At 63.5% G+C, this 98598-nt stretch carries 67 protein-coding genes (1 of these 67 cut by a window edge); 47 read left to right on the forward strand and 20 right to left on the reverse strand.

Annotated features, from left to right (window positions below; genetic code table 11):
• From PCJ49_RS20890 to PCJ49_RS20925, 8 genes are all read right to left on the reverse strand, one after another.
• Positions 1-171: the start of a sensor histidine kinase KdpD gene (locus PCJ49_RS20890; protein ID WP_347710442.1), read on the reverse strand. Its footprint begins 2532 nt before the window's first position; the window shows 171 of its 2703 coding nt (coding positions 1-171); the start codon lies at positions 169-171; its stop codon lies off the left edge, out of view.
• A 12-nt stretch (positions 172-183) separates the two neighbouring features.
• The gene (kdpC, locus tag PCJ49_RS20895; RefSeq protein WP_269912648.1) at positions 184-768 is read right to left on the reverse strand and encodes a potassium-transporting ATPase subunit KdpC; all 585 of its coding nucleotides are present in this window, start codon (positions 766-768) and stop codon (positions 184-186) included.
• A 265-nt stretch (positions 769-1033) separates the two neighbouring features.
• Entirely contained in the window at positions 1034-3079 is a 2046-nt protein-coding gene (gene kdpB / locus PCJ49_RS20900) for a potassium-transporting ATPase subunit KdpB (RefSeq protein WP_269912713.1), read from the reverse strand.
• Positions 3079-4818 carry a potassium-transporting ATPase subunit KdpA gene (gene kdpA, locus PCJ49_RS20905; protein ID WP_269912649.1) on the reverse strand — a complete coding sequence of 580 codons (1740 nt, stop codon included), beginning with the start codon at positions 4816-4818 and terminating at the stop codon, positions 3079-3081. Before kdpA ends, kdpB begins: the two co-directional genes overlap by 1 nt.
• Before the next feature lie 4 nt (positions 4819-4822).
• Positions 4823-4912, reverse strand: coding sequence for a K(+)-transporting ATPase subunit F (gene kdpF / locus PCJ49_RS20910; protein ID WP_084438593.1), 90 nt, complete (start codon positions 4910-4912; stop codon positions 4823-4825).
• A gap of 233 nt (positions 4913-5145) precedes the next feature.
• On the reverse strand, positions 5146-8130 hold the full coding sequence (locus PCJ49_RS20915; RefSeq protein ID WP_269912650.1) for a ligand-binding sensor domain-containing diguanylate cyclase: 2985 nt from the start codon (positions 8128-8130) through the stop codon (positions 5146-5148).
• Between the two features lie 209 nt (positions 8131-8339).
• Complete coding sequence (locus PCJ49_RS20920; protein WP_269912651.1) at positions 8340-9503, reverse strand: glycosyltransferase family 92 protein; 1164 nt, start codon at positions 9501-9503, stop codon at positions 8340-8342.
• Complete coding sequence (locus PCJ49_RS20925; protein ID WP_269912652.1) at positions 9500-11794, reverse strand: glycosyltransferase family 2 protein; 2295 nt, start codon at positions 11792-11794, stop codon at positions 9500-9502. Before PCJ49_RS20925 ends, PCJ49_RS20920 begins: the two co-directional genes overlap by 4 nt.
• 304 nt (positions 11795-12098) lie before the next feature.
• On the opposite strand from PCJ49_RS20925, the gene PCJ49_RS20930 reads away from it, so the two are divergent.
• A complete protein-coding gene (locus PCJ49_RS20930) occupies positions 12099-13055 on the forward strand; it encodes a UDP-glucuronic acid decarboxylase family protein (RefSeq protein WP_269912653.1) in 957 nt (318 codons plus the stop codon).
• A gap of 12 nt (positions 13056-13067) precedes the next feature.
• Complete coding sequence (gene galE, locus PCJ49_RS20935) at positions 13068-14051, forward strand: UDP-glucose 4-epimerase GalE (protein ID WP_269912654.1); 984 nt, start codon at positions 13068-13070, stop codon at positions 14049-14051.
• A gap of 31 nt (positions 14052-14082) precedes the next feature.
• On the opposite strand, the gene PCJ49_RS20940 is transcribed toward galE, so the two are convergent.
• A complete protein-coding gene (locus tag PCJ49_RS20940) occupies positions 14083-15081 on the reverse strand; it encodes a LacI family DNA-binding transcriptional regulator (protein WP_269912655.1) in 999 nt (332 codons plus the stop codon).
• Positions 15082-15636: 555 nt separating this feature from the next.
• Between PCJ49_RS20940 and PCJ49_RS20945 the strand changes: the two genes are divergently transcribed.
• Genes PCJ49_RS20945 through PCJ49_RS20960 form a run of 4 tightly spaced genes read left to right on the forward strand, consistent with a single transcriptional unit; the run spans position 15637 to position 24865 of the window.
• Positions 15637-17577 (forward strand): sodium:solute symporter family protein, encoded by a 1941-nt coding sequence (locus tag PCJ49_RS20945; RefSeq protein ID WP_269912656.1) that lies wholly within the window; start codon positions 15637-15639, stop codon positions 17575-17577.
• Positions 17570-20617, forward strand: a complete 3048-nt coding sequence (locus tag PCJ49_RS20950; protein WP_269912657.1) for a GH92 family glycosyl hydrolase — start codon at positions 17570-17572, stop codon at positions 20615-20617. Before PCJ49_RS20945 ends, PCJ49_RS20950 begins: the two co-directional genes overlap by 8 nt.
• Positions 20614-23127 carry a glycoside hydrolase family 2 protein gene (locus tag PCJ49_RS20955; protein ID WP_269912658.1) on the forward strand — a complete coding sequence of 838 codons (2514 nt, stop codon included), beginning with the start codon at positions 20614-20616 and terminating at the stop codon, positions 23125-23127. Before PCJ49_RS20950 ends, PCJ49_RS20955 begins: the two co-directional genes overlap by 4 nt.
• Position 23128: 1 nt before the next feature.
• Positions 23129-24865 carry a hypothetical protein gene (locus tag PCJ49_RS20960; protein WP_269912659.1) on the forward strand — a complete coding sequence of 579 codons (1737 nt, stop codon included), beginning with the start codon at positions 23129-23131 and terminating at the stop codon, positions 24863-24865.
• Between the two features lie 49 nt (positions 24866-24914).
• Here the strand turns inward: PCJ49_RS20960 and gspD are convergent, their stop codons facing one another.
• Complete coding sequence (gspD, locus tag PCJ49_RS20965; protein ID WP_269912660.1) at positions 24915-27068, reverse strand: type II secretion system secretin GspD; 2154 nt, start codon at positions 27066-27068, stop codon at positions 24915-24917.
• A 194-nt stretch (positions 27069-27262) separates the two neighbouring features.
• Between gspD and PCJ49_RS20970 the strand changes: the two genes are divergently transcribed.
• From PCJ49_RS20970 to PCJ49_RS21020, 11 genes are read left to right on the forward strand one after another with little or no spacing between them, the layout of a single operon-like run.
• Positions 27263-28948, forward strand: coding sequence for a GspE/PulE family protein (locus tag PCJ49_RS20970; protein WP_269912661.1), 1686 nt, complete (start codon positions 27263-27265; stop codon positions 28946-28948).
• A 5-nt stretch (positions 28949-28953) separates the two neighbouring features.
• Positions 28954-30144: a type II secretion system F family protein gene (locus PCJ49_RS20975; RefSeq protein ID WP_269912662.1), complete on the forward strand. Its 1191-nt coding sequence runs from the start codon at positions 28954-28956 to the stop codon at positions 30142-30144.
• Positions 30128-30550, forward strand: coding sequence for a prepilin-type N-terminal cleavage/methylation domain-containing protein (locus PCJ49_RS20980; RefSeq protein ID WP_269912663.1), 423 nt, complete (start codon positions 30128-30130; stop codon positions 30548-30550). Before PCJ49_RS20975 ends, PCJ49_RS20980 begins: the two co-directional genes overlap by 17 nt.
• A complete protein-coding gene (locus PCJ49_RS20985; RefSeq protein ID WP_269912664.1) occupies positions 30537-30929 on the forward strand; it encodes a prepilin-type N-terminal cleavage/methylation domain-containing protein in 393 nt (130 codons plus the stop codon). The genes PCJ49_RS20980 and PCJ49_RS20985 overlap by 14 nt, the downstream gene beginning before the upstream one ends.
• Before the next feature lie 8 nt (positions 30930-30937).
• A complete protein-coding gene (locus PCJ49_RS20990) occupies positions 30938-31552 on the forward strand; it encodes a prepilin-type N-terminal cleavage/methylation domain-containing protein (protein WP_269912665.1) in 615 nt (204 codons plus the stop codon).
• Complete coding sequence (locus tag PCJ49_RS20995) at positions 31536-32348, forward strand: hypothetical protein (protein WP_269912666.1); 813 nt, start codon at positions 31536-31538, stop codon at positions 32346-32348. Before PCJ49_RS20990 ends, PCJ49_RS20995 begins: the two co-directional genes overlap by 17 nt.
• Positions 32345-33292 (forward strand): PilN domain-containing protein, encoded by a 948-nt coding sequence (locus tag PCJ49_RS21000; RefSeq protein ID WP_269912667.1) that lies wholly within the window; start codon positions 32345-32347, stop codon positions 33290-33292. Before PCJ49_RS20995 ends, PCJ49_RS21000 begins: the two co-directional genes overlap by 4 nt.
• Positions 33279-33869, forward strand: a complete 591-nt coding sequence (gspM, locus tag PCJ49_RS21005) for a type II secretion system protein GspM (RefSeq protein WP_269912668.1) — start codon at positions 33279-33281, stop codon at positions 33867-33869. The genes PCJ49_RS21000 and gspM overlap by 14 nt, the downstream gene beginning before the upstream one ends.
• Positions 33866-34270: a hypothetical protein gene (locus PCJ49_RS21010; protein WP_269912669.1), complete on the forward strand. Its 405-nt coding sequence runs from the start codon at positions 33866-33868 to the stop codon at positions 34268-34270. Before gspM ends, PCJ49_RS21010 begins: the two co-directional genes overlap by 4 nt.
• A 12-nt stretch (positions 34271-34282) precedes the next feature.
• Entirely contained in the window at positions 34283-34747 is a 465-nt protein-coding gene (gene gspG, locus PCJ49_RS21015; protein WP_269912670.1) for a type II secretion system major pseudopilin GspG, read from the forward strand.
• Positions 34744-35496, forward strand: a complete 753-nt coding sequence (locus PCJ49_RS21020) for an A24 family peptidase (RefSeq protein WP_269912671.1) — start codon at positions 34744-34746, stop codon at positions 35494-35496. The genes gspG and PCJ49_RS21020 overlap by 4 nt, the downstream gene beginning before the upstream one ends.
• A 41-nt stretch (positions 35497-35537) precedes the next feature.
• Here the strand turns inward: PCJ49_RS21020 and PCJ49_RS21025 are convergent, their stop codons facing one another.
• Genes PCJ49_RS21025 through PCJ49_RS21035 form a run of 3 tightly spaced genes read right to left on the reverse strand, consistent with a single transcriptional unit; the run spans position 35538 to position 40334 of the window.
• Positions 35538-38624, reverse strand: a complete 3087-nt coding sequence (locus PCJ49_RS21025) for an efflux RND transporter permease subunit (protein ID WP_269912672.1) — start codon at positions 38622-38624, stop codon at positions 35538-35540.
• Positions 38621-39703: an efflux RND transporter periplasmic adaptor subunit gene (locus PCJ49_RS21030; RefSeq protein ID WP_269912673.1), complete on the reverse strand. Its 1083-nt coding sequence runs from the start codon at positions 39701-39703 to the stop codon at positions 38621-38623. The genes PCJ49_RS21025 and PCJ49_RS21030 overlap by 4 nt, the downstream gene beginning before the upstream one ends.
• Before the next feature lies 1 nt (position 39704).
• Positions 39705-40334: a TetR/AcrR family transcriptional regulator gene (locus PCJ49_RS21035; RefSeq protein ID WP_269912674.1), complete on the reverse strand. Its 630-nt coding sequence runs from the start codon at positions 40332-40334 to the stop codon at positions 39705-39707.
• Positions 40335-40728: 394 nt separating this feature from the next.
• Between PCJ49_RS21035 and PCJ49_RS21040 the strand changes: the two genes are divergently transcribed.
• The 3 genes from PCJ49_RS21040 (at position 40729) to PCJ49_RS21050 (ending at position 47183) form a co-directional block, all read left to right on the forward strand.
• The gene (locus PCJ49_RS21040) at positions 40729-43719 is read left to right on the forward strand and encodes a TonB-dependent receptor (RefSeq protein WP_269912675.1); all 2991 of its coding nucleotides are present in this window, start codon (positions 40729-40731) and stop codon (positions 43717-43719) included.
• 345 nt (positions 43720-44064) lie between these two features.
• A complete protein-coding gene (locus PCJ49_RS21045; protein ID WP_269912676.1) occupies positions 44065-45492 on the forward strand; it encodes a glycoside hydrolase family 125 protein in 1428 nt (475 codons plus the stop codon).
• A 185-nt stretch (positions 45493-45677) separates the two neighbouring features.
• Positions 45678-47183, forward strand: coding sequence for a tryptophan halogenase family protein (locus tag PCJ49_RS21050; RefSeq protein ID WP_269912677.1), 1506 nt, complete (start codon positions 45678-45680; stop codon positions 47181-47183).
• A gap of 24 nt (positions 47184-47207) precedes the next feature.
• Here PCJ49_RS21050 and PCJ49_RS21055 read toward each other — a convergent pair whose 3' ends face one another.
• From PCJ49_RS21055 to PCJ49_RS21070, 4 genes are all read right to left on the reverse strand, one after another.
• Complete coding sequence (locus tag PCJ49_RS21055) at positions 47208-47837, reverse strand: glycosyl hydrolase 108 family protein (RefSeq protein WP_269912678.1); 630 nt, start codon at positions 47835-47837, stop codon at positions 47208-47210.
• Positions 47838-47979: 142 nt separating this feature from the next.
• On the reverse strand, positions 47980-48168 hold the full coding sequence (locus PCJ49_RS21060) for a hypothetical protein (protein ID WP_089288397.1): 189 nt from the start codon (positions 48166-48168) through the stop codon (positions 47980-47982).
• 181 nt (positions 48169-48349) lie between these two features.
• Positions 48350-49930 (reverse strand): aldehyde dehydrogenase (NADP(+)), encoded by a 1581-nt coding sequence (locus PCJ49_RS21065; protein ID WP_269912679.1) that lies wholly within the window; start codon positions 49928-49930, stop codon positions 48350-48352.
• A 250-nt stretch (positions 49931-50180) separates the two neighbouring features.
• Positions 50181-51494 carry a sugar MFS transporter gene (locus PCJ49_RS21070; protein ID WP_269912680.1) on the reverse strand — a complete coding sequence of 438 codons (1314 nt, stop codon included), beginning with the start codon at positions 51492-51494 and terminating at the stop codon, positions 50181-50183.
• A 110-nt stretch (positions 51495-51604) separates the two neighbouring features.
• Here PCJ49_RS21070 and PCJ49_RS21075 point away from each other — a divergent pair, with 110 nt between their 5' ends.
• On the forward strand, positions 51605-52756 hold the full coding sequence (locus tag PCJ49_RS21075; protein WP_269912681.1) for an aldose epimerase family protein: 1152 nt from the start codon (positions 51605-51607) through the stop codon (positions 52754-52756).
• Positions 52757-52775: 19 nt separating this feature from the next.
• Positions 52776-54578, forward strand: coding sequence for an IlvD/Edd family dehydratase (locus PCJ49_RS21080; protein WP_269912682.1), 1803 nt, complete (start codon positions 52776-52778; stop codon positions 54576-54578).
• Positions 54579-55832: 1254 nt separating this feature from the next.
• Here PCJ49_RS21080 and PCJ49_RS21085 read toward each other — a convergent pair.
• Positions 55833-56273, reverse strand: a complete 441-nt coding sequence (locus tag PCJ49_RS21085) for a helix-turn-helix domain-containing protein (RefSeq protein ID WP_269912683.1) — start codon at positions 56271-56273, stop codon at positions 55833-55835.
• 244 nt (positions 56274-56517) lie between these two features.
• Here PCJ49_RS21085 and PCJ49_RS21090 point away from each other — a divergent pair, with 244 nt between their 5' ends.
• From PCJ49_RS21090 to PCJ49_RS21110, 5 genes are all read left to right on the forward strand, one after another.
• On the forward strand, positions 56518-56841 hold the full coding sequence (locus PCJ49_RS21090) for a helix-turn-helix domain-containing protein (RefSeq protein ID WP_269912684.1): 324 nt from the start codon (positions 56518-56520) through the stop codon (positions 56839-56841).
• Positions 56842-56852: 11 nt separating this feature from the next.
• The gene (locus PCJ49_RS21095; protein ID WP_269912685.1) at positions 56853-57701 is read left to right on the forward strand and encodes a ParB N-terminal domain-containing protein; all 849 of its coding nucleotides are present in this window, start codon (positions 56853-56855) and stop codon (positions 57699-57701) included.
• Complete coding sequence (locus tag PCJ49_RS21100; RefSeq protein WP_269912686.1) at positions 57701-59674, forward strand: transposase domain-containing protein; 1974 nt, start codon at positions 57701-57703, stop codon at positions 59672-59674. The genes PCJ49_RS21095 and PCJ49_RS21100 overlap by 1 nt, the downstream gene beginning before the upstream one ends.
• Before the next feature lie 57 nt (positions 59675-59731).
• Positions 59732-60532 (forward strand): AAA family ATPase, encoded by an 801-nt coding sequence (locus PCJ49_RS21105; RefSeq protein ID WP_269912687.1) that lies wholly within the window; start codon positions 59732-59734, stop codon positions 60530-60532.
• 341 nt (positions 60533-60873) lie between these two features.
• Positions 60874-61311 (forward strand): regulatory protein GemA, encoded by a 438-nt coding sequence (locus PCJ49_RS21110; RefSeq protein WP_269912688.1) that lies wholly within the window; start codon positions 60874-60876, stop codon positions 61309-61311.
• A gap of 276 nt (positions 61312-61587) precedes the next feature.
• On the opposite strand, the gene PCJ49_RS21115 is transcribed toward PCJ49_RS21110, so the two are convergent.
• Positions 61588-62181: a hypothetical protein gene (locus PCJ49_RS21115; protein WP_269912689.1), complete on the reverse strand. Its 594-nt coding sequence runs from the start codon at positions 62179-62181 to the stop codon at positions 61588-61590.
• 74 nt (positions 62182-62255) lie between these two features.
• Here PCJ49_RS21115 and PCJ49_RS21120 point away from each other — a divergent pair, with 74 nt between their 5' ends.
• From PCJ49_RS21120 to PCJ49_RS21130, 3 genes are all read left to right on the forward strand, one after another.
• Complete coding sequence (locus tag PCJ49_RS21120; RefSeq protein WP_269912690.1) at positions 62256-62636, forward strand: hypothetical protein; 381 nt, start codon at positions 62256-62258, stop codon at positions 62634-62636.
• Between the two features lie 124 nt (positions 62637-62760).
• Complete coding sequence (locus PCJ49_RS21125; RefSeq protein ID WP_269912691.1) at positions 62761-63276, forward strand: hypothetical protein; 516 nt, start codon at positions 62761-62763, stop codon at positions 63274-63276.
• Positions 63276-63617, forward strand: coding sequence for a hypothetical protein (locus PCJ49_RS21130; RefSeq protein WP_269912692.1), 342 nt, complete (start codon positions 63276-63278; stop codon positions 63615-63617). The genes PCJ49_RS21125 and PCJ49_RS21130 overlap by 1 nt, the downstream gene beginning before the upstream one ends.
• Positions 63618-63894: 277 nt before the next feature.
• Here PCJ49_RS21130 and PCJ49_RS21135 read toward each other — a convergent pair whose 3' ends face one another.
• Positions 63895-65157, reverse strand: coding sequence for a pentapeptide repeat-containing protein (locus PCJ49_RS21135; protein WP_269912693.1), 1263 nt, complete (start codon positions 65155-65157; stop codon positions 63895-63897).
• 486 nt (positions 65158-65643) lie between these two features.
• Here PCJ49_RS21135 and PCJ49_RS21140 point away from each other — a divergent pair, with 486 nt between their 5' ends.
• The 17 genes from PCJ49_RS21140 (at position 65644) to PCJ49_RS21220 (ending at position 97732) form a co-directional block, all read left to right on the forward strand.
• A complete protein-coding gene (locus tag PCJ49_RS21140; protein ID WP_269912694.1) occupies positions 65644-66132 on the forward strand; it encodes a hypothetical protein in 489 nt (162 codons plus the stop codon).
• A gap of 311 nt (positions 66133-66443) precedes the next feature.
• Positions 66444-67703: a hypothetical protein gene (locus PCJ49_RS21145; RefSeq protein ID WP_269912695.1), complete on the forward strand. Its 1260-nt coding sequence runs from the start codon at positions 66444-66446 to the stop codon at positions 67701-67703.
• Between the two features lie 451 nt (positions 67704-68154).
• On the forward strand, positions 68155-68592 hold the full coding sequence (locus PCJ49_RS21150) for a hypothetical protein (protein ID WP_269912696.1): 438 nt from the start codon (positions 68155-68157) through the stop codon (positions 68590-68592).
• Positions 68593-68672: 80 nt separating this feature from the next.
• On the forward strand, positions 68673-68975 hold the full coding sequence (locus PCJ49_RS21155) for a hypothetical protein (RefSeq protein ID WP_269912697.1): 303 nt from the start codon (positions 68673-68675) through the stop codon (positions 68973-68975).
• A 171-nt stretch (positions 68976-69146) separates the two neighbouring features.
• Positions 69147-77894 (forward strand): phage tail length tape measure family protein, encoded by an 8748-nt coding sequence (locus tag PCJ49_RS21160; protein WP_269912698.1) that lies wholly within the window; start codon positions 69147-69149, stop codon positions 77892-77894.
• The gene (locus tag PCJ49_RS21165; protein WP_269912699.1) at positions 77894-79423 is read left to right on the forward strand and encodes a hypothetical protein; all 1530 of its coding nucleotides are present in this window, start codon (positions 77894-77896) and stop codon (positions 79421-79423) included. The genes PCJ49_RS21160 and PCJ49_RS21165 overlap by 1 nt, the downstream gene beginning before the upstream one ends.
• A 1-nt stretch (position 79424) precedes the next feature.
• Positions 79425-80285: a hypothetical protein gene (locus PCJ49_RS21170; RefSeq protein ID WP_269912700.1), complete on the forward strand. Its 861-nt coding sequence runs from the start codon at positions 79425-79427 to the stop codon at positions 80283-80285.
• A complete protein-coding gene (locus PCJ49_RS21175) occupies positions 80285-83200 on the forward strand; it encodes a LamG-like jellyroll fold domain-containing protein (RefSeq protein ID WP_269912701.1) in 2916 nt (971 codons plus the stop codon). The genes PCJ49_RS21170 and PCJ49_RS21175 overlap by 1 nt, the downstream gene beginning before the upstream one ends.
• Positions 83187-83963 (forward strand): hypothetical protein, encoded by a 777-nt coding sequence (locus PCJ49_RS21180; RefSeq protein WP_269912702.1) that lies wholly within the window; start codon positions 83187-83189, stop codon positions 83961-83963. The genes PCJ49_RS21175 and PCJ49_RS21180 overlap by 14 nt, the downstream gene beginning before the upstream one ends.
• A 238-nt stretch (positions 83964-84201) precedes the next feature.
• Complete coding sequence (locus PCJ49_RS21185; protein ID WP_269912703.1) at positions 84202-85314, forward strand: NAD(P)/FAD-dependent oxidoreductase; 1113 nt, start codon at positions 84202-84204, stop codon at positions 85312-85314.
• A gap of 53 nt (positions 85315-85367) precedes the next feature.
• Complete coding sequence (locus PCJ49_RS21190) at positions 85368-85949, forward strand: D-sedoheptulose 7-phosphate isomerase (RefSeq protein WP_269912704.1); 582 nt, start codon at positions 85368-85370, stop codon at positions 85947-85949.
• Complete coding sequence (locus PCJ49_RS21195; protein WP_269912705.1) at positions 85946-89860, forward strand: glycosyltransferase; 3915 nt, start codon at positions 85946-85948, stop codon at positions 89858-89860. The genes PCJ49_RS21190 and PCJ49_RS21195 overlap by 4 nt, the downstream gene beginning before the upstream one ends.
• 172 nt (positions 89861-90032) lie before the next feature.
• Positions 90033-91031, forward strand: a complete 999-nt coding sequence (locus tag PCJ49_RS21200) for a kinase (RefSeq protein WP_269912706.1) — start codon at positions 90033-90035, stop codon at positions 91029-91031.
• Between the two features lie 42 nt (positions 91032-91073).
• Positions 91074-92012: an NAD-dependent epimerase/dehydratase gene (locus PCJ49_RS21205; RefSeq protein ID WP_269912707.1), complete on the forward strand. Its 939-nt coding sequence runs from the start codon at positions 91074-91076 to the stop codon at positions 92010-92012.
• 59 nt (positions 92013-92071) lie between these two features.
• Positions 92072-93415, forward strand: coding sequence for a hypothetical protein (locus tag PCJ49_RS21210; protein ID WP_269912708.1), 1344 nt, complete (start codon positions 92072-92074; stop codon positions 93413-93415).
• 25 nt (positions 93416-93440) lie between these two features.
• Positions 93441-96575, forward strand: coding sequence for a hypothetical protein (locus tag PCJ49_RS21215; RefSeq protein ID WP_269912709.1), 3135 nt, complete (start codon positions 93441-93443; stop codon positions 96573-96575).
• A 2-nt stretch (positions 96576-96577) separates the two neighbouring features.
• Positions 96578-97732 carry a hypothetical protein gene (locus tag PCJ49_RS21220; protein WP_269912710.1) on the forward strand — a complete coding sequence of 385 codons (1155 nt, stop codon included), beginning with the start codon at positions 96578-96580 and terminating at the stop codon, positions 97730-97732.
• Positions 97733-98598 lie beyond the last annotated feature (866 nt).

Here is a 98598-nt window from a genome sequence, read left to right on the forward strand (position 1 = left end):
ATCACCGCCATCCCGCCGCACGGCCTGCGCCGCCTCCAGCATGGCATAGGTTTTGCCCACGCCGGGGGCAGCGCCCAGGAATATTTTCAAACGCCCCCGTTTCTCGCGGTTGGCCTGCTCCAGCAGGGCGTCGGGGTTGGGGCGGTCGGCGTCGGCAGGGGCCATGGTCATCACGGGAGAAAATCAGCCGCCTGCCGTCTTCACGGCATCAAGCGCAAGGTTGAGCTTTAGCACATTCACCACCGGTTCGCCCAGAAAGCCCAGGGTGCGGCCCTGCGTGGCGCCGCTGATCAGCCCTTGCACCTGCGCCAGCGACAAGCCGCGCGCCGCCGCCACGCGCGGCGCCTGCCAGAGGGCGGCGGCGGGGGAGATATGCGGGTCCAGCCCGCTGGCGCTGCTGGTCACCAGATCGACCGGCACCGGGCCCACCGCGTCCGGGTTGGCCGCCTTCAGGGCTGCCACCCGCTTGGACACCTGATCGACCAGGGCCGCACTGGAGGGGCCGAGATTGGTTGCCCCGGAATTGGCCGCATCATAGCCCTTGCCGGCGGCCGACGGGCGCGACCAGAAATAATCCGGCCGGGTGAAACTTTGGCCGACCAGGGCGGAGCCCAGCACGCTGCCATCGGGTCGGCGGATCAGGCTGCCATCGGCCTGATCGGGGAAGGCCAGCTTGGCAACCCCGGTGACGGAAAGCGGATAGGCAATCCCGGTCAGGACGGTGAGCCCCAGCAGCAGGGTGACGGCGGGGCGGAAATGGGAAAGCATGATTGGGGTTCTCCTGAGGGGGGGGGGTAGAGGGACGCTCTCCCGCCATCGCTCCGGCCGTTGCCTGGAGGTGCTAAGTCAGCCTTTTGCACCCTCCCTGCCTCCCCCGCGAAAGCGGGGGTCCAGGAGCCAAGGGCGCCCAAGCGTGGGTTCATGTGGCCCCTGGATCCCCGCTTTCGCGGGGAAGGCACGTTATTCCAAGGGGCAGACTTAGCGCCGACAGACAAAGGCCGAGGTGACGAGGGGGCGGGACAGGCGGCAGCGTCTACACCAGCCCCAGCGCGGTGACGGCCAGATCGATCAGCTTGATGCCCAGGAAGGGCACCACCAGACCGCCCAGCCCATAGAGCAGCAGATTGCGGGCCAGCAGGCTGGCGGCGGGCGCCGGGCGATAGCGCACCCCTTTCAATGCCAGCGGGATCAGGAAGATGATCACCAGGGCATTGAAGATGATGGCCGACAGGATGGCGCTGGCCGGGCTGTGCAGCGCCATGATGTTGAGCGCCTGCAAGGGCGGATAGGCTGCGACGAACAAGGCCGGGATGATGGCGAAATATTTCGCCACATCATTGGCGATGGAAAAGGTGGTCAGCGCCCCCCGGCTCATCAGCAATTGTTTGCCGATCATGACGATCTCGATCAGCTTGGTCGGGTCACTGTCCAGATCGACCATATTGCCGGCCTCGCGTGCCGCCTGGGTGCCGGTATTCATCGCCACGCCGACATCCGCCTGGGCCAAAGCCGGGGCATCGTTGGAACCGTCGCCGCACATGGCGACCAGCCGCCCCTCTGCCTGGTACTGGCGGATACGTTCCAGCTTCAGTTCCGGCGTCGCCTCGGCCAGGAAATCATCAACCCCGGCTTCGGCGGCAATGGCGGCGGCGGTCAGCGGATTGTCGCCGGTGATCATCACCGTGCGGATGCCCATCTGCCGCAGGATGGCGAACCGCTCCCGGATGCCGGGCTTGACGATATCCTTCAGATAGATGACGCCCAGCAGGCGGCGGCCATCGGCCACCACCAGCGGCGTGCCGCCAGCCTTGGCCACCCGTTCCACCAGCCCCGTCAGCTCGCGGGTCTGGGCCGGGCCAAGGCTGGCCTGTTCCTCCATCCAGGCCCGCATCCGGTCGACGGCGCCCTTGCGGATGCGCCGGTCCCCCAGATCAACCCCGCTCATCCGGGTTTGTGCGGTGAAGGCAACAAAGACCATGCCGGCGCGGTCGGCTGGCAGGGCGATGCCGGCGCGCTGGCGGGCCAGCGCCACGATGGAACGGCCTTCCGGCGTCTCATCCGCCAGGGAGGCCAGAAGCGAGGCTTCCGCCAGCTCATGTTCCTGCACGCCGGTCAGGGGCAGGAATTCGGCCGCCTGCCGGTTGCCCAGCGTGATGGTGCCGGTCTTGTCCAGCAGCAGCACATCGATATCACCCGCCGCCTCCACCGCGCGGCCGGATTTGGCGATGACATTGAACTTCACCAGCCGGTCCATGCCGGCAATGCCAATGGCGGACAGCAGCCCGCCAATGGTGGTGGGGATCAAGGTGACCAGCAGCGCCACCAGAAACACCACCGGGATCAGAAAGCCGGTATAGCTGGCAAAGGCCTGCAAGGTGACCGTGACCAGCAGGAAGATGATGGTCATGCCGACCAGCAGGATGGTCAGGGCAATCTCGTTGGGTGTCTTCTGGCGCTTGGCCCCTTCCACCAGGGCGATCATCCGGTCCAGGAAGCTTTCACCCGGATTGGCGGTGATGCGCACCACGATGCGGTCAGACACCACCAGCGTGCCGCCGGTGACGGCCGAGCGGTCGCCGCCGCTTTCCCGGATCACCGGGGCGGATTCACCGGTGATCGCACTTTCATTGACGGTGGCGATGCCGTCCACCACCTCCCCGTCACCGGGGATGGTGTCGCCGGCTTCCACCAGCACCAGATCGCCGGCCCGCAGGCTGTCGGCCGCCACATTGTCCCAACCGGCCGCATCAATGGCGGCCAGCTTCTTGGCCATGGTCTCCGTGCGGGTGCGGCGCAGGCTGGCGGCCTGGGCCTTGCCGCGCCCCTCCGCCACCGCTTCGGCGAAATTGGCGAACAGCACGGTGAACCACAGCCAGGCGGCAATCTGCCCGGTCAGCAGCACTTCGCCCCCCTGGATCAGGTCGCGGGCAAAGATCAGGCTGGTCAACAGGGCGACAATGGCGGTGACGAACATCACCGGGTTGCGGAACAGCAGGCGCGGGTCCAGTTTGCGAAAGGCCACGCCCACGGCCTGGGCGGCGATGCGGCCGTCCAGCAAGGTGGCATTGCTGGAATTCATCATGGGATGGCTCCGAACAGGGTACCGGCTTGCAGGCTGAGATGCTCGGCAATGGGGCCAAGCGCCAGGGCCGGGAAGAAGGTGAGGCCGCCGACAATGACGATGGTGGCGATCAGCAGGCCGATGAACAGGCCGCCATGGGTGGGGAAGGTGCCGGCACTGGCCGGCAGGGTCTTCTTGGTGACCAGCGACCCGGCAATGGCCAGCGTCGGCACGATCACGGCAAAGCGCCCCAGCAGCATGGCCAGCCCGATCATCGTGTTGTGATAAGGCGTGTTGGCGCTGAAGCCGCCAAAGGCCGAGCCGTTATTGCCGGTACCCGACGCATAGGCATAAAGGATTTCCGACAGCCCGTGCGGCCCGGCATTGGCGACACTGGCGAGCGCCGACGGGATCACGGCCGTCAGCGCCGCCCCGCCCAGAATACAGAGGGGGTAGACCAGCACGGCAATCACGGCCAGCTTGATCTCCTTGGCCTCGATCTTCTTGCCCAGATATTCCGGCGTGCGGCCCACCATCAGCCCGGCGATGAAGACGGCCAGGATGACAAAGACCAACATGCCGTAAAGCCCGGCCCCCACCCCGCCGAAGATCACCTCGCCCAACATGATATTGACCATCGGCACCATGCCGCCGATGGGGGTGAAACTGTCATGCATGGCATTGACGGAGCCGTTTGAGGCAGCCGTGGTGCTGACGGCCCAGAGCGATGACAGGGCGGTGCCGAAGCGGACCTCCTTGCCTTCCATATTGCCGCCGCTGTTGCTGTCGCTGGCCGTGTCATTGACGCCCAGGGCGGCGATGGCGGGGTTGCCCTGCGCCTCGGCCCAATAGGTGACGCCGATGCCGGTGACCAGCATGATGGACATGGCGGCCCAGATGGCCCAGCCCTGCCGCGTATCCTTGACCATGCGCCCGAAGCTGTAGACCAGGGCGGAGGCCAGCAGCAGCAGATAGAGCGTTTGCAGCAGGTTCGACAGGGCGGTCGTATTCTCATACGGGTGGGCGGCATTGGCATTGAAGAAGCCGCCGCCATTGGAGCCCAGTTGCTTGATGGCAATCTGGCTGGCCACCGGCCCCTGCGCCAATATCTGTTGAGCCCCTTCCAGCGTATTGGCGCTGACATAGGCCCCGAAATTCTGCGGCACGCCCTGCCAGACCAGGAAGATGGCGGAGACAAAGGCCAGCGGCAGCAGCACATAGAGTGTAGCCCGCACCAGATCGGCCCAGAAATTGCCCACAGTGCGGCCCGACCGGCGGGCAAAGCCGCGGATCAGCGCCACCGCCACGGCAAAGCCGGTGGCGGCAGAAACGAAATTCTGTACCGTCAGCCCCACCATCTGGGAGAAATAGGACAGCGTGGTTTCGCCGCCATAGGCCTGCCAGTTGGTGTTGCTGACAAAGCTGATGGCCGTGTTGAAGGCCAGATCGGGGCTGACCGCCCCCAGCCCGGCCGGGTTCAGCGGCAACCAGGCCTGCAAGCGCAGCACGGCATAAAGCAGCAGCAGACCCAGCAGGTTGAAGGAAAGCAGGGCCAGCGTATAGCCGGTCCAATGCTGTTCCCGGGCCGGATCGATGCCGGCCAGACGATAAAGCCCGCGTTCGATGGGGCCGACCAGCGGGCTGAGCCAGGTGCGTTCCCCGTCGAACACGCGGGCCATATAGCCGCCGAACAGCGGCGTCAGCAGGGCCAGCAGGGCGAGCGTGAACAGGATTTGTAAAATGCCATCGGCGGTCATGATGTCAAAACGCCTCCGGGCGCAGCAGCGCATAGACCAGATAGGCCAACAGGCCGGCAGCCACCAGGCCGCCGGCAATCAGATCGAAAGCCATGATGTCCCCCGTTCAAAGCCGCTCACAGCCATGGGTCAGGCCGGCGAACAGGGCGAAGGCCGCCAGGATGGTGGCCAGGAAGACGAGGTCGAGCATAGGTTCCCCCGCAAGGTGTGTTCCAGGGGCCAGGATGGACGGTTACCGCGTAAAGGATCGAGACGGGCTTTGCCGGAACCCCATAAAGAAGGCATAAAGACGCGGCTCCCCCAACGGAGCGTGGTCTGCGCCCTCCATCACCCCGCCTGCACCACCCGGTTGCGCCCGGTCTGTTTGGCCTGGTACAGCGCACTGTCAGCGCGGGCATAAAGCCCGGCCAGATCCTCACCCGGCTGCAACTGCGCCAGTCCGATGCTGACCGTGACCTGGATGGAAAGGCCATTGGCATCCACAGCACTTTGCGCCATCGCCGTGCGCAGCCGTTCAGCCAGCCGCGCGGCGCCATCGGCGACGGTATTGGGCATCAGCAGGGCAAACTCCTCGCCCCCCACCCGGCCCACCAGATCAGCGCCGCGCAGATGTGACATCAACAGGCTGCCCGCCATCACCAGCACGGCGTCGCCGGCGGGATGGCCATGGCTGTCATTGATCTTCTTGAACTCGTCCAGGTCCAGTACGGCCAGGCTTACGGGGCGGCCCTGCTGGTGGGCCTCCGCCAGAATCCGGGCTGATTGCTCCATGAAATGCCGGCGGTTGGCACAACCGGTCAGCGGATCGGTCATGGCCAACCGTTCCAGCCGGGCATTGGCGGCCTGCAGGTCGGCGGTACGCGCGGCGATCTGTTCCTCCAGCACGGCCTGCCGTCGCTGCAGCCAGGCCGTACGCCAGCGCACCAGCCCGGCCACCGCCCCCATGCCGGCAACCAAGCCCAGCAGCTGCAGCCAGGGCTGTTGGTACCAGTCGGGCAGCACCTGCACCGGGATCACCAGTTCCCGCGCGGCCGGTTGCCCTTCCCGGTTGCTGCCACGCAGGTGCAGCCGGTATTCCCCCGGCGCCAGATTGGTATAGACGGCCAGCCGCCGCCCATTGTCATTGGTCTGCCAGTCCCGGTCGAACCCTTCCAGCCAATGGGCGTGCTGGTTGCGTTCCGGTGCGGTGAAATCCAGCGCAGCGAATTCCACCGTCAGGCTATTTCCCTGTGGCGTCAGCACCAGGGGCGGCGGGCTGGCATGTCCGTTATATCGGCCCACCGGTACCGGCACGCCGCCCACGCGCAGATCGGTCAGAACCACCGGCGGACGGAACTGCCAGACGGGCAGGGTGCCGGGCCGGGCCACCGTCAACCCGCCAAGCGCCCCGAACAGGGCCTCCCCGGCAGCACTGGTGGCGCTGGCACCGGCGACATAATCCACCAGCGTTGCCCCATCGGCGCGGCGTACTGGGCGGATGGCCAGCGATTGTGGGTCAATCATGGCCAGCCCGTCATCGGTGCCGGCCCAGATGGTGCCAGCCCCGTCCATCTGCAGGCTGCCGACATTCAGATGCGGCAGCCCATCTGCCAGTCCCAGTTGATGAAAACGCGGATGCCCGGCGGCATCCCTTCCCTGCATTACCGCAATGCCGGCGCCGAAGGTCCCGACCCAAAGTCGCCCCTTGGTATCGAACAGCAGACAGGTCACAAAGCGACCGGGCAGGGCGCCCGGATCCTGTGGGGCGGCAGCCACATGCTCGACAGTGCCATCGCCCAGATCAATCCGGTTCAGCCCGTCGCGCGTGCCGACCCAGAGATCTTCCCCGTCGCCCCGTAGGATGACGCCCACCCCCGGATCGGACAGCTTCACCGGCCCAAGCACTGTGCGTGCGGGATCGTGAATGGTGCGGCCTGGAACGATACCCCAGATGCCATCTTCCTCCCCCCCAACCCAGAGCACACCCTTGGCAAAGCTGAGCGCGGCAAGCGCAGCACGGGGGTCGCGCCCGGGAACGGGAATCAGCCGCACCGCACCGCTGGCAGGGTCGCGCCCATACAGGCCGCGCCGGGTGCCGAAATAGACGTTGCCGTCATCATCCTCCGCCAGGGCATAGAGCGCATCAGGCGGCAGGGTTCTGTCCGGTCTGGCGGGATCGGGCGCCAGGCTGGCCAGCCGGCCGCTCATCGGGTCCACCAGATCGGCCCCGCCTGTGGGATAACCCAGCCAGAAGCGCCCGTCACGCGTGGGCAGCACAGCCATGATGTCGGCCCCACTCAACCCGTTGGGCTGCAAGGAGGCACCGAAGATCGTGGAGATCAGCCCCCCATCATGGGGATGATAGCTGAGGCCACCGGTTGTGCCGACCCAGAGCGATCCGGCATCGTCACGCAGCAAGGCCCACACATCATCATGGGCCAGACTGTGGGGTAAGGTGCGATCATGTTTGATCGGTTTGATGCCCAGAGTACGCGTATTCACCGCCCAGATGCCCTCTCCGCGCAGCCCGACCCAGATTTCCCCGGGCCCGGCCGACACCAAAGAGGAAACAGACGCTGTGGAGGTGGTGGCGACAGATTCGGGGTTGCCGTCCGGCCGATCCAGCCGGAACAGCCCGCGTCGGCGGGTACCGATCCAGAGGCCGCCACTTTCGTCCATCAGCAGCGCGGTGACGCCGGCTGACCCGTCCGGCAGCGGGACCGGGTTGAAGTGGCTCTCCCCCGTTGCCTGCCATGCCAGCCCCTGGGCTGTACCGGCCCACAAGCGGCCCTGACTGTCACGCAATAGGGCCCGTACGGTCCCGCCTGGCAAGCCGCCTGTCCGGCCGGGAAAATCCAGCCGCCCGTCAGCCGTCAGATGATGCAGCCCGTCATCACTGCCGATCCATAGCCCGCCCGCCCCATCATCGGCCAGGGCCCCGATATGGGTGCGCTCTCCCCCCTGTTTCAGCGGCAGGGGGACGAAACGATCCTGCTCCTTGTCGTATCGTGCCAACCCTCCGGCGCCGCCGCCCACCCACAGCCGCCCACCGGCATCCACAAACAGGGTTTCGATCCAGTCATCGGGCAGGCTGTCCGGTCGGGCCGGGTCGGCGTGATGGCTACGGAAATGGTAGCCATCCCAGCGGGCCAGCCCGCCCTGGGTGCCGATCCAGAGAAAACCATCACGATCCTGGGCCAGGGCAGTCGGCACCGGATGGGGCAGGCCCTGGGCCCGGCCGTAATTCTGGAAAACCGTTTGCGCTAAGCCTTCCCAGCGCTGCCCGGTCTCAGCCGCCTGAACGGCACCGACGGTTGCCAAGGTCAGCAGCACCGCCAGGAGCGTCCGTCGGGCACGAGGCCAAGCCTTGCCGGAGGGCCTGCCGATCGTACCTGTCCCCATCAAGTCTGCATGATCCCCGCTTATGCAACTTCAGGAACTATATCAGAAATCCAGATTGCCGACAGGTGTGTGTTTGTCGCGCAGAAAAACAGGCCACCGCAGGGCGCCACGCGGTGGCCTGAACGAAATCGGCCGATCATTCAGCGTAAAAGGGCGGACAGGCGGGCCATCTCTGCCTGAACCCGTCCGCTGAAACGCAGGATGGTCTCGTCATGCTGGTGATTCGTATCATGGCTGTGGAAGTGGCTGTCCGGCCGGATATGGGTAGGTGAACCGGGCATGGCGGTGGCGATGCCCCGATTGCGCTTGCGCTCCCATTCCTGCCAGGATTTGCAGAAATAGTGGTTCAGCACCAGCCGGCGGGCGTTGGGGACCACATGCCGGTCAGGATCACCATGTACACCGGCGACGGTGAAATGCTCATCAATCAGAAAGCCGTCCGACAACAGGGGTGTATGCACGCCGACACGCGCCACCAGTTCGGGTCGGGCGATGGTTTTCACCGAGGCATTGACCGGGTGCAGATCGGGTGCCCGTTGGGTGAAGCGTTCCATCACCAGCCCGTCCCCCTGTTCCTGCCGCCCGGCGGATCCATAGACGCGCCAAGGCAGCATCAGCCCACCGGCACCTTGATATTCCGCCAGTACGTCATGGATATTGTCTGTCCCCAACGGCAGGATGAATTCATCCAGATCGATGAAGGCTACCCAGCGGGCGCGTCCTGTCAGGCGACGCACGCCTTCCTGATAGGCAGGCTCCTGCGGGGTACGGTCTGGTGTCCGGGGCCAGTGGACCCGTTCGACCCACCCTTCTCGGGAGAGGCTTTCCAGCATCTCGCTGGTGCCATCGCTGCTTTCATTATCGAAGATCAGGAAATGATCGACGCCAATCACGCGGTGAAAGGCCAGCCATTCCAGCAGATACGGCCCTTCATCCTTGGCGATGGCACAGATGGCCAGATCCATGGCCGCCGCCGGGCTGGGCTGCGGCAGGGGGCTGTAAGTGAGGTTGGGCACGGTGACATTCACCGGCGTTCCCAACAGAACGGCCCCGTCTGCCTCCAGGATAAGCTGGCGCGTTGCGCCATCCATGGCGGAGGGCGGGAGCACCAGGGTGAAGGCATGGGCGCCGTCGCCGATGCCGGCATCCTCCAGATCAGGCCGATATTCGTCCGCGATGGTGGCGGCCTGTTCGATCCCATCCAGCAGAATACGAACCAGAACCCGACGACCGGGATTGGTCTTGTCATAAGCCCAACCGGCAACATGGCGCCCAGCCAGCCTGTCGAAATGACCGTAAATCACGTCAATGTACCTTCTTCCCGAGGGGCAATCGGCCAGGTGGGAAAGGCCGGACGATGCAGTGCGCCCCCCCAGCGGTGGCGGGGAGGCACGGCGAGCCCGCGGAAGGGGCGTCCATCCAGATTGAGATTGGGGTTGTAATAAGGGTCCACCACGGCGCGGCGATGCCAGCGGTTACGCATATATTCTTCCTCTTTCATGGCCCTGGCCTGGCGGTCCGGGGCCATGTCCCTGCCACGGCTGACGGATTCATAATGGTAAAGCTCAATCCGTGGTGTCCATACCATCAAAAGACCTTTTTCGCGCCAACGCAGGCAGAGATCCACATCATTAAAGGCAACGGGAAGATTCTGGGCATCAAACCCGCCTATTTCCATGAAATCCTGCTTGCGGCAGAACATGCAGGCCGCTGTGACGGCGGAATAATTTCCCGTCGCCTGGGTACGGCCGAAATAGCCCCAATCATCGGCATGATATTGCTGGAAAGCATTTTCCGCCAAGCCGCCGGTCCCTGCAACCACGCCGCCATGCTGGATCATTCCATTGGCGAAACGCAAACGGGCGCCAACCGCCCCCACCTCTGGCCGGGTCAGCAGGCTGACCGCTTCATCCAGCCAGGCAGGGGAGATCAGCTCCACATCATTATTGATGAAACCCAGCACGCTCCCCTTGGCCCATCGGGCTGCCCTGTTGTTCATGTCGGCATAATTGAAGGGGGCATCATAATGCAGCACATGGAACTGGCCCTGTGCGCAGCCCTGAGCGAGATAATCCAGGGTCTCCGGATCGCGACTCTGGTTATCGATGATGATGATTTCGAACGGCCGGTACTGAGTCTGCGATAGAATACTGTCAACGCAGGGACGCAACAGGTCCAGCCGGTCACGCGTGGGGATGATCAGGCTGACCAGCGGACGGACGGCAGGTGCCGGCCATGTGATCTCCCGCAGATCGGGCCAGCGGGGGTGCGGTGTTACTGTTGCCCCGGCGAAACCGCGGCGGTGCAGGTGTCGGGTGATGCTTTCCTGCCAAAGGGGGCCGTTCGGTGGCACCCTGTCGAGCGTAGCGACCACCTCCGGCAGATGCAGGATATGGTCGGGGCGGGCCCTTTCCACTGCCACCATCTTCATTTCCGGCAGGTTGGTCGGCAACGGAGAACCGTCAAACAGGCCTGCCCGGATCAGGGTCAGGCCACAGGTATAATCCTGGCTGAGAAAAAGATCATAGCTCCAATCCGGGCGGAACCAGGGCAGCCTTGCCCCGTATTCATTCTGCATCTCTGCATCGGCATAGAGGATGTCGGTGTCCAGTGCCTGGAACCGCGCAAGGGCGCGCTCCAGGGCATCAGGATGCAGTTGTACGCCAGCATCAATCAGGACCAGTATATCGCCATCGGGCTGTTGATGACGGAAAGCAAGATCTTCCCTTGTGGCGCTGCCCTGGCTCCAGAGCAATGTCCCCGTCCCACGGGGGGGCATATCCGCAGATACCGCCTGTTGCCAATCCGCGTAACTACCGAAGCCGATGGACCGCGGATGAATGACGGACGTTTCATCCAGAAAGGCCGACAAGAGCCGATGAGTACTTTCATGGGCGGTGCGCTTTTCCGCCGGCAGCGCATCAACCAGCGCCGCCAGCAGGTGGCGGGGGCTCTGGGTGGTTGAATGGAACGGAAGCGGGCCATTATAGAGCAGCCCCACCCCTTCCGCCATAATATCGACCTTGCGTTCCCGCCCATCCAGCATCCAATACGGCATTTCCAGGGTGAAGGCATGATCACCCCGACCGATGCCCGCATCGACCAGGTCGCCGCGCTCCTCGTCAGCGACGCCTTCCACCACCTTTTCCCCATCGACAACAGCCCAGATCCGGAGATGGACATCGGGATTGTCCGGCTTCCAGCACCAGCCCCGGATGGTGGTCCCTGTCGCGACGTCAACACATCCGTAATAGGATTCCGCCCGATTATTCATGTCGGGCAATTCCGCCAGCTCATTGGCTGTCGGGCAGATGAAGGGCGGCAGCAACAGGGTGCCATGCAGTGGTGATATCAGCCGGACCTCATCTCCTGGTTTCAGGGCCATGGACAACCGAAACCCGTGCCGGCCTTGTCCGATACCCGCCGTTTCCAGATCGCCGCGATAGAGGTTGGCAAGACAGGCCGAGCGCGGTTTGTCGTTTACCAGGGCCAGCAGCAAGATCGGCTGATCCGGTATGGCTGGGTAATGGATCCAGCCAATTAACTCGCCAGCGGCATAGCGTTCGATCTGGCCCTGGCATTCAGAAGATGACATTGGTAAAGCTCATTAAGAACAATTGACCGACATGATAGCATCTTCGCGGCAATATGGGGAACATTGTCATGCATCGGCGGTTGCATCCCGGTGCACCGGGATGGGAGGGGGGACGGTTCATCTCGACAAAAAGCCGAAATTGATGAACAATCAAATCATGAACGAATGGGTCAAAATTTGACGCCGGTGACGGATGATCGCGGCGGGACTTTGATGCGGATTTACCGCATATTCCTTCAGCCGGTTCGGCTCTGAATCGGCTGACTTTATGTTGTGACCGGGTTTTTCCGCATATGGGGTGGCTATGTCAGTGCATTACGGATATGACAAGCGCGTACTGGTGACTGGCGGTGCCGGCTTTCTTGGCTCCCATCTCTGCGAGAAGCTTCTTGCCCAGGGGTGCGACGTACTTTGTGTTGATAATTACTTCACAGGGTCTAAGAGTAATATTGTCCATCTTCTGGATCATCCCCGCTTTGAGCTGATGCGTCACGACGTTACCTTCCCACTTTATGTGGAGGTGGATGAGATTTACAATCTGGCTTGCCCGGCCTCGCCCATTCACTATCAGCATGATCCGGTGCAGACCACCAAGACCAGCGTGCATGGCGCCATCAACATGCTGGGCTTGGCCAAACGTGTCGGCGCGCGGATTTTACAGGCCTCCACCAGCGAAGTTTATGGCGACCCCACCATCCATCCCCAGCCGGAGGAATATTGGGGTAATGTTAATCCCATCGGCCCCCGCTCCTGCTATGACGAGGGCAAACGTTGTGCGGAGACCCTGTTCTTCGATTACCATCGCCAGCACAAGCTGGAGATCAAGGTGGTCCGCATCTTCAATACCTATGGGCCGCGGATGCACCCCCAGGATGGCCGCGTCGTCTCCAACTTCATCATGCAGGCGCTGCGGGGGGAGTCCATCACGGTCTATGGCGATGGCGGCCAGACGCGTTCTTTCTGCTATGTTGATGATCTGGTTGACGGTTTTATCCGTTTCATGGCAACCCCGGCAGAATATCCAGGCCCTCTGAACCTGGGCAATCCGGGAGAATTCACCATTCTTGAACTGGCGGAAAGGATTATACGCCTCACCAATTCATCTTCGAAAATCATTCACAAACCTCTTCCCCAGGATGATCCGAAGCAGCGCAAGCCTGACATCAGCAAGGCACAGGCCCTGCTGGACTGGGCGCCGCAGATTCCGCTGGAAGAGGGGTTGAGCAGGACAATCAACTATTTCACCGCTTTGGCGCGGTAGGGAACGATCAACATGACGAACGTCCTTGTAACGGGCGGGGCCGGCTATGTCGGCAGCCATGCCTGCAAGGCGCTGGCTGCCGCCGGCTTTACCCCGGTGACTTTCGATAATCTTGAACGGGGCAAGCGGGATGCGGTGCGCTGGGGCCCCCTGGTGGTGGGCGATCTGGCTGACCGTGCGGCCCTGGATGCCGCCTTTGCCCAGTATCAGCCGGTCGCTGTGCTGCATTTCGCAGCCTATACCTATGTCGGGGAGTCGGTGGAGCAGCCGCTGCGTTACTATCGGAACAATACGATGGGGACGCTGACCCTGCTGGATGCAATGGCCGCAGCGGGGGTGGACCGACTGGTATTCTCCAGCACAGCGGCCACATACGGGGTGCCTCAGAGTGTGCCGATTCCGGAATCACATCCGCAGCAGCCGGTCAACCCCTATGGCATGTCCAAACTGATGGTGGAACGTATCATCCTGGATACGGCGGCGGCATCGTCCCTGCGGGCGGTGATGCTGCGTTACTTTAATGCCGCCGCCGCCGATCCGGATGGGGAGATCGGGGAGAACCATGATCCGGAAACCCATCTGATTCCGCTGGTACTGGATGCGGTGCGCGGCCGTATTCCCCATTTGACCATCAATGGGGACGATTACGATACGCCCGATGGCACCTGCATACGGGACTATATCCATGTCACGGATCTTGCCGATGCGCATGTTCGGGCGCTGCGCTATCTGATGGATGGCGGCAGCACGGTGGCCCTTAACCTTGGCAATGGCACCGGCTTTTCAATCCAACAGGTGATCGAAGCTGCTGAACGGGTGACCGGACAGGCGGTACCGGTGACGTTTGGTGCCCGCCGGCCGGGTGACCCGTCGGTGCTGGTGGGTGATCCAACACGGGCGCGCCAGCTTCTGGGATGGCATCCGCAACGCAGCGATCTTGATACGCAGATCGCCGATGCCTGGCGCTGGCGCAAGGAAGACCGGGTCATCAACTGACGGCGCCGCCCCTGTTGGGTGCCCCCTGCCATCAAGGTGGGGGGTAACCGCCGGTACTGTCGCGCAGGATCAGGCGGTGGGGCAGGATGTGGACTTCGTTGTCCTGGTTTTTGCCTTCGATGCGGTCCAGCAGGATTTCGCAGGCCTTGGCCCCCATCTCCGTGCCTGGCTGGGCCACGGTGGTCAGGGGGGGGATGGTGTGGGCGGCAAATTTGATGTCGTCGAAGCCGGAAATCGCCATGTCGCCCGGCACCGACAGGCCCGCCTGCGACAGGGCCTGCAAGGCGCCGATGGCCATTTCGTCATTCATGGAAAACAAGGCGGTCGGCCGGTCGGGCAAGGCGGCCAGGGCGCGGGCGGCGCGGGCGCCGGATTCCATGGAAAAATCACCATACTGGATCAGCGCTTCATCCAGCCCCAGGCCGGCGGCCTGCATCGCCTGATGATAGCCCTTCATCCGGTCAATGGCGTGCGGGTTTTCGCGTGAACCGCTGATGACGCCGATGCGGCGATGGCCACGCGCCAGCAGATGTTCCACCAATTCCCTTGCCGCACCGGCATTGTCGATGCGCACCGACGGGGCGGCCGTCAGCTCGCAGCCGCAGGCATGGACGACGGGGCAGGGCAGGGGGCGGCGCTGATCATCGGGCACATAATCGGGGCTGAGCTGGATCACCCCATCGGCCAGCCTGGTTTCCACCAGCTGGGCGTAATGCGCCTCCCGCTCCCGCGAATCGCAGGTATCACCGATCAGCACGGAATAGCCGCGCCGCCAGGCCGTCGCCTCAATCCCCGCCGTCACGCTGGCGAAAAACGGGTTGGTGATGCCGGGCACCAGCACCAGCACGGTAAAGGAACGGTCGGTGCGCAGGTTGCGGGCCAGCATGTTGGGCCGGTAATCCACCTCCCGCACCGCCTTCAACACCCGTTCGCGCGTTTCCGCCGCCACCTTTTCCGGGTTGCGCAGGGCGCGGGAAATGGTGGCCGTCGACAGGCCGGAGACGCGCGCAACATCCAGGATGGTGGTCATCGGCTCAATCGTTCCTTCATTGTCATTCGTGCCGTCCTTGAGGGGAGGGGACGGCTTTATGCATTTGTCTGTCAAGTCCCGCATACCGGGCTGTGCGGTCGCCGGTGGGGTTGAATGATTTTCGCTTGCCAAGGGCAGGATGTCATGGATTATAGATGATGTAATCGATTACAGTAAATCGATTACATCACGGGTTTGGTTGTGGCCTGCCATGCGGGGTGGGGGATGGGTGTGTCCGGGGTTCTATCCGCGAATGCCGCGGCTTGGAAGGTGATATCGCTGGACGAAACACCCACCGTCACCCCGGCGAAGGCCGGGGTCCAGGATGACAAGCACTGTGCTCTACGAAACTGGACCCCGGCCTTCGCCGGGGTGACGGTGAGAGAGCCGGCGTGATGGTGAAAGGATCGGGGCCACAGTTTAAGCGCTGAGGTGGGGTGACGGTGAGAGAGGCGTAAAGGATCGGCCTGCTGCTGAAATTCCACCACCCCCGGCACAACAGACCATAAAAGAATAATAATCCTTTCAAAGACAGGAACATAGGGAGCGGACGGCATGTCCATGATCGACGGGTTGATTGTTGCCGCCTATCTGGTGGCAACGCTGCTGATTGCGCTTGGTCTGCGCCGCAAGGCAGCGCAGAGCGTGGACAGCTATTACCTGGGCAACAAGAAAATGCCCTGGTATCTGCTCTGCCTGTCCGATGCGTCGGGCATGTTCGATATTTCCGGCACCATGTGGCTGACGACGCTGCTGTTCGTCTATGGCCTGAAAAGCATCTGGCTGCCCTGGCTCTGGCCCGTGTTCAACCAGATTTTCCTGATGGCCTTTCTGGCCCTGTGGCTGCGCCGGTCCAATGTGCGCAGCGGGGCGGAATGGATTGAATTCCGCTTCGGCGGCGGGGCTGGGGCCCGTGCCTCGCATTTGTCGGTGGTGCTGTTCGCGCTGATCTGCGTGATCGGTTTTCTGGTCTATGCCTTTGTCGGCATTGGAAAATTCGTCGAACTGTTCGTGCCGTGGGAAATGGTGGCCCCCTATGTCGGCATCGATATTCCGCGCGCCATGGTGCCCAATGTCTATGCCGTCATCGTCACCAGTTTGGTGACGCTCTATGTCGTGCTGGGCGGGATGCCGGGCATTGTCTGGACCGATGTGCTGCAATTTTCCATCATGGCGGTGGCATCGGTCTTCATCGCCGTGCTGGCCATGATGCTGGTGACGCCGGAGCAATTGGCCGCCGCCACGCCGGATGGCTGGATGAGCCCGTTCTTCGGCTGGCATCTGGGGCTGGACTGGCAGAATATCCTGCCGCCGGTACAGCAGAAGATTGCCGCCGACGGGTTCGGCCTGTTCGGGCCGCTATTCATGATGATGATCTTTTCTGGCATTCTGAAAAGTGCCGCCGGGCCGGCCCCCTCATATGACATGCAGCGCATCCTGGCCACGCGCACCCCGCGTGATGCCGCCCGGCTGACAGGCTTTGTTTCCGTGGTGTTGATGCCGATCCGCTATCTGATGATTGCCGGCTTTACCGTGCTGGCGCTGGTTTATGTCGACCGGCTGGATCTGGTCAGCCCGTCGGGCGTGGATTTTGAAAGCATCCTGCCGGCGGCCATCCGCGCCTTTGCCCCTGCCGGCATGTTGGGGCTGATCGTTACCGGGCTGCTGGCCGCCTTCATGGCCACCTTTGCGTCCAGCCTGAATGCCGCCCCGCTCTATGTCGTCAACGATGTTTATCGCCGCTACATCAACCCGCAGGCCGAACAGAAAACCCTGGTGCGGATGAGCTATGGCGTCTCCACCGGGATTGTTCTGCTGTCGATGGGGATCGGGCTGTTCGTTTCCTCCATCAATGACGCCTTGCAATGGATCGTGTCCGGCCTGTGGGGCGGGTACACGGTGGCCAATGTCATTAAATGGTATTGGTGGCGCTTCAACGGTCAGGGCTATTTCGCCGGGATGCTGGCGGGTATCGTCTGTTCGTTGAGCTTCCCCTATCTGTTCGGGCCGCATTTCCCGCATCTGGGGTCGCTGCTGCCGCTCTACCTGTTCCCGCTGATCATCGCCGTGTCGGGTGTGGGTGCGGTGGCGGCCACGCTGTTGACCCCGCCCACCGACATGGCGGTGCTGAAGCGGTTTTATGCGCAGGTGCGGCCCTGGGGCTTCTGGGGGCCGGTGCAGCGTGCGCTGGCGGCGGAAAACCCCGCCATCACCCCCAACCGGGATTTTGGCCGCGACCTGTTCAACATCATCACCGGTACGGTGCTGCAAACGGCCCTGGTGGCGGTGCCGGTGTTCCTGGTGGTGAAGAATTGGGGGGCGCTGGCCTTGTCCCTGGCCGTGGTGGGGCTGGGCGGTGCCATCCTGTGGCGCACCTGGTATCGCCGGCTGGCCGATTGGCCGGATGGGGTGACGGGGCCGGCCAATCTGGCCGACACGCCGCCCGCCGCCACCGCCCACGATTTGCCGGCCAAGGGGGCCGTTTCCCATGCGTAAATCAACCGCTTTGACGCTGGCCGCCCTGCTGCTGGCGGGGGTGGCCCTGCCCTGGTCCGTGTCGCCCGCCGCGCCTGCTAAGGCAGAGGTGGGGGCGGTCAGCGACCCCAGCGCCTATGTCGATCCGTTCATCGGCACGGGGCAGAATGGCCATGTCTTCCCCGGTGCCACCACGCCGTTCGGCATGGTGCAGCTATCGCCGTCCAACGACCGAGATGGCTGGAACTGGACATCGGGCTATCATTACAGCGACAGCGTGATCAAAGGCTTCGCCCATACCCATATCAGCGGGGCGGGCCTGTCGGCCCTGGGTGACATATTGCTGATGCCGGCGCGCCAGGGGGATACGCGGGCCGGTATCTCTGATGGCACCGTCACCGGCTATCGCTCCGCCTTCAGCCACGCGCGGGAGGTGGCGAAGCCCGGATATTACCGGGTGCATCTGGAGACACCGGATGTGGAGGCCGAATTGACGGCCAGCCCGCGCGCCGGTTTCCACCGCTATCATTTCAACGGCACGGCCCCGCAATTCATCATTCTGGACCCCACCCATGGGGTGGGCGACCATACGCTGGAAACCAGCATCGAGATTCTGTCCGACCGGGAGGTGCGGGGCTGGAAACACGCGGTCAGCCAGAGTTCGGGCGACCGCAAGGTCTATTTCCACGCCCGTTTTTCCCGACCGTTTACCGCACAGGTGACGGCGGCGGACAAACCGGTGACGGGCAAAGCCGCCACCGGGCCGGCGATCAAGGCGGCGCTGGCGTTCGACCCGGCGGGCGGGGCGGATGTGGAGGTGGCGGTGGCCATCTCCCACACCTCCCTGGAAGGGGCGTCGGCCAATTTCCAGGCGGAAGCGGCGGGCAAGGGCTTTGATGCGGCACTGGCCGAGGCAAAAGCCCTGTGGCGGGAGCGGTTGGGCCGCATCGCCATTGATGATGTGCCGGCGGTGAAGAAGCGCATCTTCTATACCGCCGCCTATCACGCATCCATCGCGCCCAGCCTGATCTCCGACGTGACGGGGGATTATTATGCGGGCGGGCAGGTGCGGCATTCCCGCATCCCGCAATATAGCAATTATTCAAGCTGGGATACCTATCGCGCCCTGCACCCGCTGCTGACCATCATCGACACGCGCAAGACCGGGGAGATGGTGGCCAGCATGGTTTCCCGCCACGCCGATGCCGGGATGCTGCTGCCAGCGTGGGAGGCGGTGGGCCATGATAATAGGGTGATGATCGGCTATGCCATCACCTCGCCCATCGCCGATGCGGTGCTGAAGGATATTCCCGGCATCGATAAGCAGGCAGCCTATCAGGCCATCCGCGCCAGTGCCTTTGATCTGACCAAACATAGCAATGTCTATGATGGCAATGGCATGGCGGGGTATCTCGCCTATGGTTTCGTGCCGGCGGATGTGGCCAGTTCGGTTTCCAAAACCACGGAGCAGAATTATCAGGATTGGGTGATCGGCCAGGTGGCGGCCAAGCTGGGCAAGGCTGAGGATGCCGCCCTGTTCGCCGCGCGGGCCACTGGATACCGGCTGCTGTTCGATCAAAAGACCGGCTATCTGCTGCCCCGGCTGGCCGATGGGCGCTTTGCGCCGTTGGATACCAACCGCTGGGACAGCCTGAACCGGCATTATGTCTCGGGCAATATCTGGGCCTATAGCACCTATACGCCGCAGGATATGCAGGCGGCCATCCGCCTGCATGGCGGGCGGCAGGGCTATGCCCAGTTCCTGGACCGGATTTTCACTGATGAGACGCCGGTGGAAGGTGAGCAGCATGTGGATATTTCCGGCTTCGTTGGCAAATACGGCCATGGGGACGAGCCGGGGCACCATATGCCCTATCTCTATAACCTGACCGGCCAGCCTTGGAAGACCCAACAATATGTCAACCGCGTGCTGCGGGAGATGTATGCCGACCGGCCCGATGGCATCGTGAATAACGAGGATCTGGGCCAGATGTCGGCCTGGTATCTGTTCTCTGCCCTGGGGTTCTATCCCGTCACGCCGGGTGATCTGACCTATCAGTTGGGCGCACCCTACCAGCCGCGCGCCAGTATCCGGCTGGAAAATGGCAAGCGCTTTACCGTGATTGCGGACAATCTGTCCGACCGGAATATCTATGTGCAGTCGGTGCGGCTGAACGGGAAGCCCTATCCCAACAGCTTCATCCACCATGAACAGATCATGGCGGGCGGGGAATTGCGCTTTGCCATGGGGCCGCAGCCCAACCCGGCCTTTGCCGCCAAGCCGGAACAGACCAGCCTGGGGGCGTTTGACGATAAGCAGCCCCTGGTGGCGGCCCCGCCGGTGCCCTGGGCACCTTATGATCCGGCGGATGGCGCCTATTTCGCGGATGCCCGTTCGGTGGAACTGACCAGCCTGAACCAGGGGCTGCAGATCCGTTATACGCTGGATGGCAGCCAGCCCGGCCCGCAATCCACGCTGTATCAGGGGCCGATCCGCCTGACGGGGGATAGCGACCTGAAAGCGGTGGTGCTGGGCGGGGCCAAGCAAAGTGCCGTGTTCGAAAAACGCTATTTCCGCACCATCACCGCCGGGCTGGCGGCGGGATATCCGCGTATCCGCCTGGATCAGGACAAGGTGCCCTATGGCAAGGCCGATGGATCGATGCTGATCGATCAGGTGCAGGGCACGCAATTCTATGGCGACAAGAAATGGACCGGGCGCACCGGCGATATCACCGCCAATATCGATCTGGGCACGGCCAAACAGGCGAAAACCGTGACCCTGGGCGCGCTGGATGACCCGATGAACGGCATCATGCTGCCCCGCCGGGTGGAGGTATGGGCCGGGGGTGATGCGTCATCGCTGACCCTGCGCGGGGCCGTTGATGTGCCGCCCGCCCCCGCCATCCGCCAGCAGGTGGAGCGGGTGCAGGTTCCCGTCAGCGGCGCTGCAGCACCACTTTACCAGATCCGCATTTTCTCCCACGGCGACATGCCGCCCACACTCAGCGCGCCCGGACGGCCCGCTTGGCTTTTTGTTGATGAGATCATTCTGCAATGACGAATAAGACCCAGGATATGGCCATCGGTGGCAGCCGCAGCCCGCTTGCCGGCACATGGCGGTTCCGCAAGGCGGGCGATGCCGATTGGTTGCCGGCAACGGTGCCCGGTTCCAACGTGACCGACCTGCTGCGCCAGGGCGTGATTGGCGACCCGTTCCACCGCGACAATGAAAACCACTTCCAGTGGATCGAGGCGGCGGATTGGGAATATGAATGCCGCTTTGACCTGCCAGCAGGTTTGGATGGCGCGGACGAACTGGCGCTGCTGTTCGATGGGCTGGATACCCATGCCACGGTCAGCCTGAATGGTCAGCAAATCCTGGTGTCGGACAATATGTTCCACCGCCACCGGGTGCCCTGCGGCCCGCTGCTGCGGGCGGGGGAAAACCTGCTGCGGGTTTACTTTCAATCCCCCGTCACCCGCGCGGCGGCGCTGCAGGCGCGGGACGGGTTTCTCTATCCGGCGGAAAATGACAAGACGGCGGTAAAGGCCAGCGTCTATTCCCGCAAGGCGCCCTATCATTTCGGCTGGGATTGGGGGCCGAAACAGGTGCCGTCCGGCATCTGGCGGCCCATCTGGGTGGAGGCGGTCAGGCAGGCCCGGCTGGTGGAATTCGCCCATCGCCTGATCCGGCTGGCCGATGATGTGGCCCTGGTGGAATTGCGCCTGGGCCTGGAAGGGCTGAAGCTGGGGGCCGCCCGGCTGGAAATCCGTTGCGAGCAGCCGGGGGTGGAACCGCTGTCCGTCGATCTGGATATCCATGCCGGTTTGCAGGAACAGCGGCTGGTGATCCGCATCGACCAGCCCCGCCGCTGGTGGCCAAATGGCCTGGGCGAGGCGTTCCTTTACCGGTTCCACCTGTGCCTGCGCGATGCGCAGGGAAACGAGTTGGACCGGATGGAACGCGCCATCGGCCTGCGCACGGTGGAGGTGGTGAGCCAGCCGGACGAACAGGGCCTGAGCTTCTATCTGAAGGTCAATGGCCGCCCCACCTTCATGAAGGGGGCCAATTACATCCCGCCCGACAGTTTTCTGGAAAACATGTCGCCGGAACGATACCGGCAATTATTCCGGGACTGCGTGGGTGCCAATTATAACATGCTGCGCATCTGGGGCGGCGGCACCTATGAGGATGACCTGTTCTATGATCTGGCCGATCAAAACGGCATCCTGATCTGGCAGGATTTCATGTTCTCCTGCACGCTCTACCCGTCCGATCCCGCCTTCATGGCAAGCGTGGCTGTGGAGGCGGAACAGGCGGTGAAGCGGCTGCGCCATCATGCCTGTCTGGCGCTGTGGTGCGGCAATAATGAAATCAGCATGGGGATCGATAAATGGGACTGGCCGGCCAAGTTCGGCTATTCCCCCGAACAATATAGCGCCATGGTGGCCGGCAACAGCCGGCTGTTCGATGAATTGCTGCCCGGCATTGTCGCAGCCCATGATGCCGGCCGGTTTTACTTCGCCTCCTCCCCCATCGGTTATTGGGAACATGCCGATGAGGATGGCAAGGGCGATGGCCATTATTGGGGTGTGTGGCATGGGGAATTGCCCTTTGCCACCTATGACGCGCGCCTGTCCCGCTTCATGAGCGAATACGGATTTCAATCCTATCCGCTGCTGCCCTCGGTCGAACGGTTCACGGAACCGGCGGACCGGTCGAAGGATAGTGCGGTGATGGGGGTGCATCAAAAGCATCCGCGCGGCAATGCCATCATCAGCCGCTTCATCGCGCAGCATTTTGGCGAACCCGCCAGCTTTGGCGATTTCTGCTATCTGGGGCAGATGGTGCAGGCCGATGGCTTGCGCGTGGCGTTTGAGGCGCACCGCCGCAATATGCCGTTCTGCATGGGATCGCTTTATTGGCAGATCAATGATTGCTGGCCGGCGATTTCCTGGTCCAGCATCGATTATTACGGGCGCTGGAAGGCGCTGCATTATCAGGCCGCCCGCTCCTTCGCGCCGCTGATCCTGTCGGTCACGGCGGGCCAGGGCGGGCTGGATATCCACGCCATTTCCGACCTGATGGCCGACCGGTCGCTAGTGCTGCAGGCACGGTTGATCGATCTGGCTGGCGGGGAAATCTGGTCGGCTGAACAGGCGGTGACGGTGCAGGCCAACCACGCCACCCTGCTGGCACGGCTGGACCCGCCGGCACCGGCGGACAAGGCGCTGCTGGTACTGCGCCTGCTGGAGGGGGCGGAACAGGTGGCCCGCTATATCCACCCGCTGGCCCCGTTGCTGGCGGCGGACTTGCCGGAACCGGGCCTGACCCTTGCCATCTGCGATGATGGCGGGGTGGAGGTGCGGGCCGAACGCTATGCCCGCGGGGTGCTGGTGCTGGCCGATCCGCTGGATGGCGGGGCCAGGGCGCTGAATTTCAGCGATAATTTCTTCGACCTGCTGCCGGGGGAAGCCAAGCGCATCCATCCGCGCGATGGGCGGGCGTTCGATCCGGCCAGCCTGCGCGTCATGTCCGTCCATGGCAGCACCAAAAAGGGGGAATGAGATGCACCTGGGCCTGGCCATCACCACGCTTGCCGCCACACTGGCACTGACCGCCCCGGTTGGGGCGGCAGAGGCAAAGCGGATGCTGTCGGTGGCGGATGTGCTGGGCTGGGTGCCGCCGGCAGATGCGGGCAATATCTCCACCGTGCCGCTGGCCCGGCGCTTCAGCGACCCGGCGGCGGAGCCGGACCGGGCGGGCCGGTTTGATCCGGCCGCACGCGTGATGCTGGCCCCCGATGGCATGGATAATCTGGGGGCGGCCGGCGATGGCAGCTTCAACCGCTATGTCTTCAGCCATTGGCCGCAGGTGGATATTCTGGCCTGGTTTGCCGGCAATGCGGCGGCCCCGCTGGCCATCCCGTCGCGGCCCTGGGTGGAGGCGGCGCACCGCCATGGGGTGAAGGTGATCGGCACCCTGTTTTTCGCCCCCGTCGCCTGGGGCGGCGGGCCGGAAACGCTGGAAAGCTTTCTGGTGCAGGATGCGCAGGGGCGTTTTCCCGCCGCTGACCACATGGTGGAAATCGCCCGGCATTACCGGTTTGATGGCTGGTTCATCAACCAGGAAACCGGGTTGAATGAGGTGAAGGGGCCGGATGGCAAGGTCGTGCGCGGCCCCAGCAGCCCGCAGGCCAAAGCCCTGGCGGCCAAGGTTCTGGCCTTCATGCGCTATCTGAAGGCCATCGCGCCGGCGGATCAGGAAATTCACTGGTATGATGCGATGCTGCCGGATAATGGCGCGGTCGGCTGGCAGAACGCGCTGAACCGGCGCAACCTGCCATTTCTGCAGGATGGGGCGGCCGCCACGGCTGACGGCATGTTCCTGAATTACTGGTGGACGGGTGACGGGTTGCGCCAGGGGGCAGCCTTGGCGGAATCCGTTGGTCGCTCCCGCTATGACCTGTTCATCGGGGCTGACCTGTGGCCCGCCCGCAAGGAACAGCCGGCCTTTCGCAATGACCATTGGCTGCGCGATCTGCGCGGGGCCGATGGCAAGGCTTTGGGCTCCATCGGCCTGTTCGCGCCCAACTTCAATTTCAATTTCGACGGGGACGAGAAGGCCCCCGCCTTCAGCCGCTTTGCCAGCGATGCGCGTGATGTGACGCGCTTCTATGCCGCCGAACAAAGGCTGTTTGCCGGGGATGATGGCAATATGGCGGTGACGGATCGGGCCGGCTGGGATGGTATCTCCGCCCTGGTGCCGGCCCGGTCGAGCGTCACCAGCCTGCCCTTTGCCACCAGCTTCAGCACCGGCCATGGGCGGTTGCGGGCAGAAGGGGGCCGCGTTGTCGGCGGGGCCTGGCATGATATGGGCGCACAGGATGTGTTGCCGACCTGGCAATTTGCCTGGACACCGGGGGCGGCGCTGGACATCGGTTTTGATTTCGACCGTGCCTATCAGGGCGGTAATGCCCTGCGCGCGGTGTTGGGCCAGCCCTTCAGCGGCAAGGTGGAAATCCCGCTTTATCTGCTGGATCTGCCGGCGCGTGGCGCGCTGTCGGTGCGGGTGGCCGCCGATGCCGCCAGGCCGGGGGCGGCGCTGCGGTTGACCCTGGCCGATGGCGGGCAAGTGGATTTGCCGCTGGAACAGGGCAATGGCTGGCGGATGCGGGCCTGGTGCGTGGCCGATCAGGGGACATTGCGCCGGCTGTCGCTGGTGCTGCCGGGAACAGCGCGCCAGCCGGTGACGCTGGGGCGGGTGGTGATGGATGAGGGGTGTGGCGTGGGGGAGGGGCGGTAGGCCGGGACAACCGGCCTTTCCAGGGTCAGCGCTGCTTTCACCCTTACCCCTACCTCAGCGGCTGAATCCCCTTCAGCCGTGTCATCAGTTCCGCCGTCACCGCCTCGGCCTCATGCTCGTCGCGGATGACGCGCGGGGTGATGAAGACGATCAGTTCGGTGCGGGTCTTGGTGGAGCGCTTTTCCCCAAACAGGGCGCCCACGCCCGGCAGGGATGACAGCAGCGGGATGCCGTCGCGCCCGCTTTCCTGGGTTTCAGAGATCAACCCGCCCAGCACCACCGTCTGCCCGCTATCCACCGCCACGTTGGAGGTGATCTGGCGTTGCGAGATGGTGGGCGTCAGGTTGCCGCTGTTGCGCGTGCCGGAGACGTTGGAGATTTCCTGATAGACCTCCATCGTCACCTTGCCGCTCTGGCTGATGCGGGGCACCACGCGCAGGATGACGCCGGTATTGACGTAATCCACCGAACTGACGATGGGCGAGTTGGCATTATCCACCGACTGGGTGGTGCGGGTCAGCACCGGCACCCGGTCACCCACCAGCAGCTGCGCCACCTGGCTGTCCAGCACCACCACCTGGGGGGAGGAGATGACGCGCACATCGGTGACCTGATCCAGCGCCGACAGCACGACGCGCGGATCGCCATTGCTGGATAGCACCAGATTGAAGCCCGGTACCTTGCTGATCGGGCGCAGGCTGCTGCTGGTACTGTTCAGGGTGAAGCCGCCCTGCACATCGCCGCCATCGCCGCGGAAATAGCTCTGCACCCCATAGCGCAACTGATCATTCAGCGTGACCTCGGCAATCGTCGCCTCAATCAGCACCTGCGACGGGGCGATGTCCAGCTTGGCCACCGCCTCCCCGATAATCTCTGCCTGCCGGGGTTTGGCATGGACCAGGATGCTGTTATTGGCCGGGTCGGGGATGATGCGCGGGGTATCATCGCCGCTGCCCGCCGCAGGTTCCGGCGGGGCCGCCCCGCCGGCATCGGCACTGATGGCCGACAGCCGGGCGGCATTGTCGGCCATGGCGGTGCTGTTGCTGCTGGCGGCACTGCTGGTGCCCGTCCCGCTGCTGCTGGTGGTGCTGACGGCCGGCACCGGCATGGCCTTCATGGCCGGTGCCGTCGCATCGCCCGCCGCCGCACCGGTGAACAGCCGGTTCAACAGCTTGGCCACGCGGGTGGCGTCGGCATGGGTCAGGCTGAAAATGCGCAGCCGGGCGGTATCCATATCCCCGCCATCCAGCTGGCGCACCCAGCCGGCGGCCGTTTCCAGCCGGGCGGCATCGCTGGCGATCACCAACACCGCATTCAGCCGCTCCACCGGCAGCAGGCGCAAGCTGGGGTCGGCATCGCCCTGGGCGCCCAGAATCGCCTCCAGCTCCCGCACCAGCGGGCCGGGGCTGGCCTGGCTCAGCGGGAACAGGCCGGCGGAACGGCCGGCCATCCAATCCACATCAAAGCCGCGCAACAGGTCGGCCGCCGCCTGCCGCTCCGGTGCCGGCCCGCTGACCAGCAGCAGACCCAGGCGCGGGTCGGCGGTGACGCTGCCATTCTTCACCAGCGGGGCCACCAGCGCCTGCGCCACATCCGGGGCGACATGGCGCAGGGGCAGCACGGAAACCGCCAGACCCGGGGCATTGGGGCTGGCCAGCCCCAGCGTGCGGGCATTGCCGGCCGCTTCGGCCTGGGGCAGCACGGCAAGGGTGCCATCCCCGCCGCGCACCAGCACGGCCCCCTGGCCAGCCAGCACATTTTCCAGCAGGCGCAAAGCCTCCCGTGGGGAGAGTTCGCGGCCGCTGTCAATGCTGACCGTGTTGCGCAGGGCGGGGGAGATGCTGTGCGCCATCCCCAGCATGTCGCCCAGCACCGTATCCACCACCAGGGCCAACGGCGCATCGGTGAAACGCAGATGCAGTGCCGGCCCTGGCGGCACGGCCAGTTCATCGGCCGCCACCGGCACCGGCGGGCGACTGCCCTTGACGATCAAAGGGGCGGTGCTGCTGTGGCTGGTCACCGGTTTGGGCGCGGTCCCCTCCGCCCCGCCCTTGGGGGCCGCCAGCGACAGATGATCCAGCGCCAGCGGCGGCGGTGCCTCCCCCTGGCGGCTGGCGCAGGCGGACAGCAGCAGAACAAGGGCCATGGTGCTGGCACCGGACCGCAGCCCGGCCCGTAAAGTGGAAATGGTGCGCATCATCATCCCGGCATCTGGTGGCGCCGGAAAGTGCCGCCGGGGGCGGCATCAAGACAAGGATTATTCGTGACCGTCATCAATCTGTAATCAATCCACCGTTTGTAATATTTTTGTCAAAAACACGACGCGAAACCATTGCAGAAATAAGTCATATGGAAGGCAAGCGCGGCAAATCTGCCGCCAATGCTGATTCAAGGCCCATGACGATATTGGATATCCTGTTGGCGGAGCGCCGCCTGGACGATGGCGAGCGTCAGCGGGTGCTGGCCCTGTCGGCGGCCGATGGGCGCGCGCCGGATCAGGTGCTGCTGGACCTTGGGCTGGTCACGCCGCTGGAACGGGCCGCCGCCCTGGCCCGCCATTATGCGGTGCCGCTGCTGCGCGGCGACGATCTGGCCGATGATCTGCCCGACAGTGCCGGCCTGTCGCCGCATTGGCTGCTGTCCCACCGGCTGCTGCCGGTGGGGCTGGATGATAGCGGCCTGTTGCTGGCCGCCGTCGATCCGGTGGGGGCTGATGTGCTGGATGCGGTGGAACTGACGCTGGGGCAGCCGCCCCGGCTCTGTTTCATGCCGCTGCCGGAATGGGAAGCGGCGTTCCAGGCCCGCCATGGCGGGGGGGCCAGCGCCCTGGACCGTATCCTGGATGATGCCGCCGCCGATCAGGCGCTGGAAGAGGCGGCGCTGGACCGGCTGAAGGATCAGGCCAGCGAGGCGCCGGTGGTGCGGCTGGTGGCCCATCTGATTGACGAGGCGGTGAAGGCCCGCGCCTCCGACATTCATATAGAGCCCTTTGCCGATGCGCTGGTGCTGCGCTACCGCATCGATGGGGTGCTGCAGAACCGCCCGCCGCCGCCGCCCAGCCTGGCCCGCGCCCTGGTCAGCCGGATCAAGATCCTGGCCGGGCTGGATATTGCCGAACGCCGCTTGCCGCAGGATGGAAGGGTGCGCCATCGCATGGGCGGGCGGCTGGTGGATTTGCGTGTTTCCACCTTGCCCACGGTGCATGGCGAAAGCGTGGTGATCCGCGTGCTGGATGGTTCTGTCGGGGCCATGGAACTGTCGGGCCTGGGGCTGGATGCGGCGGATGAGGCGGCGTTGCGCCGGATGATGGCCAGCCCGCACGGGCTGGTGCTGGTCACCGGTCCCACCGGCAGCGGCAAGACCACCACGCTTTATGCCGCCCTGCGCCTGATCGATGCCGCCACCCGCAAGGTGCTGACGGTGGAAGACCCGGTGGAATATCAGATGGCGCGGGTCAATCAGGTGCAGGTACATCCCGCCATCGGGCTGGGCTTTGCCACCGTGCTGCGCTCCATGCTGCGCCAGAACCCGGATGTCATTCTGGTGGGCGAAACCCGCGACACGGAAACAGCCGACATTGCCGTACAGGCGGCCCTGACCGGGCATCTGGTGCTGACCACGCTGCACACCAATTCCGCCGCAGGTGCGGTGACGCGGCTGCTGGAAATGGGGGTGGAGCCATTCCTGATCGCCTCCACCCTGCGCGGTGTCGTGGGGCAGCGGCTGGTCCGCCTGCTCTGCCCCCGCTGCAAGGCCCCGGAACCGGCGGACGCGGCGGCCCTGGCCGCCTTGCGCGACGCCGGGTTGCTGGCACCGGGGGCTGCGGCGCCGCTGCTGCTGGGCCCGGTCGGTTGCCCACATTGCGGCGGCACCGGCTATGCCGGCCGTGCCGGGATTTTTGAGATGCTGCGCCTGGATGAAACCCTGCGCCGGCTGGTGGTGGAACGGGCGTCTACCGGGGTACTGGAGACGGCGGCGCGGGCGGCGGGGATGCGGTCGATGCGCCAGCACGGGCTTTCCCGCGTGCTGGCCGGGCTGACCAGCTTTGCCGAGGTGGCGCGCGTGACCGAGATGGGGGACTGACCCCCATGCCGGAATTCCACTATACCGCGCTGGATGGCGGCGGGCAGCAACGCAGCGGCCGGCGGCAGGCCAGCGATGCAGCCGCCCTGCTGGATTGGCTGCGCGGCCAGGGCTGGTTGCCGGTGAAGGTGGCCCCGGTGGGGCGTCGGCTGATCCTGCCGGCCGGGCCGGGGGCGGGCGATCTGCTGCTGTTCAGCCGGGAACTGCGCCTGTTGCTGAAGGCGGGGCTGCCGCTGGAACGCGCCTTGGCCCTGCTGGCCGATGGGCTGGCCCCGCAACCCTTGCGCCCCGGTCTGCTGGATGCGCTGGAACGGCTGCGCGGCGGGGCGGGGCTGGGGGAGGCACTGGCGCGGGCCGGCGGCTTCCCGCCGCTTTACGCCGCCATGGTGCGGGCCGGCGAAGGGGCCGGCGCCCTGGATATGGTATTGGAGCAGCTCTGTTTACTGCTGGAGCGGCAGCGGCGGGTGACGCGCGCCGTCACCTCGGCCCTGATCTATCCGGCGGTGTTGTGTTTCGTCGCCGTCGGCTCCCTGATGTTGTTGTTGCTGCATGTGGTGCCGCAATTCGCGCCCTTGTTCGCCAATGCCCACAAGGCCCTGCCACCGGCGACAGAGCTGGTGCTGGCCCTGTCCGGCTTCATGCTGGCTTGGGGCGATGTGGCGCTGGTGGGACTGCTGGCCCTGGGGCTGTTGGGCTGGCTGGTCTGGCGGCGGCCGGGGCTGGCACCCTGGCGCGACCGCACCTTGCTGCGCCTGCCACTGGTCGGCGGCATGGTGCTGATGGCCGGGCTGGCCCGGCTGGCGTGCGGCCTGTCGGTGCTGCTGCGGGCCGGCGTCGCCCTGCCGCGCGCCCTGGAACTGGCAGCCGATATGGCGGGCAACCGCGTGCTGTCCGCCACCCTGCTTGCCATGCGCGACGGGGTGCGCGACGGGCGCGGGCTGACGGCGGCCCTGCCGCCCGGTCACCCGCTGCCCGATCTGGCCGTCACCCTGATCGGCGTGGGTGAGCAGAGCGCCCGGCTGGCCGAGGTGCTGGAACAATTGGCGGAGATGTATGAGGACAAGCTGGAAACCGCCATCAAGCGCTTCCTGGCTTTGCTGGAGCCGGCCCTGATCCTGCTGCTGGCGCTGTTTGTCGGCGGCATCGTCGTTTCCATCCTGCTGGCCCTGGTATCGATCAATGACCTGCCATTCTGAGCGGCCGCGCCGTCGGCAGGCGGGCTTCACCTTGCTGGAAATGCTGGTCGTGCTGTTGCTGCTGGGCGTAGCGACGGCTTTGGTGGCGCCACGTCTGGCATCGGGCGGGGCCAGGCTGGATGGCGATACGCGCCTTCTTGCCAGCCGGCTGGCTGCCGCCCGCGATCAGGCGGTGCGCCAGGGCCGCGCGGTGGAGATCAGCCTGGACCCGCGCGGGCTTTCGCAGGGCACCAGCCTGACCGTGGCGGGGGAGGTGGAGCGGGGGGCGGATGGGCTGGCCCGGCTGCGCTTCCTGCCCGATGGCAGCGCCAGCGGGGCGGATATCCGGCTGCGCGGCCCGCACGGGGGCGAACGCGCCATCGCTGTGGACTGGCTGACCGGCCGGGTGGTGCATGATGCGCGCTGACCGAGGCGGACAGGCGGGATTTACCCTGCTGGAGGCGATGCTGGCCCTGCTGCTGCTGGCCCTGGTGCTGGGCCCGGCCTATAGCCTGATGTCCGGCGGCGGGCGGGCGGCACGATCGGTGGAACGCCGCGCCCTGGCCCAGAGCATTGCCGAGGCGCAGTTCGCCGCCCTGGGCGTGGAACAGCGCCTGACCCCCGGTGATTATCCCGGCCATAGTGGCGACTGGCGTTGGACCCTGCGTGTCACCCCCCGGCTGGACCCGCCCTTTGATGCCGCCGCCGCGCGCGGCATGGCCGCTTATCGGGTGGAAATCAGTGTGGCTGATGCGGCGGGGCCGGTGCTGTCACTGGCCACCACAAAGCTGGTGGCAGCACCATGAGGCGGGCTTTGCGCAGGAAACAGGCGGGTTTCACCCTGCTGGAAGCCATGGTGGCGCTGATCGTGCTGGGGCTGGTGATGGCGGTGGCGGCCACCGCGCTCGGCACCCTGGGCCGGGCACGCGGCCGGGTGATGGCGCAGGCCGACCGGGCGGAGGATATTTTCCTGCTGCGCGATGTGCTGCGCCGGCAGATCAGCCGCGCCCTGCCCTTGACCGAACTGGCCCCCGGCGGCGAACGCTATTGGCTGATCGCCAGGGCTGAGAGGCTGGAATTTCCGCTGGTCGATGCGCCGCTGCCGGGCCGGGGCGGGCTGGCCTTTGCCGCCATCCTGGTGGAGGAAGGGCGGCTGCTTTATCGCCAGACCCGGCCCGGCCAGCCGCCCTATCAGACTGTGCTGGCAGAAGGCGATTACCGCTTCCGCCTCTCCTATCGCGGGGATGATCCGCGTCAGGGCTGGGTGTCGGATTGGGCCGATGCCAAGCACTGGCCCCGGCTGGTGCGCCTGTCGGTGGAAGCGGGCGGGCGGGAACTGCCGGCCCTGGTGGTGCCGGTGCGGGCCGATACCGACCGGGGCTGTGTGCTGACGCTGGGGGAGGGCTGGTGCCGTGACCGCCAGGGTTGAAAACCGTTCCCGCCAACGCGGCATCGCCCTGCCGATGGCGCTGTGGGTGGCGATGGGGCTGGCCCTGCTGGCCGCCGGCATCGCCACCACGGCGGAACACGCCATCCATCGCCAGATCGGGGCCGACCAGATCGCCGTCGCCCGCGCGCTGCTGGAAACCGGCCTCAGCCAGGGCGTGATGCTGGCCGTGCATCCCGACCCCGCCCGCCGCCTGCCCGCCAATGGCACCCCGCGGACCGTGGCAGAACCGGAAGGCACGCTGACCCTATGGCTGTGGGACGAGGCGGGGCGGATGGATTTGAACCGCACCCCCCCGGCCCGCATCCTGGCTGTGGCCGGTGCCCTGCTGCCGGCGGCTGACCTGTCGGCGCTGACCCAGGCCCTGCAGCGCCGCCGCCAGACGGGGGAACCCTGGCACAGCGTGCTGGAGCTGGGGGCGGCGCTGTCGCCCGATGGCTTCGCCCGGATTTACCCCTGTCTGACCGTGCATGGGCCGGCCATGGCCGATGGCAAGCTGCGCCTGTCCGCCATGGCAGCGGGGCTGCGCGCCCGCTGGCCGGGGCTGGCCGGGCTGCGGGATGCTGGCGATGCGGTGGCTTTGGCCGGGCTGGGGCTGATGCCGGGTGGCCCGCCCAGCAGCCTGTTCACCCTGCGGGTGGCGGCCCGCACGCCGGATGGCGCGCTGGCCACGGCGGAAGCCGTGGTCTGGATCACCATCCAGGGCGCCCAGGCTTTTCGCATTCTGGAATGGCGCGAGCCGGCACCGGAGATCCGTTTGATGGAAGAGGCATCATGAACAGCGCGGGCGACATGCTGCGGCGGCTGGCCGGCTGGTGGTGGCAGCGCACCAAGGATGCCCTGCCGGGCTGGCTGGTGGCCGATGGGCCGGAACCGGCCCGCTGGCAGTGGGATGGCAGCACGCTGACCCCGCCCGCCGGGGGCACCCCCCGGCATAAGCGGCCCTGGCGGCTGGTGCTGGGCGATGTGCGCCCCCTGGTGCTGGAGCGCGAAGTACCGGCCGGGGCGGCCGCCCATCTGCGCCGGGTGGTGGGGATGCAGTTGGGCCATTGGACGCCGCTATCCGCCGATGCCGCCCTTTATGATGCGCAGGTGGCGGGGCCGGCGGCGGATGCCGGCCAGTTGCGGGTGCGGGTCTCCCTGCTGGCCCGCAACCGGCTGGCCCCGGCCCTGACGGCGGCAGCGGCCCAGGGCCTGCCGCTGCCCGAGGGCGTGTTGCTGGCCGATGGCAGCCTGCTGCCCTTTGGCGAACCGAAGCGCGCGCGGGTGCCGCCGCGCCTGCTGCTGCTGGCCTTGTTGCTGCTGGCCCCGCCCTTGTCGCTGGCAGTGTTGCAGGAAGGTCGCCTGTCGCAGTTACGCACCGAACTGGCGGCCGGCGAGATGGAGGCGGCACAGGCCCGCAGCCTGGGCATCCGGCTGGCCCGGCTGCGGGCCGACACGCTGGCCGCCGTCAGCGCCCGCCGGGCGGCCCCCAGCATGGTGCTGCTGCTGGACCGGTTGAGCCGGCTGCTGCCCGATAACAGCTATCTGACCGAACTGCGCCTGGAAGGCGGGCGGGTGCATCTGCTGGGCTATAGCGGTGATGGGGCGGCATTGCCGGCCCTGCTGGCCGCCGCCCCCGGCCTGCAGGATGTGCGGTTTGAGGCGGCCTTGCTGCGGGCCGATGCCGGGCGCGACCGTTTCCACCTTTCTTTCATGGTGAGCGCCGATGAACCCGCTTGAACGGAGGCTGGCCGATCCGGTCGCCGCCCGCCAGCTCTATCTGGGCATCAGTGCCGGGCTGGGGCTGCTGTTCCTGCTGCTGCTGGTCTGGCCGATTGCTGACCTGCTGCTGGAACAGCGGGCCGCCATCCAGGCCGCCGAGTTGCAGCGCCAGGCCCAGGGCACCCTGGCGGGGCGGGTGGAAAGGCTGCTGGCCGAACAGGCGGCGCTGGCAACATTGGATGGCTTGGCCGCCGATTACCTGCCCGGTGACAGCCCCGATCTGGCTGCCGCCAGCCTGCAGGCCCTGCTGGGCCAACGGCTGGCCGCTGTGGGCGGGCGGCTGATCGGCACCGGGCTGGTGGAACCGGTGGACCTGCCGGAAGCGGCGGGCGGTGATCAGCGCATCACCGCCCGGCTGGATGCCGCCCTCAGCCATGCCCAGCTGCGCGACCTTCTGCACGGGCTGGAAGGCGGGCAGCCACGGCTGATCGTGGTGGGGATGCGGCTGGCAGCCGGTGGGGAGGCGGGGGCACCCCTGTCGCTGACGCTGACCGTCAGCGGTATGCGCAAGCCGGTGCCAGGGGGTGCGGAATGATCAAACGGGCTTTGCTTTTGGGCTTGCTGCTGCCTGCCCCATTGCCGGTGTTCGCCGCTGATCCGCTGGCAGAGGCAGATTATCATCTGCCGCCGCCGGCCAGCCTGTCGGCCCTGGTGGAACGGCCTTTGTTCACGCCATCGCGCCGGGGGGAGGCGACGGCCGCCCCCGCCAGCACGGCGCCATCGGGGGAGGTGCGGCTGGTCGGCGCGGTGGTGGGCGGCACAGGCGGGGGCCGTGCCCTGCTGCTGCAGGGTGGCGTGGCCCGGCCCTGGCTGCCGGGGCAGGAACAGGCCGGCTGGCGCCTGCTGGCGGTGGAGCCGGGGGGCGTGCGGCTGGCCGGGGCCGAAGGTGCTGAAATCCGGCTGCCCGTGGGCGCCGTGCTGCCACATACACATTAAGGAAAATGGACCATGACCATGCGTCGGCTGCCCACAGCGCTTCGCCCCCTTCGCCGCCGGCAGGCCGGCTTCACCCTGCTGGAAATGCTGGTGGTGCTGGTGATTATCGGCCTGCTGCTGGGGCTGGTGGGCTTGCGGCTTTTATCCAATGTCGATCGCGGCAAGGTGACGGCGGCCACGGCCCAGGCCCGTGTGCTGAAAACCGCACTCGACACGCTGTATCTCGATCTGGGCCGCTTCCCGACCAAGGCGGAGGGGCTGGCCCTGCTGGTCAGCCCGCCGCGTGATGCGGCGGTGGCGCGGCGCTGGATGGGCCCTTATCTGGAAGGGGCGCTGCCCAACGACCCGTGGGACCGCCCCTATCTTTATGAGGTGGATGCCGGCGGCCGCGTCGCCCGCGTCATCAGCCTGGGCGCCGATGGCAAGCCGGGCGGCAGCGGGGCGGACGCCGATATCGCCATGCCACCGGCGCCATGACCGGGCTGGAAACCGTCCTTTTCACCCTGCTGGGGGCCTGTTTTGGCAGCTTCATCGCCGCCATGGCCTGGCGGCTGCCGCGTGGGGTGACAGTGTGGGGGCGTTCGGCCTGCCCCGCCTGCGGCCATGGGCTGGGCGTGGCGGACCTGCTGCCCGTGCTGTCCTTCCTGCTGTCACGCGGGCGCTGCCGGCATTGCGGCGGCCGGGTGGCCGCGCTTTACCCGCTGGTGGAGGCGGCAACGGCGCTGCTCTGGCTCGCCTGCGCCCTGTGGTTTGCCGATCCGGTGGCGGCGTTGCTGGTGGCGTGGCTGGGCACGGCGCTGCTGTTTCTGGCCCTGGTTGATGCGCAATGGCACTATCTGCCCGATGCGGGTGTGGCGCTGGCGGGGCTGGCCGGGCTGCTCTGGCTTGGCTGGCAGGATGTGCCAGCGCTGTGGGCCGACCATCTGGCGGCGGCCGGGCTTTATGGCGGGCTGGCCTTGGCCCTGCGCCTGTTGGTCAGCCGCTGGAAGGGGCGGGAGGCGCTGGGGCTGGGCGATGTAAAACTGATGGCGGTGGCCGGGCTGTGGCTGGGGCTGGCTGGCCTGCCGCTTTTCCTGATCCTGTCCGGCGGGGCCGGCATCGCGCACCTGCTGGCGGCGCGGCGCTGGGGCGGGGCGGATGGGGGGGAGGCCGGCGATGTGATTGCCTTCGGCCCCGCCCTCTGTCTGGCCCTGTTCATCCTGGTGCTGGCGGGGCCGCTGGTGTGATCAGCGGGCCGGCAGTCGCCAGCCTCCGTCCCCCTTTCCATTTATGCCGGCGCCCTCGCTGCTGCCACCTGCCGCCCCTCCCACTGCAACAGATATGACAGCAGGCAGGGCAGCAGGGTCAGGGTCAGCAGGGTGGCGCCGGCCAGCCCGCCGATGATGGCATAGGCCATCGGGCCCCAGAAAACCTGGTGCGCGATGGGGATCATGCCCAGGATGGCGGCACAGGCCGTCAGCACGATGGGCCGGGCACGGTGGCGGGATGCGGCCTTGATGGCGTCCGTCACCGGCTGGCCGCGGGCGATGTTGTTGTCCACCTCCTCGATCAGGATCACCGCATTGCGGATGATCATGCCGGCCAGGGCGATGATGCCCAGTTGGGCGACGAACCCCAGCGGCATCCCGGTGGGCAGCATGGCCGCCACCACGCCGATCAAGCCAAACGGTGCCATCAGCAGGGCCAGCGCCAGCCGGCTGAAACTGCGCAACTGCACCATCAGCAAGGTGGCCATCACCAGCAGCATCAACGGCACCTGGGCGAAGACGGAATGGTTGCCCTTTTCCGACTCCTCCACCGCCCCGCCTTCGGTGATGCCATAACCGGCCGGCAGGCTGGCGTTGAGCTGGGCCACCGCCGCCTGTACCTGCCCCGACACGGTGGCCGGCTGCAGGCCGGGGGCCACGTCGGCCTGCACGGTGATGATGGGGGTGCGCTGGCGCCGCCAGATCACCGGCTGTTCCACCCCATATGAGAACTGGGCGATCTGGCGCAGCGGCACCTGTTCCCCGCTGGGCGTGGTGATCTGCAAATTGGCGATGGTGGCGATGTCGTTGCGCTCCCCGGCCTGCGCGCGGGCCACCACCTCAATCAGCCGGTTGCCGTCGCGCACGGCGGTAAGGCTGGTGCCGGAGAAGATGGCCGCCATGGCGCTGGCAACATCCTGGCTGGAGGTGCCGACGGCGCGCGCCAGCGTCTGGTCCAGATCGATGCGCACCCGCTTTTGCGGTTCCCCCGCCGTCAGGTTGACATCGCGGATATTGCCGTTTTCCGCCAGGATATTGGCCAGCTTCTGGGCGATATCATGCACCTGTTCGATATCCGGCCCCTGCACCCGGTACTTCAGCGGCCAGCCCACCGGCGGCCCCAGTTCCAGCGGCATGGCGCGGGTGGTCAGATCGGCGAAATCGCGGCGGAAGACGGCATCCAGCCGGGCGCGCAGCCGGTCGCGCGCTGCCAGATCCTTGGCCACCACCACGGTCTGGGTGATATTGTCATTTTCCAGCAGTACATCCATCGGCAGATAGAAACGCACCGCACCCGAGCCGACATAGGTGGAAAACCGTTCCACATCCGGATCATCCTTCAAGATGGCCTCCAACCGCTTGGCCGTGCGGTCGGTGGCATCCAGGGAGGCATTCTGCGGCAGATCGATATTGACCAGCAGTTCCGGCCGGTCCGAGGGCGGGAAGAACTGTTCTTCCAGAAAGCCGGCGGCCCAGCCTGACACACCCAGCAGCAGCAGCGTGGCGCCGATGGTCAGCCCGCGATGGGCCAGCGACCAGTCCAGCGCCCTGCCATAGGCGCGCATGATCCGCCCTTCGCCATGGCCGTGCCCGGCCATGCTGTGCGGCAGCACCCAGGTCCCGATCAGGGGGGAGAACAGCACCGCCACGATCCAGGAGGTGATCAACGCAATCAGCACCACCAGGAACATGGAAAAACAATATTCACCAGCGGAAGATGCGGCGAAACCGACCGGGATGAAGCCGGCGATCATCACCAGCGTGCCGGTCAGCATGGGAAAGGCGGTGGTCTGATAGGCGTGGGAGGCAGCCTCCTTCAGCCCGGCCCCACCCTCCAGCCGCGACACCATGGTTTCCACCGTGATCATCGCATCATCGACCAGCAGACCCAGCGCAATGATCAGCGCGCCGAGCGAGATGCGCTGCAGCCCGATGCCCGTCAGTTCCATGCCGATGAAGGTCATGGCCAGCACCAGCGGGATGGACAATGTCACCACCAGCCCCGCCCGCGTGCCCAGCGACAGGAAGGAGACGGCCAGCACAATGGCAACGGCTTCTACCAGCACCTTGACGAAGCTGTTGACGGCCCCCTTCACCACCACGGGCTGATCGGCCACCTGGGTGACCTCAATGCCATGCGGCAACCCGCCCGCCACCTGCTGCATCATGGCCTGCACCTTCTGGCCGAAATCCAGCAGATTGCCCGTTTTGGCCATGGAAATGGCCAGCCCCAGCGCCGGCTCCCCGTTCACCCGGAACAGGGGGGCCGGCGGGTCGGCCGGGATGCGGCGGATGCTGGCAAAATCGCTGAGCGTCACGAAACGGCCATTGGCCCTGAGCGTGACGGCGCGCAGGCTGTCTTCCGAGGCAAAGGCCCCGCCGACACGGATGGCCACCTTCTCATCCGGCAGGCGCAGCAGGCCGGCCGGGGCCACGGCATTCTGCGCGCCCAATGCCTGCATCACCGCCCCCTCGTCCAGGCCCAGAGAGGCCAGCCGGCGGGGAGAGAATTCCACGACGATCTGTTCTTCCTGCACCCCCAGCAGCCGCACCTTGCCGATATCGGGGATGGTCAGCAGGCGGGCGCGGATCGTGTCCAGCCGGTCGCGCAGCTCCCGCATCGTATAGCCTTCGGTGGTGAAGCCATAGATGATGCCGAACGTGTCGTCGAACTCGTCATTGAAAAACGGCCCCTGCACGCCCTGCGGCAGCATCGGCGCCACGTCCGACACTTTCTTGCGCACCTGATACCAGATGTCCGGCACCTGGGCCGGCGGGGTGTCATCGCGCAGATTGACCATGATGGTCGACTGGCCGGCGCGGGTATAGCTGTCCAGCCGGTCCAGATAGGGCACTTCCTCCAGCTTTTCTTCCAGCTTGTCGGTGACAAGATTGATGGTGTCGGTGACCGACGCCCCCGGCCAGTTGGCCTGCACCACCATGGTCTTGATGGTGAAGGGTGGGTCTTCGTTGCGGCCCAGATGCAGATAGGCATAGGCCCCGCCCAGCAGCGTGGCCAGCATCAGGAAGATGATCAGCGGCTGCTGTTGCAGCGCCCAGGCGGACAGGTTGAACCCTTCCTTGTCGGGATGATGCTTGCGGCTCATTTCCCGGCCTCGCTGTCCAGGGCGATCTTCTGGCCGGGGCGCAGCTTGCTGACACCGGCCGTCACTACGATGTCGCCAGCGGCAAGCCCGCTGGCGATCACCGCTTCCTGATCGGTATAGCGCGCCACCGTCACCGGCTTGCGCAGCAGGCTGGCGCTGGCGCGGTCCACCACATAAACGGCCGGCTCACCCGACTGGTTGCTGATGGCGCTGGCCGGCACGCGGATGCCCTGGCCGCCTTCCAGCCGCATCCGCCCCGTCACCGTGGCACCCAGCCCCATCTGTTCTGGCGCATCGGGCAGGCTGATGCGCACGCGATAGGTGCGGGTGATAGGATCGGCGCTGGGGCTGACCTCCCGCAGCGTACCGCTGACCTTGATGGCAGGGTCGCTGACCAGGGCGACGCTGATGGACAGATGCTCGGGCGCTTCCTGCACCAGGGTTTCGGCCACGTTGAACACGGCCTCCTTCTCATCGGTGGAAGCGACGGTGGCCACCATCTGCCCGGCCGACACCACCTGGCCGGCATTGGCGCCGATGGCGGTGACCACACCGGCCCGGTCGGCCGTCAGGTTGGTATAGGCCAGCTTGTTGCGGGCATTGGCCAGACTGGCCTCTGCCGCTTCGCGCCGCGCCTTGGCGCTGGAGAGGTTGGCGTCCGCCTCATCCACCCGCGCCTGGGCGACGATATTCTTGCTCAGCAGCGCCTGCTGGCGCTCCAGCGCCACCTTGGCCAGATTTTCCGCCGCCTGGGCGCTGCGCAATTCCGCCTCGACGGCGCGCAGCTCATTGCGGACATCGCGGTCATCCAGGGTGGCGATCAACTGCCCCGGCTGCACCGCAGCGCCCACATCCACCTTGCGGGCGGTGAGGCGGCCATCAATGCGGAAACCCAGGCTGGTTTCATAGCGGGGCTGGATATCGCCGGTCTGCACGATCTCTTCCCCCTCACCGCCGGGGCTGACGGTCAGGGTGCGTACCGGCCGTGGTTTCTCGGGGGTTGTTTCCTCCCGCGTGCAGGCAGTCAGGGCCAACAGGATGAACAGGCCGGCCAGGCTGGCCGGGCGCAGGATGGACATCTCAACGCTCCAGGCTGGGGAGGGCGGACGGGTTGGCGAGCCCCCGGATCGCCATGGTCGCGGCGGCGTCCGCCAGGGGGCGGACCTCGCCAAAATCAATCTCGGGCACATTGATGGACAGGCTGATCACGCCGTGGACGGCGGCCCAGACCAGCTGGGTGGCCGTATCGGCAGGCAGGGGGCGGAGCAACCCGGCGACAATCGCCTGTTGCACCCGCGTCCGCAGCAGCTGGTAAGGGTGCAAAAGGATAGGGTCGCTGCTCAGTTCCTGAAACTGGCCCTGGTCATTCTCCAGAAACAACAGACGGAACCGGTCCCGATCCTCCAGACAGAAATCGGCATAGGCGAGCGCCAGCCGGTGTACCGCCCGCAACGGGTCCGGTTCGGCCGCGTCGATGGCGTCCAGCCGTTGCGACAGGCTGGTCAGGGCTGCCGCGAAATAGGCCAGCAGCACATGCTGTTTGGTAGGGAAATAGCGGTAAAGCGCCCCGGCCGTCATCTCCACCGCCGCCCCCAGGCGGCGCATGGAAAAGCCGGCATAGCCATCGCGCGCGATCAGCCGCCCCGTCTCCAGCAGCAGGCGCTGCCGCACCTCGTTCACCTGTTCCTCGGTCAGCGACGGCCGGGCCATGGATCGTTCCTTTAAATTAAATGTACGCGTATAATAAACGTGTTCAAAAAATCATCAAATGCGTTGGCTGCAAGGTGGGGCTGCGGTGTCGTCGCGCATCGTCACAAAGCTTTGGCTGCCGATCTGGCAGGAACCACCCCGGCGTGGAGAGGGGCACATGGCAGGATGCAGGCCGGCCCATCCTGTAACCTTCACAAAACCACTACAAACCATTTGACAGGGGCAAAGGAGCAGCTAATATGTAATCGATTACATCTGATGCGGTTCAAAGGAAGGCGGGGTCGGCGCCAAGGCGGCCCCCAATCATAAGCAATCAGTGAAATCGCAATCGACACGGGCACATTCGGGGGGATGGGCAATGCCTCCCGCTGCTTGATGTGGGAGGGAGATCAAGATGGCGAAGATCAATTCGCGCCATGAAGAGAGTGTGAGCAAGCGTCAGCGCCGGTACCGCAGCCTGCTGGCCAGCGCCAGCGGCGGCGTTCTGCTGCTGGCTGGCCTGGGCGGGGTGGCCCAGGCGCAGGATGTGACTTCCGGTGGCGAACAACTGGAAGAAATCATCGTCACCGGCTTCCGCGGCTCCATTGAAGCCAGCGTGCGCGACAAGCGCGAAGCCAACGCCTTCGTTGACGTGATCAATGCCGAGGATATCGGCAAGTTCCCCGACAAGAACGTGGCTGACTCGCTGCAGCGCGTGCCGGGCATCGTGATCAGCCGCGATGGCGGCGAAGGCAAGCGGGTATCCATCCGCGGCCTGCAATCCGACCTGACGCTGACCCAGTTGAACGGCAATTATGTTGCCTCGGCTGACAGCGAAGACCCGTCGCGTTCCTTTAATTATGTGCTGCTGCCCTCGAACATGATCTCCAAGGTGGAGGTGTTCAAGTCGCCGGAAGCGCGCATCGATGAAGGTGGCGTGGGCGGTACCGTGCTGCTGCATACCCGCCGTCCGCTGGAACTGCCGGAAGGGTCGAACTTCCTGTCGGTCGAAGGCACCTATGGTGACACCACCAAGAAGGCCGACCCGCAGGTTTCCGGGATGCTGTCCTGGAAGGATGCCAGCGAGACCTATGGCGTGCTGCTGGGCGCCACCTGGCAGCGCCGCACCACCCGCACCATGGAAGCCAGCACGGAAAGCTGGCGCTGGTGGACGGATGACCGCAAGGTGCAGCCAGCCACGGACGTTAACAATCAGAAATATGCCAATGACCAGGCCATTTCCTATTGGTGGGGTGGCGGTACAAAGGACCAGTCCGGTAATCGTTATTCCGGTTACTGGACGCCGCAATCGGTCAATGCCGGCATCAAGGAAGAACGCCGCGACCGCCTGGGCGTGCAGGCCACCGGCCAGTGGCGCCCGACCGACGATCTGACCCTGACCGCCAATTACTTCCGCTTTGAGCTGGAAGGCAATTACACCCAGAATCTGCTGAAGATTCCGGAATGGGGTTACGATAATTTCTTCACCGGCGCCAAGCTGGACCCGTCGAAAACCATTTTCCAGGGGGCGGCATTCCAGGTGCCGAGCGGCAGCGGCTGCTCCATCATGAAGCCGCCCTGCACCATGGAAACGCCGCAGCTTTCCGGCATCTATAGCGAGGAAAAGAGCGTTTCCAACACGTTCGATTTCGATATCGACTATAATACCGACAAGTTCGATGCCAGCGTGAAGGTGGGCAAGACCCGCGCCACCGGTGGCCCCTCCATGCTGTTCCGCATGTCGGCCAAGCCGCGCCTGACCTCGGCGCTGGGAGGTTCCAACGGTAATACGCTCAGCTCGTGGGATTTCTCCTCCGGCGATCTGAACATGAATTTCTCGCCCAACATCCAAGAGAACCTGATGAAGGGCATTGCCCAGATTGATACGGGTTCGACCGACAGTTCCTGGGTGAACAGCACGCTGGAACAGACCTATTTCCAGAGCGATTTCACCCGCCGCTTTGATGATACGGTGCTGGAATCGGTGCAGTTCGGTGCCAAGTACCGCACCGCCAAGGTGCATCGCCTGACCGGTAACACGCTGTGGTACGCCGACAAGGCAAAGCAGCTCCGGTACCAGGATACGGCGGCCGGCGGTGTGGCCGACCCGTCCTTCTTCTATTCCCAGGCGATGGGGAACATTACGGGCGGCTTCAACGCCAATATCTTCCCCGGCATCAATTTCGACAATTATCTGGGCTATCTGAACAAGACCTATGGCGAGCCGGTGCGCCGCGAGGAAACCGACTTCGTCTATGACGTGAACGAGGATATCTGGTCCGGTTACGTCCAGGGTAATTTCAGCTGGAACCGCCTGCGCGGCAATGTCGGCCTGCGGGTGGCCCAGACCAAGCAGCGCGGCCAGTCGTCTGACCGCTTCACCTATTTCAATGATTACTATCTGGATGGTCCGAACGGCCCCAAGGGCCCGGCTGCCATCTGCCCCAATACCGGCCGTACCGATTGCACGCCGGGGCTGGAAATCGTGCTGCCGCAGGATCAGCGGGAAACCAAGGTCAATGTGCTGTCCAGCCAGGACAAGACCTATACCGACTTCCTGCCCAGCCTGAACGCCGCGTACGAGGTGACGGACGATATCATCCTGCGCGGTGCCGTCTCCAAGGTCATTGCCCGTCCGGGTTACAGCGATCTGGGTTCGCAGCAGCGCCTGGAATACCGTTCCGCCGCTTATGCCGCCGACCGCCAGAAATATGGCGAGCGGGAAGGCTGGACCGGTTCGGGCGGCAACAAGGAACTGAAGCCGTTCGAAGCCTGGCAATATGATGCCGGCGTGGAATGGTATTATTCCAAGGGCTCCGTCGTCGGCATCGGCCTGTTCCGCAAGGATGTGGCCAACTTCATCGTGCCGCTGGTCATCGATACCACCCGCGTGATCGATGGCAAGAGTGTGACGGTGGAAGGCTATTCCACCAACGCCAACGGCTCTGATGCCACCTCGCAGGGGATCGAGCTGTATGCCCAGCATACGTTTGATATCGGCGTCGGCTTCCTGGCCAACTTCACCTACAACGACACCTCGGTCACCGATGTGACGCTGGAAGGCAAGAAGGTCGGTTCCTCCCCGCTGGTGGGCAGCGCCAAGACGCAGATCAATACGTCGATCTTCTATGAAAACGACCTCTATTCGGTCCGCGCCTCCTATAACCGCCGTGGCACGGTGGTGGGTGGCATCGTCTCCGGCCTGAATGTCTATCAGGAGCCGTATGACCAGATCGACCTGAATGCGACCTTCAACCTGACGGATGACATCACCGTCACCGCCTCGGTCATCAACCTGACCAAGTCGGAACAGAAGGCGCATCTGGGCAACGATACCAAGGCGCGTTTCTATTCCAACTCCTACGCCGGTCGCCGCGCCTATCTGGGCACGACCTGGAAGTTCTAAGGCGTGGGTGAAGGGTTTCCCCTGGGTGGCACGGGGTGCCGCCTGGGGGGATTCTTTCATTTTCCCTACATCTACCCCCTCCGTCATCCCGGCGAAAGCCGGGACCCAGGGTCACAAGATCAACCGTCAACACAGCCTTGATCGGGGCTGCCGATAGGTCGGGCACTTGGCCCCTGGGTCCCGGCTTTCGCCGGGATGACGGAGGGGCGGGGGTCAGTTTTCCCCAAAACTCCCAGGCGGCGTTGCAGCTTCCCCCGTGACGCCGCTCTTTTTAGCCCTTTATCGGCTGTTCATTTTCATCAAAGCGCATTACCCAACCAACAAAACAGGCAGAGGAAACGAACGATGGTGGTGGATAGGCGGTCCCTGATGGCGGGTGGTGTGGCGCTGGCGGCAACGGCGGCGATGGGGCCGGCGGTGCGTGCGGCCACGCCCGCCTTTGCCAGTAAGCGCCCCCCGGTGGGGGAACGGCATTTCGTTTCCAAGGCGGTGGAGGCGGAGATCAAGCGGGTTGCCGCCAAGATCGCCGACCCGGAACTGGCCTGGCTGTTCACCAACTGCTATCCCAACACGCTGGATACCACGGTGAAGATGGGGACGGTGGACGGCAAGCCCGACGCCTTTGTCATCACCGGCGATATCCCGTGCCTGTGGCTGCGGGATTCTGCGGCGCAGGTGAAGCCCTATCTGCATCTGGTGCGCGAAGATCCCAAGCTGGGGGAACTGTTCCGCGGCCTGATCGGGCGGCAGGCGCGCTCGATCCTGATCGACCCCTATGCCAACGCCTTCATGGAAGACCCCACGGCGCGCACCAACCTGCGCTGGTCGCAAACCGACCAGACGGAGATGAAACCCGGCGTCGCTGAACGCAAATGGGAGATCGACAGCCTCTGTTACGCCATCCGGCTGGCCTATGGTTATTGGCAGGAAACGGGCGACAAGACCCCGTTTGATGCCACCTGGGCCGAGAGTGCGCGCGCCATTGTCCGCACCTTCCGCGAACAGCAGCGCAAGGATGGCCCCGGCCCCTACAGTTTCCAGCGCCCGTCACAGCAGCCGTCGGAAACGCTGCTGGCCGGTATCGGCCTGCCGACGCGCAAGGTGGGGCTGATCCATTCGGCCTTCCGCCCGTCGGATGATGCCTGCCTCTACCCGCTGTTCATTCCGGCGAACCTGTTCGCCGTTACCACCCTGCGGGAGTTGGCGCAGGTGGCCAATGGGGCGCGCGGTGACGCGGCCCTGGCCAATGATGCCACCGCCCTGGCGGATGAGGTGGAAAAGGCGCTGGCCCAATATGGCACCATGAACCTGCCCGACGGGCGCAAGGTCTGGGCCTATGAGGTGGATGGGTTTGGCAATGCCGTCTTCATGGATGATGCCAATGTGCCCTCGCTCTCCGGTCTGGCCTGGCTGGGCTGTGTGAAGGCGGATGATCCGCTGTGGCGGCGCACGGCGGATGCGGCGTGGAGCCCCGCCAACCCCTGGTTCTTCCAGGGCAAGGCGGCGGAAGGCATCGGCGGCCCGCATATTGGCGAGGGGCAGGTCTGGCCCATGTCGCTGATCGTGCGGGCGCTGTCCAGCAGCGATGATGCGGTGATCGCCCAGTGTCTGGCCACGCTGAAGGCCACCCATGCCGGCACCGGCTTCATGCATGAGGCGTTCGACAAGGACAACCCCGCCAAATTCACCCGCGACTGGTTTGCCTGGGCCAATGGGCTGTTTGGCGAACTGATCCTGCAGGTGGCCAAGACCAAGCCGCATTTGCTGGGGTAGGGGGGCTGATATCCGGGGATTCCAACCCGGTGCCATCCTCTCTACCGTCACCCCGGCGAAGGCCGGGGTCCAGGGTCACAAGCGCCTTGCTCTACGATACTGGACCCCGACCGCAGCATGGGTGACGGTAGAGAGAGGGGGCGACTTCAGAATGCTTGACCGTCACCACCCCCGGAGTTCCCCCCATGACCCTTCCATATCGCATCGTCATCGCCGGCGGCGGCAGTGCTGGGTGGATGGCGGCGGCGGCCCTGGTGCGGCAGTTGCGCGGCACCGGCACCGCCATCACCCTGGTGGAGTCCGAGGAGATCGGCACCGTGGGGGTGGGGGAGGCGACCATTCCGCCCATCCAGGCCTTTAACCGCATGATCGGGCTGGATGAGACGGAATTCGTCAAGGCCACGCGCGGCACCTTCAAACTGGGGATCGAGTTTGTGAACTGGTGGCGGCAGGGCCACCGTTATTTCCACCCGTTCGGCCGCTATGGCGATGATTTCGGGCTGGTGCCGTTTCATCAGCAGTGGCTGGCCGCCCGTGCGGCGGGCGATGACACGCCGCTGGCAGCCTATTCGCTGGTCCATGCGGCGGCGGCATCCGGCCGGTTCGCCGTGCCGCCGGACGGGGGGCAGTCGGTCTTTGCGACATATGGCTATGCCTATCATTTCGATGCCGGGCTTTATGCCACCCATCTGCGCCGGCTGTCAGAGGGGCATGGCGTCACCCGGCTGGAAGGGATGATTGAGCATGTGGCGCGTGATCCGGAAAGCGGCTTCGTCACGGCGCTGCACCTGACGGATGGGCGGGTGGTGGCCGGTGATCTGTTCCTGGATTGCACCGGTTTCCGCGCCCTGCTGATCGGGGAGGTGATGCAGACCCCCTATCTGGATTGGCGGCACTGGCTGCCCTGTGACAGGGCGGTGGCCGTACCCTGCGCGCGGGTGGAGCCGCTGACGCCGTTCACCCGCTCCACCGCGCGCGATGCCGGCTGGCAATGGCGCATCCCGCTGCAGCACCGTACCGGCAATGGCCATGTCTATTGCAGCGGTTTCATTGATGATCAGGCGGCGGAAGATGCCCTGCTGACCAATCTGGATGGGCCGCCACTGGCCGAACCGCGCCGGTTGCGCTTTGTCACCGGCCGGCGGGAACAGGCCTGGCGGGGCAATGTGGTCTCCATCGGGCTGGCCTCAGGTTTTCTGGAACCGCTGGAATCCACCAGCCTGCATTTGATCCAGAGTGCGGTGACCAAGCTGATCCACCTGTTCCCCGGCCGGGATTTCGATCCGGCGGTGCGCGATGAATATAACCGTCGCATGGCGACGGAGTTCGAACGGGTGCGCGATTTCCTGATCCTGCACTATGCGCAGACCGAACGCGACGACACGCCGTTCTGGCGGCATTGCGCCGCAATTGACCAGCCCGACAGCCTGAAAGACGCTATCGGCCTGTTCCGCCGCACCGGCCGGCTGTTCATCCGGGATGAGGATATTTTCCACGAACCAAGCTGGCTGGCCGTGCTGCTGGGCCAGGGGGTGACCCCGCAGGGCCGCGACGAGCTGGCCGATGCCGTGCCGGCGGCCGAACGGGCGGACATATTGCAGGCCATGCGCCGGGTGATCGCCCGCACGGCCGACCAGTTGCCAACCCATGCCAGCATGGTGGATGGCCCGTTCAGCTGGCAGGGCCGGTGAGCCAGCCCTGCCAGTGGGGGACATTCAGCTGACAGCCGGCGTCCAGCCCCGCCAGGCATCCCACCAGCAGGGCGAAGGGTTGGTGGATAAAAACCAGTTGGCCCGGTTCAGCCAGCCCTGACGGAATTGCGCATCCGCAGAGCCGGGCTGGCTGATCGACAGATAATATTGGACCCGCTGACCGGTATAGTTGTCGCAGGCAGCGGCGATGCCATGTTGGGCAATATACTGGTTAACCTGCGCCGCCGTACCCGGTCCCGGCACCCCATCGGCGCTGGCCCCGACCAGGGTCTGCAAGGTTTTGATGGCGCGGGACGGGCCGGCGGTCCAGCCAAAATCCATGGTGATGGCGATCAGCGGGCTCCAGCCCAGCTTGTTCAGGCCCGGCTGCTCGTAATAATCCTTCACGGCGATCTGGGCGGCCACCTCCAGGGTCACATCCTGCTGCATCTGCTGGGCCGTCAGCGTGCAGGGATCAACATTGATCCAGGCCCCATAGATATCGGGCGTTACGCCCCGCATGGTGCCGATCAGCTTCGTGCCGCCCGCTTGGCAATGGGCATAATTGCCGGTGTCGGCCGGGTTGGCTTCCCACAACCCTTCCCATTGGGCGATGGTGGTTTGAAAGGCTTGTTCAGGGGTTGGGAAAGACATGGCCCTCACTCCGTCCGCTTCTTCGTGGAATTATCACCGATCTCTTCCGCCATTTTGGCGCGGGCCGCTGCCTGCATCCGCGCGGCGGTGGCCTGGAACTGGTAAGGCCGTTTGCTGCCGGGGACGCTGGACCCGGCCCGCCTCAGCCGGCCGGCGTGTCGCTGGAACTATTCTGGTTGATGGCGTTCTTGATGCCGTTCTGCTCGTTCGAAATCTGGTTTTCAATCTGCTGCTGTACGGCGTTCACGGCATTCTCGACCGCCTGTTGCACCGCATTCAGGGCGGCCTGAGTGCTGGGGGCAGGTGGATTGGTATTGCTGGTGTCGGTCATCGGGAAATTCCTTGGCGGCAGGTCAATGGGCCGTCGGCCTTCGCCGCCATCATATGGGAAATACCATTAATAGTGGTGGTGAAAATTCCATGACGGTTCCAAAAATTGTTATGCGGAAACAAAAAGGGGAAGGCGGATCAACCGCCTTCCCCCAGTTCCGCGCGCAGAACCGTCCGCCCAATCAGGTCGGCTGACGCACGCCATCCACCCGGCGGGTGACCTTCCACGGGTTGGCAGCCTGCACGGCCGGCGGCAGCAGCGCGTCGGGCAGGTTCTGGTAACAGACCGGGCGCAGGAAACGATCAATCGCCAGCGCGCCGACAGAGGTGGTACGGGCGTCGCTGGTGGCGGGGAAGGGGCCGCCATGCACCATGGCGTGGCAGACTTCCACCCCCGTCGGCCAGCCATTGGCCAGCACGCGGCCGGCGCGTTCGGCCAGCAGGGGCAGGAATTCAGCCGCCAGCGGCTGATCGGCCGCATCCATCAGGATGGTGGCGGTCAACTGGCCTTCCAGCCCGGCCAGCACCTGTGCCAGCTCCGCCTTGTCACGGCAGACAATGACCAGGGAGGAGGAACCGAACACTTCCGCCCCCAGCGCCTCATCAGAGAGGAAATGCTGGGCATCGGTGCGGAACAGGGCGGCCTGGCCCCGGTTCACGCCCTCGCCCGCCAGCCCGCGTGCCACCAGGGTGACAGCCTCGTGGCTTTCCAGCTTGTCGACGCCGGCGCAATAATGCTGCCAGATGCCACCGGACAGCATCACCTGGGCGGCGGCCTTGCTCAGATGCTCCCCGGCGGCAGCGATGAAGGCCTCCGTCTCCGGCCCGGCCAGCGCCAGCACCAGACCGGGATTGGTGCAGAACTGGCCCGACCCCATGGTCAGCGAGCCGATGAAGGCGGCGGCCAGATCGGCCCCGCGTGACGCGGCCGCGTGCGGCAGCAGCAGCACCGGGTTGATCGAACTCATCTCCGCATAGACCGGAATGGGTTCCGGGCGCTTGGCGGCGATGGCGGCCAGCGCCAACCCGCCGGCGCGCGAGCCGGTGAAACCCACGGCCTTGATGCGCGGATGCGCCACCAGCGACCCACCCAGCACCTGCGTCGTGCCCGGCAGATAGGAGAAGACACCTTCGGGCAGGCCGGCGGCGGCCACCGCCTCGGCAATGGCGCGGGCCACCAGTTCACCCGTGCCCGGATGGGCCGGATGGCCCTTCACCACCACCGGGCAGCCGGCGGCCAGCGCCGACGCCGTGTCACCACCGGCAACGGAGAAGGCCAGCGGGAAATTGCTGGCGCCGAACACAGCGACCGGGCCGATGGCCTGATTGACGCGGGCCAGGAACGGGCGGGGCAGGGGGGCACGATCGGGCAGGGCGGGGTCAATGGTGGCATCCAGCCAGTCACCCTGGCGCACCACGGACGCGAACAGGCGCAACTGACCGACGGTGCGGCCCCGTTCCCCTTCCAGGCGCGGGCGGGGCAGGCCGGATTCGGCCATGGCGCGGACGATCAGATCATCGCCGATAGCCAGGATGCGGGCGGCCACATCCTCCAGAAACGCGGCGCGGGCTTCCAGCGACAGGGTGGAGAAGGCGGGGAAGGCGGCAGCCGCCAGGGCGCAGGCCTCCGCCACATGGCCGGCATCGGCCTCGGAGAAATCGGGTCCGATCACCTCGCCCGTGGCGGGGTTCAGGGCCTGGAACCGGGCCTGGGCCTGAACCTGCTTGGCACCGATCAGGATGCTGCCGTCGATCACACTCATCTTAAACTCACCTCCGCTCCGGCGGGTACCATACCCGCATGGGCATCATAACAAGGGCCTGTTACCGCTCAGGCGGTTGGGGGGGGAGCCCCCGTGCCCGCTTTAACCACCGTCACCCATGCTGCGGCCGGGGTCCAGGGGCCACAGGCGTCTCGCTCTACGAACTGGACCCCGGCCGCAGCATGGGTGACGGTAAAGGGGGGAGAAAGCGTGCCCCCTTCGCTCCCCCCCCCCCCGTCAAAAACCACCCTCAATCCAGCCGATGGCCGGCTTCAATGGCCGCTGTCGGCTTGGCACCCCACAGGGCATAGAACAGCACATACAGTTCACACGCCGCCGTCAGCAGGAACGACGTCTGCAGCCCATAGGCATCGGCCAGCATCCCCTGGAAATAGACCAGCGCGCCGCCACCAATCGCCATGATCAGCAACCCCGCCCCCTCTTCCGTCAGCGGCCCCAGGCCGCGGATGCCGAGCGTGAAGATGGTGGGGAACATGATGGAATGGAACAGGCCGACGCTGATCAGCGCCCACATGGCGACCGGACCATCCAGCAGCACCGCCATCATCATCACCAGAAAGGCGCCGATGGAGGCCACGGCCAGCAGGTTTTCCGCCTTGACCCAGCGCATCAGATAACCGCCACCGACGCGGCCCACCATCATCCCGCCCCAGAGCAGGAACAGATAGCTGGAAGCCTGTTCATGGGTGACGCCGGCAATATCCGGCTGACTGATGAAATTGATGAACAGGTTGGCCACACCGATTTCGGCAATCAGATAGATGAAGATCGCCGGCACGCCGAACACCAGATTACGGTGTTTCCACAGCGAATGTTTCTTGCGCTCTTCCGCATCGGCCCGGCGCGCGGTGGCGCTGATATCGGGCAGGCGGGAACGGGCGATGACAAAGGCCAGCACCAGCAGCACCGCCGCCACGATCAGATAGGGCAGTTGCACCGACTGGGCATCGGCCAGCCGTTCGGCCGCCGTCAGCGTGGCGCCGGCTTCCGCCGTGCCGCCGGTCGACCGGCCCAGGATCAGATAACCGCCAAACAGGGGCGCCAGGGTAGTGCCGGCGGAATTGCACGCCTGCACCAGATTAAGCCGCGATGACGCCGTTTCCGGCGGGCCGACCACGGCGACATAGGGATTGGCCGCCACCTGCAGCAGGGCAATGCCCGCCGCCACAATGAACAAAGCCACCAGCGTCACTTCATAAGACGGGATGCGCGCCGCCGGAATCATCATCAAGGAGCCGAACGCCATGGTCAGCAGCCCCGCCACCATGGCGCGGCGATAGCCGATCCGTTCAATCAGCTTGGCCGAGGGGACCGAGGCCACCAGATAGGCGATGAACCAGACCGACTCGATCAGCGTCGTCTGCGCATAGGTCAGGTCAAAAACACTGCGTAAATGCGGCAGCAGCGTGTTGTTGATAACGGTGATGAAGCCCCAGATAAAGAACAGGCTGGCCAGCAGAGCCAGCACGGGGCGATAATTGTCGACCACGGCAGCGACAGCCGCATGGCCGGTGCCGGGCTTGGAAATCGGTGCTGGTGGCATCTTGGGCGTTTCCTCTCGGGACGGCTTCCATTCTATTTTGTATGAGTATATAGCTGGCAGAAAGCGAGCCGGTCAACGGCGCATCGTTTCAAAAGGAAGGAACCCCGATCTTGCCCCGGAAGCATCTCCGTCCCGCCCTTGTTGTCGCCCTGTGTGCCACCAGCCTGCTGAGCTCTGCCGCAGCACTCGCCGCCAGCGCCAGCCGCGCGCCGTTTGGCGAGCTGCCCGACGGCACCAAGGTGGAGGCGATCACCCTTATCAATAATAAGGGTGTGAGCGCTACCATTTTGACTTATGGTGCGACATTGCAGGCGCTGAAGGCGCCGGACCGGACGGGAGCGGTGGCGGATATCGTGCTGGGCCATGACACGCTGAAACCCTATGTGGAGACGCCGAACTATTTCGGCATCACGGTGGGCCGCTATGCCAACCGGATTGCCGGCGGGCGCTTCACCCTGGATGGCAAGACCTATCAGCTGACCCAGAACGACAAGCAGAATTCGCTGCATGGCGGGGTGAAGGGTTTCGACAAGCATAACTGGCAGGTGGCCGATATCCGCCAGGGTGAGACGGCATCGGTCGCCCTGACCCTGACCAGCCCGGACGGCGACCAGGGCTATCCCGGCACCCTGTCAGTGAAAACCACCTATACGCTGGATGAGAATAACGTTCTGTCCATGACCTATGAGGCGGCGACCGACAAGCCCACCATCGTCAATATGACCAACCATGCCATTTTCAATCTGGCCGGCGAAGGCAGCCCGCTGGGTATTCTGCGGCACAAGCTGACGCTGCCGGCTTCCCACTATACCCCGGTCAACGCCGCGCTGATCCCGACCGGGGAATTGAAGCCGGTGGAAGGCACGGTGTTTGACTTCCGCAAGGGCCGGGTGCTGAGCGAGGGCTTGCGCGACGGCACCGACCCGCAGATCGTCGCCGGTCGCGGCTATGACCATAATTTCGCCATCGATAGCGGCCTGACGCCCAAGCAGAAATTGACCGCCCTCCTGGAAGACCCGGATTCCGGCCGCGTGCTGGAGGTCTACTCGACCCAGCCCGGCATCCAGGTCTATACCGGCAATTTCCTGGATGGCACGCTGGTGGGCAAGCAGGGGCACCTGTACCGGATGAGCGATGGGATCGCCCTGGAACCGCAGAAATTCCCCGATGCGCCCAACCAGCCCGCTTTCACCTCTGCCCGTGTCGATCCGGGGAAACCCTATCGCCATGAAATGAGTTTCCGTTTGTCCGTTGCCCAGTAAGAATGAAGGACCGTTGGTCATGACCCCCGCGCCCACCGAACCGAAGAAGCTGCGTTCACGAGCCTGGTTCGATAATCCGGCCAATATCGACATGACAGCGCTGTATCTGGAGCGCTATCTGAATTTCGGCCTGTCGCTGGAGGAGCTTCGCTCCGGCAAGCCGATCATCGGCATTGCCCAGACCGGCTCCGACCTCAGCCCCTGCAACCGCCACCATCTGGTGCTGGCGGAACGGGTGCGCGACGGTATTCGGGAGGCCGGGGGCATTCCGCTGGAATTCCCCGTCCACCCGATCCAGGAAACCGGCAAGCGCCCGACGGCGGGGCTGGACCGCAACTTGGCCTATCTGACCCTGGTGGAGGTGCTGTACGGCTATCCGCTGGATGGCGTGGTGCTGACCATCGGTTGCGACAAGACCACGCCCGCCTGCCTGATGGCGGCGGCCACGGTGAACATTCCCGCCATTGCCCTGTCGGTCGGCCCGATGCTGAATGGCTGGCACAAGGGCGAACGCACCGGTTCCGGCACCATCGTCTGGAAGGCCCGCCAGATGCTGGCGGCTGGTGAGATCGACAATGACGGTTTCATCAAGCTGGTGGCGTCGTCGGCCCCGTCCACGGGTTATTGCAACACCATGGGCACGGCCACCACGATGAACAGCCTGGCCGAGGCGCTGGGGATGCAGTTGCCCGGTGGTGCTGCCATCCCGGCCCCCTATCGTGACCGTCAGGAGATGGCCTATCGCACCGGTCTGCGCGCCGTGCAGATGGTGCATGAAGATCTGAAGCCGTCGGATATTCTGACGCGCGATGCCTTCCTGAACGCCATTGCGGTGAATTCCGCCATTGGCGGTTCCACCAATGCGCCGATCCATCTGGCCGCCATCGCCCGCCATATGGGCGTGGAACTGGACCTGCAGGATTGGCAGAGCCATGGCCATGATATCCCGCTGCTGGTGAATTTGCAGCCCGCCGGCGAATATCTGGGCGAGGATTATTACCGCGCCGGCGGCGTGCCCGCCGTGGTGTCGCAGCTGATGCAGCAGGGCCGCATCATCGAAAACGCCCTGACCGTCAATGGCAAGACCATTGGCGACAATTGCCGGGGTGTGGAGATTGAGGATGAAAAGGTCATCCGCCCCTATGGCCAGCCGCTGAAGGAGAAGGCCGGCTTCATCGTGCTGCGCGGCAATCTGTTCGATGCCGCGATCATGAAGACCAGCGTGATCAGCCCGGAATTCCGCGACCGCTACCTGTCCAACCCCAACGATCCGGAAGCCTTTGAAGGCCCCGCCGTGGTGTTCGACGGGCCGGAGGATTACCATCACCGCATCGATGATCCGTCGCTGGGCATCACGCCGGAAACGTTGATGTTCATGCGCGGTGCCGGCCCGGTGGGCTATCCGGGGGCGGCCGAAGTGGTGAATATGCGCCCGCCGGCCTACCTGATCCGCGAAGGCATCTCCGCCCTGCCCTGCATCGGCGATGGCCGCCAGTCGGGCACCTCCGGTTCCCCCTCCATCCTCAACGCCTCCCCGGAAGCGGCGGCGGGCGGGGCCCTGGCCCTGCTGCGCACCGGCGACCGGGTGCGCATCGACCTGAAACACTGCACCGTCAATGTGCAGGTCTCTGACGAGGAACTGGCCCGGCGCCGGGCGGAACTGGATGCTGCGGGCGGTTATGCCTATCCGGCCTCCCAGACGCCTTGGCAGGAAATCCAGCGCGCCACGGTGGGCCAGATGAACACGGGTGCCATTCTGGAAGGGGCGGAAAAGTACCAGCGCATCGCCCAGACCAAGGGCCTGCCGCGCGATAATCACTGATCGGTCTGTCATAAAGGCTCCCCCCGGCAGTATTCTGGGGGGAGCCTTTTTTTGGTACTACGAAGACAGAACTAGAAAATCTTGATAATTATAAAGGCCACTTGAAGTTGGCAGTCCGGTAGAGTCAATTTGGCACAAGATTGACCCGCTAAAATATACATAATAGCTATTTGTAATATATTTTATCTTGAACTCACTTTCACTTGAAACCGCATATGTCATATTTGTTGTTGTCGCCGGCGTACCCGAACCTACAAAAACCGAATTACAATAAAATGCCGGCGAGAATCCATCTGGTAGCGTTAGCCCCCCGGAGGGCGGGGTTATTTTCCCGCTTGGCTGAATTCTAACTGAAAATTCCGTGGCATTAATCAATATTGTGGAAAACCAGACCGGGCTCCACGTTGATTTATTTATAGTTTTTATCTGCATATCAAAACTCGCCTCCCAGTACCCGGCACCCGGCACGCCTGTCGGGGGTGCTGAACTAAATACTGCGAGGCCAGGCATGATAACTCCACTTATGTTTGCCAATTTTTCCTCCATTAATAAGGAGCGTTATTTTTTATCTGTGTGATGTGTGAGACAATTATTTAATAATGTTAAATTGAGTGAAAATATGATACAAATCTCCCTTGATCGTGCCGGCTGACCCCCGACAGATAAATTCAGAAAGCGTGGAGAATGTTCAGGCGGGGGGGGATTGAGGAGGGGGGCAGATGGTTTTGGAGACGGCGGAGGGAAAAAAATCGGCGAATCGGGAGGGGGCAGACCCTTTGATCGGCGGCCAGAAAACATGGTGCAGCGGTGCCCCGCGCTGTGGCCCCGGGCGCGGGTGGAGAGCCATATCCAGCCATCGTCGCTGCCGCCGTCGCCGCCGTGGCACCCATGCCGGCAGCCATGCCACCAGCAACCACCACCACCACCACCCCAACCCTGATCCCCACAGAAGCCGCCATCGCAGCAGCGCGGATGTTGCGGCGGGCCGTTTCGGTGAAAAGGGCCTTGAGCTGTTCAACTGAATATCGCGCATCCATCAATGTCATCCTGCTCAGCTGTACCCCGTCGCCCAGTGCGGCGGGAAATCCATAACAGCGGCGGAGGTTCGGACATGCGCGTGCCCACAGCCAGAGGCGCCCAACCCCTGGAATCATGGACCCTCCCGGCCCATGACTTTATGACCATATACAAAAGGATAGGGGCGAATCAATCCCCCGCCCCCCCCATTTCTGCAAATTTTTATTGCATATTCCTTCATGCAGTCTTCGCCGCCGGGGGCGCCATCAGGTTATGCAGATTCTCTACATTCTGATCATACGTATTTAATATCATTGCACTCAGTTGCTGCGGCGTCAGGGTGACCCCCATCGACTCAGCCTGTTCCAGATGCACCTCGATCAGGGCCTGCATCAGGCTGCGGTTATAGCCCGTCGCCACACCCGGCCCGCCGCCGCTGCCGCTCCCTTCCCCCCGCATCGGCCCGTGGCCGGCAATCAGCCAGTCCAGCGACACGCCGGTGATCTGCCGGATCTTCTCCAGCATCTCCAGCGGCGGTTCAGAGCGTCCCCGCTCCCAATTGCCCAGGGTTGTCTTCGGCACCCCCAGATGGGTGGCAAACAGCTCCCGCTCCATCGGCTGCCGCGCCGCAATCAACCGGGACGAAAACGCAGTTTCTGGTTTCAACGGGCGGGCCATGGCTGAAAACTTCCTTTCAGTAACAGAGACATAGTTTCAAAACGGCACTTATCGCCTTGAAAATGCACATTTCCCGGTCGGAATTCGGCTTGAAAGCGCAAAAAAGGCACTGAAAGCGATTGAAAGCCTCTTTTCCGGTTGAATAAGCGCCAAATTGGCATTATGTTTTTCTCATTCGTAGGAACTTCCACCCCTCCTATGCCGGCCTGGCAGGACCGGCATCAACCTGAAGGACATACATGCGATGGCCGCCACCCGGGGCCAGCACAAAGCAGATATCAAAAGCACGCTGGAAAAGCGTGGATTGACCCTGCGATGCCTGGACAGGGCCCATAATCTGCCCCTTGGCACATGCAGTTTCACGTTGCGTGAACCCCATGCGGTGGGTGAGCAGGTTATTGCCGCCGCCCTGGGGGTAAGCCCAGGGGAACTGTGGCCGCACCGATACCGTACCGATGGCGTCCGCCTGCGACCGCAGCCCGCGGCCAACTATAAGACGCCCCCCCAAAAACCCAAAACGTCTGAAACGCTGCGCCGTTTTAACGCTAATACCATTGAACAGGTGTAAGAATGAAGGAAATGGGCCTTCAGACCATCCCGCTGGACCAGATCGATGATCGGGACCGGCTGCGCCCGGTGGATGCGGGCCAGGTGCGTTTTCTGGCCGAAAATATCCAGCAGACCGGTCAGCTGTTACAGCCGATCAGCCTGCGTTATCTGCGTGACGGCGCCTATAAGCTGATGGCCGGCGGCCACCGGCTGGCCGCTGTGCGGCAATTGGGCTGGACCGAGATTGCCGCCTTTGTCTTTGAGGCCAATGGCGATGAGGCGCGGCTGGCCGAGATTGATGAAAATCTGGTCCGCCATGAGCTGAACCCGCTGGATCGCGCGGTTTTCCTGGCCGAACGCAAGGCGCTTTATGAAAAGCTGCACCCGGAAACCCGCCATGGTGCCCAGGGCGGCCGGGGGGCGAAGCGCAATGAAGACGACACGCTGTCGTTTTCAAAGGATACCGCCGCCCGCGTCGGCCTGGATGAACGCACCATCCAGCGCGCGGTGATGATTGCCAGCCGGCTGGCCCCCGATGTGCGCGGCCGCATCGCCGGCAGCGCCATCGCCCGCACCCAGACGGAACTGCTGGCCCTGGCCCGGCTGCCCCCGTCCGAACAGCGGGCCATTGTGGAAGCAATGCTGGCCGACAGCCCGCGCGCCCGCAATGTGGCCGCCGCCCGGCGGCTGGTGACCGGTGCCCAGCCGGAAGAGCTGGACCCGGATTCCGGCAAATTCGCCAAGCTTGTCGCGCTGTGGGGCCGCAGCGGCCCGGTGGCGCGGCGGGATTTCCTGACCCATCTGGCCGCCAGCGGTGACCTGACCCGCTTTGGCCCGATCAAAAGAGGAGGCAAGACCAGCCAGGATGAGGCCGCCTGATGAGCACGATCCCGCATCACCAGAACAGCGACTGGTACAGTGCCGCCGATATGGCCCGCTTGATGGGGATCAGCCATCAACGTTTCAACCAGATCGTCGCTGAACGGGGCTGGCGCAGCCCGGATAATCTGCGCTGTACCGGCCACCCAACCGGTATATGGCGCCGTGAAAACGGCAAAATCCTCTACCATTATAGCCTTCTGCCAGCCCTGGTGCGCGCCAGGCTGGCAGCAGGCACCGACATTACACCCCCTGAAGACAGCAGAAAGGCGGTGAAGCAGCGTTTGGCCCGCGACCATCTGTGGGCCCAGTATGAAAAAGCCAGCGACAAGGCCCGCGACCGGGCCCGCCGCAAACTGACCGCCATGCAGGCCGTACACACATGTGTGCAAAGCGGCATGGCCAAGGATGCGTCGGTCCGGATGATCGGGCAGGAACAGGGGTTTTCCGCCGCCTCTTACTATGGCTGGGAAACCCGTGTGGCCGGCATCGACAAGGCCGACTGGCTGCCCTATCTGCTGGACCGCTATACCGGCCGCGTCGCCGACCCGGACAGCTGTTCGGAGGAGGCGTGGGAATTCATCAAGGCCGATTACCTGCGGCCCGAGGCCCGCGCCTTTGAGGTGTGTTACCGCACGCTGGCCCATGTGGCCACCCAGAAGGGCTGGACCATTCCCAGCAGCCGCACCCTGTTGCGGCGGCTGGAACGGGAAATCCCGGTGGTGGTGCGGGTGCTGAAACGCGAAGGGGTGGACGCGCTGAAGCGTCTGTTCCCGGCGCAGGAACGCGACCGCTCCATGTTCCACGCCCTGGAGGCGGTGAATGTGGATGGCCACACCTTTGATGTGTTCGTGACTTTCCCCGATGGCAGCATCGGCCGGCCCTGTCTGGTCGGGTTTCAGGATCTCTACAGCGGCATGATCCTGTCCTGGCGGGTGGACCGGTCGGAAACCAAGGAGCTGGTGCGGCTGGCCATCGGCGACATGGTGCGGCGCTGGGGCATTCCGGATCATTGCTGGCTGGATAATGGCCGGGCCTTTGCCAGCAAATGGATCACCGGCGGCATCGCCAACCGCTATCGTTTCAAGGTGAAGGAGGAGGAGCCATCCGGCCTGTTGACCGATCTGGGTGTCACCGTGCATTGGACCACGCCCTATCACGGCCAGGCCAAGCCGATTGAACGGGCCTGGCGGGATTTCTGCAACAATATCGCCAAAGACCCGCGGCTGGCCGGGGCCTATACCGGCAATAACCCCACGGCCAAGCCGGAAAACTATGCCAGCCGCGCCGTGCCGCTGGATGAGTTTCTGAAGGTGGTGGCCTGGGGCATCCATGAGCACAATAACCGGCCGGGGCGGGATACCAAGGTCTGTGGCCGCCGCCTGTCCTTTCAGGCGGCGTTCGAGGCCAGCTATGCCCAGGCCCCCATCCGCAAGGCCACACCGCAGCAGCATCGCTTATGGCTGCTGGCGGCCGAGGGGGTGAAGGCGCGCGACCGCGACGGTGCCGTGCATATCGAGGGCAACCGGTATTGGGCGGAATTCCTGACCCAGCACCGGGGCGAAAAGCTGGTCGCCCGGTTCGACCCGCAGGATCTGCACGGGCAGGTGCATCTTTACAGCCTCTCCGGCTCCTATCTGGGGGCGGCCCCCTGTGTGGAGGCGGCCGGCTTTGCCGATATCGCCGCCGCCCGCGCCCATGCCGCCAAGCGCAATGCCTGGCTGAAGGCCGTGAAACAGACGGCCAAGGCCGAACTAGCCATGTCCATCGAAGAGGTGGCGGCCCTGCTGCCCGAGGCACCGGAGGCCCCGCCGCCGCCCGCCCCCGGCATCATCCGCCCCGTCTTCGGCAACAATGCCTTGAAGCCGGCGGCGGCGGCGCCGGTGCCGGTGGCGGACAGCGACCCGGAAGCCGATGTGCTGGCCAGTTTCAGCCGCGCCGTGGCCCGGATGCGGCTGGTGGAGCGGGAATAGAGGGTTTCTTGCACCCGGCATTTCCGGACAGAGACAAACCAAAAACAGGAGCAAAATGTGATCGTGCAACAGGAAGCCGCCGCCCCCGGTGCGGCGGGGCGCAGCCGTGCGCCCGCCACCCCGGCCAACCGGGCGCCGCAGACCGGCTTTATCAATACACCCACCGCCGGCCGCATCATCCCCATTCTGCATTACGCGCAGATGGCGCCGGATTTCGCCGTGGTGGTGGGCGTGCCCGGTGTGGGCAAGACAGAGGCGCTGAAACATTATGCCGCCAGCAACCCCCATGTCTGGCTGGCCAGCATGGAACCGGCCACCACCAAGCCCGGCATGATGATGCGGGAAATCGGCCGGGCCATGGGGCTGGATTTGAAATCGCTGGCCGATGCCTCGGTGGAAATCCGCCGCCGGGTGGAAGGCACGCAGGGGCTGATCCTGATTGATGACGGCCAGTTCCTGTCCACCCTGGCGCTGGACCAGCTGCGCACCATCCATGACAAGGCGCAGATCGGCATCGCCATCATCGGCAATGCCGCGCTCTATGCCAATATCAATGGCAGCGGCCGCAAGACCGAACTGGCGCAGCTGTTCAGCCGGGTGGGGATGCGGGCCAATATCCACAAACCCAGCGATGGCGATATCACCGCCCTGCTGCGCGCCTGGGATATTGCCGATGCAGAGGAGGCGAAATGGCTGCGGGTGATCGCCCGCAAGCCGGGCGCCCTGCGCGGCCTGACCAAATTGCTGAAACTGGCCACCCTGCTGGCCGATGGCGAAGACCAGCCCCGCCGCCTGAAACATATGCAAGCCGCCTGGGGCCAGCTGGCCGGCGCGGAGATTGAAACGCAGGCGGCGTGAGGGGGGGGCGGGTTTCGTACAGCAGTGCGCCCGCGTTTTCGCCCGACAGTGCCCTTTCATCCGCACGGCTTTGGCTTCGCCCGCCGGCGCCTTTCAGTGGCTCAACAGTACCGTCGTAGAACAGCGCGTTTCAATTGCTCAACAGTGCCGTCGCAGAACAGCGCGTTTCAATTGCTCAACAGTGCCTTCCCCGCGAAAGCGGGGATCCAGGGGCCACAAGAACAACAGTGGGTCCCTGTGGCCCCTGGACCCCCGCTTTCGCGGGGGAGGCACCGAAGGGTGCAGCCTGCCCCGAAGAATGCAGTCGGCACCCAAACACCCCCCCAACCCGGATACCCCCCATGACCAGACGCCCCCCCATGCCGGCGGAAAGCCAGCGGGCCCGTGCCATCCGGGCCATACAGAGCCGCCGCCGCCAAATCCCCGCTTTGGCGGAGGAAGAGACCTGGCGGGATTTCATTGAACGGGCCACCGGGCTGCGCTCCCTGCGCAGTATGCCGGTGCCGTTTCTGGCCCAGGTGCTGGATGCGCTGGCCGCCGCCGGGGCCAGCGCCGGACCGGGCCGCAGCGGTGACCGGCAGCTGGCAAAGCTGCGGGCCGAATGGATCAGCCTGCATGAAGAAGGCGCGACGCTGGATGCGTCCGACGGGGCGCTGCTGGCCTGGGCCGGGCGGCAACTGGCCCGCCCGGTGGACCGGCTGGACGATCTGACCAGCGCCGATAAACGCCGCCTGATCGAAGGGCTGAAATGCTGGGCCCTGCGCCTGGAGCAGGATTAAGCCATGGGCCAGCCACCCCGCCCCCCCTCCGCCCCCCGCCAGGGGGGGCCATGTGCCGAAACCGCCCGGCCCCGTACCTGCGTGGCGGTGGGGCCGGGCGGTGGGGCGGTGAAATTATACCAATCTCCCTTGATCGTGACCGATCCAGGGAGATTTCAGGTTCCCTCATGTGCCGGGCGCTGCCTCCGGCAGCTTGGCTTACGCGCCCATGGGGGCGCGGGCCGGCGGTCGCCGGCCTCCAACCCGCCTAAAGCTCAACCTTCAGGCGGGTTGGTATTAGTGGGTAAGTCCCTTGGCCGCGGTATCGGCCTTTTCGCGCAGCACATTCAGGCTCGCGCGCAGGGCATCGTCCAGGACCACATGCGAATTGTCGAAATCGTCAGGGTTTTTCCCTTCCTTTTCAGCGCGGTCGATATCTATTTTCTGGAGTGCTTCGATCTTCTCAGAAGAAACGCCAATTTCTGCCAGTTTTTCAAAAACGGTTCGCACACATGCACGTTTAAAGAACTTGTAGTCCGGCGTAGCATAAAGCTCACAATTGAAATCGGTGCTCCACGCCTTCCCGAATGTGCGCCCCGCAACGATGACATCATTGATCTTGGAGAGTTCCTCCTTCGTGATCACCTTGTCGCGCATGGCTACCTGGGCTTTGGTATCGATATCCACCAGCGCTTGGAACATCGTCATCGGGGATATGGCGCTGCCGGCGAGAGCCCACAGATGGATCAGGCTTCCATACAGAGGCTCCTTGCGCGGGTCGAGGGCGGCCTCCGCTTCGGTTCCGGCAGCCCCGTCCTTCTTCTGATTGTCAAAACACCCGGTCAGTGCCAGCACCAGCGCCAGGGCGGTAGTAATCTTCATCAAACGCATGGTTTCCATCTCCACATACACAAGTACGGCGCATCATGGCGATGGTGTTTCCGCCTGTCCACGGGAAAGCAGCCGTGACGGCGCCCCCCATCGATACGCGCGGCTGGCCGCCGGGGCTGGTGGAGATCGCGGCCCGGATCGGGGCGGAGGCGGCGTTGAAACTGGCGCGCGAATATGGCGGCGTGCGGCTTTATGTGCCGCAAACCATGCGGTCTGGCCACCCCATTGCCCGGCTGATCGGCATGGTGGCGGCACAGGCCCTGTGCGACTGGCGGCCGGGGGAACAGCTGGAGCTGCCGACGCTGTACGCCATGCGGGCCAAGAAAACCATGATCATCAAGGCCGAAGGCAGCAACCGCGCCATCGCGCGCAGCCTGGGCGTCAGTGAGCGCTATGTCCGCCAGGTGCGCAATGCCGGCCGCACCCGGACGGGGGAACCGGATTTGTTTGAATAAGGCCAAGCTGCCGGAGGCAGCGCCCGGCGCTTGAGGGAACAGCGTATCCCCCCGGAACAAATTCCCCCCGGATGGCGGGGGCCCCCCCTTCTACCATCCGGCCCCTGTACAACAGGGGAAAATCATGCTGCCCATCCATTTTGCACGTTATGTCGTTCAGCCCGCTCTGGCCCATATGGGCGAAGGGTTGCGGGGGTTCGAAACGCTGCCGGCGGTCTGGCTGGTGGTGGGGACGGCGGCGGTGGAAAGCGGCTTTCGCGCCATCGATCAGCATAGCGGACCGGGCGACCGGACCTGGGGCCCCGCCTATGGGTTCTGGCAGATCGAGCCGGCCACGGCCGAGGATATCCATAACAACTATCTGCATTTCCGCCCCGGCCTGGACCAGCGGCTGCAACGGCTGCTGGCCCCCCGGCCCGACCGCACGGCCCAGCTGGCCACCAACCTGTCCTATGCGGCGGCCCTGTGCCGGCTGATCTATTGGCGGCAGGCGGATTGCGTGCTACCCCAGACCGTGGACCCCGCCCGCTTTGCCGCCCTGTGGAAGCGGTTCTACAACACGCCGGCCGGGGCGGGCACAGAGGCACAGTTTCTGGACAGCTGGCAGCGGCTGGTCGCCCCCTGGCTGGAGCCTTTGTGATGGACCGCCGTTTCTGGCGCGCCCTGATCGCCGCCCTGGTGCCGCCGGCCCTGCTGCTGGGCTTTCTGGCCGCCGCCCTGGTGCTGCCGGCCCGCGCCGATGAACCCATCACCCTGCAACTCTCCCCCGCCCTGGCCGGGTTGGGGGAGGCGTTGTTATCCGCCCTGGTGCTGTTGCTGGCCTGGGCCATCCGCCGCCTGACCCGCTATCTGTCCAGCCGCCAGGCCACCCGCCTGCGCCGCCTGGCCGAACAGGCCCTGGACGCCCAACTGGACGCCACCCTGTCACCGCCGCCCCCGCCGCCCCCGTCGCGCAAACGCGGGGGCCGGGGGCAGAAGTGACGCGGGGGCAGGGGGCGGGCGCTGGCTTCTGCACTTGAGGCGCGCGGTTCCTTTCGGGTGCTTCAGGCCCGCTCTTTGCCCGTCAGCCGGGCTCTCTCTACCGTCATCCCGGCGCAGGCCGGGATCCAGGATCACAGGCACTGCCTTCACCGCCTTGATCAGCAAAGCCGCGCTGTCGGGCGCGTGGCCCCTGGATCCCGGCCTTCGCCGGGATGACGGGAAAAGGTGTCTGGATAAATGTGCGGGGCCGGACCATACGCGACACGGGCCCCCCCCCTCACTTCATGCGAAACCGATTGCGCAGCCCCAGCCCGATCAGGAACAGCAGGATCAACCCCAGCACCGTCTGCACTCCGCTGAACGCCGCCAGCCAGCCGGAGAGCTGTTTCAAGGTGGCGGCATCCACCAGCTCCTTGCGCAACCCCAGCGAGGCCAGGGTGTTGGCCGCACTGACCCCCAGCGCATGGGGGAAATCCCAGGCCAGCGTCGGCCCAAACGGCAATGTTCCCAGCACGATCAGCAGCAGCAGCCAGCTGATGGGAACCTCATAGCTTTGGCCATAATTGCAAAGGATACCGTAAAACCTGATCGGCAATCCTTTGATCCACCCATCCTTCACCAGCCGGCATTCCATCTCCTTGGCGAAGAACATGAGTTCATCCTCATGCTTCTTCAGCCGATCCATTTCCAGCTTCAGCCGTTCATAGGCGTGAGTGAAGGTTTTTGCCTCATTCTGGTTTTTGGGCCGTTGCGGCCATGTCGCCTGGTTCCACATGGTGCCTTCGTGCAGCTTGGCACCGTGGAACATGGGGGGGGAATGGTTGAAGGTGCATTGCTCGAAGCTGGTGTTGCCTTTGAATTCGGCGTTGGTGAAAAGCACACTGTCAGCAAATTTTACATGGCTAAAATCAGCATACTCGCCAATATTGACGCCACTGAAATCTGCGCTGCCAGCGAACTCTGCACTGCTAAAAAAGGAGTTTTTTATTATAGATGTTCCATTGAAGTAAGAGTTTTTCGAAAAAATAGTTCCGCAAAAAGATGCGTCTTCTTCAAAGAATGTATTTCTGAAATCAGCGTTTCCGGAGAAATTCGCGGAGGCGAAACTGCCGCCCATGTTGAACAAAGATCCTTTAAAAAATGCATCATCGATAAATTTTGATTTTTCAAAAAAACTAATTTTTAGCGAATAAAACTCAAAGTAAATTTTTTTATCAAAAAATGTAGAATTTAAATCAACAAATTCGTCCGAAGCCGGCATTCTAATTCTTCGTAATCCTGCGCGCTTGGAGAATAAATTTTTGATCTTCAAAAGATCGATGTGATTAAATTTGGAAAATTCCATTTCTTCAAGAACGTCTTTCAATCGTTCCCGATCTTCCGCCGTCCACAGATGCGCATAGTACCGGTTCCAGGCGATCCGGTTCCGCTTCTGAAGCTCAAAATCCCCCTTTTCCGGCACCCCATACAACGTCGCCAGCAGATACCACGGGTTATCTTCTGCCGGGGTCAGCGCGGGTGTCGTCTCGGTGTTGGTCATCGGCGGGGCTCGGGGGGCGGTTGTGAAAGCGGTTGAGCTTTACCGATGAACGGGCGCGGGGGCAATGGGGGGCGGGTTGTCTGCCCGGACTGTTGATTGCGGTGGCGGCTGCACACGCACCAGCGTCAGGCCGACATTTATCTGGGGGTGCAAACGTTGCCCCCTGCACGAAGCTGCCTTCCCCGCGGAAGCGGGGAACCAGGGGCCACAAAAACCACGCTTCGGTGCCCATGGCCCCTGGACCCCCGCTTCCGCGGGGGAGGCAGGTAGAGCCAGGGGGCGATGTCGGCCCCTTCTTCCGCGGGGAAGGCACCTTTGTGCCATGACGCCCCCCACCCTCAGGCGGAACTGCTTCCCGCTGTAGGGGGGGCGGGCGGCCCCCTTACCTTCCGGCCATCGCGCTGATCACCAGCCAGCAGAACGGGGACCATCCATGGCCAGACAGCTCAGCGGAAACCAAGCTTTTGCCCCGGCGGCGGTGCTGCCATGAGCGGGCTGGTGGCCATCCGTGAAGCCATCGCCACCCGCCTGCTGTCCGTGCCGGAGATCGGCCGGGTGCATGGTTGGGAACGGCCTTTTACCACAGCCGCCGGGTTGCAGCAATTTTACGGCTGGCCCGCCGATACGGCGGATGCCCCCATCCGGGGCTGGTGCGTCACGCTGCGGCGGTTCAGCGGCAGCCCGGCGCGCACCGGCCGGGGCCGGCGCATCACCTGTCAGTGGCGCATTATCGGTTACCTGTCGTTGCAGGATGCGTCCGCGTCGGAAATGACGCTGACCGGGCTGATCGACCGCATCGCCGCCGCCTTTGATGCCGATCCCACCCTGGGCAACACGGTGTCCCGCAGTGCCAAGGGGGAACCACCCGACACGCTGGCCGGCATTCAGTGCCGCAAGATCACCGTGCTGCGCCTGCCGGAAACCCCGCCCTGCCATCAGGTCTGGCTGACCCTGCACACCCAACATTTCGCCTGAGGTCACCATGGCACCACCCTTCGCAGCGCAGAAGAGCAGGCCGGGAACCGGCCCGGCGGCGACCGCCGCCGCGCGGCACGTGCCGCGTGAAGCCAAGCTGCCGGAGGCAGCGCCCGGCGCCTGAGGGAACAAGGAAAATAACCAAACCGAGGGGGGCCGCTTAAGGGGTGACCGCAACCATGGGCACCCCGGCACCCCTGGCCAGAAGAAGAACAAGAAGACCGGCCAACGGCCTCCCCACCCGCAAAACAGCTTTGCTGAAACCAAACCCCGGCGGTGCCCGTGATGTGCCCGCCGGCAAGGAGACACTCATGCCCATTCTCAGCGCCCCCAAGAATTACCGCGAACAGATCCTGCTGGCCAAGGCAGAAGCCAGCTATGGCGTGGATGCCGGCCCGACGGGCGCCAATGCGCTGCGCTGCTATGACGTGCAGATCAAGCCGTTGCAGGCCGACAAGAAGACCCGCAGCTTCATCCAGCCGCATCTGGGTGCCCGCCCCAGCCTGATGGCGATGCAGCGCAGCGAAATCAGCTTCAAGGTGGAAGCCTGCGGCGCCGGTGTGGCCGGCGATCTGCCGCCCCACCATGATCTGCTGCGCGCCTGTGCGCTGAATTCCACCCAGGTGGCCGCCACCCCGACATCCACCATCGCTGCCACCGCCACCTATGGCGCCGGCGGCGGCGGTACCGTCACCTATACCCGCACGGCCGCCTATGCCGGCGTGCTGGCCCGCACGGTGACGGCCACCTGCACCACGGCGGGCGCCAGCGGTGCCGCCAAGTTCAGCATTTCCGCCCCGGCGGTGGGCCATCTGCCGGCCTATAATGTCACCAACGTCACCCTGACCGATGGCACGGCGCTGGCGCTGCCGGGCGGGGCCAGCATCACCCCGACGGTGGGCACCGCCTTTACCGTGGGCAATACGTTCTCCATCGCGCTGACCCCGGCGGAAACCCGCTATGAGCGCACGTCCGACCGCGCCAGCCACGGTTCCGTCAGCCTGTACATGATGATCGATGATGAACGTCACAAGATCGTCGGCGCGCGCGGCACGGTGAAGCTGGTGCTGGGCATTGGCGAATTCCCCTATTTCGAATTCTCCATGACCGGTTATTTCGCCCCGCCGGAACTGGCCGTGGCCCCGATCGGCGATTTCAGCGACTGGACCGATCCGCTGCATATCGCCGCCGATACGTCCAGCCTGTGGCTGGCCAACAAGGAACTGGTGGCCAACAATGCCGAGTTGGACCTGGCCAACACCTATGCCCTGAAGGAACGTATCGGCCGCCGCGCCGTGCGCATCAATGAATGGGCGACCAAGTTCACCAGCACGGTGGAAGCCCCGGCTTTGTCCGATCTGGACCTGTGGAACGTGTCGCAGAGCCGCACCCGCATCACCGCCCAGGTGCTGCATGGCAAGGTGCCGGGCAATGCGCTGTTCATCGATCTGGCCTCCATGCAGATCGACGCGCCCAGCCCGTCGGAAGATGAATCCGATTACATGCTGGGCATCACCGGCGACGTGCTGCCCGTGCAGGGCGATGACGAGCTGAAGCTCTGTTTCCGTTAAGTTTTTCCGGCTTGCCGGAAAAACTTAACGGGCTGTGCGTGCGCCCTCAAGCGCCGGGCGCCGCCATCCGGCGGCTTGGCTGACGCCGCACACGCGGCGTGGCGGCAGTCGCCGCCGGGGTCGGGCCTGGGGGGCCGTTCTTCGCAATGGCTCCCCGGGTCGGGTCAACGTTGCCCCGCTTTCTACGGTTCCCGCCTTCTCACTACCGTCGCCACCACTCTCCACCGTCATCCCCACCCACTACCGTCACCCCGGCGAAGGCCGGGGTCCAGGTTCGTAGAGCAATGCGCCCGTGAGTCTGGATCCCGGCCTTCGCCGGGATGACGGTGGAGAGTGGGGATGGCGGTGGAGAGAGCACCACAGCCCACGTGAGCACCACCACCCACGCGGGTACCACCACCCTTCCCCCTTCACCCACAACCCTTTTTCCTATCTTCCAGGAGTTCCCACCATGGGTTTGAAAGTCGCTTCCGAAGTCACCGTCCGTCGCAAGGCCATCATCCGCGAGCCGCGCAACGACCATTCCTTCTATGACCACAGCGTGAAGATCGACTTCACCATCATGGCCAACAGCGAGGAAGACGAGCTGTACAAGCAGACCTTCGTGGCCCCGCTGCGCTCTGACTTCGTGACCGACGAGGATTACCGCCGCGCCGTGCAGGAACACGAGGCGCAGGCCCGCGGCTATGCCCGCAAGCTGTTGACCAAGGTGGTCACCGGCTGGCCGGCGGACAAGAAGGAAAGCGGCCTGGAAGACGCCAATGGCGAGGCGTTGGCCTTCTCTGACGAGGCGTTGGCCCAGCTGCTGGAACTGCCCTACGCCGTCACCGGCCTGGTGAAGGCGTACCGTGAAGCGGTGGAAGGCAAGGGCGGTCAGCGGGGAAACTGATCGGCTTTGCCGAGGCCTGGGCGCGCGGGTTCCGGCCCGCGCGCCTGAGCGAGGCCGAGGCGGGCGATCAGCTGGCGCGGTTGACGGGGCGGGCGGATGCCCCGCCGCCGTCGCCCTCCGCTCCCCCCGCCCCGGAACGGCGGGAGGATTACCCGGTTCTGGAATGCCTGGTGCCGCTGGCCCTGCTGTTTCTGCGTGCTGCCAGTTCCATGCGTCGCCCCGCCATGGGCGGCCCGCCGCTGGGCATGGATTGGGTGCAGGTGCAGGCCCTGGCCAGCATGACCGGCTTTCCCATCACCGCCTGGGACGTGGACACGCTGGATGATATGGCCGCCGCCGCCTGCACCATCCTGCACGAACAGGCGGCCCGGTTGAGTGATTAGGCGGGGGGAGACCGCCGGGGAACCAGCACGCCCTTGTTTTTCAATCCCTTGCCCTTTCTCCCCCCGTCATTCCCGCGCAGGCGGGAATGACGGTTTAAGGCGCTGGAAAACATCAGGAAATCTCGCTCGGCGACTGCCGTTTCCGGGAACATTTAACAAGGACACCCTGCCATGGCCCTGCGTGTGGAAGCCGAACTGACCCTGAATGATGCCGGTTTCACGGCCGCCATGAAAGAGGCCGCCCGCCAGATGCAGGGCCTGCGCGATGTCGCCATCGAGGCGGGCGCAACCATGAGCAGGATGGCGTCGGCACAGCAGGAAGCCACGCAGGCCATGGCGGACAGCAACCGCCAGACCCAGGAAATGGCCCGCAGCATGACCGATGCGGTCAACGCCCTGGCCACCGCCAGCGCGGCCATCGCCAAACTGGGCGCCGACAGCCAGAGCGGCATCGGCGACAGCATTGGCATGTTGGCCCAATGGACCCAGATCGGCGTGGATGTGGCGGGCCAGACAGGCGGCCTCACGAGACACATGAACGCTCTGTCGGGTGCCCTCGGCAGGATTGGCCCTGTCGCGGGCGTTGCTGCCGGTGCGGTGGCCGCCATCGCAGCGGCGGTGATCATCGGCTACAAGGCCTTTTCCGATTACCATGATTCCGTGCAGGCGGTGGAACGTGCCAACAAGATGGCAGCGGTTTCCATCGGCATGACGCGTTCCCAGCTGGAACAGCAGGCATCCACCGCCGCCAATCAGGCCGGCATCAGCATCAAGGCGGCCCGCGAACAGCAGGCCGCCTATATTGCCACCGGCAAGATCGGCGGCAGCGTCATGAGCGGGCTGATCGGTGTCAGCCGTAATTATGCCCTGGCGACCGGGCAGGATGCCTCGGCCGCCACCGCCAGCCTGGCCCGCCTGTTCAGCGATCCGGCCAAAGGCGCGCAGGAACTGAGCAATTCCATGGGGCTGCTGAGCGATGCCAGCCTGGTCACGGTGCAGAACCTGGTCGCCATGGGCAATGAAACCGCCGCCCAGAACATCATTCTGGATGCCTTGGGCCAAAAGGTGCAGGGCGCCACGACGAACCTGACGGCGCTGGGACGCGCCGGTGCTGCGGCCGCCAAAATGGCGGGCGGGATGTGGGACTGGCTTGGTGAGAAAGTTTCCAGCCTGGTCTTCAACAATGCCACGCCCGATGAAAAAGCCACCGAGGACATGAAGGACGCGGCGGCCAGAATGGCCAGCGCCAAGGCTGAACTGACCCGGTTGCAGCAGCAAGGCCTGACACCCACCAACAGCCGGCTCGCCTCTGCGATAAACCAGGAATATGCCCAGGCCCAGCAGGATTTTCAAAAACATCAGGCAACGCTGACCCAGATCCAGCAGCAGGCCCAGGCACAGCGGAACCAGCAGGAGGCAGAAGATAAGGGGCGCGTCGCTGGCGCGCTGGCCCGCGAACTGGATACCTACGCTGCCCAGCAGAAAAAGCTGCTGGAGCAGAAGCAAAAGCTTGAAGACGGGTTGAATAACGGCAGCGGCCTGGCAGATCGGGGGCAGGTGAGTGCCCAGCTGGCCCGGGTGAATGGTGCCCTGGGCACCATGATGACGGAACAGCAGAAGGCCACCAAGCTGCAGAACGCCGAGGCCGCCGCCGTCAACATGACCGGGCTGGCGCGCGACCAGTATCTGGCCCGCATCCGGGCGGAGGTGGAGACCTCAGGCCAATTGATCTCCACCCAGGACAAGCAGGTGAAAATCCAGCAGGCCGTCACCGCCGTTACCATCCAGCACGCCACCGCCATGGCGAACCTGAAACGCGAACAGGATTTGTCGGTGGATGCGGCCATCCGCATGGCCGATGCCGCCGGCAAGGGCGAAGCCGCCCAGCGGGCCGCCACCTATGCCAACGAGGAAGCCGCCGCCAGCGCCCGCAGCGCCCAGGAGGCCAGCATCATCGCCGCCGCCAACAAGCGGAAGGAGATTGAGACGGCGCGCGGCATCGCCAATGAAGAAATCGCCAGCCTGGAACAGCAGACCGCGGCCAACAACGCCCTGGCCGCGGCCCTGGAACAGGGTATCGACATCACCAAGGAACTGGCGCGGGAAGAATATCAGCGCGTCATGATCTCCAAGCTGGGCAAGGACGCCACCGAAGACCTGGCGCGGGCGATGAAGGCCTATGACGATAAAATCGCCAGCGAGGACCGGCTGGAGGGCCTGCGCAAACAGAAGGCCGAGGCCGATAAGCTGAAGGAAGAGGCCGCCCAGGCCGCCCAAGAGGCCGAAAGGGCCGCGAAGGAGGCCATCGACAAGACCGCCAGCGGTCTGACGGATGCCATCTATGACCAGCTGACCGGGAAGGACGACAGCATTGTCGGCTGGTTCAAGAACCTGTTCAAGAAGATCAGCGCCGAGGCGATCAAGACCCGCATCATCCTGCCGATTGTCACCAGCATCGTGGGCTCCATGCCCAGCCTGTTCGGTATCGCGCAACCCGATGCCCCGGCCGCCGCCACACCCAATGCCGGGGCCGGTTCGTCAACGGCCAACCCGTCCGACCTGCTGAAGCAGAGCCTGAATGCCGGTGCCTTTGCACAGGGCAATCCCTTTGCCGGCGGCGCGCAGATGTCTGTGTCCAGCATGTTGGGTTTGGGCCTGGGCAGCACGGCCAGCGCGGCCGGCGCGGCCGGCACGCAATCCCCCCTGTCCGGCCTGCTGGAAATGGCCAATGGCGGCGGTCTGGCCAAGCTGGTCGAGGGCATGGACAAGATGACTGCCAAGCTGGGCGACCTGTTCTCCGGCGGGCTGGACGGGCTGTTCGGCAAGGGCGGGCTGTCCGGTGGCGTGGTGAAATTGCAGGAATCCCTGTTCGGCAAGGAAGGGGTCAGTGGCCTGCTGGGATCGGGCGGTACCTTGTTTGGCTCCGCATCGGCGGCGGCTGGGGTTGCCGGCGCGCTGGGGGGTATCGGTTCCGGCATGATGGCCGGGCAGGTGCTGGGCATGTTGGGCATCGGCAAGGGCAACAGCAAGGGTGCTGCCATCGGCGGCGCCCTGGGCGGCTTTGCCGGCTCCTTCGCCGGCCCCATGGGCAGCCTGCTCGGCTCCATCGCCGGCGGCGCCATTGGCAGCCTGTTCGGCTCCAAGCCTTCCAACAAGGAAGGCAGCGCCGTCATCGATCTCAACAGCGGCAACTATCAGATCGGCGGTTTCACCGGCAAGAAATACAGCCAGGAAAACCGCGATACGGCCGGTTCCATCGCCGACAAGGTGCTGTCCATCAAGGATGCGCTGGAAAAGCAGCTGGGCGCGCAGATCAAGGGTTCCATCGCCGTGGGTGCCGGCAGCCGCGACGGGCTGTTCGCCACGGCGCTGAACAGCTCCACCCGCACCAGCTTTGATTCCTCCGAAGCGGGGATGAAGCAGCTGATCAGCTATGTGACGCAGCAATTCGTCACCGGCATCCAGGATCAGCTGGCACCGGAAATCTCCGCCGCCTTGGGTCGGGTTGATTTTTCCAACATGGAAAAGGCCGGGGGCGATATCGACTTCATCACCGGTTTCCGCGACAGCCTGAAATCGCTGAAGGGCGATATGGGGCTGGCCGATCAGGCCACCGCCCAGGCCAGCGCCCAGGTGAAGGAACAGGTCAACGCCATCCGCAGCTTCCACGACACGGCCGCCCGCCTGTTCCCCGATGCCATGGGCGAGGTGGACAGCACCCTGCGTTCCTATGTCGACGGTCTGATCGGCGTGCGCGATGCCGCCCCCGCCATGACGGAGGTGGAAAGCGCCATGGCGGTGCTGGAGGCGAAGTGGAAAGCCTATATCCCGCTGATGACCGAGGTGGGCTACAGCACCGCCCAGGCGCAGCAGCTGATGGCCGACGGGCTGGCCAAGGCCAAGGAGGGGGCCAAGGGCGACTGGATGGGCGGTATGGACCGCGAATTCAACTCGCTGATCGGCAATGATTACATCAACAAGGTCCGCGACCTGAAGACCAACCGCGACACCCAGTATCGCAATGCCGATGCGCTGGGGGCCGACCGGGCCATCGTGGATCGCAACACCAATGCCGCCCTGAAGGGCGTGCTGGAAAACGCCAACCTGCGCCCTGACCAGTTGCAGGAAGCCATCCGCCTGTTCGGCACCGATTTCCCCGAAGCCGCCAGCATCGCCCAGGGTGCGCTGGACAAGCTGACCGGCAGCGTGACCGACACCGGCAAGGCCGCCGCCAACGCCGCCGCCACGAAAGAGGCGCTGGAAGGCCTGAAAGACCGCACGGCCAAGGCCGATGGCAGCGCCGACACCCAGGCCGGCGCGCTGGCTATATTCGACCGCGCCCGCGACCGGGAGCTGGAAAGCGTGCGCAAACGCGTGGAGGCGGGCGAGCTGGGGGCCGAAGTGCTGACGGAGACGGAAAAGGTGCTGGGCGCCGAACGCGTCGCCCTGGCCAAATCCTATGCCGACAAGGCCAAGGCCATCGACACCGGCCTGGCCGACCGTCAGCTCGCCGTGGATGTGGCTGGCAAGCCCGACGCCGAAATCCAGATCCTGGCCAACAAGCAGAAAGCCGAACTGAACGCCGCCAGGGCCGCCGGCTACACCGAAGAACAGATGACCAAGCTGGCCAAGGTGCTGGATGGCGAGATGAAGCTGGCCGTGGACAAGCTGGCCGAGGCCACCAAGGCCGTCAATGATGGCATTGAAGACCGGCTGTTCAACGCCACGAACGATACCAACACGAAAGAGGGCGCCCTGGCCGCCTTCGACCGGCAGGCCACGAAGGATGTGGAAACCGCCCGCCGCACGCCGGGCGCCGATATTGACAAGCTGAACACCGCCATCGGCCTGGACCGGCAGAAGATCGTCGATCAGTTCAAGAAGAAGTCGGACGATATCTATGCCGGTCTGGCTGACCGTCAGCTCGCCGTGGATGTGGCTGACAAGCCCGACGCCGAAATCCAGATCCTGGCCCGCAAGCAGGAGGCTGAGAGGGCTGCCGCCCAGGCCGCCGGCTACACCATCGACCAGATGGACAAGCTGGCCGCCGTGCTGGGTGGCGAGATGAAGCTGGCAGTGGACAAGCTGGCCAAGGCCACCAAGGCCGTCAATGATGGCATTGAAGACCGGCTGTTCAACGCCACGAACGATACCAACACGAAAGAGGGGGCGCTGGCCGCCTTCGACCGGCAGGCCAAGAAGGATGTGGAAACCGCCAGCCAGACGCCGGGCGCCGACATCAACAAGCTGAACACCGCCATCGGCCTGGACCGGCAGAAGATCGTCGATCAGTTCAAAAAGAAGTCGGACGATATCTATGCCGGTCTGGCTGACCGTCAGCTCGCCGTGGATGTGGCCGGCAAGCCCGACGCCGAAATCCAGATCCTGGCCCGCAAGCAGGAGGCCGAGAAGGCCGCCGCCAGGGCCGCCGGCTACACCATCGACCAGATGGACAAGCTGGCCGCCGTGCTGGGTGGCGAGATGAAGCTGGCGGTGGACAAGCTGGCCGAGGCCACCAAGGCCGTCAATGACAGCATCGCCGACCGTCTGTTCAACGCACAAACCGACACCAGCACCGAAGCGGGCGCCATTGCCGCCTTCAACCGGCAGGCAGACAAGCAGCGCGAGGAATATATCAAGACCCCCGGCGCCAATATCACCGACTACAACACCGCCATTGATCTGGAACGCGAGAAGATCAAGCAGCAGTTCGCCGAGAAGAACAAGGCCATCGCCGATGGCTTTGCCGACCGCAGATTCGCGGTGGCCAATGACGGCGCGCCGGATGAACAGATCAACGCCCTGGTACGCAAGCAGAAGGCGGAGATTGCTGCCGCCGAGGCGGCCAAATACACCGTCGAGCAGATGACGGAACTGAAAGATGTGCTGGGCATTGAACTGGCCCACGCCATCGATCAGGCCAAGAAGGCTGCCAACCAGCGCATCGATGACCGTCTGTTCAACGCGCAAACCGACACCAACACGCTGGACGGTGCCCTGGCCGCGTTCAACCGGCAGGCCAAGAAGGAACGCGACGAGCTGGAAAAGATCGGCGGCGCCAATCTGGTTGATTTCGACACGGGCAGCGAGCTGGAACGCAAGAAGATCGCTGATCAGTTCAAGAAGAAGTCGGACGATATCTATGCTGGCTTTGCCGACCGTAATTTTGCCGTCGATGTCTCGGGCCAGAAGGACGAACAGCTTAAGCTGCTGAAGCGCAAGCAGGAGGCGGAATATGAGGCGGCCAAGGCCGCCGGTTATTCCACCGATCAGCTGCTGAAACTGTCTGGCGTGCTGGCCAAGGAATTCAGCCACGCCGCCAAGCAGGCAGCCGACGCCGCCAACCTGCGCATCGATGACCGTCTGTTCAGTGCCCAGACCGACACCAACACGCTGGACGGTGCCCTGGCCGCGTTCAACCGGCAGGCCAAGAAGGAACGCGACGAGCTGGAAAAGATCGGCGGCGCCAATCTGGTTGATTTCGACACGGGTACTGATCTGGAACGCAAGAAGATCGCTGATCAGTTCAAGAAGAAGTCGGACGATATCTATGCTGGCTTTGCCGACCGTAATTTTGCCGTCGATGTCTCGGGCCAGAAGGACGAACAGCTTAAGCTGCTGAAGCGCAAGCAGGATGCGGAATATGAGGCGGCCAAGGCCGCCGGTTATTCCACCGATCAGCTGCTGAAACTGTCTGGCGTGCTGGCCAAGGAATTCAGCCACGCCGCCAAGCAGGCGGCCGACGCCGCCAACCTGCGCATCGACGACCGGCTGTTCAATGCTGAAACCGACACCAACACGCTGGACGGTGCCCTGGCCGCGTTCAACCGGCAGGCAGCCAAGGAACGCGAGGAACTGGAAAAGATCAGCGGCGCCAATCTGGTTGATTTCGACAAGGGCAGCGATCTGGAACGCAAGAAGATCGCTGATCAGTTCAAGAAGAAGTCGGACGATATCTATGCCGGCTTCGCCGACCGCGATTTTGCCCTGTCCGTCTCCGGCAAGCCCGACGAACAGATTCAGCTGCTGGACCGCAAGCAGAAGGCGGAATATGCGGCAGCAGAGGCGGCCGGTTATACCACCGATCAGCTGGCAAAGCTGTCTGCCGTGCTGAAGGGGGAAATGTCCCAGGCGATGGACCAGATGGCCGAGGCGGCCCGCCAGGTCAATCAGAACATCGACGACCGCATCTTCAACGCCACCAACGATACCAGCACCCGCGAAGGGGCGCTGGCGGCCTTTGACCGCCAGGCCGCCCGCGAGCGGGTGGAAGTCGCCAAAACGCTGGGCGCTGATCTGGTGAAACTGGAAGAGGCGCTTGGGCTGGAACGCGCCGCCATCAACAAGCGGTTCAATGATGAACAGATCAAGGCGCTGAACCAGGTCGGCGGGGCGCTGCGGCAATGGGTCAATAATGTCCGGGCCACCAATGCCACGCCGGCCGTCAACCGCGACCTGGCCCGCAGTCAGTTCGAAAAGCAGATGACCCTGGCCAAGGGCGGCAATCTGGATGCCTTGCAGGGCCTGACCGATTATGCCCAGCGGCTGATCGATGCCGAAACCCCCTATACCGCCTCTGGTGCCGACCGCCGCGCCATGGTGGAAGCCATCCTGTCACAGATCGAGGCGCTGCCCGCCGTCCAGGGCTATGACAAGCAGATCCTGGAGCAGATCAAGGATCTGAATAACAACCTCGATATCGGCGACAAGGTTGAAGGTGTCGGCACCGAGGTGAAGGACGCTGCCACCGGCGAGAAGACCAATACCGACCGGGTGATCCAGACCATCATCGGCTTCCAGCGCTGGCAGGATCAGGTCTGGTGGCAGCAATATCAGTTCCTGGCCAGCTTCAATGGCCATCTGGCGGCGATCCACCAGAACACCGCCGATGCCGCCATCAACCTTCATGTGGTGCAGACCATCATCGGCCTGCAACATTGGCAGGATCAGGTCTGGTGGCAGCAATATCAGTTCCTGGCGGGTTTTGCCGGCCATCTGGAGGTGATCCGCCAGAACACGACCGATATGGCCGTACGTCTGGCAACCCCGCCGGCCGGTAATGACAATGCCGTGGTGCAGACCATCATCGGTTTGCAGCAATGGCAGGATCAGGTCTGGTGGCAGCAATACCAGTTCCTGGCAGGCTTTGCCGGGCAGCTGGAGGCGATCCGCCAGAACACGACCGATATGGCCATGCGTCTGGCAGCCCCGCCGGCCAGCAATGATAATGCGGTGGTCCAGGCTATCATCGGCTTGCAGCAATGGCAGGATCAGGTCTGGGGCGCGCAGCAGCAGTTCCAGGCGGGTTTTGCCGGCCAGCTGGACGCGATCCGTCAGAATACGCTTGATACGGCCGTGCGTCTGGCAGCCCCACCGGTCACCCCGCCGGCCAGCAATGATAATGCCGTGGTGCAGGCCATCATCAACCTGCAGCGCTGGCAGGATCAGGTCTGGGGCGTGCAGCAGCAGTTCCATGCCGACGATCAGGCGGTCTTCAGCAAAATCCGCCACAATGTGGCGGCCACGGCCGAACGGCTGGGCGGCAACTTCTCGTACGCCAGGGGCACCGATTTCCACCCCGGCGGCATGGCCATGGTGGGCGAGGAAGGGCCGGAGCTGGTGCAACTGCCGCGCGGATCGCAGGTCTTCACCAAGGCGGAAACGCTGGAACTGGCGCGGCTCAGCGCCAAGCGGCCGCGCCTGGCCGAGGGCAAGGCCGGCGGCGGGGTGGATCATGACCGGCTGGCCGCTTCCATCGACCGGCAGGCCCAGGCGGTGGAACGCCAGAATGCCCTGCTGGAGAAAATCGCCGCCAACACGGCCGATGGGGCCGATGCCGCCGCCCAGACGGCCGCCATCGTCACCAAACCGGCCCGCGTCAAGGTCGGCACCATTGCCAAGCTGCGGAGGGCTGGTTGATGACCCATTGGCTGATGCGCGCCTATCCCTTTGATCCGGCGCTGGGAACCACCCGTACCGTCTATGCCTCGCTGCGCGGCTGGGTCAGCGAGCCGGACGAACAGGATGCCGCCCCCAACACCTATTGGGACCGGCGCATCGATGTGCCCATGACCACCCATGCCAGCCTGTGGAGCGGCGATGCCATCGGCGGCCGCTCCAGCGCCAGCTATGGCGCGGTGCAGGTGGCCAACCAGGATGGCGGGCTGGATCACTGGCTGGACTGGGCCTGGGACGGGCGCAGCATCGAACTGTGGCGCAGCGAAGCCGCCCGCCCCCGCCGCCTGTCCGATTTCACCCTGATGACCCGGCGCACGGTGGAGGAAATCGTGCCCGGCGACATGATCGAACTGGTGCTGACCGACCTGCAGGCCCGTTTCACCGCCCCGGCCCGGCGCGGCATCTTTGCCGGCACCGGCGGGGCAGAGGGCGGCGACAGCCTGAAGGGCCGCGCCAAGCCCTTTCTGCTGGGCCGGGCCCGGCGCTTTGAACCGCTGCTGATCGATGCCGATTTCAATATCTATATGATCGATCCGGCCGGGTTCCGTGCCCTGCTGGCGGCCGATGATGGCGGGGCACCCTTTACCATCGGCCCCGATGTCGCCGATTATGCGGCGCTGAAGGCGCTCAGCATGGCCAGCCTGGATCTGGCCACCGCCAAGGGGGCCGGCCTGCTGCGCCTGTCGGAAAAGCCGCGTTTCCGCCTGCGGGTGGATGCCGAAGGCGTGGCGCCCGATGGCAGCTGGATTTACAGCGCCGCCCAGCTGGCCCGCCATGCCGCCATGGCCTTTGCCGGGCTGGGGGCCGGCGATATCGACCATACCAGCGTCAACGCCCTGCACGCCTTGCAGCCGGCGGTGCTGGGCCATTGGTCCGATGGCGGGGGGGAACTGGGCACCGATGCCCTGATCGACCGCATCATGGAAAGCATCGGCGGCCATTGGGGCATTTCCGCCGAAGGGCTGTTCCAGGTCGGGCGCTATGATCTGCCGGCCGCCACACCGGTGGCCCGCTTCACCCGGCGCGACATGCTGAATATCGTGCCGCAGCAGGCGGCCCGCCGCATCAAAAGCGTGCGGCTGTCCTATCGCCCCGGTCTGGCGCTGTCTGAACAGGAAATCGCCCAGGGCATTCCCGCCGCCGTGCGCGAACTGGCCACCCAGGACCGCGAATGGACCGATACGGCCACCAGCCCGGCCGTGGCGGCCGAAAGCCTGCTGGCCGAAGCGCTGGAAAAGGAAACCGGCTTTGATGCCCGTGCCGATGCGCTGGCCGAGCGTGACCGGCTGCTGGCCCTGCTGGGGGCGCGGCGCCAGCCCTTTGACATCACCCTGCCGCTGAACCCGGCGACCGAGCCGGTGCGCATTGGCGACACGATTGACATTCAGCACCCGCGCTATGGGCTGGCCAATGGCCGCCGCGTGGTGGTGCTGCGGCGGGATGCGGATACCGCCCCCGCCATCCCGACCCTGACCCTGACGGTGCTGTGACATGGCGAACCTGACCATCCTTTACGATCTGGCCAGCGACAAGGGCAGCCTTTCCGGCAGCGGCAATGGCTGGGCCGGCGCCCTGCCGCCGGCCAATCTGCGCAATGACGATCTGGCCGCCGTGGCGCGCTATCTGGATATCCGCAACAGCCCGGCCCGGCTGGTGGCTGGTTTTGACCGGGTGCGCCCGGTCAATGCCTGGGCGCTGATCGGCCATAATGCGTCCAGCCTGGCCACGATGCGGGTGGGGCTGGCCGATGCGCCGTCGCTGTCGCCCGTGATCTATCAATCGCCCACGGCCCCGGTCTGGGAACCCACCATCGTCTGGGGCAGCCTGCCCTGGGGTGTCTGGCCCTTTGACGGGGTGGATAAGGAAACCTTCCCCGGCGCGCCCATCGCCTTTCACCTGTCGCCGGAAACCCATTATGCCCAATATGCCTTTCTGGAAGTTGCCGATCCCGGCAATCCCGACGGCTATTTCCAGGCCGGGCGGCTGATGATCGGCCAGGGCTGGGTGGCCCCGGATGTGGAGAACCATGATTATGGCTCCTCCGTCCAGATCATCGACATGGCGGAGAAAACCCGCACCAAGGGCGGCCGCCGGCTGGTGGGCGAGGCCCCGAAATACCGCCAATGGGAAATCAAGCTGTCCTATCAGAGCGAGGCAACGGCGCTGGGCGTCTATCACGATCTGATGTGGCGGGGGATCAAGGGTGACCTGCTGGTCATCTGGGACAGCGACAAGGAACCCGCCATCCGCAACCGGCTGACCCTTTATGGCGCGCTCGCCGGCACGTCACCCATCACCATTGTGGAGCATGACGGCTGGGACGTCGTGCTGCAGATCGAGGAGCTGATCTGATGCCCGTTACCTTGAATGGCCGCACCTGGGCCTTGAGCGATTTCGCCCCCTGGGGCTTCCGGCAGAACTGGATGCCGTTCTTTGAGGATCTGGTGGCAGAGCTGTCCGGGTTCCAGGGCGGCACCCTGCGCGACCAGGCCGCCGCCAGTGCTGCCAGCGCCGCCAGCAGTGCGGCGCAGGCGCAGACCCTGGTGGGGCAGGCCGGCACCGGCACAGCCACCGGGCTGGTTTACGGGTCCGCACTGAAATCGCTGGTGACGGCCGGCGATGTGGTGTCGGTGTTCGTCTACGACACCCGCCGCGACAGCGATGGCGGCGCCTGGGTGGAGAAATGCCGGGGCACCAGCTGGTATAATGAGCCGCTGAACACCGCCACGCGCGGGGCGACAAGGCGCTTTCCCACCGTGGCGCTGATTGTGACGCGAGCGGCCAGCCTGACCATCTATGATGCGCATGATCTGGGGCCGGATGGCGCGCCACGGATGTGGATGCTGTTCAACGGCAGCCCCAACGGCGTGCCGGTGGCGGTCAGCAACGACCCGAAGATCACCGCTGTCACCGCTGCCCAGGGCCGACTTTATATCGGCACCAGCGGCGGCCCCTATGCCTCGCTGCATGTGGTGGATTTTCCGGCGGATCTGGCGGAACGCCACGCGCCGTCCGGTACATATCGCTTTGCCGGCACCATCGGCGGGCGCCATCAGCAGAGCGGATGGCCACAGCGGCCCGTGGGCTCGGTGCTGGGAGGGGCCAATATCGCCAGTATCAGCGCCGCCGTGCTGCCAAGCGCGCCGCTGGATCGCGCCGGCCTGCCCATCCCCACCGTCGCCGTGGCGACGGCGGGCGGGGTGAGCGTCATCCATCCCTGGGGGGCGATGGTCTCTCTGACCGATGCAAATGGCTACGCGCGCGTTTATCTCACCAGCACCGGGCGGCTGTTCGCCGCGCGGGTGGCTGACCCCTCACTGGTGGATGTGGGCACAGTGCCCTATCGCGATGCGGTCGCCACCCAGTGGCGCAGCGGCTTCTACAGCGGTCCCGGTTATGCCGGGCTGCTGCGCGCAGCATCGGGTGGCAGCGTGACCGCCCTCACAGAAAACGCCCAGGGCAGCACGGCCGGCCTGCGGCTGGTGCAGGAAGATGTCGCCAACCCGGCCAATGGCCTGATCGCCCATGTCACCAACAGCTACGCCACCGGTTGGCAGCCGGGTGACATTCGCGGCACCTGGCTGGGGGACAGCGCCACCGGCAGCATCAGTGCCTCGGGCGAGCTGGTGACCAATGGCGATTTTGCCAGCGGCACCACGGGGTGGAGCGGCGTCAACAGCACGCTCAGCGTCAATAATGGCCAACTGGTGGTGACCCGCGTGGCCAGCGGCAATGCCATCGCCGATTTCACCCTGTCCGTCGTGCCGGGGCAGGCCTGCATGATCCGCGTGGACGCCAGCAAGGGCACAACGATCGGCAGCCTCAACCTGAATGTGAGCGACGGGGGCAGTGGTGCCGCCGTGCTGCTGGCGGATACCGCTTCCAGCAGTTCGGCGACCCTGGGGGGCCAGTTCATTCCCACCGGCAATCTGGTCACCATTCGCCTGTTCCATAACGGGACCGCGGCGGGTGACACCGCGATGTTCGACAATGTCTCCGTCCGCGCCGTGCTGCCCGACCGCAGCTATAAGGGCAAGGGCCTGCGGGTCAACGGCAGCCTGCAACGCACGGGCCTGCCCTGTGGCCTTTCGGCGATCACTGGTTTCAGTGCCGCCAATTATCTGGAACAGGCTTACAATCCCGATCTGGATTTCGGCAGCGGGGATTTCAACGTCACGTTCTGGGTCAATCCTGGCGGCGGGAACGCGGCATATGTGACGCGCTCTGGGGCGGGCTTTGATAGCGGATCCTGGTCGATCGACAAGATCAGTGGCGCGCTGACAGCCTCCCTGTCCGGGCAGTTCACGCTGCAGATGCCCGCTATACCCACGGGTGTCTGGGGGCAGGTCAGTTTCGGCCGGGCGGCGGGACGCTGGTACCTGTATTACAATGGCGCTGAGGTGGCCTTCACCACGGCCGCCGCCACGGCCTCTTTAACCGGGGCCGGAAAGCTGCTGCGCGTCGGCCTCAGCAGCGCCGGTGACTCGCCAGCCCAGGATGCCAGCATTGCCCTGCTGCGTATCAGCGCGACAGCCCCCAGCCCGGCGCAAATCCGCAAAATCTACGATGATGAACGCGCCCTGTTCCAGGCTGGCCAGCCGGCCCTGCTGGGCGGCACCAGCAATAATGTGACCGCGCTTTCCGCCAACCCGGATACCGGCACCCTGGCCGTGGGCACCGGCGATGGCGTCTCCGTCTTCGCCGGCCTTTCCCGCATCGCCTATCATGACGGGGCCAATACGGCCGGTGCCGTCGGTTCCGACAATGTCACCAGCGTCTCTGCCGTCGGGCCGCATCTGCTGGTGGGCACGGCCGCCAATGCCGGGCTGATGACGGAGGCCCGCATTGCCCGCGACCTGATGCGCCCCGGCACGCCCGCCCTGCCGCCGCCGGCCCCGCAGGCGGTCACCGTGGATGCCACGCCGACCGATCTCAGCCCCCGGCTCTATGTTGGGGAAGGGGAGGTGCGCACGGTGCGCAGCCTGCTCACCGCCCGCCAATATGGCGGCACGGCCCCCCAGGTGGCGGCGTTTGAGCTGCGCTATCAGGTGCGGCGCGATGTTGGCGGGGCGCTGGCCCTGGTGGGTGCTGCCGCTGTGACGGTGATCAACCGCACCAGCAGCAGCCTGGATGCCACGGTCTCGGTCGATACAAGCGCGCAGACCGTCACCGAGCGGGTGACGGGTCTGGCCGGCACGCGGCTGGTCTGGACGGTGGCCCGGCAGGTTCAGGCCCTGACGATGGGGGATGATTATGCTGCGCAGTAATGATGTGGGGTGCGGCGCCTATGGCGCCGCCGGCCCCGGCTGGATCGCCCGCTGGACGCTGGTGGATGGCTGGCCGCGCTGTCTGGACGCACCGCTTGCCATCGCCGATACCGACCCGGCCACCCTGGCGGCCCAGGTCGCGCGCAACCGCGCCCTGACCGCCCTTCTGGAACAGGTGGAACGGTACGAGGCGGCACAGCAGCTGCTGAACAGCACGGGCGACCAGCCGCCACCCGCCTGGATCGCCAGCGGCCCTGATGGTGCGTTGGTCCCGTCACCCGCCTGGGCGGCCTGGCAGGCAGCGCAGTCTTTGGTGGCGACGGCCACCCCCGCCCTGCTGCAGCTGGCCCGCACGCGGGCGGGAATCTTGGGTGATGATGAACCGGCCTTCACCCTGGCCCTGCCGCCGCCGCCGGTGCTGGATGACCCGTGCGAGATGGCGACGGATTTCGTTGCCGGTGCCTGGACCGTACGCCCCCTGACCCCGGCCGAGGCGACAAGCTGGCCCCTGCGGCGCCGCCCGGCCCTGGGCAAGCTGGCCTTTGCGCAGTTATTGGCGACGGTTGTGGGGGAAATCCAAGCCCCCTTGCTGCTGGCCCCTTTCAGCAGCATGTTGAGTCTGGCGGCAGAAATCAGCTTCACCGACATTTTCCAGACCACCCCATCCGCCCCGGGTTACGCACACCAGCTTGTATCGTCTGGCACAGTAACCCCGGCCGCCGCCGAAGCCCTGAAACGCTCCTGGCCCCTGGCCCCCCCTTAACCCTCCCCACTCCAACACCAACCGCCCCGTCTCCAGAACCAAATGGGGCGGTTCATCGGTGTCGATATCCGCCCCCGGTGCGCGCCCCGCGCCTACCCCGCCGGCGATTGAAATGTGTCCCTAAAACCTAAGGTCATAGTGAAAGTTTATACGCACAAGTATTGCCTGCACCTCTCACATATGTTAGAATTTAGCCTACGGCCTATCGGCTGATAAATCAACAGCCGGAGCGGTGGGCGTGGACCAGATTGGTTGTGTGGTGATCGGGGGCGGGGTCGTCGGGCTCGCGGTTGCCCGGGCGCTGGCCATGGCCGGTCGGGAGGTTCTGATTCTGGAGGCGGAAAAACATTTCGGCCAGGGAATCAGTTCACGAAACTCTGAAGTGATCCATGCTGGGCTTTATTATCCCAGCGGATCGGTGCGCGCCGAACTCTGTGTCGACGGTCGGGATCGGCTTTACCGATATTGTCTGGAACGGGGCATCGGGCATCGCCGTCTGGGCAAGCTTGTGGTGGCCACCGATGCCGCTCAGGAATCCAAGCTGCGCGATCTGCTGGCCCAGGGGAAGGCCAATGGTGTCGATGACCTTTGCCTGCTGGATGATGCCGACGTCCGGGAACTGGAACCGGCGTTGCGCTGCGTGGCGGGGCTGCTGTCGCCCAGTACGGGGATCGTTGATAGTCACGCCCTGATGGTTTCTCTTCTGGGTGATGCGGAGGATCATGGCGCCATCCTGGTGCGTGAAACACCGGTCTTGGCCGTGGACTGGACCGGTGGTGGTTTCACCGTGCGCACCGGCGGTCGGGAGCCGACGACTATTCGCTGCCGGGAGCTGATCAACGCTGCAGGGCTGGATGCGTGGAGCGTCGCCCAAAGCCTGTCAGGATACGATCCGGCCGATATTCCGCCGCGCCATTATGCCAAGGGCAATTATTACGCGCTGCAAGGCGTGTCGCCTCCCTTCAATCGCCTGATCTATCCGATCCCGGAGGATGGCGGACTGGGTGTCCATCTGACTCTGGACCTGGCGGGGCAGGGGCGGTTCGGCCCGGATGTGGAATGGCTGGCGCCTGGACCACTGGACTATCAGGTCGATCCACGCCGGGCCGACGCCTTCTATCAGCGCATTCGCCTCTATTGGCCCGGGCTGCCGGACGGTGTGCTGGTCCCGGCCTATTGCGGGATCCGCCCCAAATTATCGGGGCCGGGCGAAAAGCAGGCCGATTTTCTGATTCAGACAGAAGCTGAACATAGGCTGCCGGGTCTGGTTCACCTGTTTGGCATTGAGTCACCGGGACTGACGTCCTCTCTTGCTATCGCGCAACGGGTGGTCGATATTCTGCGACCTTAAGGATGAGTAATAGAAGCGCTCACCTGTCGGGGGCGCGAATTTGAAGGGATACCATGTCAAACAATCTGAATCTCGTTATCGAAACCTTCGCCGGGATTTCTGATAACTTCACGAAACTTCAGGAACTGTCAGGCAAGGTTGTGGAGGCGGCGGATCTGATGATCGCGTCGTTGCGCGCCGGCGGCAAGGTCATGTTCTGCGGCAATGGCGGGTCGGCCGCAGACAGCCAGCATCTGGCGGCGGAGCTGATGGGCCGGTTCATGCGCGACCGTGCCCCGCTGGCCGCCTTGGCCCTGACGGTCGATACCTCCGCCCTGACGGCCATCGGCAATGATTACGGCTACCGTGACGTGTTCTCGCGGCAGCTGCGGGGTGTCGGCCGGGCCGGTGACGTGCTGGTGGGCTTGTCCACCAGCGGCAACAGCACCAATGTCGTCGATGCCATGAATGTGGCCCGGCAGATGGGCATTCATACCATCGCTCTGACGGGCGCGAAAGAAGGGGCCATGGTGCCGCTGTCCGATCTTTGGCTGCCGGTTCCGTCCACGATGACGGCCCGCATTCAGGAGATGCATATCGCTGTCGGGCACACCATCTGCGAATTGGTGGAAAACGCCATGGCGCCGGTGGGATGAGTTTAGTGACAACAGTGCCGGATGCCGTGCGCCAACTGTTCATCGTCGATCATTCACTGTCGTCGAAGAGCGGGCATTATTTCGAATATTCCCGTTCTGTCGCCCAAGGAGCGGCGCAGTGTGGATGGGAGGTCAGAATTCTGGCCAACCGCCAATTGCGCCTGGACGATGGTGAGTCCTTGGCAGAGGCGTTGGGCGTAAAGGAAGTCCGGCCTGTCTTCGATTATGGCTGGAGCCGTTGGTCCGACATCCCGCCCCATCAACCAATCCAGGGACATTTCGGTCACGATGTGTTGCTGGAACTGGCGGCGGCGGGGGTTGGCCCGGCGGATCTGGTGCTGATTCATACGCTGGGCTGGTCGCAGCTGTCCCAATTGCTCTGGTCCCTGGCGGCGATACCGCCTTGGCGTGCAGCAAAGCTGCCCCGATTCAGCATTGTCCTGCGTTATGATCCACGCGACCTGGATACCGGTTATAGCCGCAAGGTCGTTGCGCTGTGCAATCGGTTGGCAGCGAACAAGCGAATGGCGGCCCGTGTCCGGTTCCATACTGACACGGACCGCCTGACCGCACTTTGTGGCCGGCTGCTGAAGGTGCAGGCCTCCACACTTCCTATTCCCTTCGATCAGGCGGCCATGTTGCGCGCGCTTGAGAAGGCCGAGGACGGGCGAGGAAGCGGGAAAGGGGTGCCCGGCCCCTTGACCCTGGTCTATATCGGCGACGCAAGGGAGGAGAAGGGTTATCCCCTGCTGCCGGAGATGGTCCGGCAATTGTGGGAGAGCTATTTCCGGACGGGCCGTCTTCGACTTCTGGCCCAGTCGAACTTCAACATCGCCGGGGGCGAGGCAACCGTGCCGGAGGCCCGACAGCGCCTGCGGCAGTTCCCATCACCGGAGGTCCACCTGCTGACCTCCGCATTGGACACGGATGCCTATTACGGGTTGCTGGCGGCGGCTGACATCGTTCTTATCCCCTATAACCCGGAACGTTACCAGGCCCGTAGTTCCGGCATTATGGTCCAGGCGCAATGTGCCGGCAAGGTGGTGGTGACCAGCAGCGGATCGTGGATGGAAACCCGCGCTGCCGACGGAACAGTCACCTTCGATGGTCCGGCAACCTTTGTCGATGCTGTGCGTCGTGCTGTCGATGGCTATGAGGTTCTGCACCGGCAAGCGGTGGCGCGGACGGAATATTGGCGCTCTGAAGCGTCGGCCGACCACTTCGTAAAGGTGCTGGAACAGGCTCACGACTGGACCGAGGTCACCACCCCCGTTATTGCGGGGCCGACGGTTCTGTTTGTGATGGATGCCGATGCGATGGTCCTGCGCAATGGGGCCAGCAGTGTGGCCCGGTCGCAGTTGGAAGGCCTGTTCGACCTGGGATGTCGGGTTACTGGCTTGTTCGTCCATATGACCAGCCCCGCCACCCCGGAAGCGCTGTTCGCCTTTGCCCGTACACTGGACGAGACGTTGGCGGAATTCCCTTTTGTCGATGTGCATCTCTGTTCCTACGCGCCGGATGCCACATCCCAGGCGTCGCATGATCTGTTCCGGGCAGCGGAACAGAAGGGGGATTATTCGATCGAAAGGGACATCCGCTTTCGGGATTGTCTGCAGCTGCCGGCTGCGTTGTGGCGTTCCATCACGCGGGAACGGCCCGGACTGATTGTGTTGAATTACATCACCAATCTTCCTTTGCTGGACAAGCTGGGATTGCTGGAAGGGCCACAGCCGGTACCCGTCCTCTGTGAGATTCATGATATCCAGAGTTTCCAGAAGGCCATTTACGGTCAGCGCGACCTGTTGAACCAGGATCTGGAACAGGAACTGGCCATGCTGGCCCGGTCGGCGATGGCCGTGTCACTTTCAACGCTTGAGGCGGATCTGCTGCGTCGGTACCTGCCGTCACTGCCAGTGCGGCATTTGCCGGCCCCGATACCCGCGAACCCCATCGGTCATGCCGATCTGGCAGCCATTCCCGGATTGGGCGCCTTGCCGCGGCTGGCTGGAAGCCGTGTGGAAGATCGACAACGCTTCGATGCGCTAACCCGCCAGCTGGCCGGGTGGCGAAAGGTTGATCTGCTGTTCGTCAGCTCCGCGCATAAGCCGAACATCGATGCGCTTCGCTGGTTCCTGGAAAAGGTTTTCCTGCCGCTGCTGGCTCCGATGGACATGACCCTGGCTATTGTGGGCGATGTCGCGGATCAGCAGGACTGGCCGATCCATCCCAGCATCGCCCTTGTCGGGCGCGTGTCCAACCTCCGCCCCTTCTATGCGGCGGCGCACATCGTCATTCTGCCGATTTTCAGTGGAGCGGGCAGCCCCATCAAGGTGCAGGAGGCCCTGTCGCTGGGGCGGGCCGTGGTCGGGACATCCTATGCCTTGCAGCAACTGGTGGAAGGGGCGGGTATCCCGCTGCCCATTGCAGATACGCCGGAGCGCTTTGGCCAGGAGATTTGCCGGCTGTCGGCCAGCCGTGCCGCACGCGCGGAGGTCGCCCTGGCCGGTTTGGCCATTGCTCGGATGCAGCAGACCGGCGGGGGCCGGGCTGGCCGGTTCGCGCAGGTCGCGGCGCAGCTGTTAGGTATGCGCGATATTGACAGCTCGGCTTTGTCGCAACCCGCGCCGGCCTTTGATTATCAGGAATGGAACGAGGATTGGCACGCCATCAATGGCTGCATTTCCCTGCTGACATCCGGGGAACCGGCGCCCCTGTCCATATTGCGCCGGGGGGCGGCGTTGCTGGAAGGCATGGATGCCGAACGCCGGATTTCCCTGCTGGCTTCCCATGACAACGCTTCCCATCTGGCGCAGCTTCTGCCGGAGATGCTGAAAGTGCTCTCCGGGCAGACCGTCTGGGCCGGCCCTGATGGGCGCCCGGTGCCTGTGGTGGGTGGACGGATGCTACTGTTCCCCGGCAGTGCTGTGCGCAATTGGGTTGTACTGCCGGCGGATACGCCCTTCCATCTGGTCTTGTGGTGCAGCAATGGGCAGGCGGGTGGTGCGTCGCCGCAGGTGCCGGGGCTGCATTTGTCCGGTGTCCAATCTGCACACCAGATCGGGACTGAGTCGGGCCGCACGACTTTTCAATGCCGAACCCAGGCCGCTTCCATGACCTGGGTAATGGTTGGGATCGAGCTGCGGGCCCACGATCAGCCCGTCGTCATTGAGGACTGTCAGCTCTCGATCCGTCATGTCCCGTGGCTCCAGCCGGGGGAAGAGGCCGTGACGACGACGTTCGACCCGCGCGAGGGGTGGCAAGGCATCGCCAAGGGGGCCAACGGCATCCCCTTTGTCAGGGGGCCTTTGGCAGGGCCGGCCAACATGGCCGTTACCCAACTGTGCGGCTGGCGGCCGACCCTGGATCTCACATTGCTTGATCTTGGAGCGCGCGACTGGCGCTCGCTGCAGATGACTTTAGGGCACTCGGTGGATTTGCCGGTTTGCCATGCCGAGCCGGTGGTCGGTGGCATCCGTGTCTTGTTTCACGATTCGACGGAAACCCGCCTGGTTGAAACAGGAACGGTCCGCCTTCTGTCGGTGGAGGCGGAGCGGGGGCTGGCTCTTGCATCCATGACGCAGACCGTGTCGCTTCTGCCGCCATCGCCAGCGGAGCAACCATCGGTCGTTGCGGGCCATGTTGATAGCGTCTCAGACGATGGCCGGATCACCGGCTGGGCCTGTGATCCGGCTGCGCCCCGCCATCGTCTGGTTGTGGAAGCCATTGTTGATGGGGAGCCATTAGTTTCCGTTACGGCATGTGATCCGCGACCGGACGTCCGCATGGCCGGGTTCGGGGACGGCCATTGCGGCTTTTCCCTGGCGCTGCCTGTGTCAGCCCGTGGCAAGCCATTCCGGGTGCAGATCGCCAATACCTCCTCCATCATTGCCGATAATCTCATCTGGCCATGAAGCAAAGGGAAGGGGTGAACAAATTTATTGGTAAATTTGTCTTGAATGCGCTATATGCAACCAGCTGACTGTTAGCATAGCCGCTGGTTGCCTATTGAAGAAATAGGGCGGCCGTTCACATGTCAGGCTTGGTTGGTTCATTGGATCCTGTATTTTTGATGGGAGATTCATTATGATGATAATGTCAAGAACTCCATTGCGAGTCAGTTTTTTCGGCGGCGGTACGGATTATCCTGAATATTTCCGACAGACAGGGCGGCGTGGCGCCGTCCTTGGTATGGCTATCGATAAATATATCTATATATCTGCACTTCGGCTGAGCGGTATTCAGCCTTATCGATATCGGCTGAGCTATTCTCGTTTGGAAACGGTTGTTCAGGCGTCGGACATTCAGCACAACGTTGTCCGGGTTGGATTGTCCGCTTATGATGTCAAGGACGATCTTGATATCTCAATCATGTCGGACATGCCGGCCTCTACGGGGTTGGGCTCCTCCTCCTCTTTCACGGTCGGTTTCGTCAATCTGTTGAGTGCGTTGCAGGGGCGGGCTCGGACCAAGCTGGACTTGGCGACAGAAGCGATACGCATCGAGCGTGACCTGCTGCAGGAGCGGGTGGGCGTTCAAGATCAGTTGCATGCGGCTTTTGGCGGCATCAATCGTTTCGACTTCGATGCTAATGGGTTCAGCATCCGGCCCGTGGCCATGGGAGGTGAGTGTCTTCAGGCTCTCTGCTCTTCCTTGCTGCTGATCTATACGGGGCAGACGCGACATGCGTCTGCTACGCTGGATGAACAGATTCAAAAAACAACGGAAAACAAGGTTGATCGGGAATTGTCCGATCTTTTGGCCCTGGTTGATCAAGGCATGGATCTTCTGCAGGGGCACGATCCTGATCAAGTTGTGCGAGATTTCGGCGCCATGATGCATGAGGGCTGGAAAATCAAGCGATCCTTGTCCAGCAAGATTAGTTCCGGAGACATCGACACGCTCTACGAAGTTGCTCTGCGTCACGGTGCGCTTGGTGGTAAGCTGTGCGGTGCCGGTGGTGGTGGGTTCCTGCTGATGGTGGTTCCGCCAGCCCGGCAGCAGGCGGTTATCGAGGCCGTGGCGCCGGCCCGTGTGGTGCCGGCGGGTCTGGATACCTTGGGGTCCTGCATCGTTATGAAATAACCGCCACCGCGCCCCGGGCGACTGGCGAAATGTGAGGGTAAAATGAAGGGTAAGGTTCTGATCACCGGTGGCGGTGGCTATATCGGCAGCATTCTGGTTCCGCTGTTGCTGGATGATGGCTATGCCGTGACGGTTATCGATAATTTCCAGCATGGCTTCAATTCCTTGGCGCTGCACGCGGCGCATCCAGCCTTTGACGCTGTTCGGGGTGATTGCCGTGACCAGGCGCTGGTGGCGCGTTATGTCAAGGATGCCGATTGGGTTATCCCGCTGGCGGCCGTGGTCGGTGCCCCGGCCTGTGCGCAGGATCCGCTGGCGGCAACTTCGATCAACCTGGATGCGGTGCGCATGGTGCTCGGCCTGCTGTCATCCGATCAGCGCGTCATCTTCCCCGTCACCAACAGCGGATATGGCGTTGGCGAGGCTGGGGTTTTCTGTGATGAGAACTCCCCCCTGCGCCCCATCAGCATCTATGGTCGCACGAAGGTTGATGCAGAGAAGGCGGTAATGGACCGCGGCAACGCGATCTCGTTCCGTCTGGCCACCGTTTTCGGCTTTGCGCCACGCATGCGCATCGATCTGCTGGTCAATGATTTTACCTATCGTGCCGTCCGCGACCGCGCCGTGGTGATCTTCGAAGGCCACTTCAAGCGCAACTACATCCATATCCGCGATGTGGCGAAGGGCTTTATGCACGGCATGAGCCATTTTGAGACGATGAACGGCGAAGTCTACAATATGGGCTTGTCGGAGGCGAACCTCTCCAAGCTGGAATTGTGCGCCAAGATCAAGGGCCATGTACCGGCCTTCGCGTATCTGGAGGCCCCGGTGGGCGAGGATCCGGATAAGCGCGATTATATCGTCTCCAACGCCAAGCTGGAGGCAACCGGCTGGCGACCCGCTCATTCCCTGGATATGGGCATCCAGGAGCTGATTAAGGGCTATCGAATGATCCGAAACGAGGTTTATTCGAACGTCTAAGTGTGCGTACTGGGTGGCACTGATGTATATGTGCCACCCAACCTGTTTGTGAGAATCAGATGCCGCTTGACAGTTCATTACGGCTGAAAATTGCTGAAGCGATAAATCGTTCTGCCTACGCAGAGGCACATGCATATATATCGCTTCATTTGAATGACTTGTCTTCCGGGCAGGAATTTTATTGGGCTGCTATTTCCTACGCTTTCGGCTCGGAGGACAAGGAGAAAGCTATAGAGCTGTTTGACCAAGCGCTTGCGGCTGGATACGATGCCTTCTGGGCAAATTTCCAAAAAGCAAATTGTCTTTTGCTATTAGACCGTGTATCCGAAGCCATCGATAGCATGGGGCTGGCGCATCATGCCAATCCGGTCGCGCTTACAGGTGACGCCTTGTTTGCTATCCTGCAGGAAACAGCTCGGAATGGGCTGAATAAAGAATTTGTTCAATGTGTTCGTACTATGGTGGCGGTGGGTGTACCATTGTCAGCATCTGTGCATGGCGTTGAATCCAATAAGGCGACTAGCCTGAACTCATTTGTTATTAAGTCTAGCGAATATGCCATTTCGACCGAAGTATACACAGAAAAATTAAAAAGTAGCGTTTGCGAATTTGAAAAAATTGATGATAAGTTTGAGCGAAGCGTTCTTGCTTTTGGACCGGTGAATTTTGCTAATAGCGTCATCTTGAATTCAGTGCCAAAGGCTGGAACTCACCTCCTGAAGAATATCATTGCCCACATGATCGGGTTACCACACTCCAACAATTTTTTGGACGTATATAATTTCTTTGATATTTGGGAAAATTCAGGCGAAAATCCCGTCTATTACGTAGGTCATTTGCCGTTCGATCTAAAGATCGCCAAAGAAATTCGTAATGTTAAACATCTGCTGCTAATACGGGATCCGGCGCAGCTTATTATAGCTGCCGCAAAGGCTGCGTTTGATCCCCGCATTGATCGTCCTGATTACCGGCTTATCCGGTCGAATTTTTCTCTGCGTGAATACGTAGTGATGTTGGCGCGGGGTTATCAGATTGACGGTGTGTCGGTTGCTCCGTTCGACCAGTTTCTGAAAGACTTTATGGGCGATTGGCTTTGCCATGATGTGGCTGTCGTCGATTTTGAGGCTGTCATTGCGATGGCCAAGAATCCGAGCTCTGCTAAAAGTCAATCTTCCATGGAGAAGATCGCCGGGGTTTTCGGGTTTGATTTGCCAACGGATTGGGCCGATAGAATCAGGTCGGCAAGTAATCCTGGACTAAGTGCCACATTTTTGCCACCGCTGGTGGGCGAAAATCGTAAGGATGATCTGAGGTTCGCATCGGACGTTCTTGCCATATATGCCCCAGGAGGACTGGCCGCTTATACCGCGCTACAGAAGAGGACAATTTTCCGCAATCCTTAAAGTTCTAAGGATTTGTGCATCGCGAATGCGACTGGGCAAAGCGGATGAAGGGGATCGGGCTATGCGTAACTTTGTCTTGTGTGATTCCAATATCGCCGGCACCGGCGGTCATTATCTGGAGTACGCCTTAATGGTGCTGACGGCTGCTGAGGCAGCCGGTTACAGGCCTGTGCTGGTCACTAACAAGGTGTTCACCGGAGCGGTTCCGGACGGGTGGCGCGTTATACCGGTCTTTGAGTATGGCTTCTGGGGCCAAAAGGTTACTGGCCAAGCCAAGTTCGAAAAAAGGATCACGACTGCGGACAGGAAGTGGCTGGCTCGTAAATATTCGAGGGCCGGATTGCTTTGGGCGGCGGCGGGAAAACTCGACGAACTCAATCATTTCAGTGGAAATTTTTCACTGCGTCGCCGCACACTCGAACGGCTGCGTCGTATAGCCACGATCCGCGCTTTGGCGCAGCAGATTCGTGTGTCATCCCCCCAAGCCGAACTCAGCACCAACGGGGCCAACCCGCAGGATAGAGAAATCTATTACAGCCAACAATGGGATTTGGCTGCAAAAGGGCTTAGTCTTTGGAAGGAGCTTGGGGAAGCCCGCGCGACGGTAGCAGCCTTAGCAGGAATGCCGGAATCTCCCTTGGTAAGGGGGGCTAATTCGCTTGGCGCATTGGCTGCCTTAACTCAATCTACAATGAAATCTGAATCTTATGCGCAGGCGTTGCGCCATGCCCTGTCAGAGATTAATCTGACAGATGAATGTAATATAGTATATCCAACGATTGCCTATTTTGAACTTAGCGGATTAGCTGACGCTTTGCAGTCGGATGCTCGCTATCGCAAAGGCGTGCATCATATTGTCGTCCGTCGCGATGTGTACAATGGGTATGCAGAGAAATTTGATGAACAGGAATGGTCTGTTCATTATGCACGTACAGCCTTTGCCCTGCTGGGGGGCATTCAGGATGTCCGTGTAAAGTACTACACGGATACAACGCCTCTTTCAGAGCAATATAACCGTTTGGGGGACCGTGAATTTGAAGCCGGGCCCGTCCCCGTTGATATCGAACGTCGCGGGGCATGGCGCCCCCAGTTTCCGAAGGGAAATGGACGGGTTCTTTTTATCCACGAAGTTTCAAGTCCGGCGGAAGGGATTGAATTTGTCGATGGTCTCCTCGGTGCTGGCATTTCTTTTGCTGGCGCGGGAACGGATATAAATATCATTCTTCCCGCCCATGTATTACGTTCTGCTATTGTACAGAGCCCGCCATTGCCGCAGGCTTCGGGCGTTAAGGCTCGGTTTGTACGAGTTGAAGAACTGGATGATTTTGATATTTCTCAATATACGGGAATTGTTGTTACTTCTACCGAGTCTCGATTTGACCGGTTTATTTTAGACGCGCTGGAGCATGGTATACCTGTACAGATCATGTCCAGCCATCCGCTGGCAGAGTATGTGCAGTCCATCACCAACGCCTATCATGACGAAAAGATGGTTGGCGCCGTCATGTTGGCCGCGATTACCGGCACGAATGAAGGGTGGCATCAGTACCGTTATGCTGACGCTGCAATGATATCGGTCAAGCGGGCGGGCAGCACTTTGATGGTGTCCGACAATGCAGCCACAGTGTTGGAGCTCACCCCGCCACCGGAGGCACGTTATGTCCGTCTGACGTTCCGATCCGAACAGGCCATGCATTTGGTGACATTCTTCCGTTCTCGGCACGGACTGGATGGAGAGATCTCTCGCGTTGATGTGTCATGCGGTGGCACGACTGAACTCGTGTCAGTGATTGTTGCAGTACCAGAAGATGCCGGCACTGTTGCGCTGTCCCTGTGCAATTTCCGTCACGCATTTCCTATCGGTGTTGATGATTTCAAGCTTCAGTGGTTCAAGAGTTCGGAATTAATTGCCACTAATCCGTGTGGCGTTCTTATGCCCACCATGGTTGACAATCTGGAGCACCGGTACGTTGCGCCCTTATGTCACTTCTGGCGTACATTGGATGCGTTGCGCGACAGTCTGCGTTCTCACGGCGATCCAGTGAAATTCATGCGCCAGACGACAGGCGGGGGGCGGCGCTTGATTGCCTCCTATCTCGGCGATGCCAGAGGTGAAAAAGGGTATCACCTGTTGCCTTCGGTTGTGTCCGCTTCTGCGGTTGCCGGCCGTGTTAAGGTCAAATCACAGGTATATTATTCAGGAGATTACCCTGAACCCGAATGTGTGCGGGCGACAGCTCTGCTAAATGCGTCTTCCAGAGATGATGTGTGGTTTGTGAAGGGCGCGCTGGATAGCCAACGTTATGCCCGAGAAATTCTGCGCTCGGATGTCATCCTGATTCCGTATTCACAAAATAACTATATATCGCGGAGTTCTGGGATTTTTTCGGAGGCCATGGCAGCCGGCATTCCTGTTGTTGTCCCCGCAGGGACATGGATGTCGGCGCAATTGGATCGATTTACGTATCCGCTTCACGCCAGCTTAGTGGATGCAGGTCGGATGGATGCTGTTCAAAACGTTGATATCTTTGACATGAGAAAGGCTGGGATTTCACATCGTGGCAACATTCCACGAGGCGGCATCGTGGCTGTGCAACGAAGCAACGTGACCTTCTTCCATATAGCCGTCCCTGCCGGGACCAATTATCTATGGCTGACATATTCCCAGGATCCGAGTAAGTCTGGCGTCTATGTTCAATTCGATCTTTCGTTCCAAGATGCTATGTCGAATGGCCGCGACATTCGCAATGCATCGAGGGTCTTGGGGGGCGGCTTGGCGCGTCGATACTCTCTGATGGAGCGCGTGCCTAGAGGTTGTCAAAGCGTTTGGGTTGGGATTTACACCGCATACACAAATACGACGGTCAATCTACACAATTTCAACGTTAGTTTCGTTAATGAGACGCGCTCATTGATTCCGCAGACGGCCGGCGGTGTTGTCTACAAGTCTGCTGATGGTGCTGAGGATCGAGCGCGCCACGTGGCAGAATCCCTGGCTATTCTGGCTGCTGACTATGACGTTTACGCGCATAGTGCACGCGAAGTACAGAAAACATGGATCAACGAACACTCCGCCGATACCTTTGTGCGCATGATAGAAGCGCCGCCTGCTTATGAATCCAGCACAAACCCTCGGCGATTCTACGGTAAGGAGTGGTAATTATGCTTTTTGATGTCAATAACCGCGAGTCAAAGCTCTCAAAGGTTATTCCGCGAGGGGCACGTATTGCCGCTTTGTTTGATACTTCTTTCGGCTACGGAACTCCACAACTGGAGCTCTTAATGTCGTCTCTTGCCCATTTTTACGAGGCATCTGACTGCGTTATGTTTGAGCCGGACGTTAAGAACAAGCCTAAACTTCGAGTTGCTGCTCCGGGCATCCGGATCGAGCGCCTCGCCACACGTTTTCCACCACATTTCGATGTTTTTCATGTCGAGTATAATCTTCAGCTTATTGAGCGGATATCGGATTTAAAGCCGAATGTTCTTGTGGTGACAAGTGCCGCCGTGATGCCCGCATTGCTTAAATTGCCCTACAAGCCAGATTTGGTTATTTATTATATGCTTGAGAGTATCGACTATCAGAGGAAGCTGGGCGGGCAAGATTTCGTAAATCTATTGCAGATTGGCCGCAGCAGGATCGATTTGATTTGCGTTCCGGAGATGAACCGGGCGAATTTCGATCTTCGCTACCTTGGCTGGGACGATATTCCAGTAGTGGAAGTACTTAATGTTTCCCTATCTAAATTTATCGAAGGTGAAAAATCACAGCAGCCGGTTATAATCAACGCGGGTTCAATATGTGAAAGTGCGCAGTGCGACTATTTTGAGCGCGATTTGCCAGCTCATGTACGGGTTGACATTTGCGGTATTCCATCATCCAAGCGGATGATTCAGATGGTTGATGGCTTCCGATCGAATGTGAGCCAGATCTGTTATCTGGGTAGTCTGACAATGGAGGAATTGGAGGAAATCTACAGTCGTTATGCGTACTCGATTTGTATGTGGAAGCCATCAGATATCAATCAAATCCATGCCTCACCTAACAAACTGTTCCAGAGCATCGCTCACGGTGTCCCCCCGATCGCCGCGCCCCATCCGCAATGTGTGAGCATTATTCGGGAGTACGGTTGTGGAATTTTGATGGATGGCTGGTCCTTCCAGGATTTCTATTCGGCCCTAGAGAGAGCTCAGAAAATCTATGGCACTTCGACCTATCATGACATGGTCGAGAATTGCCGGTTCGCAACTGAGCACGAATTAAATTGGCCGGCCCAGTTCAGTAAACTCTCATCACATTTGCCTACCGCTGCTTGATATTCGCAATGTCGTTCCCGACCATGATTGACGATGGTTGGGAACGACATTGCAGTGTTAATCTTTTTGGTTGTTTCTCAAAGTTAAGATACTATTTAATACCAATCTCCCTTGAACATCACCGATCCAGGGACATTTTTTGGTGCCTCAAGTGCCGGGCGCTGCCATCCGGCTGCTTGGCTTGCGCGCCACAGGGTGCTGAGCCAGCGGTCGCCGGCCTCCAACCCGCCTAAAGGTCGACCTTTAGGCGGGTTGGTATAATTGTGGTGGGTATTTATCAGTGTAAATCGATCCAAACGCCGCCAGACAGCACTCGGAGTTTGGCGAGTGTTACATCATAGTATATTGCCCCATCTGATGTAATGGCCGGGGCTGTTCCTGAGGATGGAATGATCACCGCAGGAAGTGCCGGTGCGAGAGAAAGCGGGCCGGCCGTTGTTCCAATTTTTGGTGCCGCACCGGTTATTGAGCCCGTCACCGTTACATGCTGGCTGGCATTGGGAGTGTGAGTGACGGCGAACTGAATAGCCCCTGAGGAGGGGCCTGCTATTGCGCCCGTTGCGACATATGTGTCGCCGAAGGCAGCAATTCTGGGACCGTTGACCAATCGTGTGATCCCCCAGACCATTGTGCCACCAGAATAGCCAGCTATTCCCTGTCCGTCGACGACAGCGGCCACCTTCAACAACCCACCTGCGCCCGTTACCACGCCATTGCCCTTGGGGATCAGGCACAGGTTGATAGTAAGCGTCAGCCGTTCCCCGCGTTTTTTTTGTTTTTCAGGCGTTTGGCGGCAGCGTTTCTGCGGTTTGCGATGCGGCTGAGAGCGTATTGCATCGGGATTTCATCGATGGTGTGGGGATCGT

Origin of the sequence: Niveispirillum sp. BGYR6, assembly GCF_027568365.1 — a bacterium.
Classification (GTDB): domain Bacteria; phylum Pseudomonadota; class Alphaproteobacteria; order Azospirillales; family Azospirillaceae; genus Niveispirillum.

Bases quoted from the DNA above. Each gene is read 5' to 3' on its own strand.
- kdpC (WP_269912648.1), bottom strand. From the start codon at position 768: ATGCTTTCCCATTTCCGCCCCGCCGTCACCCTGCTGCTGGGGCTCACC.
- kdpB (WP_269912713.1), bottom strand. From the start codon at position 3,079: ATGAATTCCAGCAATGCCACCTTGCTGGACGGCCGCATCGCCGCCCAG.
- kdpA (WP_269912649.1), bottom strand. From the start codon at position 4,818: ATGACCGCCGATGGCATTTTACAAATCCTGTTCACGCTCGCCCTGCTG.
- kdpF (WP_084438593.1), bottom strand. From the start codon at position 4,912: ATGGCTTTCGATCTGATTGCCGGCGGCCTGGTGGCTGCCGGCCTGTTG.
- PCJ49_RS20925 (WP_269912652.1), bottom strand. From the start codon at position 11,794: ATGTCATCTTCTGAATGCCAGGGCCAGATCGAACGCTATGCCGCTGGC.
- PCJ49_RS20930 (WP_269912653.1), top strand. From the start codon at position 12,099: ATGTCAGTGCATTACGGATATGACAAGCGCGTACTGGTGACTGGCGGT.
- galE (WP_269912654.1), top strand. From the start codon at position 13,068: ATGACGAACGTCCTTGTAACGGGCGGGGCCGGCTATGTCGGCAGCCAT.
- PCJ49_RS20940 (WP_269912655.1), bottom strand. From the start codon at position 15,081: ATGACCACCATCCTGGATGTTGCGCGCGTCTCCGGCCTGTCGACGGCC.
- PCJ49_RS20945 (WP_269912656.1), top strand. From the start codon at position 15,637: ATGTCCATGATCGACGGGTTGATTGTTGCCGCCTATCTGGTGGCAACG.
- PCJ49_RS20950 (WP_269912657.1), top strand. From the start codon at position 17,570: ATGCGTAAATCAACCGCTTTGACGCTGGCCGCCCTGCTGCTGGCGGGG.
- PCJ49_RS20955 (WP_269912658.1), top strand. From the start codon at position 20,614: ATGACGAATAAGACCCAGGATATGGCCATCGGTGGCAGCCGCAGCCCG.
- PCJ49_RS20960 (WP_269912659.1), top strand. From the start codon at position 23,129: ATGCACCTGGGCCTGGCCATCACCACGCTTGCCGCCACACTGGCACTG.
- gspD (WP_269912660.1), bottom strand. From the start codon at position 27,068: ATGATGATGCGCACCATTTCCACTTTACGGGCCGGGCTGCGGTCCGGT.
- PCJ49_RS20970 (WP_269912661.1), top strand. From the start codon at position 27,263: ATGACGATATTGGATATCCTGTTGGCGGAGCGCCGCCTGGACGATGGC.
- PCJ49_RS20975 (WP_269912662.1), top strand. From the start codon at position 28,954: ATGCCGGAATTCCACTATACCGCGCTGGATGGCGGCGGGCAGCAACGC.
- PCJ49_RS20980 (WP_269912663.1), top strand. From the start codon at position 30,128: ATGACCTGCCATTCTGAGCGGCCGCGCCGTCGGCAGGCGGGCTTCACC.
- PCJ49_RS20985 (WP_269912664.1), top strand. From the start codon at position 30,537: ATGATGCGCGCTGACCGAGGCGGACAGGCGGGATTTACCCTGCTGGAG.
- PCJ49_RS21000 (WP_269912667.1), top strand. From the start codon at position 32,345: ATGAACAGCGCGGGCGACATGCTGCGGCGGCTGGCCGGCTGGTGGTGG.
- gspM (WP_269912668.1), top strand. From the start codon at position 33,279: ATGAACCCGCTTGAACGGAGGCTGGCCGATCCGGTCGCCGCCCGCCAG.
- PCJ49_RS21010 (WP_269912669.1), top strand. From the start codon at position 33,866: ATGATCAAACGGGCTTTGCTTTTGGGCTTGCTGCTGCCTGCCCCATTG.
- gspG (WP_269912670.1), top strand. From the start codon at position 34,283: ATGACCATGCGTCGGCTGCCCACAGCGCTTCGCCCCCTTCGCCGCCGG.
- PCJ49_RS21020 (WP_269912671.1), top strand. From the start codon at position 34,744: ATGACCGGGCTGGAAACCGTCCTTTTCACCCTGCTGGGGGCCTGTTTT.
- PCJ49_RS21025 (WP_269912672.1), bottom strand. From the start codon at position 38,624: ATGAGCCGCAAGCATCATCCCGACAAGGAAGGGTTCAACCTGTCCGCC.
- PCJ49_RS21030 (WP_269912673.1), bottom strand. From the start codon at position 39,703: ATGTCCATCCTGCGCCCGGCCAGCCTGGCCGGCCTGTTCATCCTGTTG.
- PCJ49_RS21035 (WP_269912674.1), bottom strand. From the start codon at position 40,334: ATGGCCCGGCCGTCGCTGACCGAGGAACAGGTGAACGAGGTGCGGCAG.
- PCJ49_RS21040 (WP_269912675.1), top strand. From the start codon at position 40,729: ATGGCGAAGATCAATTCGCGCCATGAAGAGAGTGTGAGCAAGCGTCAG.
- PCJ49_RS21045 (WP_269912676.1), top strand. From the start codon at position 44,065: ATGGTGGTGGATAGGCGGTCCCTGATGGCGGGTGGTGTGGCGCTGGCG.
- PCJ49_RS21050 (WP_269912677.1), top strand. From the start codon at position 45,678: ATGACCCTTCCATATCGCATCGTCATCGCCGGCGGCGGCAGTGCTGGG.
- PCJ49_RS21055 (WP_269912678.1), bottom strand. From the start codon at position 47,837: ATGTCTTTCCCAACCCCTGAACAAGCCTTTCAAACCACCATCGCCCAA.
- PCJ49_RS21060 (WP_089288397.1), bottom strand. From the start codon at position 48,168: ATGACCGACACCAGCAATACCAATCCACCTGCCCCCAGCACTCAGGCC.
- PCJ49_RS21065 (WP_269912679.1), bottom strand. From the start codon at position 49,930: ATGAGTGTGATCGACGGCAGCATCCTGATCGGTGCCAAGCAGGTTCAG.
- PCJ49_RS21070 (WP_269912680.1), bottom strand. From the start codon at position 51,494: ATGCCACCAGCACCGATTTCCAAGCCCGGCACCGGCCATGCGGCTGTC.
- PCJ49_RS21080 (WP_269912682.1), top strand. From the start codon at position 52,776: ATGACCCCCGCGCCCACCGAACCGAAGAAGCTGCGTTCACGAGCCTGG.
- PCJ49_RS21085 (WP_269912683.1), bottom strand. From the start codon at position 56,273: ATGGCCCGCCCGTTGAAACCAGAAACTGCGTTTTCGTCCCGGTTGATT.
- PCJ49_RS21090 (WP_269912684.1), top strand. From the start codon at position 56,518: ATGGCCGCCACCCGGGGCCAGCACAAAGCAGATATCAAAAGCACGCTG.
- PCJ49_RS21095 (WP_269912685.1), top strand. From the start codon at position 56,853: ATGGGCCTTCAGACCATCCCGCTGGACCAGATCGATGATCGGGACCGG.
- PCJ49_RS21100 (WP_269912686.1), top strand. From the start codon at position 57,701: ATGAGCACGATCCCGCATCACCAGAACAGCGACTGGTACAGTGCCGCC.
- PCJ49_RS21110 (WP_269912688.1), top strand. From the start codon at position 60,874: ATGACCAGACGCCCCCCCATGCCGGCGGAAAGCCAGCGGGCCCGTGCC.
- PCJ49_RS21115 (WP_269912689.1), bottom strand. From the start codon at position 62,181: ATGCGTTTGATGAAGATTACTACCGCCCTGGCGCTGGTGCTGGCACTG.
- PCJ49_RS21125 (WP_269912691.1), top strand. From the start codon at position 62,761: ATGCTGCCCATCCATTTTGCACGTTATGTCGTTCAGCCCGCTCTGGCC.
- PCJ49_RS21130 (WP_269912692.1), top strand. From the start codon at position 63,276: ATGGACCGCCGTTTCTGGCGCGCCCTGATCGCCGCCCTGGTGCCGCCG.
- PCJ49_RS21135 (WP_269912693.1), bottom strand. From the start codon at position 65,157: ATGACCAACACCGAGACGACACCCGCGCTGACCCCGGCAGAAGATAAC.
- PCJ49_RS21140 (WP_269912694.1), top strand. From the start codon at position 65,644: ATGAGCGGGCTGGTGGCCATCCGTGAAGCCATCGCCACCCGCCTGCTG.
- PCJ49_RS21145 (WP_269912695.1), top strand. From the start codon at position 66,444: ATGCCCATTCTCAGCGCCCCCAAGAATTACCGCGAACAGATCCTGCTG.
- PCJ49_RS21150 (WP_269912696.1), top strand. From the start codon at position 68,155: ATGGGTTTGAAAGTCGCTTCCGAAGTCACCGTCCGTCGCAAGGCCATC.
- PCJ49_RS21160 (WP_269912698.1), top strand. From the start codon at position 69,147: ATGGCCCTGCGTGTGGAAGCCGAACTGACCCTGAATGATGCCGGTTTC.
- PCJ49_RS21165 (WP_269912699.1), top strand. From the start codon at position 77,894: ATGACCCATTGGCTGATGCGCGCCTATCCCTTTGATCCGGCGCTGGGA.
- PCJ49_RS21170 (WP_269912700.1), top strand. From the start codon at position 79,425: ATGGCGAACCTGACCATCCTTTACGATCTGGCCAGCGACAAGGGCAGC.
- PCJ49_RS21175 (WP_269912701.1), top strand. From the start codon at position 80,285: ATGCCCGTTACCTTGAATGGCCGCACCTGGGCCTTGAGCGATTTCGCC.
- PCJ49_RS21180 (WP_269912702.1), top strand. From the start codon at position 83,187: ATGCTGCGCAGTAATGATGTGGGGTGCGGCGCCTATGGCGCCGCCGGC.
- PCJ49_RS21190 (WP_269912704.1), top strand. From the start codon at position 85,368: ATGTCAAACAATCTGAATCTCGTTATCGAAACCTTCGCCGGGATTTCT.
- PCJ49_RS21195 (WP_269912705.1), top strand. From the start codon at position 85,946: ATGAGTTTAGTGACAACAGTGCCGGATGCCGTGCGCCAACTGTTCATC.
- PCJ49_RS21200 (WP_269912706.1), top strand. From the start codon at position 90,033: ATGATGATAATGTCAAGAACTCCATTGCGAGTCAGTTTTTTCGGCGGC.
- PCJ49_RS21205 (WP_269912707.1), top strand. From the start codon at position 91,074: ATGAAGGGTAAGGTTCTGATCACCGGTGGCGGTGGCTATATCGGCAGC.
- PCJ49_RS21210 (WP_269912708.1), top strand. From the start codon at position 92,072: ATGCCGCTTGACAGTTCATTACGGCTGAAAATTGCTGAAGCGATAAAT.
- PCJ49_RS21215 (WP_269912709.1), top strand. From the start codon at position 93,441: ATGCGACTGGGCAAAGCGGATGAAGGGGATCGGGCTATGCGTAACTTT.
- PCJ49_RS21220 (WP_269912710.1), top strand. From the start codon at position 96,578: ATGCTTTTTGATGTCAATAACCGCGAGTCAAAGCTCTCAAAGGTTATT.